Consider the following 113666-nt stretch of genomic DNA (forward strand, 5'->3'; position numbering starts at 1 on the left):
GTGGGAGCGAGCTTGCTCGCGAAGGCGTCGGCCCATTCAACATCTGTGCTGCCTGACCCACCGCTTTCGCGGGCAAGCCACGCTCCCACAGTGGTTCGAGGGTGAAGCAAATATCTTGATCCACACCTCAATCCCTGTGGGAGCGAGCTTGCTCGCGAAGGCGTCGGCCCATTCAACATCTGCGCTGCCTGACCCACCGCTTTCGCGAGCAAGCCACGCTCCCACAGTGGTTCGAGGGTGAAGCAAATATCTTGATCCACACCCCAATCCCTGTGGGAGCGAGCTTGCTCGCGAAGGCGTCGGCCCATTCAACATCTGTGCTGCCTGACCCACCGCTTTCGCGGGCAAGCCACGCTCTCACAGTGGTTCGAGGGTGAAGCAAATATCTTGATCCACACCCCAATCCCTGTGGGAGCGGGCTTGCCCGCGAAGGCGTCGGCACTGCAACCATCGCAACAGCCTGACCCACTACCCAAATCCCGCCCACAAAAAAGGGGACTTTCGTCCCCTCGCGGTATCGCCTGGCTTGTCACCAGTCCATCAATAAATATCTTTCGACAACAACGTAAACGGCGTCTTCACCAGGATCTTCAGATCCAGCCACAACGACCAGTTGTTGATGTAATGCAGGTCCATCTCCACCCGCCGCTGCATCTTGTCGATGGTGTCGGTCTCGCCACGGCAGCCGCTGATTTGCGCCAGCCCGGTGATTCCCGGTTTGATTCGGTGGCGAGCCATGTACGCGAGGATTTTCCCCGAGTAGTAGTGGTTGTGCGCCACCGCGTGTGGGCGCGGGCCGACCAAAGCCATTTGCCCCTGCAACACGTTGAACAACTGCGGCAATTCATCCAGCGAGGTGCGACGGATGAAGCGCCCGACCGCGGTAATACGCGAATCATTACGGCTGGCCTGAATCACTTCACGATCATCGTGCACGCGCATCGAGCGGAATTTCCAGACCTGAATCACCTTGCCGTTCCAGCCGTGACGATCCTGCTTGAAGAACACCGGGCCCGGCGAATTGATCTTCACCGCCAGCGCGATGAACAGCAGCACCGGACTCAACAGGATGATCGCCAGCAGCGCCACGCCTTTTTCCACCAGGCTTTTGCTCAGCGCAGCGGTAGGGCGGCTGGTCAGCGGGCTTTCGTTGAGGCAGATCGCCGGCAGACCGTCCACGACCTTCACCGAGTGGTTGAGCAGGGTCAGACTGTTCAAGTCCGGCACCCAGACCACATCGACGTTGGCTCCCAGCAGATCGACATACATCGCTTCGATTTTCGCCGCTTCGGCCAGCGGCAGGGTGATATACAAGCGGCGGATGTCGTGGTCTTTGATCAGTTCCAGCAAATCTTCCTGGTCACCGACCACACGCGGTGCATCCGCATTCAGTTGTGGTGTCGCGCCATTGCTGACCAATCCTACCAGCGGCAGGTTTTCCACCTGACTGATCTTTTTCGCCAGACCCAGTGCCAGCTCGCCAGTGCCGACGATCAACGTCTTCTGTGCGCTGGTGCGGGAACGCTGGTAGTACTTGGAAAAGGCATGCAGCGGCGCGTACATCAATGCCTGGCCGAGGAAGCCGTAGACCGCCCAGCTCAGCGTCACCTCGCGGGAGAACACCTCGTCGGCCTTGCACACGAACGCGATGCCGGCCAGCGCGACCATGGTCATCGACCAGCCCATGAACAGACGTCCCAGCCCCGTCAGGTAATTGTCCTGCTTGCGATACACGCCGCTGAACGTATACGCCGGCACCGAGGCCAATACCGCCAGTGTCGCGCACATGCGGTAATAGAACTCGACGGTGCCTGTGTGCCGTTCAGCGAGTATGAATAACAACGCAACAATGAAAGCCTGCGCCAATGCCCATTGGCCCCAGAAGGTAAGTCCCTTGAGGCCGTTATTTCGATTGATCCGTAGAGAAAGTTCCATGAGATATCCCCAGAAATACGTCCATTCAGGTTTCGACAGTTGAAGTCCGAGTTGCTAGATAGGCTTGTTGTTGTTATTGGACGAGTGTCCTGAGGTAACAACGTCGATAGGCCGAACTGTCGTCAATCAATAGACTAAGTTATTGCCGGAGAGGGTGTCTGACGAGTTCTAACAAGATGGCACAGTGCCAACTTTTTAATAATCAAATACAAGGGTGTTAGAAAAGGTCGCAGAGCAGGGGGTGAATAAATTATGTTGTGTTTGTTACTGTAGGAGGGGTGGAGGCAGGGAGCTTGAATTTACCAGGAGAGGTGAAACCAAACAGAGTGCTCTTGTTGTTTTTGTAATCGCACTGTATCTGTTTGTCTTGTTCGCGGATATCGGCGGTATTTACGCAACGATTTCCTGAATGAGGCAATAACCGCGGTTTCTTACGGCACGGAATAATCGCTCACCATTACTCGCGTTTTTGAACTTGTCCTGCAGGCGACTCAGGCACATTTCCAGGCCACGATACTGCTCCGGCTCGCGGCCGATGCTGAGGATCAGGTCATCTCGACTGACCACGCGTTCCTCGTGATGGAGCATTTTGCGCACCAGCGCGGTTTCCAGTCCGGTAAGGCTGATCTCGACGCCTTCCTTGACCAGTGCGCCTTGATCGTTGTCCAGATGCCAGGTTTCGTTGCAAGTGGCAGCGTCTTCGATGGCGGCAGTGCGGTTGTCGCTCTCTGCACTTTGAAACGGATTGGCCGATTGTGCTGCGAGCCATTCCGATTCGAGGGTGGCCAATATGCGCTGGGTGTCGTGTTCAATCGTGCGGGCAACGTTTTTCCGGGTGCCCCTTGGGTAAGTGAACTCCATCAGCATGGGAGCGGAAGAGGGCGAAGTAGCACCTTCAATAAACATTTGTGCCTGAGACGTGCCAAACGAATTGAAGCGCTCGCTGGACAGAATGCTCTCAAGTTCACGCTGCGACGTTGTACTGTTGGTCACGACGACAAAATATTTTCTTGGGAGGGTTGTACTAGTTTCCATGTCTCTCTCCTAAAATGTGCACCAAAATGGGCGAAAAGGTAAATCGGCAGGCGAGCAATGACTTCCTTGGAAGTAACCGACAGGCAGGGTCTGGGCCCAAAATGGCCTCGATAAATTCCACTCGTTCTGCTGCTATGTTGTTAAGTTTATTGTTATGGTTCGGTGTAGCCGTGCTCATTCAATGGCTTGATTATTAGTAGATTTGAAGTACAACTTGAGCTGTATGGTTGCATATGACGATCCTTCGTGATTATGCAAAGAGGATGGCTGCCCGAGACTCAGGCAGTCGATATCAGACCCCGCATCAGGCGATAGCCGTAGCCGCGGATGCTCTGAATCGCATTGGTACCATACATGTCCTTGATTTTTCCACGCAAGCGGCTGATGGATTTTTCCAGCGCCCTCGGGTCGTAGAAATTGGTATTGAGCCCCATGATGCCGGCGATTTCATCATGGCTGAGAATGTGATTGCTGGTCTGCGCAAAGGCTTCCAGGATCTTCATTTCGGCGAACGAGATGTCGAGTTTCTGGTGGGGGCCGCCCTGCAGGCAGATGCGCGTAGGGTCGAGTGTCAGATTGATATCCCGCTGCCATTCTTCACTATTGAAGAACTCACCGAGCAACTCCTCGCCCTCGTCGGAAAGGGTATTGAGCTTGATACAGAAGTCGGCACCGGCCAGGAAGTACTTGATCTTGTTGAAAGCGCCGCGACCGGTAATGACCGCGCAGATGATCGGCTTCAAGTTTTCGTTGCGCAGATTCTCGATCAACGCAAGATTGTCTTCCAGCGCTTGCGGACTGTCGATAACGATGAAGATGGCTCGATACGAACCAGAAAGTTCATTGTTATAGGAACTAGTGTACGAACCGGCCTCAAGTGCCATATCAGTGCGTACGTGCTTTGCGATCAGCGCCCTGAAATGTTCAGCCACGCCACGGGTACGACCCAGAGTAAGAACACCGGGTACGTCGTTTGTCGGGCGCGGACTTCTAGTCGCCAAGTTCCCTGAGAGCATCATGCTTTGACTCGAATTAGGTGCTGACATCGGGATGTTAAAGCACCGGTTCTCATCTGTGACTGACAATTGGTAACATTCACGCGATTTTTAGACGTGGCTCCCGAGTTTTCTAACAATAATTAAGCATTTCAAGCTTTTAGTTGATTTTCTCGAGACCGTGAACTAGTCGTTAGATGGTGGCAATGTGGAATTGTGCCACTATTTTGAATCTATGGCGATGGCTTTATTCATGTCCAATTGCCACTGTCCACGATCGCGGGATAGTGTGAGCTTGATCACACTTTATTGGCTGGTCGAACTTTTTCCTATCTAAATGCCTAAATATTTTCCGAGTGGTTCGTAGGCGGACGATTATTAACATGGCTTGAGTGTGTCTTTTGATAAGACATATTCTCCGTCGCCTGATCAGGCAATGGGTGTCGCGTTATACCGATTGTTTAACTTCAGATACTCAATTCCTGAATGCAGTTGACCGGTCGCTCATCAAGAGCGCTCTGACGGAGGATTAATGGATTTCTGGACCTTTATCCAGGTGTTGATATTGGGCGCGGTAGAAGGCCTGACCGAGTTCTTGCCGATCTCCAGTACCGGCCACCAGATCATCGTCGCCGACCTGCTGGACTTCGGCGGCGAACGCGCGATGGCGTTCAACATCATTATTCAACTGGGCGCGATTCTGGCCGTGGTCTGGGAGTTTCGCCCGAAGATCTTCGACATCGTTAAAGGCCTGCCCACCCAGCGCAATGCGCAGCGTTTCACCCTCAATCTGCTGATAGCTTTCCTGCCGGCGGTGGTCCTCGGCGTACTGTTCGCTGACAAAATCCATCAATACCTGTTTAACCCGATCACTGTGGCCATGGCCTTGGTGGTGGGCGGCATCGTCATGTTGTGGGCCGAACAGCGCAGCCATGTGGTGAGCGTCGATCACGTCGACGACATGCGCTGGTCAGACGCGTTGAAAATCGGTTTCGTGCAATGCCTGGCAATGATTCCCGGCACGTCGCGCTCCGGCTCGACCATCATCGGCGGTTTATTGTTCGGCTTGTCCCGGAAAGCCGCCACAGAGTTCTCGTTCTTCCTCGCCATGCCCACGATGGTCGGCGCCGCGGTGTACTCCGGCTACAAATACCGTGACCTGTTCCAGGCCAGCGACCTGCCCGTGTTCGCCCTCGGTTTCGTCATCGCCTTCATCTTCGCCATGATCGCCGTACGCGGCCTGCTCAAATTCATCGCCAACCACAGCTATGCCGCGTTCGCCTGGTATCGGATCGCGTTTGGCTTGTTGATTCTGGCGACGTGGGTGTTTGGCTGGGTGAACTGGACGGAAGCGGCGGCGGGGTGATGCGCACGCCAGGCGGATCAACCCGCCTGGCGCGTTTTACGGGGGGAGGGCATCAACGCCCTTGCAGCAACTCGCCAGCCTGATCCAGCAACGCCAACGGATCCTTGGCCTTGTGAATATCCACCGACAACAACTGGCGGAACTTGCGCGCTCCCGGGAACCCGGTACCCAGCCCCAGCACATGCCGGGTGATGTGATGCATCGCACCGCCCGCTTGCAGATGCTCGGCAATATATGGCCGCAACTGCGCCAGCGCCTCGGCACGGCTGATCACCGGCGCGCTGCTGTCGAACAACTGCTGATCCACCTCCGCCAGCAAATACGGATTGTGATAAGCCTCACGCCCGAGCATCACACCGTCAAAGGTCTGCAAATGTTCATGGCAGGCCTCCATCGTCTTGATCCCGCCGTTCAGCACAATCTCCAGCTCCGGAAAATCCGCCTTCAACTGCGCCGCCACGTCATACCGCAACGGCGGAATGTCGCGATTCTCCTTCGGCGACAAGCCCTCCAGAATCGCAATCCGCGCATGCACGGTAAAACTGGTACACCCGGCATCCCGCACCGTCCCGACGAAATCACACAACTCGGCATAACTGTCCCGCCCATTGATCCCGATCCGATGCTTCACCGTCACCGGAATCGACACCGCATCGCGCATCGCCCTCACACAATCCGCCACCAACTGCGGATGCCCCATCAGGCACGCACCGATCATATTGTTCTGCACCCGATCACTCGGGCAGCCCACATTCAGATTCACCTCGTCGTAACCATGCGCCTGCGCCATGCGCGCGCAAGCGGCCAGATCCAGCGGGACGCTGCCACCCAACTGCAGCGCCAGTGGGTGCTCGGCTTCGTTGTGACGGAGGAACCGTTCGTGATCGCCGTTGAGGAGGGCGCCGGTGGTTACCATTTCCGTGTAGAGCAGGGCGTTCTTCGACAGGAGGCGTAGGAAGAATCTGCAATGCCTATCAGTCCAATCCATCATCGGGGCGACGGAGAAGCGGCGGGAGAGTGGGGCGGGTGTGGCGGAGATAGGGGACATTGGCGGTTCTGGATTGGGTGGGGCTGGGAGGTGGGGGAGTTTATCAGGATTGAGAGTGGCGGGCTTGCAGATGCTCTCCCGCGATGATTGCGACATTTGTGAGTGCTTTTTTCAATCATCTGACTAGCATAGGGTGGCTATTTGATGGCTAAATCCCTATTTTCTAAACCAACAAAACCAAGCCTGTGCAGGGAGAAGCAATGGACGCTCAGCAAGAAAAAGTCTTTTTTGACGAACGTGAAGTAAAGGTTACCAACAGCCGATTCATCCTTCCGGGGCAAAAGACGTTCGCGATGAGCGGAGTCACGGCAGTGAAAACCTCTCAAATAAATCCTAACCGTACTTGGCCCATACTGCTGATGATTGTCGGGGCGATTATCGGATATAACAAAGGTATAAATACCGCTGCCGTCGTCTTGTTTTTTGCAGGTCTTGCTTGGTTCCTTATGCAGAAGACGATATATACAATTGTACTTACTACGTCTTCTGGGGAGCAGCAAGCTCTGCAAGATGCGGATCTTTCTTGGATTTCCAGAGTCGTTGGCGCGATAAATGACTCAATCATTCATCGTGGATGAAAAAAAGCCACGGATTTATTTAATGCTAGGTGCTCGACGGTAAAAAGCCGGCGGCAAATAAATCCGTCCCCTTTGTTCATACCACCTGCTCGTCCTGATTCCCTCTTTGCAGGCCGACTTTACCGTCAGCGGTGTACGCTGGATCAAGTCGACTGAAGTTACTCATTTTCATGGTCACGCCATTCTCATTTCGAAACGTCTCCTGACTAGCGATGCCGAGTAATTTCCCCATTCGGCCTAGGAAAGCGGAGAGTACAGCGAGTTCTTGGTGAGGATCGCGGGGCGATGACAGTCGATGGCGGAGATAGAGATCAAGAGCAAGAATTAACTCGTCCCGTGTCCATGCAGGATTTCGTTTTTTCTTTTTCTACTCAAAAGTAGAAAGCGGGGATTTTTGACTTTCCAAAATTTTTCCTCTCATTAGATGGCTTTGATTCATGGCTACTTGCCATACTTGTTGCCTTTGAGAGTTGTTTCAATCGGAAATATTTTTTGGTTGGGGGGCATTTCGTAAAGGTGGTCGGCGTAACGCGCGTTTGATGACCAAGGAGTGAATGATGAGTTGTTCTGGAGGACCTGTAATTGATCAGGAGCAGTTGAGGACGCTCAGGGAAAAATTGCTTAGAGCGATCGTAAACAAGCGATCTGACAGGTGGTGTTTGTCGCTTTGGAGTCGATTTATTAGGGCTAGAGACGGCCAGCAATGTGTAGTCTGCAGCTGTGAAGATCAGATTCAGGCGCATCATGTGTTCAGAAGAACCTTGCTTCCACATGCTAGATACGAAACCGGCAATGGGATTACGCTTTGCTATCAATGTCACAAGATCGCACATGAGGGATTCAATGGGCGACCTGATTTCAGTTTGCCAATAGGGGCACAAGGTGGTGACGATCAAGATGAGGTCGCTTTTTACTACCTAAAACTGCTTGAGTCAGCGGAAGCTTTCAGCCTAGATCACGACGAGTTTTATGCCTTCAGCAATGAGATGCTGAGTTTTTTCGTTAAGGTCCAAGGCTTTGAGCATCTTTATTGGAAGGTCCAAGACAAGGAAATAACGGGCCTACTGATGGCTTACAACATATGGTTTCGTGCACCGGAGGCGATGTCGCTCGCTATTTTGAAAGCTAATTTGCCGGAGTTCTTTAGATTGGAGTTTTGACCACTCACGATTGATAGCACGCTTTGCCGTACTCTCACTGGAGCGACTTACAGCGCTTGAAAAAGGGCCGAATTGCTCTTCGCACTGGTGACCGTATCTCGTCGATTAGCGTGCTCTTAGAACCATTGCGAACTGAAAAATCGCGTCTGTTTAAATGAAGCCTATTGTTGCAGTCCCGCTCCTACACCACCTTGCGCCTCCCCCTACACCTTAGACAGAATCCGCCGGCTTGTGCGTCTAGCTCGCGGGTTCTATCGTCCCTACGTCACTGAAAACCAGTGATCGGGTTTGGTAGCCCGCCTCCGTCAGAAGCACAAGACTACTGTCTTGCGAGGGCGTTTCTCGTCTTCGTTTTATGGTGGTCATGCGCGGGGCGTCTTCGGATGCGCCGGGGTTCCTGACGACCGGTCTACCAACCTGCGTATGGCCTCCACCCTTCGTTTGGTAGCGAGAGTGATGGCTCCTTTGCGTTTATCCGTCAGGAGTTACACCATGTTCAAACCAACACCCAACCCACCCGAATCCAACCTCGCATCCCCCTACGAATCCCTCGATTCCCGCAAACTCCACGAAGCCGCCGAACGCGCCCTCGATCACTACCTCACCCCGGCCAGCCAGGTCATGGCCAGCGGTGATCAATCCAAACCGATGTTCCTCGCCAACCCGGCCTACGACACTGAATCCCTGCTCGCCAACGCCAGTGAATCCCTGGGTTCCGCCACGACCATGCTCAACGACTTCGCCGCGTTGCTGGATGTCTCGCACCGCAAGACACTGTTGGGCATTGCGCAGGTAGTGAAGTTGGGGGAGTTGGCGGTGAATCAGGCGTTGGATAACGTCGAGCTCAAGGCGTAGATCGCAGCCCTCCGTGGCGAGCGGTCAGGTCGTGGTCGCGGAGGGCGTTCTGTCGATGCGCAAAACAACCGTCCAAAATGGCGATTTTCAGCCTGTTTCTGCAGCAATAGCGATGTGCCACAAAAAATGATGGCAATGCGTCATCACGCGCTCAAAAAAGTTCAACGATTATACAGAAATATAAAGTTGTACAACTTTTCCCAAAATTTATAGCATCCGTTCCAACACCTTTGCTGAAACGATAAATCCAGCGTCAGTCCTGGATTTGTCCGCTGGTGCGTGGGCCGTCGGTACGGCTTTTCGCGTCAGGTCGGTGCAGCCGGGTCAGTGGAAGCTGCCCGTATTTCGCCCAGGACGACGACCCCGAATATGAGCGGTAACTCCGGTTATCAGAGATCTACTTTTTGTGCCTGACGCTGAATCACGTCAGGGCGTTAGAGGCTGAACATGGCAGAAGCATCGAGTTTCCTGGGCAACATCAAGGTTTCCCGAAAGTTGGGGGCCGGGTTTGGCGTTCTTTTGCTGGCGGTGGGGGCGGTGGCCTTCATTGGCTATAACAGCAGCAATGTGCTGGTGGATCGCCTGGGCACCACGCGTTTGATCGGCACGCTCAACGATGCGACGCAGGACATGCGGCTGTCGGAGAAGCAGTACGAAGCGGCGGCGGATGTCGCTTATGCCGAGGCTTATCAGTCTCGCCTGACGGTGTTGCAAGGGCTGATCGCCAAGGCGTTGCAGACCCTGACGCGGGCGGAAAACCAGCAGGCCTTGAAGCAGTTACAGGACACCACGCTGGCTTACGATCAGCAGGTCAAGCGTTTGGTCGAGGCGGACAAGGCGACCAGCGATGCGCTGAAACCATTGGGAGCGATGTCGGACAAGTACGCCGAGACCTTCAACAGCATGTTCGAGAGCACCACCGCCAGTGCGCTGGCATCTGCCGACAGCGCGCGGGTGGCGGACTTGCGTACGGTGGCGGATCTGCGCAATGGCATGACGATGTTTCGGCTGATGTTGCGGCGTTATATCGCCGTGCCGAGCGAGGCCAACAAACAGGTGCTGTTGGACACCACCGATGCCTTCCTGGCCGACATGAGCAAGGCGCGTAGCGGTTTGCCGGCGGCCCTGTCGAGTCAGCTTGAAGAGGCGCAAGCCGGGATGCGCCGTTATCGCGAGGTGCTGGTGCAGGTCGCCGCGCTGTTCGAGCAGAAGCAGAGCCTGCGTCAGCAGGTGGATCAGCAGAGCCAGGCGATGGACAGCATCATGACCGGCCTGATGGACACTCAGCAGCGTCTGGCGCGGGACGATCAACAGCGTGCGTTTATCCAGATTGCAGTGCTGACGGTGCTGGCGCTGGTGGTTGGTCTGTTGGCTGCGGTGCTGATCTCGCGGCAGATCACCGGGCCGCTGGCGCTGACGGTGGAGCTGGCGCGACGGATTGCCAAGGGCGATCTGACGGTGCAAGCCAAATCCAGCCGCAAGGATGAGTTGGGCGATCTGCAAAACGCGATGCAGGACATGGCGCAAAGCCTGAACACGCTGGTGCAGGGAATCGGTAATGGCGTGACGCACATTTCGACATCGGCGGAGAAGCTCTCGGCGATGAGCGAACAGACCAGCGCCGGTGTGCGTCAGCAGAAAGTCGAGGTGGACCAGGTCGCCACGGCGATGCACGAAATGGCCTCGACGGTGCAGGAGGTGGCGCGCAATACGACTGACGCATCTGCCGCCGCGACCCTGGCCGATCAGCAGGCGCGTCACGGCAGTGCGGTGGTCAAGCAGGCGACCGTGCAGATCAGCGAACTGTCGGTGGCGATCGAAGAGTTGGGCGCAGCGATGAACGTGCTGTCCCAGGACAGTGAGCAGATCGGCAAGGTCATCGATGTGATCAAGGCAGTCGCCGAGCAGACCAACTTGCTGGCGCTAAACGCGGCGATTGAAGCGGCGCGGGCGGGGGAACAGGGCCGTGGTTTCGCGGTGGTTGCCGATGAAGTGCGCTCGCTGGCGCAGCGCACCCAGGATTCGACCAAGGAAATCGAAGCGCTGATTGTCACCTTGCAGCAGGGTACGCAAGCGGCATCTACGCTGATGACATCCAGCCGCGAGCGCACGCTGGACACCGTGGTGCTGGCGCAGAAGGCCGAGCAGGCGATCACCGAGATCAACCATTCGATCGGCACGATCCAGCAAATGAGCCTGCAGATTTCCGCCGCCGCCGAGCAGCAAAGTGCGGTGGCCGATGAGATCAATCGCAGTATCGTCAGTGTGCGCGATGTGGCCGATCAGTCGGCCGTCGCCAGCGAAGAAAGTGCTGCCGCGACCATTGAGCTGGCATCGCTGGGGCAGGACCTGCAACGCATGACGGCGCATTTCCGCACCTGATGGCATTTCGCAATGAACTTGGCCGGAATTGACCGGTCAGCCTGTATAAGCGGGGGCCGCCAAGCGGCGCCACCCGGTCCGTGCAGTGATTTTTTTCTGGGCCATGGATGGTTGCAACCCGCTCTCAGGGGGCTTCATGACTCATATTCCCGTTTTCCCCCAGCCCGGCGGCGGGTGCCAAGGATGCCGGCAAAAAGGCGAGGCCGACATGGCGTTCTCCTTCGCGTTCCAGCCGATTGTCGATGTACGTGATCAATCGACCTTCGCCCACGAGGCATTGGTTCGTGGGGTGCATGGCGAGGGTGCACTGTCGGTGCTGGAACAGGTCGATGACCAGAACCGCTATCGCTTCGATCAACTGTGCCGCGTGCGGGCGATCTCCACGGCCGCGCAGTTGGGGCTCACCGGGTTTCTTTCGATCAACTTCCTGCCGAACGCCGTTTATCGCCCGGACCTGTGCATTCGCAGCACGCTGGAGGCGGCGCGCGCGCATGCTTTCCCGCTCGATCGGTTGATCTTCGAAGCGGTCGAGGGCGAGCACGTTGAAAGCAATAAGCACTTGATGAACATCTTGCGCGAGTACCGCGAGTTCGGGTTCAAGACCGCCATTGATGACTTCGGTGCGGGGTATTCCGGGTTGAATCTGCTGGCGGACTTTCAGCCGGATCTGATCAAACTGGACATGGCGCTGATCCGCGATATCCACCGCGACCGTGTGCGTCAGGCGATTGTGCGGGGCGTGGTGGGCATGTGTACCGAACTGGGGATCGAGGTGATTGCCGAGGGCATTGAGCACCCCGAGGAGCGGGATTTTCTCGCCGATTGCGGGATTTATCTGATGCAGGGTTTCTGGTTTGCCAAACCGGCGTTTGAGGCGATGGCGCAGATTCCGCTGGAGGCGTGGCAGCCGATTTGAGGCGAACCTGAACCCGTGCTGTCGATCGGCAAAATTTCATCTTCCCGAGTGCAGCGAAGGCCTAGGATGCTTGCACAAGATCATCCCAAGGGGAGCCCTACCATGCGCACCAATGTCGTCAAAGTGCTGTTGATCGCCGCAGCTGTCTCGGTGTTGAGTGCCTGTTCGGGCGCCGGTGGGCTGACCACCACCAGTTGTTTTTCCTCGGATTGTCAGTCGCCTGAGGGGCGCACAAATGCAACGACCCTGAAGTTTGGTGGCAACAGTATTGGTAGCAGCTTGAACCAGTACAGCTCCGGGATGTTGCATGACGATTGAACAAAATCGAGGCTGAACCTGTGGCGAGGGAGCTTGCTCCCGCTGGGGCGCGCAGCGGCCCCAGAAAAAGAAGGCCTGCTGCGCAGTCCAGCGGGAGCAAGCTCCCTCGCCACAAAGTTCGTGCCTGGACGATTACTGCGGCAGCGCCAGCCACTCACCAATGACCTTCTGATAACTGCCAGTGACTTTGCTTAGATGCAGCCACTGATCGACGTACAGCTTCCAGCTGATGTCATCGCGCGGCAGCAGATAAGCCTTTTCGCCGTACTGCATGTATTGGTGCGGATTCACCGCGCACAAACCCGGTTTGAGTTTCTGCTGATACAGCGCTTCCGAGGCGTCGGTGATCATCACGTCGGCCTTGTTATCAAGCAGTTGCTGGAAGATCGTCACGTTGTCGTGCAGGGCCAGTTGCGCCTTGGGCAGGAAGGCGTGGACGAAGGCTTCGTTGGTGCCGCCGGCGGGTTCGACCAGACGCACGTTGGGCTGGTTGATCTGCTCGACGGTCTGGTATTTGGACTGGTCGGCGCAGCGTATCAGCGGGATCTTGCCGTCGCTGTCGAGGGTGTTGCTGAAGTAGGCTTTTTTCTGCCGTTCCAGCGTCACCGAAATCCCGCCCATGCCGATGTCGCACTTGCCGGCCTGCATGTCCGGCATCAGGGTTTTCCAGGTGGTCTGCACCCACTCGACCTTGACCCCTAGGCTATCGGCCAGCGAGCGCGCCATGGCGATGTCGATGCCTTCGAAGTCGCCGTCAGGGCGCTTGAAGGTGTAGGGCTTGTAGTCGCCAGTGGTGCAGACGCGCAGTTGGCCTTGTTGCTGGATGCTGTCGAGGTGCGAAGGGCTTTCCTGAGCGTGAGCGACGCAGGAAAGGGCTAGAGAAATGCCGAGCAACGCCGATTTTTTTTGATTGTGCATATTTACCGGACTTTTTTGAGGGAGTGGATTCGCAGGGGAAGGTGTTTAGTAACACACGATCCGGCTGCTGATCCACGTTCTCTAGCGGTGGCAATATGCAGTTTGCTGATGCGGTACGTGGCCGTTGCTGTCGCCAGAATTTCCCAGCCTATTTTCAGTCAGCGGAGAAGGGGATTACAGCTTTGGCAGGTTCAGTCATCTGATCATTCAAGCGTTTGAATTCGAGCGCTCGTGGTGATGCGTGAATGGGTTTGAAAACAGCTAAGCGCAAATGCTCCCAACCCAAAACGTGCTCAGCGCGCTGTTGCCAGGTGAGCGCACGCGCAAGCCCGGGATGCCATGGTTTCTGGGTCACCTTGCTGTTGCGTGTGGCGATGCAAAAGCCTGTGTAGCGGGGCAAGTCATATAGGTTCAAACGCAGCAAATCTCTGCTGCACAACAGCAAAACGTCGCCGAAGGCGAACAATGGAAATGCGGTGACTTCAACCTTTTTCTTTTCGTTGAGTCTGGTCCTCCACGCTCTGTTATCCACGTCTCCCAGGCTGATATTTTCGTCGAGAATGAACCGTGCCGGCTGCTGACGGATAGCCAGATTTCCTGCGGCGGCGTAGGTGATGCTCGGCATTGCACCTGGTGATAAAAGAAGAAACCCGCTGAACAGCACCAATGCTGTTGCGATGCCATAAGCGATACGCGCGAAGACATGACCTTTGCTGATGTAAAAAATGAAAACCGGAACAAGACTGAAAATGAGTGTGCCGAGGGAGAACAACCCGACAACCAGCACCGCCTGCGCGTTATCTTCGCCGACGTAGGTCGAGATAATCAGCAATGTGGGGAGTGACGCACACAGAACGGCAAAGCCGATCATGCTACCGATCAAGAGTCGGAACCCGTTTTTCTTCCAGACTCCCATTCGACGGGTGTTTTTGTTGAAAATCTTTCGGAAGTGTTTGAACAGGAAAAGAGCAAGGTAGGCGAGCAGGGTCGAGGAAAAAACAAACAACATCGAACCTCCGGCGCTGAATGTATTCGAGAACTTGAAAAGCAGAAAAGTGAAGGTACAAAAGCCAAAGCACAAAGGAAGCAGCAACCAGGCAGCGATCTGCTTGTGCCTTTTTGGCACTTTTTCGAACATCGATACGGTAATGCCGTAGAACCATGCGCTGGCGGAGAGCACGCCAAGGTAGCCCACCATGATCAGCACGATCAGTAAAAGCCAGATAGCAAGGGCTGACTTGGCATCGCTACCTGCCAGGAAAAGGTCAGTACGACCAATTGCCCGGGTGTAGACGTATAGCCCAAGGATTGCCAACCCTGCGCCGAGAAAACCCAGAGTGACGGTGATCTGGCTCCAGTAATTAAGAACACGTTTGAAATTGCGCTTGAAAAACTGTGTAAACGTTGGTGCGGTCGAAGCATCCATGCGAACAAAATCTCCATCGAGTATGACGAGTGGTCCTGTAACGACAAATGGCCAGAATTCTTTAGGAAGTCTGGCCGTTGAGTGTGGCGGGTCTTTGTTGTTCTGAGCGGTGAACGTGAAGAAATTACAGGCCCAGTCCTTCCTGCACCACCTGCAACAGATTGTTCTCGGTCAGCGCAATCGCATCCAGTTCCAGACCGGTTTCCACCGTCTGCAGCCACCAATGGCTTTCATGATGGTCATCGACGGTACGCAGCAGGTAGGTGTTGCGCTCGGGCAGGGTGATCTGCACGCGGCCGGCACCGTCTTCGGTGAACCGGGCGATGGGATCAAAGGTCAGGGTTTGCTGGTTGGCTTCGATCACCAGTTGGTCGATCGCGTAATCGTGACTTTCGCCATCGGGTGAGCTTTCGCAAACGTGGGTTGGATTGCGGCGGATTTTCAGGCCGACTTCGGTGACGGGTTGCAGCCAGGCTTCGATGCGGTGGTACAGATCGTAGACCTGCGCCGGCCAGCAATCGATCTCCAGCGCGGCATCCGCATGGGTGTGCCGGGTTTGCTTGAGTTTGGCGGCGAGTTCGTCTGCTTTACTCATTTCGGATCCCTTGGTTTGATGTCTGCCTGTTAATCGTAGACCGTTCAACGGCGTACGGCCTTGCCTTGCGTCATGCGCTTGCAACACAAGCATGGCGAAATCAGCGCTGGCCAAGTCTGGTCAGCATCGAAAACCACGGACGCAGGCGTCCCAAGGAGCGGGTACATGAAAAAGCTGTTTACAATTCTGGCGCTGATCGCGCTGACGGCCGGTAGCATCGGCCTGAGTTCGGCGCGTCAGTCGAACGCCAGCAAAGTACAAACGGAAGCGGTGGCGGGGCAGTTCGATTACTACCTGCTGAGCTTGTCCTGGTCGCCAACGTTCTGCCTCACCCACAAAGATGACGTGCAATGCTCCGGCAAGGGCTACGGCTTCGTGCTGCATGGCTTGTGGCCGCAATACGCCAACGGCGGCTGGCCGGAATCCTGCCCGCCACTGACCACGCTGTCGGCGGCGGAAACCACCAAGGGCCTGACGCTGTTCCCGACCAAGAAACTGCTCGATCACGAATGGTCCAAGCACGGTACCTGCAGCGGTCTCGGTGCGATGGGTTATCTGGACGAAGCGGACAAAGCGGTTGGCGCGGTGAAAATCCCGCAGGAGCTGCAACCGTTCAGCTCCTCGTATTACTTCGAAGCCCAGGAAATCGCCGACCTGTTCCGCAAGGCCAACCCGGGGATCCCGGCGGATGGCATCGCGGTGATCTGCAGCGGCCCGGAACTCTCGGAAGTGCGGGTGTGCATGGGCAAGGATCTGCAGTTCGGCGCCTGTGGCAAGGGCGTGAAGACGCAGTGCCGGGCAGGGGATATTCGGGTGCCGCCGTCGCGTTGATGAGAGTGCTATGCACGAATGAAAAAGGCGCCTTGATCGGGCGCCTTTTTTTGCCTGGAGGTTTGAAGCACCCGAAAAATTCACGCATGCTTGCGCCCCCCAAAGGATGACCCGCAACACTGCAAGGAGCTGTTCATGAGCGGAAAACCCGCCGCCCGCGTCACCGATCCAACCGCCTGCCCACTCCCGGGGCACGGCACTAATCCGATCGCCAGTGGCTCGCCGAATGTGAATTTCGACGGCTTGGCGGCTGCACGAATGACTGATAAATCAGCGTGCGGTAGCCCCATTACTGGCGGCGTTTCTTCGACGGTGTTTATCAACGGCTTGAACGCCGCGACCCTGGACAGCACCGGGGGGCACGGCAATGTGGTCATTGGTGGGTCAGGCACGGTCATCATTGGTGACACGGTAACAGCGGCGCCTTTTAGTGGTTTGCTGCCAATGCCGGTGCATTTCACGGACAAGTTGAAGCTGGTCAATGACGTGACCGGTGAGCCCATGATCAATCATCCCTACGTGATCCAGCGTGCAGACGGGCGTCTGGAACACGGGGTGTCTGACGCTAACGGATACACCCACGAAGTCAGCTCGCATCTGCCTGAAACCATCAAGCTGTTTCTGGAGGAGTGAGGCATGGCCGCTGAAACGGTAACGTGCGCTAAAGGCAACAATTACAAGCTGCACAAGGAACATGCGCTGACGGACAAGAAGGATGTCAGTGACAAGCCTGTGCCGGTGGAGAGTACCAAGGCGATTGTGTTTTTTATTGGCGGCGCAGGGGATAAGGAAAGTTATTATTTTTCGGGGCCTTATGGAAACATCCAAGAGGCACGGAAAGACTTTGATGAGCGCACGACAAGCTTGGCAAATGAGGGTAAATACAAGTCCGAGTGGCTGGGCTACAACGAAGTCCGAGGAAAACAGGATATTCAGCGTCATGTCCTGAGCCTGATTCCCTACAAGAGCTGTCCTGTCTATATCGTGGGTCATAGCCTCGGCGGTTGGAATGGTGCGCATCTGACAAAGATCATGTCGCAATGGGGTTACCGGATTCAGATGCTGATTACCCTTGATCCCGTGGGTGAAGGGGCCCTGGTCTGGTTGGGTTCTGATATTTATCGCGAACGTCCTGATCCAATTGCTGCCGACTGGATCAATATCAAAGCGATGCCAACCAAAAGAGATTCGTCAGATGGGGTAGCTGATTTTGGTGAAAAGTGGCTTATCTCCTGTGGCCCTTCATTGAACGTCAATATAGATACTAATCATGCAAATGCATTGGGGTTATTTACTGCCCGTATCGCGGGGAGCAAATCTGCAGCCGATATGCTTTTTGACTCAATCACGAAGGATTTTCCATGATGTACAGGTTACTCCTTTGCGGCTTGCTCGCTATTTGCTCTGGTTGTGCGAAGGATCACACAAAGCCTCCCGCAAACCTGAGCTTCGAGTCTGTGGAAAGAGAAAAGTCGTTGCTATACGTCATCCGGTATCAGTCGGACGTTGATGTGTTGGATCTTTTTGATCGCGGAGAACGAGTCGGAATGATTTCGGGCATGCTGCATTGCGCATTGGCAGATGATCATGATTTCTCGGTAGGCAAAGCCATACAGTTTTCCGCCACCGGCTTGATACGCTCGGAAAAAAATGAAAACTACAAGGCCAAGTTTTCCTATCTCACCCGCGCATTCCTGAGTGAAACTTCCAGCAACCGGAGTTCTGAAAGAAATCTCTCGGTGGCAGAACTGAATCACCTCCTCGCGAACAAACAACAAATCCCCTGCAAAGTCGTCGTCACCGCGTACGGCTACAAACCCTACTACTCAAACACCATGAGCCTGCCGGTCGCGGATTTGCTGCGGGAAATCAACAAACCCCGTTAGCCGTCATCGGTGCGCTGCGCGATTGCCCGGCGCAGATACGCGAGGGCGATCACGCTAAAACCACAACTGAAAATAAATCGACGTGCGGAGGTCATCCAAATCCCTCGCGCGCCGATACAACGGGGCGGGCGTGTATTGGCGCGGCGGGTTTGCCGTGCACACCCCGGTGGGCTACGCTCACGAAAAGCAAGGGTTTCGGGCTGCGGCCCCTGTCGTACCTGCCCAGGACACGTTTTTGCCAATCCCCATTCACGACCCGCATCAGACTCCCGGCACGCTTAAACGCCTGCCGCTGCGCAAGGCGGCAGCGCTGTTCATCGTTGCAGTGTGCCTGTGCCTGTCCGGCTTGCTCTATCTGCAACTGGAGCAGACACGGCGCCAGGATCTGGCGACTGCGCAAATGGCGTCCACCAACCTGACCCGGGCCATGGCGCAGCAGGCCGAAGACACGTTTCTGGCCGCCGATCTGGTGCTCACCAGCCTGGTGGATTGGGTCGAGGACGATGGTTACGGTGCCGCGCAGCGACCTCGTCTGCAAAAAACTTTTGCACGTCGGGTGCAGCAACTGGAGCAGTTGCACGGCATGTTCCTGTTCGATCGCGAGGGCCAGTGGGTGATCACCTCGTTCACCGATCTGCCCCGTGGCAATGGTGTGGCTGACCGCGAATACTTCAAGTTTCACCAGCAGAACGTTTCCACTGTGGCGCACATCGGCCCGGCGATTCGCAGCCGCGAAAATGGCGAGTGGATCATCCCGATCTCGAAACGCATCAACGACCGTGCCGGCAATTTCCAGGGCGTGCTGATGGCCGGGATCAAGATGGCGTACTTCGACCGGTTCTTCAAAAGCTTCAGCCTTGATGACAACGGCATCATGTTTCTCGGACTCAAGGACGGCACGTTGCTGGCGCGGCGACCGTTCGACGAAGGCCTGATCGGCTCGTCACTGGCGCAAGGCAGGATTTATCAGAAGCTGCTGCCCGAGGCTCCAGCCGGTACCGCGATGATCAAGTCGGTGGTCGATGGCGTGGTGCGCTTGTATGGCTACCGTCAGTTGGGCTCGTATCCGCTGGTGGTCGCGGCGGCGTCGTCGCGCGACACGATTCTCAAGGGTTGGTACGAGCGGGCCTTTCAGTCCAGCGTGATTGTGGCGCTGGTAATTCTTGGCGTCGGCCTGTTCGGTTGGGTATTCATTCATCAGGTGCGTGATGGCGAGCGTATCGAGAAAAACTTGCGCAAGGCACAGCGCGCACTGGAGCAGATTGCGACCCACGACAGCCTGACGGGGCTGGCGAATCGGCGCCTGTTCGAGCGTTCGCTGGAGATTGAGTTTGCCCGCGGTGCCCGACAGTCGAGTCCGGTCGGCCTGATCATGCTCGATATCGATTTCTTCAAACGCTACAACGATGCCTACGGCCATGTGGCGGGCGACCATTGCCTGACGCAGGTGGCGCAGGTGTTGAAAAATTGCTGCCAGCGCAAGGCTGACCTGGCGGTGCGTTACGGTGGCGAGGAGTTTGCGGTGTTGCTGCCGGACACCGACATAAATGGCGTACTGGCGATCGCCGGGCAGATCCGCCGCAGCGTGATGGATAAACGCATCACCCACAGTGGCTCGCCTACCGGTTATCTGACGGTGAGTCTGGGCTGCTATTCGTTCATCCCCAGCGGCAATGACAGTCTGGAAGTGTTTATCCAGCGTGCCGATGCGGCGCTTTACCAGGCGAAAAATGCCGGACGCAATCGCGCGGCGGTGTTGTCGCTGGAGGCGGGGGTTGCCGATTTGATGCGTTCGGATCGCTGAAGTTTCGATGCTTTAACAAGGGTGAGGGAGCAGGCTCCCTCACACAGGCTTATCACCAACCGTAACGCCGGTTCGTTCAGCTGCCCGAGCCACCGCCCGCACCGCCGGTTCCGCCACCGGCCGCGCCTGTACCGCCGCCAGCCCCCGAGCCCGAACCCATGGCGCCGCCGTTGGTGCCAGTGCCATTGCCCGAACCAGGGCTACCAGCGCCGTTACTCCCGGCAGGTGCACCCGGGGTGTTGTCCGGTGGCTTGGGCGTACTTTTGTTGACGTCGGGGTTGGTACTCGATGTGCCGGAACTGTCGTTCGCCGCGAAGCTGGCAGCCGAGGTGGCGGCGAGCAGGCCGGCGAGCAACAACGAGGTGAGTGTGCGTGTAGTCATGGTACGTCTCCAGAAGGGGTCGGTTACCTGACTTTGGTCTGGCACTTTTGCCCGTTGGTGCCGATTGGCTGACGAGCGGTTGTTCAGCCTCAGTGTCGGTCGTCCGCCAGTTTCTGCTCCAGCACCTGACGCACCTGTGGCCACTCGTCATCGATGATGCTGAAACGCACCGAGTTACGTTTGCGGCCGTCCGGCATGATCCGCTCGTGGCGCACGATGCCTTCCTGTTGCGCACCGAGGCGCAGAATCGCGTTGCGCGACTTTTGGTTGTTCTCGTCGGTGGTGAACTGCACTCGCACGCAATCGAGCACCTCGAAGGCGTGGCGCAACATCAGGTATTTGGCTTCAGTGTTGACGAAGGATTTCTGCCAGCGCGCCGAAATCCAGCTGCTGCCAATTTCCAGCTTGCGATTGAGCGGATCAATCTTCCAGAACCGGGTCGAGCCGATCACTTCGCCGCTATCCTTCAACACGATCGCAAACGGCATGACCGTGCCGGCGTCGCGGCCGTCGAGGGCTTTTTTCAGATAGCTGTCGATGGTGCTCGCCGAAGGCACTACGGTGACGGTGAGGTCCCACAGTTCACCGTCGGCGGCAGCGTGGAGCAGGGCGTCGGCGTCGCTGTACTGAAGCGGACGCAGGAGAATGCGCGGGCCTTGCAGCGTGGTAAGCATGGGATCAGGTCTCGGCAGATCGGGCGGATTACGAGCGCCTATTACGCCGCAGCCGGTTGATCCGATGCAACCACCGCCGTCAGCACAGGGTCACAATTTTCACACCTTGTTCGCCGGAGCCTGAACGATGAAAAACCTGCGGATCGCCACGTTCAACGTCAACGGCCTGCGCGCGCGCTTGCCGAACCTGCTGGCGTGGCTCAAGCGCGAGCAACCGGACATCGCTTGTCTGCAGGAACTCAAGTCGGTCGACAGTGCATTCCCCGCCGCCGAACTGGAGGCAGCGGGGTACGGCGCGATCTGGCACGGGCAGGCGTCATGGAACGGCGTGGCGATTCTCGCCCGCGATGCGCAACCGCTGGAGAGCCGTCGCGGTCTGCCGGGTGATCCGGACGACAAGCACAGCCGTTATCTGGAGGCGGCGGTGCATGGGGTGTTGGTCGGCTGTCTGTACCTGCCCAATGGCAATCCGCAGCCGGGGCCGAAGTTCGACTACAAACTGGCCTGGTTCGAACGCCTGATCCGCTACGCCAAGGATTTGCAAGGCAGCGATCATCCGGTGGTGCTCGCCGGCGATTACAACGTGGTGCCCACCGACATGGACATCTACAACACCCGCTCCTGGCTCAAGGATGCGCTGCTGCAACCCGAGAGCCGCGAGTGTTATCAACGGCTGCTGGATCAGGGCTGGACCGATTCGCTGCGCTATCTGTATCCCGATGATCGCCTCTACACCTTCTGGGATTACTTTCGCCAGCATTGGCAAACCAACTCTGGTCTGCGCATCGATCATCTGCTGCTCAATCCGGCACTCAGCCCGTATCTGCACGAGGCCGGCGTCGACGCCTGGGTGCGCAACGAACCGCACGCCAGCGACCATGCGCCGACCTGGATTCGTATCGGTTCGCGCAAGCGTCGGTAGCGCTGATTGGCGAAATCAATTGTCGGAGTCGGGGATCGATCCCGTATACATGTCGGCCAGCGGCGCAACGATCCGCGGCCACATGCAAAAGGACTGAGCAATGAGCGAGCCACGTCTGGCGAATCCGACGTTGTACCTGCAACACCTGGGGTTCGACATCCCTCCGCCCCCCACACTGACAACCCTGCGGCAGTTGCAGTTGCGCCACACCGGCGTCTTTCCCTTCGAGAACCTGTCGACGATCACTGGCGCGCCGGTGCTGATCGATCTGGCCTCGGTCGAACAAAAGGTTCTCCACGGTGGCCGGGGTGGTTACTGCTACGAACTGAACAATCTGTTTCTGGCGTTGCTGCAGGAATTGGGCTTCGAGGCCCGTGGCATCTCCGGACGCGTGGTATTGGCGCAACCCGAGGGAACCTGGACGGCGCGTACCCATCGCTTGAGCCTGGTGATCATCGACGGCGAGCGCTATATCACCGATGTCGGCTTTGGCGGCATGGTGCCGACTGCGCCGCTGCTGCTCGATAGCGAGGCTGAACAGCCGACGCCGCACGAGTCCTATCGCATCGAAAAACAGGCCGATGGCTACATGCTGCGCGCCAATGTCGCAGGCGAGTGGCGTGCGATGTACCTGTTTGATCTGCAACGCCAGGAAGACATCGATTACACCCTCGGCAACTGGTACGTCTCGACCCATCCCGAGTCCCCGTTCGCCAAACGGCTGATGATTGCGCGCACTGGCGATGGCTGGCGTCGGACCCTGAACAACGGCAGCTTCGCGATTCATCACATGGGCGCCGACAGCGAGCGCCGCGAGGTAGCGGATGTCGATGAGTTGATCGAGGTGCTGGAGCAGGAGTTCGGCTTGCGTCTGCCTGACCAGCCGCATGTGCGAGAGTCGCTGGGGCGGATGCTCGTACCGGCCTGATCTCAGGGCTTGGCCTCCGGCTCCAGTACCCGGCGGATTTCCCCGGCCGCCGCCGAGAGCTTTTTTTCCAGGCTCTTGAGGTCGGCGGCGGTGATGCCTTGCTTGAATAGCCCCGCGTGGGGCGCCTCTACCTCCCGCGTTTTACTGCCAGCCTCCAGCAGAGTATGGCGCAGGGTGTTGTTGATCACCGTCTGATAACCGAAGCCCTCGTTTTCCGCGACATTGCGCGCGGCCTCGATCACGGCGTCGTCGAGCATGATGGTGATGCGGGTCTTGCCCTTGGCGGGCGCCAATGCGCCGCGCGTGCCCTGCGAGAAATCGTATTGATCTTTCATCGTTCAAGTCTCCAGAAAGTAAGCGCAACGCTCGCTCGGTGTAGCGACACGCGCAGAAATGATTCGTACGACATTGGCCCCGCGATAACTGTACGCAACCACCAGCAAACGCCCTTTGCCGTCGAGACCGAGAGTGATCCAGCGCTGTTCGTCATGGTCGTTGTCCTCGATCGTCAGCGCGCGCTCGTCGTGAAAGACCGGCTCGGTCTCGGCAAGGCTGACGCCTCTGTGCTTGAGTTTGTTGGCCGCGTTCTTGCTTTTGTCGTACTGAATTTCGAATGACTTCATTATGCATACTTTATATGTATAAAAAAGAGCGCCGGTGCACCGCTGGTCGCCATGAATACTTCAGCCTAGTGCGATAAAAACCGGGGACAGGAGGGGATGTGTTGCCGGATTTGTGGGAGATGGAGGTGGCGAGATAGAAGCTTGGGTGGCTACCTATCCATTATGTGACTGACAAGTTGTATACAACTCTATGGACATTTGTCCCGAGTATTGAATACAGTGTGCGCATAACAAAAACCAGGGAACCCCCCACATGAAAACGCCCCATGTTTCACACCAACGGCCCGAGGACGAAAATCTCGGGGTCGGCGCGAATATGGCTTACGGCCTGCAACATGTTCTGACCATGTACGGCGGTATCGTTGCGGTGCCACTGATCATCGGCCAGGCGGCCGGGCTGTCGCCGGCGGACATTGGTTTGTTGATTGCTGCTTCATTGTTTGCGGGGGGGCTGGCGACACTGCTGCAAACCCTGGGTCTACCGTTTTTTGGCTGTCAGTTGCCGCTGGTGCAGGGCGTGTCGTTCTCGGGTGTGGCGACCATGGTCGCGATCGTCAGCAGTGGCGGGGAGGGCGGCTTCCAGTCGGTGCTCGGCGCGGTGATTGCCGCGTCGTTGATCGGCTTGCTGATCACTCCAGTGTTCTCGCGAATCACCAAGTTCTTCCCGCCGCTGGTGACCGGCATCGTGATCACCACCATCGGCCTGACGCTGATGCCAGTGGCCGCGCGCTGGGCCATGGGCGGCAACAGCCACGCGCCGGACTTCGGCAGCATGCAGAACATCGGTCTGGCGGCGGTGACGCTGGTGCTGGTGCTGCTGCTGAGCAAGGTCGGCAGCTCGACCATCTCGCGCCTGTCGATCCTGTTGGCCATGGTGATCGGCACGATTCTGGCGGTGTTCCTCGGCATGGCCGATTTCTCTGGTGTCGCTCAAGGGCCGATGTTCGGCTTCCCGACGCCGTTCCACTTCGGCATGCCGACCTTCCACTTCGCCGCGATTCTGTCGATGTGCATCGTGGTCATGGTGACGTTGGTGGAAACCTCGGCGGACATTCTGGCGGTCGGTGAGATCATCGGCACCAAAGTCGATTCCAAACGTCTGGGCAACGGTCTGCGCGCTGACATGCTGTCGAGCATGTTTGCGCCGATCTTCGGTTCGTTCACCCAGAGCGCCTTCGCGCAGAACGTCGGGCTGGTGGCGGTGACCGGGATCAAGAGCCGTTATGTGGTGGCCACCGGCGGTATCTTCCTGGTGATTCTCGGCTTGCTGCCATTCATGGGCCGGGTGATCGCTGCGGTGCCGACCTCGGTGCTGGGCGGCGCCGGTATCGTGCTGTTCGGTACGGTGGCGGCGAGCGGGATTCGCACGCTGTCGAAGGTCGATTACCGCAATAACGTCAACCTGATCATCGTTGCAACCTCGATCGGCTTCGGCATGATCCCGATTGCCGCGCCGAACTTCTACGATCATTTCCCGAGCTGGTTCGCGACCATTTTCCACTCGGGCATCAGCTCGTCGGCGATCATGGCGATTGTGCTGAACCTGACCTTCAACCACTTCACTGCCGGCAACTCGGACCAGCAGTCGGTGTTTGCCGCTGCAGAAGAGCGCACCCTGCGTTATCGCGATCTGGCGGCGCTGCGTGAAGGCGATTACTTCAGTGACGGCAAGCTGCATGATTGCGATGGCAAGGAAGTGCCGGTGATCGAGCCTGATGAGCACGATCATGGGCACGGCGCGCCGAAGCCCCAGGTGAAGAGCAGCGAGCACGTCTGATCGCTGACTGGATGAAAAAGGCCGAACTACAGTTCGGCCTTTTTATTTGAAGATCAAAAGATCGCAGCCTTCGGCAGCTCCTACAGGGGAACGCATTCCAAATGTAGGAGCTGCCGAAGGCTGCGATCCTTTGATCTTTTGATCTTTTGATCTTTTGACTTTTCGAACGCCCACAAAAAAGCCCCTGAATCTTTCAATTCAGGGGCTTTGCTATTTGGCTCCACAACCTGGACTCGAACCAGGGACCCAATGATTAACAGTCATTTGCTCTACCAACTGAGCTATTGCGGAATTGGTGCGTATGTTACTGATTCAAAAAGAGAAGTCAAGCGTCGGGTGTAAAGTTTCTGCTGTCAGCAGGACGGACGGTGATTTGTCAGTGATTGGCGATTACCAGAACCGCCCCACAGGTCTACCATGGCTGCCCGGAAGTGGTCACACGCGCTGCCGGCCATTCGCCGAAAAGGTACGCGCCATGAAGCCTGCAATCCGCAACAACGAGGTGCTCGCATGAGCATCGCGCAAATCAGTCTGCCCAAGGGCGTTGGACCCCACGCCGAGAAACTCTTCGACGCAATCACTCAGGCCGGCACGGCTGAGGAACTCAATCGCGCTGGCGGTAAAGCCGAAGGTTTCGTGCTCGGCCTGGAAAGCACCAAGGCGATCAAAAGCCAGATCGCCGAATCGCTCTACGTCGCCTATGACGATGCCGCGAGTCAGCGCGCGAGCGAACTGGCTTAACTGCCGAAGGTAATCGTTCCGAGCAGCAATTTGGCGTACGCTGCGGTGGCCGCCAGTTGCACCAGCCACAGGGCGAGACCGCCGAGAAACACCCCGGCGGCGACTTGCAGCACCAGGTTTTTTTCGCGTTTTGCCGTAGTGCGCGGAATGAAATCATCCAGGTCGTCATGGTCGGCGCGCAGGTTGTCGTTTTTCATTTGGGTTCTCACAGAATTCTTGGATAAACACAAAACTCTGTAGGCCTTCGCCTGCTCGCGATAGCGTCTTGTCAGCCGAAGCATCATTGCTTGACCCACCGCTATCGCGAGCAGGCTCACTCCTACAGGTTGATTTGTGTGCAGTCTAGAGGGTGTGGACATCATTCCGGGACAAATAAAAAACGGGAAGCCCCAAGGCTTCCCGTTTTTCATTGCCAGGCGAAATCAGATGACCTGAACGATCGCATCCGTTACCGCTTTGATGTTGCTCTGGTTCAGCGCAGCCACGCAGATGCGGCCGGTGTCCAGGGCGTAAATGCCGAACTCGTTGCGCAGGCGGTGCACCTGTTCGGTGGTCAGGCCGGAGTAGGAGAACATGCCGCGCTGACGACCGACGAAGCTGAAGTCACGCTGCGGGGCTTTTTCGGCCAGCAGGTCCACCATCTGCTCGCGCATGCCGCGAATGCGCAGGCGCATTTCTGCCAGTTCCGCTTCCCACTGGGCGCGCAGTTCCGGGCTGTTCAGGACAGCGGCGACGATGCTTGCACCGTGAGTCGGCGGGTTGGAGTAGTTGGTGCGGATCACACGCTTGACCTGCGACAGCACGCGCGCACTTTCTTCTTTCGATTCGCTGACGATCGACAGGGCGCCCACGCGCTCGCCGTACAGCGAGAACGACTTGGAGAACGAACTCGAAACGAAGAAAGTCAGGCCCGATTCAGCGAACAGACGCACGGCTGCGGCGTCTTCGTCGATGCCGTCGCCGAAACCCTGGTAAGCCATGTCGAGGAACGGCACGTGACCTTTGGCCTTGACCACGTCCAGCACGTTTTTCCAATCGGCCGGGGTCAGGTCGACGCCGGTCGGGTTGTGGCAGCAGGCGTGCAGCACAACGATCGAGCCGTTCGGCAGAGCGTTGAGGTCGTCGAGCATGCCGGCACGGTTCACGTCGTGGGTGGCGGCGTCGTAGTAACGGTAGTTCTGCACCGGGAAACCGGCGGTTTCGAACAGCGCGCGGTGGTTTTCCCAGCTCGGGTCGCTGATCGCCACGACGGCGTTCGGCAGCAGTTGCTTGAGGAAGTCGGCACCGATTTTCAGTGCGCCGGTACCGCCGACGGCCTGAGTGGTGACGATGCGACCGGCAGCGATCAGCGGCGAGTCGTTACCGAACAGCAGCTTTTGCACCGCCTGGTCGTAGGCCGCGATGCCGTCGATCGGCAGGTAGCCACGGGAAGCGTGCTGAGCAGCGCGAATGGTTTCGGCTTCGATCACCGCGCGCAGCAGGGGAATTCGCCCCTCTTCGTTGCAGTAAACACCTACACCCAGGTTGACCTTGGTGGTCCGGGTATCGGCGTTGAATGCTTCGTTGAGGCCCAGGATTGGATCGCGGGGTGCCATTTCGACAGCGGAGAACAGGCTCATTATTACGGCGGCTCTGAATGGAGAGTGGAGGGACGTGTCGCGCTCCAGCCGAATGCACTAGAGCGGTGCACAAACGGGGAGCTAGTATAGAGGCCATCACCGAGCAATGGCGACAGGCGATTCAGCTTTTCAAGCAAGTTTTTCCGATTATTTCTTGACCGTTAGTCGATTGACTCTGTCAGAGACTTTACCGGATGTAGGACGTTTGCCTTGAAAGGCGAGGCAATCGGCTCCACATTGAGCACAATCTTCGTTTTTCCTTGGGCGACAACGGTCGTTTGCGGTCATCCCCGCGGCTCGGCTGTTTTCTGCGCGAGCCGCGATCCCAGAGGTGTGTATGTCCGAATTCCAGCTAGTCACCCGCTTCGAGCCCGCCGGCGATCAGCCAGAAGCGATCCGCCAATTGGTCGAGGGCATCGAAGCCGGGCTGGCGCACCAGACGCTGCTCGGTGTGACCGGCTCGGGCAAGACCTTCAGCATCGCCAATGTCATCTCGCAGGTACAGCGCCCGACGCTGGTGCTGGCGCCGAACAAGACCCTCGCCGCGCAACTGTATGGCGAGTTCAAGGCGTTCTTCCCGAACAACGCGGTCGAGTATTTCGTTTCCTATTACGACTACTACCAGCCCGAAGCCTATGTGCCGTCGTCCGACACCTTCATCGAGAAGGACGCGTCGATCAACGATCACATCGAGCAGATGCGCCTGTCCGCGACCAAAGCGTTGCTCGAACGCAAGGACGCGATCATCGTCACCACGGTGTCGTGCATCTACGGTCTCGGTAGCCCGGAAACCTATTTGAAGATGGTGCTGCACGTCGATCGCGGCGACAAACTCGATCAGCGCGCCTTGCTGCGGCGTCTGGCCGACCTGCAGTACACCCGCAACGACATGGATTTTGCCCGCGCGACCTTCCGGGTACGCGGCGATGTGATCGACATCTATCCGGCGGAATCCGATCTGGAAGCGATCCGCATTGAGCTGTTCGATGACGAAGTCGAAAGCATTTCCGCGTTCGACCCGCTGACCGGCGAAGTCATCCGCAAAATGCCGCGCTTCACCTTCTACCCGAAGAGCCACTACGTGACACCGCGCGAGACCCTGCTCGACGCGATCGAACACATCAAAGTCGAATTGCAGGAGCGCCTCGAATACCTGCGCAGCAATAACAAACTGGTGGAAGCCCAGCGCCTGGAGCAGCGCACCCGTTTCGACCTGGAGATGATCCTCGAACTGGGTTATTGCAACGGGATCGAAAACTACTCGCGCTACCTGTCCGGACGTCCGGCCGGTGCCGCGCCGCCGACGCTGTATGACTATCTGCCAGCCGACGCCTTGCTGGTGATCGACGAATCCCACGTCAGCGTGCCGCAAGTCGGCGCGATGTATAAGGGCGACCGTTCGCGTAAAGAAACCCTGGTCGAATACGGCTTCCGCCTGCCGTCGGCGCTGGACAACCGGCCGATGCGCTTTGACGAGTGGGAAGGGGTCAGCCCGCAGACCATTTTCGTCTCGGCGACGCCGGGCAACTACGAGGCCGAGCATGCCGGGCGCGTGGTCGAGCAAGTGGTGCGTCCGACCGGTCTGGTCGACCCGCAAGTCGAGGTGCGTCCGGCGCTGACCCAGGTTGACGACTTGCTCTCGGAAATCACCAAGCGCGTGGCGGTCGAGGAGCGGGTGCTGGTCACCACGCTGACCAAGCGCATGGCCGAAGACCTCACCGATTACCTCGCCGACCACGGCGTGCGCGTGCGTTACTTGCACTCGGACATCGACACCGTCGAACGGGTCGAGATCATCCGCGACCTGCGTCTGGGCACCTTCGATGTGCTGGTGGGGATCAACCTGCTGCGTGAAGGTCTGGACATGCCGGAAGTGTCGCTGGTGGCGATTCTCGACGCGGACAAGGAAGGCTTTCTGCGTTCCGAGCGCTCGCTGATCCAGACCATCGGCCGGGCCGCGCGGAACCTCAATGGCCGGGCGATTCTCTACGCCGACCGCATCACCGGCTCGATGGAACGGGCGATTGGCGAGACCGAGCGTCGTCGCGACAAGCAGATCGCCTTCAACCTGGAAAACGGCATCACCCCGAAAGGCGTGTTCAAGGACGTCGCCGACATCATGGAAGGCGCCACCGTGCCCGGTTCGCGCAGCAAGAAGCGTAAGGGCATGGCCAAGGCTGCCGAAGAGAACGCCAAGTACGAAGCCGAACTGCGTTCGCCAAGCGAAATCACCAAACGAATCCGGGCGCTGGAAGAGAAGATGTATCAGCTGGCGCGGGATCTGGAGTTCGAAGCGGCGGCGCAGATGCGCGATGAGATTGCCAAGTTGCGTGAGCGGCTTTTGGCGGTTTGATTTTTATCGCCCGGCCGGGCCCCATCGCTGGCAAGCCAGCTCCCACAGAGATTGATGGCGTACACAAAATTTGTGAGCACCATAGAAACCTGTGGGAGCTGGCTTGCCAGCGATGGGGCCGGTACAGACACCACAAAAATCAGTGAGACTCCCCAGCCTTCAGCCCTTGAGGCAATTTTTTGGTCAACAAGATCGCCAGCATGCTGACCCCCAGTGCAATCCCGACAAAATGAAACGCATCGTTGTAGGCCATGATCAGCGCCTGCTGATGCACGATCTCACTCAACTTGCCGAGTGCCGCCGTGTCACTGCCAAAGCGGTCGGTCATCGACGCCAGCCGCTCGGCTACCTGCGGATTGGTCGGCACCACCGCTTCACGCAAATAATCGAAGTAAGTCTTGGTCCGAGCATCCAATAGCGTGGCGAGCAGGGCGATGCCGATCGCGCCGCCGAGGTTGCGCAGGATGTTGAACAGGCTCGACGCCGACCCCGCGTCCTGCGGCAGGATGTATGCGGTGGCGATCAGCGAAATGGTCACCATGATCAGCGGCTGACCCAGCGCCCGGATGATCTGGATCTGATTGAACTGCGGCCCGGCGAAATCCGGGTTGAGCACCCCCGACGAAAAACTCGCCAGCCCGAACAGCCCGAAGCCCAGGGTGCACAGCCACTTCGGCGAGACGAATTTCATCAGCTTCGGCACCAGCGGAATCAGGAACAGCTGCGGCACGCCCATCCACATGATCACTTCGCCGATCTGCAGGGCGTTGTAGTTCTGGATCTGCGCCAGGTACAGCGGCAGCAGATAAATCGAGCCATACAGCCCGACGCCCATGCCGAGGCTGGAAATGCTCGACAAACCGAAGTTGCGATTGCGCAGGATGCCGAGATTGATCAGCGGGTTGGGTTTGGAAATCTGCACGATGACGAAGGTGATCAGGCTGAGCAGGGCAATGCTGCCCAAGGTCACGATCAGGTTCGATTCGAGCCAGTCCTTGCGATGGCCTTCTTCAAGAAACACCTGCAGGCAACCGAGGCCGACACCGAGGGTGAGAATCCCGGTGTAGTCGGTGCTTTTCAGCAGTTCCCAGTGCGCTTCCTTTTTTTCCAGACCGTACATCAGCCCGGCAATCATGATCAGGCCCGGCGGAATGTTGATGTAGAAGATGTATTCCCAGCCCCAGTTTTCCGTGAGCCAGCCGCCAAGGGTCGGGCCGATGGACGGGGCGAAGGTCGCGGTCATGGCGAACATCGCCATACCTTTGGCGCGGTGGTGTTCGGGGAGTTTGATCAGGGTCAGGGTGAACGCCAGCGGAATCAGCGCGCCGCCGGTGAAGCCCTGCATGGCGCGAAAGACGATCATGCTTTCGAGGCTCCAGGCCATCGAACACAGCAAGGACGAAATCAGAAAACCCAGGGAAACCCACACCGCCAGCCGACGCGCCGAGAGCAGCTGCACCAGCCATGCGGTCAGCGGGATCATGATGATTTCCGCGACCAGATACGACGTGGAAATCCACGAGCCTTCTTCCAGCGTCGCCGACAGCGCGCCCTGAATGTCCTTGAGTGAAGAGTTGGTGATCTGGATATCGAGCACCGCCATGAAGGCGCCGAGCATCACGCTCATCACCGCGATCCAGTCCCGCCGGGTCGGTTCGCCGACCGGGCGGATCAGCGAATCACCGGCCATTGTCTGGGGCGTCTTTGATGTTCACGGTGGCGGTGACCGACATGCCTGGGCGAATCTTGCCGTGCAGCGGGTTGTCGGCATTGAAGGTGAGTTTCACCGGAATCCGCTGCACGACTTTGGTGAAGTTGCCGGTGGCGTTGTCCGGCGGCAGCAGGCTGAACTGTGCGCCCGAGGCGGCGAACAGGCTGTCGACCCGCGCTTCGATCGGCGTGTCGCTGTAGGCATCGAAGGTCAGCTCGGCTTTCTGTCCGGGCTGCATGTGGCCGATCTGGGTTTCCTTGAAGTTGGCCTGCACCCAGATGTCTTCGTCCGGGACGATCGACAGCAGATAGGCGCCGGCCTGCACTACCTGACCATTGCGCGCGGCACGCTGGCCGACCAGGCCGCTGATCGGTGCGTGGACCTCGCTGCGAGTCAGGTTGAGTTCGGCTTGCGCCAGATCGGCGCGGGCGTTGGCGATCTGTGCGTCGAGGCGTTTGATCTCGGCGGTCAGTGCGTTGACTTGCTGGCGCTGGCTCTGTGCATCGGCTTGGGCCTTGGCCACTTGCGAGCGGGCGATATGGGCGTCGGCGGAGAGGGTGGTCACCCGTTCTTCGGAAACGTAACCGGGTTTGCGCAGGGTTTCAGCTCGCGACAAGTCCATCTGCGAACGGCCAAGGGTGGCTTGGGTGGTAGCCACTTGGGCGTCGCTGGCGGCGATCAGGCTTGATTGCTGAGTCAATTTGCTTTGTGCCTGCAAACGCTCGGCTTCGCGGGTGGCGAGGGCGGCATTGGCGCGGTCGACGGCCAAGCGGAAATCATTGGGTTCAAGGCGCACCAGCAACTGGCCTTTTTCCACGTGCTGGTTGTCCTGCACCAGCACTTCGTCGATGCGCGCGCTCAACTGGCTGGAGACGCGGGTGATCTCGCCCTGGACATAGGCGTTATCGGTGCTTTCATAAAAGCGCCCCTTGAAAAACCAGTGGGCGAAGAAGCCCCCGGCAATCAACAGAACCAGGAGCAGGAAAATAAACAGGCGACGCTTGAGTTGGGCAGGCATGGGCAAACTGTAGTCGAGGAATTGTAAGGAAAGTTATCTGCGGCTGAATCTGGCATACCGCCGATAAACGGTAAATGCCAATGGCTGATATTCGGCCCGCCACCACGGTCTATGGGCGTTCCAGCCGCAAACTTGGCTTAAATGCCCTGCCCGCTGGAGCGGGGCGGGTGTCGCCTGTTACCATTCGCCGCTTGATTGTTTTGCTTTTCATTCTTTTCGAGACATGCCATGACCACCGTCCGCACTCGCATCGCGCCATCGCCTACCGGGGACCCCCACGTAGGTACCGCTTACATCGCATTGTTCAACTACTGCTTTGCCAAGCAGCATGGCGGTGAGTTCATCCTGCGCATCGAAGACACCGATCAGTTGCGTTCGACCCGCGAGTCGGAACAGCAGATCTTCGACGCCCTGCGCTGGCTGGGTATCGACTGGAGCGAAGGCCCGGACGTCGGCGGCCCGCACGGCCCGTACCGGCAGAGCGAGCGTGGCGATATCTATCAGAAGTATTGCCAGCAACTGGTCGACATGGGCCACGCGTTCCCGTGCTTCTGCACCGCTGAAGAGCTGGATCAGATGCGCGCCGAGCAGATGGCGCGCGGCGAAACCCCGCGTTATGACGGCCGCGCACTGTTGCTGTCGAAGGAAGAGGTCGCCGCTCGTCTGGCCGCCGGCGAACCGCACGTGATCCGCATGAAAGTGCCGACCGAAGGCGTCTGCGTGGTGCCGGACATGCTGCGTGGCGATGTCGAGATCCCGTGGGATCGCATGGATATGCAAGTGCTGATGAAGACCGACGGCCTGCCGACGTACTTCCTCGCCAACGTGGTCGACGACCACCTGATGGGCATCACCCACGTGCTGCGCGGTGAAGAATGGCTGCCATCGGCGCCGAAACTGATTCTGCTGTACGAATACTTCGGCTGGGAACAACCGGAGCTGTGCTACATGCCGCTGCTGCGTAACCCGGACAAGAGCAAGCTGTCCAAGCGCAAGAACCCGACCTCGGTGACCTTCTACGAGCGCATGGGCTTCATGCCTGAAGCGATGCTCAACTACCTCGGTCGCATGGGCTGGTCGATGCCGGACGAGCGCGAGAAGTTCTCGCTGCAGGAAATGGTCGACAACTTCGACCTCAAGCGTGTGTCCCTCGGCGGGCCGATCTTCGACATCGAGAAACTGTCGTGGCTCAACGGCCAGTGGTTGCGAGATCTGCCGGTGGAAGAATTCGCCGCGCGGGTGCAGAAGTGGGCGTTCAATTCCGAATACATGATGAAGATCGCGCCGCTGGTGCAGGGCCGCGTTGAAACCTTCAGCCAGGTTGCACCGCTGGGCGGCTTCTTCTTTGCCGGTGGCGTAAACCCGGATGCCAAGCTGTTCGAATCGAAAAAACTGTCGGGCGATCAGGTGCGTCAGCTGATGCAATTGATCCTGTGGAAGCTGGAAAGCCTGCGTCAGTGGGAGAAGGACAGCATCACTGCGACGATTCAGGCGGTGGTCGAATCCCTTGAGCTGAAGCTGCGCGATGCGATGCCATTGATGTTTGCCGCGATCACCGGGCAGGCGAGTTCGGTGTCGGTGCTCGATGCGATGGAAATCCTCGGTCCGGACCTGACTCGTTTCCGTCTGCGCCAGGCGATCGACCTGCTGGGCGGCGTGTCGAAGAAAGAAAACAAAGAGTGGGAAAAGCTGCTGGGCGCTATCGCCTAAGCACTTGCAGCTTTGTGTAGGAGCTGCCGAAGGCTGCGATCTTTTGCTCTTGCTTCTAAAGACCAACGGCAAAAGACCGCAGTCTGCGCCAGCTCCTGCAGGTCGGCGGTGTGCGTAAACCTCCCGGATTTTCGGGGGGAGGGCGGTAAGTGATTGTTATGCCGACAAAAAATTTTGAAATTTTTCAAAAATAAGTTTGACAGGCTTTCGATACGCCCTTAAGATTCGCCCCGTCCTCAGCGATGACATCAACGATGAGGGGCTATAGCTCAGCTGGGAGAGCGCTTGCATGGCATGCAAGAGGTCGACGGTTCGATCCCGTCTAGCTCCACCAATTTACACTTCGCAGCCTGGCCACACCGGCTTCGAAGCGATCAACACTCAGCGTTGATCAGTTGTATAGAAGGGTTTGCGTCCCCTTCGTCTAGTGGCCTAGGACACCGCCCTTTCACGGCGGTAACAGGGGTTCGAGTCCCCTAGGGGACGCCAGTTTTACAGAAGTGATGTTGCAAGATGTCACTCCGCCGCGAGGCGAAAAATCCGGGGCTATAGCTCAGCTGGGAGAGCGCCTGCATGGCATGCAGGAGGTCAGCGGTTCGATCCCGCTTAGCTCCACCAATTTTACAGTTCAAGGTCTGGCCACACCGACCTTGGATCAGATCAGATCTCAGCGCTGATCAGCTGTATAGAAGGGTTTGTGTCCCCTTCGTCTAGTGGCCTAGGACACCGCCCTTTCACGGCGGTAACAGGGGTTCGAGTCCCCTAGGGGACGCCACGATTACCCGCTCTGCGGGATTTATAAGGGTCATTCAATTATTGAATGGCCCTTTTGTTTGTCTGGCGTTTGGCCAATTCTCCTTTTTCTTACACTGTGCTTCAGACCAGCGGTCATATCCTCGACTTGCGGAATATTATTATGCGAATAATATTCTAGTCGTAATATTCGGAGGCAACGATGAACGATAAAAAAGCTCAAACCCGCGAACGCATCCTCAAGGCTGCCAGCGCCGCACTGATGCAGCGTGGCCCGGCGGATCCCAGCGTGGGCGAAGTGATGGGCGCCGCCGGCCTTACCGTCGGTGGTTTTTACGCACACTTCGAAAGCAAGGACGCGATGATGCTCGAGGCGTTCAAGCAACTGCTCGGTCGTCGACGCGATCTGATTGCCGACATGGACTCTGAGCTGACCGGTGAAGAGCGTCGCGCCCTGGTTGCTGCGTTCTATCTGTCGCGCAAACACCGTGATTCCAGCGACGCCGCATGTCCGATTCCGGCTTCCATTGGCGAATTGGGGCGTCTGCCGGAATCCTTCCGCATCGCGCTGAACGAACACCTGGAGCTGATGATCGCGCAATTGGCGTCCAGCCCCGAGGACACCGACAAAGCGTTGGCCGATGTAGCGTTGATGGTGGGTGGTCTGGCGCTGGCAAGAGCGCTGGGCCCGGGCGATTTATCCGATCGATTGCTGCGCGCCGCCAAGTCGGCGGTGCGTTGACCTGAAGGCAACACGCCTGAGGAGAGAGCGATGAACACGTTGAAGTGGATTCGTGGCGTTAATGGCACCTTGGGCTGGATTGCACCAAAGCAGGTAGCGAGCAAAATGCGCACAGCGTTCATGACGCCGCGCGCGCTGCCGCTGCGAGATTGGGAGTTGCCATTGCTGGCGAGTTCCGAGCGGATTACCTTGCGTTTTGGCTTGTCGGCGCTGCGTTGGGGGCAGGGACCTGCGGTGCTGCTCATGCACGGCTGGGAAGGCCGACCCACGCAGTTTGCGGCGTTGATCACGGCGCTGGTCGAGGCCGGTTACACCGTCGTAGCCCTCGATGGTCCGGCCCATGGTCGTTCGCCGGGGCGTGAAGCCAACGTCGTACTGTTCGCCCGCGCCATGCTCGAAGCGGCCGCCGAATTGCCTCCTCTTCAAGCCGTCATCGGCCACTCCATGGGCGGCGCCAGTGCCATGCTCGCGGTGCAACTGGGCCTGCGCACCGAAACCCTGGTCAGCATTGCAGCCCCTGCACGAATTCTCGGCGTACTGCGCGGTTTTGCCCGCTATGTCGGCATGCCACCGCGGGCGCGCTCGGCGTTCATCCGCCAGGTCGAGCAGGACGTCGGCATGCGCGCCGCGACCCTTGATGTCGCGCACTATCAGCTGGATATGCCGGGCCTGATCGTGCATGCCGAGGACGATACCTTCGTCTCGGTCAAGGAATCGCAATTGATTCACGAGTCATGGTTCGACAGCCGTCTGCTGCGCCTGGAAAGCGGCGGCCACCAGCGCGTGCTGGCCGACCCTCGGGTGGTTGATGGCGTGTTATCACTGTTGGCGGGGCGCAGCCTTCAGGCGCGGCAATCGGCCTGACATCCGTTACACTGCCCCGGTTGAATAATCTGACCGGGAGTGGGGCATGGGCTGGGATCGGGCAACGCCGTTCACCATTGATCTGCAAGTAGGCGCCGAGGACATCGACGGGCTGGGCCACGCGAACAACGCGGTGTACGTGACCTGGCTCGAACGCTGCGCCTGGCGCCACTCGCAGCGTCTGGGACTGGATCTGGTCGAGTACCGGCGTCTGGATCGGGCGATGGCCGTGGTGCGTCACGAAATCGATTATCTGGCGGCGGCCTACGAAGGTGATGAGCTGCAACTGGCGACCTGGATCGTCGATTGGGACCAGCGCCTGAAAATGACCCGGCACTTCCAACTGATCCGCCCGAGCGACAACGCCACCCTGCTGCGTGCCCAGACCACCTTCGTCTGCATCGAACTGTCCAGCGGCAAGCCCAAGCGCATGCCGGCGGAGTTCATCGAGGGTTACGGCCCGGCGATCCTGTCCCTGGCCTGACCCGATCCCTGTAGGAGCTGCCGCAGGCTGCGATCTTTTGACTTTGATTTTTAAAGATCACAATCAAAAGATCGCAGCCTGCGGCAGCTCCTACAGGTGGTCGTGGGTTTAACCGGCTTAATCCAGTAAACTGCCGCACGTTTTTTCTTCCTGAGTAGTGTTTTCCCCATGCAAATTGCCCTGGCGCCCATGGAGGGGTTGGTCGACGACATCCTGCGCGACGTGCTGACCCGCGTTGGCGGCATCGACTGGTGCGTGACCGAGTTCATCCGGATCAACGATCAGTTGCTCACCCCGGCCTACTTCCACAAGTTCGGCCCCGAGCTGCTGAACGGCGCCCGCACCCGTTCTGGCGTGCCGCTGCGCGTGCAATTGCTGGGTTCCGATCCGGTGTGCCTGGCGGAAAACGCCGCGCTGGCCTGCGAGCTCGGCTCGCAAGTCATCGACCTGAACTTCGGCTGCCCGGCCAAAACCGTCAACAAATCCCGGGGCGGGGCGGTGCTGCTCAAGGAGCCGGAGCTGCTCAACTCTATCGTCGAACACGTGCGTCGCGCGGTGCCGGCGCACATCCCGGTCACCGCGAAGATGCGCCTGGGTTTCGACAGCCCGGACGGCTCGCTTGTGTGCGCCACCGCGCTGGCCGAGGGCGGTGCCGAGCACATCGTGGTGCATGCCCGGACCAAGGTTGATGGCTACAAGCCGCCGGCGCATTGGGAGTGGATTCCGCGGGTGCAGGACGTGGTCAAGGTGCCGGTGTTCGCCAACGGTGATATCTGGAGCGTCGAGGACTGGCGCCGCTGCCGCGAGATCAGCGGCGTCGAAGACATCATGCTCGGGCGGGGGCTGGTCTCACGTCCCGATCTGGCGAAGCAGATCGCTGCCGCGCGCGCCGGTGAAGAGGTGGTCGAGATGAGCTGGGCCGAGCTGCTGCCGCTGATTCAGGACTTCTGGCTGCAAGCCAAGGCGCAGATGACTGCACGCCAGTCGCCGGGTCGTTTGAAGCAATGGCTGGCGATGCTGACGCGCAATTATCCCGAAGCCACCGAGCTGTTTACCGTGCTGCGTCGCGAGACAGAACCGGATCAAGTCTCGCGTTTACTCGGCTTGCCGGTCGCCGCAGCAGCCTGAAAAAAATCTGCAGATAATCTCTTGAAATCATTTTGGCGGTCCCTATCTAAGGGTTACGCGATGCCGAATTCGGGTCGCGGAGACACAAAAACTTGCTGATTGTTTTCAGGAGATTTGAACCATGAGTACTGCATTTTCCCTGGCACCACTGTTCCGTTCCTCGGTGGGTTTCGACCGTTTCAACGACCTGTTCGAAACCGCGTTGCGCAACGAGCCAGGCAGCACCTACCCACCCTACAACGTGGAAAAACACGGTGACGATCAATACCGTATCGTCGTAGCGGCCGCCGGTTTCCAGGAAGAAGACCTGGAGCTGCAAGTCGAGAAGGGTGTGCTGACCATCAGTGGCGGCAAGCGTGATGCCAACGAAGGCGTGACCTTCCTGCATCAAGGCATTGCCCAGCGGGCTTTCAAGCTGTCCTTCCGCCTGGCTGATCACATCGAGATCAAGGCTGCCGATCTGAGCAACGGTCTGCTGAGCATCGACCTGTTGCGGGTGATCCCGGAAGAAGCGAAAGCCAAGCGCATCCCGATCAACGGGGCGCAGAAGCCGGTTCTGCAATAAGGCCGAGCAAGAAAAAAGGGCGCCACTGGCGCCCTTTTTTTGTGCCCGTCATTCGAGCATTTTTTTCAACTCATCCAGTGCCACTGGCCGACTGTGCAGATAGCCCTGATACAAATGGCAGCCCAGCCCCTGCAGGAACGCCAGTTGCTCCGGCGTCTCCACGCCTTCGGCAATCACCTCCAGTTCCAGGCTGCGGGCCATGGCGACGATGGCGCGGATGATCTCGGCGTCGTTGGGGTCGGTGGTTGCGTCGCGGATGAACGACTGGTCGATTTTCAGGGTGTCGACCGGCAGGCGCTTGAGGTAGGTCAGTGATGAATAGCCGGTGCCGAAGTCGTCCATGGCGAAGCTCACGCCGAGTTTTTTCAGGCGGCGCATCTTGATGATGGTGTCATCCAGATTCTGGATCACGATGCCTTCGGTGATCTCCAGTTTCAGCAGCGAGCAGGGCAGGCCGTGGCTGCTCATGCTGTGTTCGATGCGTTCGACGAAATCGTTCTGGCGGAACTGCCGTGGGCTGATGTTCACGCACAGGCTGAAGTTGAGCGGATCGACCAGTTTCAGCGCGATCAATTGTTTGAACGCCTCGCAGGCCTCGTCGAGGATCCAGGTGCCGACTTCCAGAATCAGCCCGCTGTCCTCCAGCACCTTGATGAATTCTGTGGGCGATTGCGCGCCGAGTTCCGGGTGATTCCAGCGCACCAGCGCTTCGGCGCCGATGATGCGGTTGTCCTGCGCATCGACCTGCGGCTGGTAATGCACGTTGAATTCACCACGCGATAGCGCCAGACGCAGATCGGTCTCCATGCGCAGCCGTTCGCTGGCCGCCTTCTGCATGGTGTTGTGGTACATCTGCGTGGTGTTGCGCCCGGAATCCTTGGCCCGATACAGCGCAATGTCGGCGCGCTTGAGCAGGTCGGTCGGGGTCGAGCCGTGATCGGGAATCAGTGCCACGCCGATGCTCGGTGTCACTTGCAGGCGCTGGCCGTCGAGGAACATCGGCTCCGACAGCAGCTCGCGAATGGTGTCGGCCAGTTCCCGCACTTGTGCGCTGACCTCGTTGCGCGTGCCTTCGAGGCCACTGAGCAGCACCACGAACTCATCGCCACCCAGGCGCGCCACCGTGTCCTCCATGCGCACGCTGGCTTCGAGCCGTGCGGTGATGATTTTCAGCACCGTGTCGCCGACCGGGTGGCCCAGCGAGTCGTTGATGTGCTTGAAGTGGTCAAGGTCGAGGAACAGCAGCGCACCGCGCAGGTTGTGGCGCTTGAGCAGGGCGATCTGCTGGCTCAGGCGATCCATCAGCAAGGCGCGGTTGGGCAGGTTGGTCAGCGGATCGTGATAGGCCAGATGGCGGATCTGCGCTTCGGCGTTTTTCAGCAGGCTGACATCCCGGGCGGTCAGCAGCAGGCACGCGGTTTCGTTGAGGGTGATCGGTTCGATCGACACTTCCACCGTCAGCAGTTCACCGCGCTTGTTGCGCCCGAGCATTTCCTGATGGTGCACGCGGCCCTTGATCTGCAGTTCGGCGAGCAGCGCCGAGCGTTGTTTTTCCTCGGCCCATATGCCGATCTGGTACACGGTCTTGCCCACCACTTCTTCGGCGCGATAGCCGGTGAGGCGGCAGAAACCGTCGTTGACCTCCAGATAGCGCCCAGTGTCACGTTCGGTGATGGTGATCGCATCGGGGCTGGAGTGAAATGCTTTGGCGAATTTCTCTTCGCTGGCCTTGAGTGCGGCTTCGGAGCGCTGTTGTTGGGTGATGTCGCGCAGGGTGGTGACGATGCACGGCTGATTGCCGACGCTGATCTGTCGGCTGGAAATCACGCACGTCAGCGACTGGCCGTCCTTGTGCTGGACGATGATCGCGACATTGCTCAGGCCCTGTTCGCGGATCACCCGCTCGATGCGTTGCAGACTCTTCGCCGAGGCGTCCCACAGGCCGATGTCTTCGGCGGTGCGTCCGATCACGTCGGCGGCGCTCCAGCCGAAGGTCTGGGTGAAGCTGTTGTTGATTTCGATGAACTCGCCGCTGTCCTGGCGGGTAACGCAGATCGGGTCGGGGCTGACCTGGAACAGCGTGGCGAATTTCTCTTCGGAGGCGACCAGGCGTTGCTCGCGCTCGACCTGATCGGTGATGTCCAGCAAAGTCCCGGCCATGCGCAGCGGCGCGCCGTTTTCGTCGCGATAGAGGCGGGCGCGGCTTTCCAGATAACGTGAGCTGCCATCCGCCAATTGCACGCGATAGGTCAGTTGATAGTTGCCGGCCGGGCCTTCGCGCAGGCTGCGATAGGCATCGCGCATGCTGTCGCGCTCCTCGCCGGGCACGCCTTCGAAGAATTCCTCGAATGACTCGTGAAACGGGATCGGTTCCAGCCCGTGCAATTGCGCAGCCCGCGCCGAGCCGTAGAGCATGCCGCTGGGGATGTGCCAGTCCCAGGTGCCGAGTTGCGCCGAGTCCAGCGCCAGATCAAGGCGTTCCTGGCTGTCTTTCAAGGCGTGTTCGGCGACTTTGCGTTCGGTGGTGTCGAGAAAGGTGCTGAGCAGATACGGCTGGCCTTCGAGTTCGACCTTCTGCGCGCTGAGGATACCGTCATGAATCTGCCCGTTGCTGGCGCGAAACTGCACTTCCATGCTGACCAATTCGCCTTTGGCCTTGGTCTTTTTCACCAGCTCTGCGCGTTGCTCGGGGTGTACCCACAGGCCCAGTTCCAGTGTGGTGCGGCCAATGGCGCTCTGTACCGGCCAGCCGAACAGGCTTTCGAAATACTGGTTGGCCTCGCTGATCAGGCCGTCCTCCTGTCGGGTCAGCAACACCATGTTCGGGCACAGATGAAAGAGTGTGGCGAAACGTTTCTCGGAGCTGCTGAGGGCCTGTTCGCGTTGACGCTGGTGGGTGATTTCGCGAATCACCCCGATCATTCGGGGGCGCCCGTGTTTGTCCGGCAGCAGGCTGCCGCTGATTTCCAGCCAGTGCAGGCTGCCGTCGGGCCAGCGGATGCGGTGGTGCATCGCCTGTTCCAGCGGCGCGCCGGCAATCACCGCGTGGAAGGCGCGCACGGTTTTCGCCCGGTCCTCGGGCGGCAGCAGGTCGAGATATTCCAGATCCTGGGGCAGCGGTTGCCGAGGATCGAAGCCAAACAGCGCCTGGGTGCCCCGCGACCAACTGATCTGCCCGCGCTCGATGTCCCAATACCAGGCGCCGAGCCGGGCGCCGTTGAGTGCGGCGAGTAATTGCGGCGCACTCTCCCAGCTCTGCTCGGAACGTCGCGGATCAATGGCCTGAATACGCGGCATCGGCGGAATTCGGTCAACAGATTTCGGCATTGTTAACGGGCCTTGAGCTGATGGTGGCGTTAGGCACAGGGACAGCGGCTCTATAGGAGTAGCACAAGTTAGCCTGGAGTCCCTGGCAGATCGATTTGCGCATCCAGCAAGGCCATGAAAGCCCTTGCCGCATTCGACAGCGTCCGTTCGGTGTGCACGATATAGCCTAGCTGGCGACTGAGCTGTATGCCCGGCAAAGGTATGCGCGCGACCTGTTCATCGAGCATGGTGCGTGGCAGAACACTCCAGGCCAGACCAATGGAGACCATCATCTTGATGGTTTCCAGGTAGTTGGTGCTCATGGCGATGTTCGGCGTCAGCCCTTGGGCTTCGAACAAACGTTGGACAATATGATGAGTAAAGGTGTTGCCTCCGGGAAAAACCGCCGGATGGCCGGCAATGTCCGCCAGACTCACGGCGCCATTGCTGATCAGCGAATGCTCCGGCGCCACCACGAAATCCAGCGGGTCGTCCCACACCGGCGTGGCTTTGACCAGCGTGTGTGGCTCTGGCGCCAGGGTGATGACTGCCAGTTCCGCACGCCCATGGAGAATTTCCTCGTAGGCCACTTCCGAATCGAGGAACTGAATATCCAGCGCCACCTGTGGGTAGCGGCGGGTGAACTCCCTTAACAGCGGCGGCAAACGGTGCAGGCCGATGTGGTGACTGGTGGCCAGGGTCAGCCGGCCGCTGACTTCACCGGTCAGGTTGGTCAGGGCGCGGCGGGTGTCGTCCAGCACGTTGAGAATCTGGTAGGCCCGGGGCAGCAGGGCGCGGCCAGCCTCGGTCAGACCGACCTCGCGGCCTAGTCGATCGAACAGCCGCACCTTCAATTGTTGCTCGAGTCCGGCGATGCGTTTGCTGATCGCCGGTTGCGTCAGGTGCAGGCGTTCTCCGGCGCCGGAGAAGCTGCCGGTCTCGGCAATCGCGATAAAAGCGTTGAGGTTGGCCAGATCCATAAATCGTATTCCAGTTGGTTATCCAAAGCATAAAAAATATGAATTTGAGTTATTTAATCTAACCCCATAGGATCGGCCTCACAAGCCAAAGGGTTATTGATAAGCCCAGGGCATAGAAACAAGCTGATGAGGAACCGTCTGATGGCCGGCAAAACGCTCTACGACAAGCTCTGGGATTCGCATTTGGTCAAACAGCGCGACGATGGCTCTGCGCTGATCTACATCGATCGTCACATCATCCACGAAGTGACCTCGCCGCAAGCCTTCGAAGGCCTGCGTCTGGCCGGGCGCAAGCCGTGGCGCATCGATGCCAACATCGCGACCCCGGACCACAACGTACCGACCACGCCGGAGCGCAAGGGCGGCATCGCAGCCATTGCCGACCAGGTCTCGCGTTTGCAGGTTCAGACCCTCGATGACAACTGTGATGAATACGGCATTGTCGAGTTCAAGATGAACGACATCCGTCAGGGCATCGTCCACGTGATCAGCCCGGAGCAGGGCGCAACCTTGCCGGGCATGACCGTGGTCTGCGGCGACTCGCACACCTCGACCCACGGCGCTTTCGGTGCCTTGGCGCACGGGATCGGCACTTCCGAGGTCGAGCACGTGCTCGCCACCCAGTGCCTGGTCGCGAAGAAAATGAAGAACATGCTGGTACGCGTCGAAGGCCAGTTGCCATTCGGCGTGACCGCCAAGGACATCGTCCTCGCGGTGATCGGCAAGATCGGCACCGCTGGCGGTAACGGCCATGCCATCGAATTCGCCGGCAGCGCGATTCGCGATCTGTCTGTCGAAGGCCGCATGACCATCTGCAACATGTCCATCGAGGCCGGCGCCCGCGTGGGTCTGGTGGCAGCGGATGAAAAGACCGTCGAGTACGTCAAGGGCCGTCCGTTCGCCCCGAAAGGCGCGCAGTGGGATCAGGCGGTTGAAGCCTGGAAAGACCTAGTCTCCGATGCGGATGCCAAGTTCGACACCGTAGTCGAGCTCGACGCCGCGCAGATCAAGCCGCAAGTCAGCTGGGGCACTTCGCCTGAAATGGTCCTGGCCGTTGATCAGAACGTGCCGGATCCGGCCAAAGAGATGGATCTGGTCAAGCGCGACTCGATCGTCCGCGCCTTGAAATACATGGGTTTGAGCGCCAATCAGGCGATCACCGACATTCAACTCGATCGTGTGTTCATCGGCTCCTGCACCAACTCGCGCATCGAAGACTTGCGCGCTGCGGCCGTGATCGCCAAGGGCCGCAAGGTCGCTTCGACGATCAAGCAGGCCATCGTGGTGCCGGGTTCGGGTCTGGTGAAGGCGCAGGCGGAGGCCGAAGGTCTGGACAAGATCTTCCTCGAAGCCGGTTTCGAATGGCGTGAGCCGGGTTGCTCGATGTGCCTGGCGATGAACCCGGACCGTTTGGAGTCCGGCGAGCATTGCGCCTCGACCTCCAACCGTAACTTCGAAGGCCGTCAGGGCGCCGGTGGTCGTACCCACCTCGTGAGCCCGGCCATGGCCGCTGCGGCGGCGGTGAACGGTCGTTTCATCGATGTTCGTGAATTGATCTAAGGAGCGCAGCATGAAAGCTTTTACCCAGCACACTGGTCTTGTCGCGCCTCTGGATCGTGCCAACGTCGACACCGACCAGATCATCCCGAAGCAGTTCTTGAAATCGATCAAGCGCACCGGTTTCGGCCCGAACCTGTTCGATGAGTGGCGTTACCTGGATGTCGGCCAGCCGTATCAGGACAACTCCAAGCGCCCGTTGAACAAGGACTTCGTGCTCAACGCCGAGCGTTATCAAGGCGCCAGCGTATTGCTGGCCCGCGAGAACTTCGGTTGCGGCTCCAGCCGTGAACACGCGCCATGGGCGCTGGAAGAATACGGTTTCCGCAGCATCATCGCGCCGAGCTACGCCGACATCTTCTTCAACAACAGCTTCAAGAACGGCTTGCTGCCGATCATCCTGAGCGATGCTGAGGTCGATGAATTGTTCAAGCAGGTCGAGGCCGAGCCGGGCTATCAATTGCAGATCGATCTGCACGAGCAGACCGTGACCAGCCCGAACGGCAAGGTGTACCGCTTCGAGATCGACGCGTTCCGCAAGCATTGCCTGCTCAATGGTCTGGACGACATCGGCCTGACCTTGCAGGACGGTGATGCGATTGCGGCGTTCGAGGCCAAGCATCGTGTGAGTCAGCCGTGGTTGTTTCGCGATGCGTAATGATTCGAAGCTGATGTAGTCAGAGCTGGCCCCATCGCTGGCAAGCCAGCTCCCACAGGTATTTGCGGTGTTCACAAAACCTGTGGGAGCTGGCTTGCCAGCGATGAGGCCGGAGCAGGCATCCCAAGATCAAAAGGAAGTCCCCATGACCAGCACCGCCCAGCACACCCAGGTTGTACAAAAGCAATTCGGTGAACAGGCTGCCGCCTACCTGAGCAGCGCCGTTCACGCGCAAGGCACCGAATTCGCGCTGCTACAGGCTGAACTGGCCGGGCAGGGCGACGCCCGGGTGCTGGATCTGGGTTGTGGCGCCGGTCATGTGAGTTTTCATGTGGCGCCGCTGGTCAAGGAAGTGGTGGCCTACGACCTGTCGCAGCAAATGCTCGACGTGGTCGCTGCTGCGGCTGTGGATCGTGGGTTTGCCAACATCTCCACGGTCAACGGCGCCGCCGAGCGTCTGCCGTTTGCCGATGGCGAATTCGACTTCGTGTTCAGCCGTTATTCGGCGCACCACTGGAGCGATCTGGGCGTGGCCCTGCGCGAAGTGCGCCGGGTGCTGAAACCGGGCGGTGTGGCGGCGTTCATCGACGTGTTGTCACCGGGCAGTCCGTTGTTCGACACTTACCTGCAAAGCGTTGAAGTGCTGCGCGACACCAGCCACGTGCGTGACTATTCCGCCGGCGAGTGGCTGCGTCAGGTCAGCGAGGCCGGGCTGCATACCCGCAGCACCAGCCGTCAGCGCCTGCGTCTGGAATACAGCAGTTGGGTCGAGCGCATGCGCACGCCCGAGGTGATGCGTGCGGCGATCCGCCAGTTGCAGCAGTCGATGGGCAACGAAGTGCGCGAATATTTTGAGATTGATGCCGATGGCTCGTTCAGTACAGATGTGATTGTGCTGATGGCCGAACGATAAGAATTTTTCCCGGCGCGCCCGTTATAAGCGTACCGATTGAAGACACGAGGAAAGCATGAGCAAGCAGATTCTGATTCTCCCAGGTGACGGTATTGGTCCGGAAATCATGGCCGAAGCGGTCAAGGTGCTGGAGCTGGCCAACGACAAGTACAGCCTGGGCTTCGAGCTGAGCCATGACGTGATCGGTGGCGCCGCCATCGACAAGCACGGCGTGCCGCTGGCCGACGAAACCCTCGAGCGTGCCCGTGCTGCCGACGCAGTCCTGTTGGGCGCCGTGGGTGGCCCGAAATGGGACGCCATCGAGCGTGACATCCGCCCTGAGCGCGGTCTGCTGAAAATCCGTGCGCAACTGGGCCTGTTCGGCAACCTGCGTCCGGCGATCCTCTACCCGCAACTGGCCGACGCTTCAAGCCTGAAGCCGGAAATCGTTGCCGGTCTGGACATCCTGATCGTTCGTGAGCTGACCGGCGGCATCTACTTCGGCGCGCCACGCGGCACCCGTACTCTGGACAACGGCGAGCGTCAGTCCTACGACACCCTGCCATACAGCGAGAGTGAAATCCGCCGCATTGCCCGCGTCGGTTTCGATATGGCCATGGTTCGCGGCAAGAAGCTGTGCTCGGTGGACAAGGCCAACGTGCTGGCGTCCAGCCAACTGTGGCGTGAAGTGGTCGAGCAGGTTGCCAAGGATTACCCTGAAGTCGAACTGAGCCACATGTACGTCGACAACGCCGCCATGCAACTGGTGCGCGCACCGAAGCAGTTCGACGTGATCGTCACCGACAACATGTTCGGCGACATCCTCTCCGACGAAGCGTCGATGCTCACCGGCTCCATCGGCATGCTGCCGTCGGCCTCGCTGGATTCGAACAACAAGGGCATGTACGAGCCTTGCCACGGTTCGGCGCCGGACATCGCGGGCAAGGGCATTGCCAACCCGTTGGCGACCATTCTGTCGGTGTCGATGATGCTGCGTTACAGCTTCAATCTGCACGATGCGGCCGATGCCATCGAGAAAGCCGTCAGCGTGGTGCTGGATCAAGGCTTGCGTACCGGTGACATCTATTCGGCCGGTTGCACTAAAGTCGGAACGCAGGAAATGGGTGACGCAGTAGTCGCCGCGCTGCGGAATCTGTAATCTCTCGGGCCCGCTGCGAAATTCAAGACAAAGCAGCGGCCCACTTTTCAAGAAGGTGTAGTTGCGATGAAACGTGTAGGTCTGATCGGTTGGCGCGGCATGGTCGGTTCCGTGCTCATGCAGCGGATGCTGGAAGAGCAGGATTTCGATCTTATCGAGCCGGTGTTTTTCACCACTTCCAATGTCGGTGGCCAAGGCCCGTCCGTGGGTAAGGACATTGCTCCGCTCAAGGACGCTTACAGCATTGAAGAGCTGAAAACCCTCGACGTGATCCTGACCTGCCAGGGCGGCGACTACACCAGCGAAGTGTTCCCGAAGCTGCGCGAGGCCGGCTGGCAGGGTTACTGGATCGACGCGGCTTCCAGCCTGCGCATGAACGATGACGCCGTGATCATTCTCGATCCGGTCAATCGCAAGGTCATCGACCAGCAGCTGGACGCGGGCACCAAGAACTACATCGGCGGCAACTGCACCGTCAGCCTGATGCTGATGGGTCTGGGCGGTCTGTTCGAAGCCGGTCTGGTCGAGTGGATGAGCGCCATGACTTATCAGGCGGCCTCCGGTGCCGGCGCGCAGAACATGCGTGAACTGATCAAGCAGATGGGCGCGACCCACGCCGCTGTCGCCGATCAACTGGCCGACCCTGCCAGCGCGATCCTCGACATCGACCGTCGCGTGGCCGAAGCCATGCGCAGCGACGCGTACCCGACCGAGAACTTCGGCGTACCGCTGGCCGGCAGCCTGATCCCGTGGATCGACAAGGAACTGCCGAACGGCCAGAGCCGTGAAGAGTGGAAGGCCCAGGCCGAGACCAACAAGATCCTCGGCCGCTTCAAGAGCCCGATCCCGGTCGACGGGATCTGCGTGCGCATCGGCGCCATGCGGTGCCACAGCCAGGCGCTGACCATCAAGCTGAACAAAGACGTGCCGATCGCCGATATCGAAGGGCTGATCAGCCAGCACAACCCTTGGGTCAAACTGGTGCCGAATAACCGCGACATCAGCATGCAGGAGCTGAGCCCGACCAAGGTCACCGGCACCCTGAACGTACCGGTGGGTCGTCTGCGCAAGCTGAACATGGGGTCGCAATTCGTCGGTGCCTTCACCGTCGGCGACCAGCTGCTATGGGGCGCGGCCGAACCGCTGCGCCGTATGCTGCGGATTTTGCTGGAGCGTTGATCGCTTGATGCAATGAAAGAACCCGCGCCTTGTGAGAGGTGCGGGTTTTTTTATGCCTGAGGTTTCCCGGTGTCTGGTCTGGCCTCATCGCTGGCAAGCCAGCTCCCACAGGTTTCAGGTGTGTACAAACATCTGTGTCCCACACCGACCACTGTGGGAGCTGGCTTGCCAGCGATGAGGCCGGTACAGGCGCTACAAATTCCGACAGAAATTGCCTGCATGCCAGTCACCCGGTAAAGTGCCGCTCCCCCCGTTTCGCCAGAGGTAGAATCATGACCCAGACCCTTGATATTGCCGTCGTCGGCGCCACCGGTACTGTCGGCGAAACCCTCGTACAGATTCTCGAAGAACGCGACTTCCCGGTCGGCAACCTGCACCTCCTGGCCAGCAGCGAATCCGCCGGCAGTTCGGTGCTGTTTCGCAACAAGAACGTGCGCGTGCGTGAAGTCGACGAGTTCGATTTCAGCAAGGTCAAATTGGTGTTCTTCGCCGCTGGCGCTGCCGTTTCCCTGAGTTACGCGGCACGTGCCCACGCGGCCGGTTGCTCGCTGATCGACCTGTCCGGCGCATTGCCGGCCGAGCAGGCGCCGCAAGTGGTGCCGGAAGCCAACGCTGAGGTGATCACCGGTCTGAAAACGCCGTTCCAGGTCAGCAGCCCGAGCCCGTCGGCGACGACGCTGGCGGTGGTGCTGGCACCGTTGCTCGATTTGCTCGAGCTGCAATACGTCAACGTCACCGCCAATCTGGCCGTGTCCGCGCAAGGTCGCGAAGCCGTGACCGAGCTGGCCCGGCAGACTGCCGAGCTGCTGAACATGCGTCCGCTGGAGCCGACTTTCTTCGACCGGCAGATGGCCTTCAACCTGCTGGCTCAGGTCGGCACGCCCGACGCTCAAGGCCACACGTTGCTGGAAAAACGCCTGGTGCGCGAGTTGCGTCAGGTGCTGAAGCAGCCTTTATTAAAGATTTCCGCCACTTGCGTTCAAGCCCCGGTGTTTTTTGGCGATAGCTATAGCGTGACCTTGCAGTCAGCGAGCGCGGTTGACCTGGCAAAAGTCAACGCGGCCCTTGAAGACGCACCGGGCATCGAGCTGGTCGAAGCCGGCGATTATCCGACGGCGGTGGGTGACGCGGTGGGGCAGGACGTTGTCTATGTCGGTCGGGTGCGCAACGGCGTTGACGACATGGCGGAACTTAATCTGTGGCTGACGTCAGATAACGTACGCAAAGGCGCAGCCCTCAATGCTGTGCAGGTCGCTGAATTGTTGATAAAAGACCTGCTGTAAAAGATACTTGGCAACAATTTGTCGACTGATTCTAGGTGAGCGCTATGCTTGCCCGGAGCACTCGATAACGTGTCACCCTCCGGGACTTTCCGGGGCATCAAAGAAATGATCGCGCGCGGCAGCCTGTCGTCGTCGCGCGCAATGCCTTACGGCAGCGGCAATCAACATCTTCTCGCTGGCCGAGGAACGTTCAAACAAAGGATGAGGCTATGGTTCAAGTTCGCAAACTGGTGTTAGCAATAGCGGCCGCCTCGGCGCTGTCCTCCGGTATGGCGCATGCCCTCGGGCTCGGGGAGCTGACCCTGAAGTCGACCCTGAACCAGCCGCTGGTGGCCGAGATCGAGTTGCTCGACGTCAAGGATCTCACCGCTGCCGAAGTGGTGCCGAGCCTGGCTTCACCCGAAGATTTCGCCAAGGCCGGCGTCGATCGCCAGGCCTTCCTCAACGACCTGACGTTCACTCCGGTGCTCAGCGCCAACGGCAAAAGCGTGCTGCGCGTGACGTCGAGCAAGCCGCTGTCGGAACCGATGGTGAAATTCCTCGTGCAGGTGATGTGGCCCAACGGCCGTCTGCTGCGCGATTACAGCGTGCTGCTGGATCCGTCGAAGTTCTCGCCGCAGACCGCTGATGCCGCCGCACAACCGGCGCCGTCGCAGACCATCACCGCACCGACCACCGGCGCCACACACCCGAATCAATACACCACCACGCCGCGCGATACCCTGTGGGAAATCGCCGCGAAAGCGCGCACCGGCGGCTCCGTACAGCAGACCATGCTGGCGATTCAGGCACTCAACCCGGATGCGTTCATCGACGGCAACATCAACCGGCTGAAAACCGGTCAGGTGCTGCGTCTGCCAGACTCGGTGGAAAGCACTGCGCTGCCACAGTCCAAAGCCATTGCCGAAGTTGCGGCGCAGAACGAAGCCTGGCGTCAGGGCCGTCGTTATGTGGCCAAGCCTGGCACTGGTCAGCAGCAGCTCGATGCGACCAAGCGTGGCAGCAGCAATGTCGGCGCCGGGCAGAACGCCAAGGACAACCTGAGTCTGGTCTCTGCCGAAAACGCCAAGGGTCGTGGCAAAGGCCCGGCCGGCGATGCCAAGGCCTTGAGCAACAAGCTGGCGGTCACTCAGGAAAGCCTCGACACGACCCGTCGTGACAACGAGGAACTGAAAAGCCGCATGGCCGATCTGCAAAGTCAGCTGGACAAGCTGCAACGCCTGATCGAACTGAAGAACAATCAACTGGCGAAGATGCAGGCCGAAGGCCCGGGCGCTGCGCCAGCCGCCACCGCTGCCGTACCGGCGATCACTGCCGAACTGGCCGCAACTCCGCCCGCCACTCCGGCAGAAGCAGCGCCAACACCAGAATCGGCGATTGCGCCACCGGTCGACACGCCTGCCGAGACGCCTGTCGTCGCGCCTAAGCCGGTTGTGGACGAAGACAAAACCTTCAATGAACTGCTGACCAATCCGATCCTGTTGGGTCTGATCGGTGGCGGTGCGGTGGTGCTGCTGCTTCTGCTGTTGCTGCTGGCCCGTCGCCGCAAAGCCCAGCAGGAAGCCGAGAAACACCTGCGCATGGCCCGAGCCCTGGCGGAAGAGCAAGCGTTCTCTGCCGAGCAGGACCTGCCGGAGAGCAGCTTCGAAGGTCTGGAAACCCCTGCTGCCAGCGTCAAGCTCAACACCCCGGCACCTGCGCCAGCGCCTGCTGCGGTCGTGGCTCCGGTAGTGATGGCTGAGCCGATTGCCGCGCCATTGGTCGCGCCGTCTGCCGAGCGTTCCGATGACGTGCTGGACAAGGCGCAGTCGCACATCAACGCCGGCCGCCTGAATCAGGCCGCAGCGTTGCTGGAAGAGGGCGTCAGCCTTGAGCCACAACGCAGTGATCTGCGTCTGAAACTGATGGAAGTCTACGGTCAGCAGGGTGACCGCGATGCATTCGTGGGTCAGGAGCGTCAGCTGGTGGCCAACGGCGATAATTTCGCCAAGGTCGAAGAGCTGAAAAAACGCTTCCCGGCCATGGCGGTCGTCGCTGTCGCGGGCCTGGCCGCAGCGGCCGCCGCCGCCGAACTCGATGCGCAATACGTCAAGGAGCTGCTGCTCGACGAGCCCGAGGCGCCTGCACCTGAGCCTGCGGCAGACGACCTGGACAGCGCGTTCGACCTGAGCCTGGACGATCTCGACAACATTACTCCGGTTGAGCCTGCCCCTGTCGTCGCACCTGAAGCGCCAGTGGAGCTGGACGAATTCCCGGCCGACGACGATCTGAGCTTCGAATCGGTGCTGCAACAGCAGACCGAGATCAAAGACAATCTCGACGACCTGTCGGACTTCGACCTCGATCTGGACCTGGGTGCCGAGCCTGCGCCAGCCCCGGGGGCGGATCTGGCGGATGATGATTTCCTGCTGGACCTGGACGAGGGCGTGAAAGACCTGTCGCCGGTCGAGCCTGCAGTGGTGAACGAAGCGCCACAGGACGATCTGGAGCTGCCGGCGGATTTCGATCTGTCCCTGGCCGACGAAATGGACAGCAACCCGGCAGCCGAGCCGGACGCATTCGCAGCGGAACTGAATGACGTCAACGCCGAACTGGATCGTCTGTCGCAGAGCATCGCCGAGCCGACCTTCACCGAAGCCGATGCGGCCTTGGGTGATGATCTGGGTGAGGACGACTTCGATTTCCTCGCCGGCACCGACGAAGCTGCGACCAAACTCGATCTGGCCCAGGCCTACATCGATATGGGCGACAGCGACGGCGCACGCGACATCCTCAACGAAGTATTGACCGAGGGTGACGAGAAGCAGCGGGGCGAAGCCAAGGAAATGCTTTCGCATCTGGCTTGATTCGGCGTCAGCAGTAAACAGAACGGCAGCCCATCGAGGCTGCCGTTTTTGTTTGGGCTGGATTTTGTAGCGGCAATGCTATCGCCATCGCTGGCAAGCCAGCTCCCACAGGTATTGCATGCGCTGCAGAAACTGTGGGAGCTGGCTTGCCAGCGATGGGGCCGGATCGGTCAACACAGAACTGACTGGCATCCCCGACTCACAGCCTTATAATGCCCGCCTTTGTACCTCAGCAGGCTGTCCCACCTTGGCAAACATAGATAACCCGGTCGCCGAAATGGCGCCTGAAGGCTTTTACCGCGTGGCACTGGGCGTCGAGTACAAAGGCTCGCGCTACAGCGGCTGGCAGCGTCAGTTGACGGGTGTCGCAACCGTGCAGGAAGAGCTTGAAAAAGCCTTGTCGAAAGTCGCCAATTCGCCGGTCTCCCTGCAATGCGCCGGTCGTACCGATGCCGGGGTGCATGCCTGCGGGCAGGTGGTGCATTTCGACACGCAGGTCGATCGCTCGCTGAAAGCCTGGGTGATGGGCGCCAACATCAATCTGCCCCACGACATCAGTGTCAGTTGGGCGCGGGTGATGCCGGCGCATTTTCATGCGCGGTTCAAAGCCATCGCCCGGCGTTATCGCTATGTGATCTACAACGATCAGATTCGTCCGGCGCATCTCAACGAAGAAATCACCTGGAACCACCGCCCGCTCGATGTCGAACGCATGGCCGAGGCCGCGCAGTATCTGATCGGCACTCACGATTTCAGTGCGTTCCGTGCAGGGCAGTGCCAGGCCAAGTCGCCGATCAAGAAAATGCACCACCTGCGCGTGACCCGTCACGGCAAGATGATCGTTCTCGATATCCGCGCCAACGCCTTCTTGCACCACATGGTGCGCAACATCGCCGGCGTGCTGATGACCATCGGTGCCGGCGAGCGCCCGGTGGAGTGGATGAAGGAAGTGCTGGAAAGCCGCGAGCGCCGCTCCGGTGGCGTAACAGCGCATCCGTACGGGTTGTATCTGGTGCAGGTCGAGTATCACGACGAGTTTCCGTTGCCCGAGCGTTTTATCGGGCCACATTTCCTTACGGGTTTCTCGGAACTTGACGGCTGACGCCCTCGAACGCATTTGTTACCATCCGGGACTTTCCCGGTGTTTACCCTGAGGTTTTTATCGACATGTCGGCCGTTCGCAGCAAGATTTGCGGGATCACCCGCTTAGAAGATGCGTTGGCAGCGGTCGAAGCCGGGGCCGATGCGATCGGTTTCGTTTTTTACGCCAAGAGCCCACGGGCAGTGAGCGTGCAGCAGGCGAGGGCGATTATCCGCGCCTTGCCGCCGTTCGTGACCACCGTTGGCCTGTTCGTCAACGGCAGCCGCTGCGAGTTGGGGGAAATCCTCGATGCCGTGCCGCTGGATCTGCTGCAGTTCCATGGCGACGAAACCGCTGAAGACTGCGAAGGCTGGCACCGCCCGTACATCAAGGCGTTGCGGGTCAAGGCTGGCGACGACATCGCCGCCGCCGTCGATGCCTATCCGAGTGCCAGTGGCGTGCTGCTCGACACTTACGTCGAAGGCGTGCCGGGCGGAACCGGCGAGGCGTTCGACTGGTCTTTGATTCCGCAAACGTTGAGCAAGCCGCTGATCCTGGCCGGTGGCCTCACCCCGGAAAACGTCGCCGACGCCGTGGCCCGGGTCAAACCGTACGCCGTCGATGTCAGTGGTGGGGTAGAGGCAAGCAAGGGCATCAAGGATCATGCGAAGATCCGCGCGTTCATCAATGCCGTACGTAGCAGCTCGCAGGGAGCGTCTACTTCGATGTGACGGCTGGCGAACTGCCGCCGTCCATCAATGCACTTGCACAAAGCAGGCGAGGCTGAGGGTTTCTGGAGTTGCACGCAGGTCATGTTTCGCGCTGACCGCGGCGTTCCACCGACCATCGCCACACACATGAATTTAGCTGAAGGGCATACGCGGGGCTGCGAACCAGAGCGTTCGGGCCGCCGGTACTGGAGAAAGAAAGCATGAGCAACTGGTTAGTAGACAAACTGATCCCTTCGATCATGCGTTCGGAGGTCAAGAAGAGCTCGGTGCCTGAAGGTCTGTGGCACAAATGCCCGTCCTGCGAGGCTGTGCTGTATCGCCCTGAGCTGGAAAAGACCCTGGACGTTTGCCCCAAGTGCAACCACCACATGCGCATCGGCGCACGGGCACGCATCGATATCTTCCTGGACGCCGAAGGTCGCAACGAACTGGGTGCCGATCTGGAGCCGGTTGACCGTCTGAAATTCCGCGACGGCAAGAAGTACAAGGACCGTCTGGTCGCTGCGCAGAAGCAGACCGGCGAAAAAGACGCACTGATCTCGGTCAGTGGCACCCTGCTGGGTATGCCGGTGGTGGTGTCGGCGTTCGAATTCAACTTCATGGGCGGTTCCATGGGCGCCATCGTCGGTGAGCGCTTCGTGCGCGCCGCCAACTATGCCCTGGAAAACCGTTGCCCGATGATCTGCTTCGCCGCTTCCGGCGGTGCGCGCATGCAGGAAGCGCTGATCTCGCTGATGCAGATGGCCAAGACATCGGCTGTGCTGGCGCGACTGCGTGAAGAGGGCATTCCGTTCATCTCGGTGCTGACCGATCCGGTCTACGGCGGCGTTTCCGCCAGTCTGGCAATGCTCGGCGACGTGATCGTCGGTGAGCCAAAGGCGCTGATCGGCTTCGCCGGTCCACGCGTGATCGAGCAGACCGTGCGTGAAAAACTGCCGGAAGGCTTCCAGCGCAGCGAGTTCCTGCTGGAGCATGGCGCGATCGATCTGATCATCGATCGTCGTGAACTGCGTCCACGCCTGGGCAACCTGCTGGCGCAACTGACCGGCCAGCCGACACCGACCTACGTCGCCGCTCCTGTCGAGCCAATCGTCGTTCCACCGGTGCCTGCCAACGTATGACCGAGCGTACCCTTGGCGAGTGGCTCGCCTACCTTGAACAGTTGCATCCATCGGCCATCGACATGGGGCTGGAGCGTTCGCAACAGGTAGCGTCCCGCATGGGACTGGGCCAGCCGGCGCCTCGGGTGATTACGGTCACCGGCACCAACGGCAAGGGTTCGACCTGCGCATTCGTGGCTTCATTGCTGCGGGCGCAGGGCCTGAACGTGGGTGTCTACAATTCTCCGCACCTGCTGCGTTACAACGAGCGGGTGCAGCTCAATGGCGTCGAAGCCACTGATGCGCAACTGTGCGAAGCCTTCGCTGCGGTGGAGGCCGGGCGCGGCGACACTTCCCTGACTTACTTCGAAATGGGCACCCTGGCGGCGTTATGGCTGTTTCAACAGGCAAAACTTGACGCTGTGGTGCTGGAAGTCGGGCTGGGGGGGCGTCTGGATACGGTCAATGTGGTGGACGCCGATATCGCGCTGGTCACCAGCATTGGCGTCGATCACGCCGAATACCTGGGCAATACCCGCGAGTCCGTGGCTTTCGAGAAGGCCGGGATTTTCCGTCAGGGCAAGCCCGCCTTGTGCGGCGATCTGAATCCTCCGCAACCGTTGCTCGACAAGGCCCGTGAACTGGCGTGCCCGTTGTCTCTGCGTGGGCGCGACTTCGATCTGGGAATCACCGATCACCACTGGCAATGGCGCGGCACTGACGCGCAAGGTCAGCCTGTCGAGTTGCATGATTTGCCACTGCTCGACCTGCCGATGGAAAACGCGGCGCTGGCATTGCAGGCGTATCTGCTGCTTGGTTTGCCGTGGAATCGGTCACAAATTGTTGCTGCCTTGCAGGCCACTCGCATGGTCGGGCGTCTGGATCGCCGTTCGTTCGAGTTCAATGGCAAGCGCCTGAACCTGCTGCTGGACGTGGGGCATAACCCGCACGCAGCGCAGTATCTGGCGCGGCGTCTGGCCAGTCGGCCGCCGGTGGGCAAGCGTCTGGCGGTGTTCGGCCTGTTGGCGGACAAGGATCTGGATGGTGTTGTCGGCGAATTGAATGCTAGTGTCCAGCACTGGGCGGTAGCGCCGCTGGATTCGCCGCGCGCGCGTCCGGTCAGTGAATTACACGCGGCATTGCAGAACCTTGGCGCGTCCGTCACGTCCTATGAGAGTGTCGCGGCGGCGCTGGAAGGGCAGTGCGCAGCGGCCACCAGCGACGACGAGATTCTGTTGTTCGGATCATTTTATTGTGTCGCCGAGGCCCTTGAATGGTTGGCCCGGCGCTCCACGGAGGAAGCGGCAAATGGCTTTGCTGGATAAAGCGTACAAGCAGCGCATGGTTGGCGCCCTGGTGCTGGTGGCACTGGCGGTGATTTTCCTGCCGATGCTGTTTTCCCGCCAAGACGAGCAACGTCAAGTGACGGTCGAGGCGCCCGCCGCGCCGCAGGCGCCTGCTGTGCCGCAAGTGCAGCTTGAGCCGGTGGCTGTGCCTGAACCGCAAACGCTGCCGCAAGAGCCGGTGCCAAGTGATGACGAAGTGGCCGAGCAATCGGCGCCGGCGATGCCGATTGCACCGGCTCCAGCGCCTGCTCCTGTCGCCAAACCGGTTGCTCCGGCGCCGGCGCCAGCGGCCAAGCCGACAACGGCACCGGCTCAGCCGATCGCTGCGGCTCCGACCAAGCCTGACACCACGCAAAGCCGTGTCGACGCCAACGGTCTGTCGGTCAGCTGGTCGGTGCAGCTGGCCAGTCTGTCGAGTCGCGCCAGCGCTGAAAGCCTGCAGAAAACCCTGCGCAGCCAAGGCTATAACGCTTATATCCGTTCTGCCGACGGCAAGAACCGGGTGTTCGTCGGCCCGCTGATCGAGCGTGCCGAGGCCGATCGTCTGCGTGATCTGTTGAGTCGCCAGCAGAACCTCAAGGGTTTTGTCGTGCGCTTCCAGCCCGAGCGCGGCTAGGATCTATCGATTCGATTGAAATGCACTGAAAATCGCAGCTTACCGACAGCGGTGCGCTCTGCTAAAATGCGCCGCCTTATCCGTCTGTAGGCTGCACTGTGCCATTTACCCTGGTTGACTGGGCGATCGTTGCAATCATCGCCATCTCCGCTTTGATCAGTTTGAGCCGCGGCTTCGTCAAGGAAGCATTATCGCTGGTGACCTGGATCATCGCAGGAGCGGTTGCCTGGATGTTCGGTGGCTCATTGTCCGAGTACCTCGCCGGATACATCGAAACTCCATCGGCTCGCGTGATCGCGGGCTGTGCCATCATGTTTGTCGCCACACTGATCGTGGGCGCAATGATCAATTATCTTATCGGCGAGTTGGTGCGCGTGACCGGATTATCCGGCACCGACCGATTCCTGGGCATGGCCTTCGGCGCAGCGCGTGGCGTGTTGCTGGTGGTCGTGGCAGTCGGGCTGTTGAGCCTGGGGCCGGTACAGCAGGACGGGTGGTGGAAAGAATCACAGCTCGTGCCAAAGTTTCTATTGGTCGCCGACTGGTCCAAAAACCTGATTCTCGGGTGGAGCAGTCAGTGGCTTGCCAGCGGAATCAGCGTACCCGCTGATATTCCGTTCAAGGAGCAACTCTTGCCGTCGGCCAAAACGCCTCAGTGAGTGTTGTTCAGTTCAGATCCATAAAGTAGGGGTTGCGTCGCATGTGTGGCATCGTCGGTATCGTCGGTAAGTCGAACGTCAATCAGGCGCTGTATGACGCGCTAACCGTGCTCCAGCACCGCGGCCAGGACGCTGCCGGTATCGTGACCAGCCATGATGGCCGGTTGTTCCTGCGCAAGGACAATGGCCTGGTGCGTGACGTGTTTCAGCAGCGTCACATGCAGCGCCTGGTCGGCCACATGGGGATCGGCCACGTCCGTTACCCGACCGCCGGCAGCTCGACCTCGGCCGAAGCACAGCCGTTCTACGTCAACTCGCCTTACGGCATCACCCTGGCGCACAACGGCAACCTGACCAACGTTGAACAGTTGGCCAAGGAAATCTACGAATCCGACCTGCGTCACGTCAACACCAGTTCCGACTCGGAAGTGCTGCTCAACGTGTTCGCCCACGAGCTGGCCCAGCGCGGCAAGCTGCAACCGACCGAAGAAGACGTGTTTGCTGCCGTAACCGACGTGCACAACCGTTGCGTCGGCGGTTATGCGGTGGTGGCGATGATCACCGGTTACGGCATCGTCGGTTTCCGTGACCCGCACGGCATCCGTCCGATCGTGTTCGGCCAGCGTCACACCGACGAAGGCGTCGAGTACATGATCGCTTCCGAAAGCGTCTCGCTGGACGTGCTCGGTTTCACCCTGATCCGCGATCTGGCGCCGGGCGAAGCGGTCTACATCACCGAAGACGGCAAGCTGCACACCCGTCAGTGCGCAACCAACCCGTCGCTGACCCCGTGCATTTTCGAACACGTCTACCTGGCGCGTCCGGATTCGATCATCGACGGCGTGTCGGTGTACAAGGCGCGTCTGCGCATGGGCGAAAAACTCGCCGAGAAGATCCTGCGCGAGCGTCCGGAACACGACATCGACGTGGTCATCCCGATTCCGGACACCAGCCGCACCGCCGCGCTGGAGCTGGCGAACCACCTGGGCGTGAAATTCCGCGAAGGCTTCGTCAAGAACCGTTATATCGGCCGGACCTTCATCATGCCGGGTCAGGCGGCGCGCAAGAAGTCGGTTCGCCAGAAGCTCAACGCCATCGAACTGGAATTCCGCGGCAAGAACGTGATGCTGGTCGACGACTCGATCGTGCGCGGCACCACCTGCAAGCAGATCATCCAGATGGCCCGTGAGGCCGGCGCGAAAAACGTCTACTTCTGCTCGGCGGCCCCGGCCGTACGCTTTCCGAACGTTTACGGCATCGACATGCCGAGCGCTCACGAACTGATCGCGCACAATCGTTCGACTCAGGACGTGGCGGATCTGATCGGCGCAGACTGGCTGATCTATCAGGACCTGCCTGACTTGATCGAAGCGGTCGGTGGCGGCAAGATCAAGATCGAAAACTTCGATTGCGCGGTGTTCGACGGCAAGTACGTCACCGGCGACGTCGACGAGGCCTACCTGGACAAGATCGAGCAGGCACGCAACGATGCCTCCAAGGTCAAGACCCAGGCGGTCAGTGCGATCATCGATCTGTACAACAACTGAGTTTCTACCGGCCCTGAGGGGCCGGTTTTGTATCTGACTTTTAATTTTCAAGAACAGGGCAAGGAGTGACAGCATGAGTCAGGAATGGGATGCCGGTCGGCTGGACAGCGACCTCGAAGGCGTAGCGTTCGATACCCTGGCCGTACGTGCCGGTCAGCACCGTACGCCGGAAGGCGAGCACGGTGATCCGATGTTCTTCACCTCCAGCTATGTGTTCCGCACCGCTGCCGACGCGGCTGTGCGCTTTGCCGGCGAAGTGCCGGGCAACGTGTACTCGCGCTACACCAACCCGACCGTGCGCGCGTTCGAAGAGCGCATCGCTGCGCTGGAGGGTGCCGAGCAAGCGGTCGCCACCGCCACGGGCATGGCCGCGATCATGGCGGTGGTGATGAGCCTGTGCAGCGCCGGCGATCACGTGCTGGTGTCGCGCAGTGTGTTCGGCTCGACCATCAGCCTGTTCGAGAAGTATTTCAAGCGTTTCGGCGTGCAAGTCGACTACGTGCCGCTGGCCGATCTCTCGGCGTGGGATGCGGCGATCAAGCCGAACACCAAATTGCTGTTCGTCGAGTCGCCGTCCAATCCGCTGGCCGAGCTGGTGGATATCACCGCACTGGCGGAAATCGCTCACGCCAAAGGCGCGATGCTGGTGGTCGACAACTGCTTCTGCACGCCTGCGTTGCAGCAACCGCTGAAACTCGGTGCGGACATTGTTGTGCACTCGGCAACCAAGTTCATCGACGGCCAGGGCCGCTGCATGGGCGGTGTGGTGGCCGGTCGTAGCGAACAGATGAAAGAAATCGTCGGCTTCCTGCGCACCGCCGGGCCGACCCTGAGCCCGTTCAACGCGTGGATCTTCCTCAAAGGCCTGGAAACCCTGAACCTGCGGATGAAGGCGCACTGCGCCAATGCCCAGCAATTGGCCGAATGGCTGGAGCAGCAGGACGGTATCGAGAAAGTCCATTACGCCGGTCTCAAGAGCCATCCGCAGCACGACCTGGCCCAGCGTCAGCAGAAGGGCTTCGGTGCGGTGGTGAGTTTCGAGGTCAGGGGCGGCAAAGAGGGCGCGTGGCGCTTTATCGATGCCACTCGCTTGATTTCGATTACCGCCAATCTCGGTGACAGCAAAACCACCATCACCCATCCGAGCACCACTTCGCATGGTCGTCTGGCGCCGCAGGAGCGTGAAGCGGCAGGGATTCGTGACAGCCTGATCCGCATCGCGGTCGGTCTGGAAGACGTGGCGGATCTGCAGGCCGATCTGTCGCGCGGTCTGGCGGCGTTGTGATCGAGTTGTCTACGCCGACCGCAGGCACTCATGGCCGCGTGGCGCTGGTCACCGGTGCTGCGCGCGGTATCGGTCTGGGCATTGCTGCCTGGCTGATCAGCGAAGGCTGGCAAGTGGTGCTGACTGATCTCGATCGTGTGCGCGGTTCGAAAGTGGCGAAGGTGCTGGGCGAGAATGCCTGGTTCATCGCCATGGACGTTGCGGATGAGGGCCAGGTCGCGCTGGGTGTCGCCGAGGTATTGGGGCAGTTCGGTCGCCTCGATGCGCTGGTGTGCAACGCGGCGGTGGCCGATCCACACAACATCACCCTGGAAAGTCTCGATCTGGCGTACTGGAATCGGGTGCTGGCGGTGAACCTCAGCGGGCCGATGCTGCTGGCCAAGCACTGTGCGCCGTATCTGCGCGCGCACAACGGTTCGATCGTCAATCTGGCCTCGACCCGTGCTCGGCAATCGGAGGCCGATTCCGAGGCGTATGCGGCGAGCAAGGGCGGGTTGTTGGCGCTTACGCATGCGTTGGCGATCAGCCTTGGGCCGGAGATTCGCGTTAATGCGGTCAGCCCTGGCTGGATCGATGCCCGTGATCCTTCTGCGCGTCGAGCCGAGCCTTTGGCCGATGCCGATCATGCGCAGCATCCGGCGGGCAGGGTAGGGACGGTCGAAGACGTTGCGGCGATGGTGGCGTGGCTGCTGTCGCGCAATGCCGGGTTTGTGACCGGGCAGGAATTCGTCGTGGATGGTGGCATGACCAAGAAGATGATTTACACGGACTAAGAAGCGAAGCCGCAAACCTGTAGGAGTGAGCCTGCTCGCGATAGCGGTTTCAGGGTTGTTGCTTTCTTCAGGGAATGAAGCAATTTTGTCTTTTTCAGAAAAACTTCAATCCTGCTATTGACTTAGGTTCGCTACCTGCGTAAATTTCGCGGCCTCGGAGATGCAAACGGGTGATTAGCTCAGCTGGGAGAGCGTCTGCCTTACAAGCAGAATGTCGGCGGTTCGATCCCGTCATCACCCACCACTCCCCGAGAGACTTGCGAAAGCAAGAGCGTAGGCTGAAAGTGCCTGCACCGACGCGCAGCGGTAGTTCAGTCGGTTAGAATACCGGCCTGTCACGCCGGGGGTCGCGGGTTCGAGTCCCGTCCGCTGCGCCATATTTTACGAGTCAGGCAATGTCTGGTTCGCGATTGCAAAGCACCGAAGCTTTCAATCAAAACGAGTTACTTGAGCGCAAGCTCAAAGCGATACGCAGCGGTAGTTCAGTCGGTTAGAATACCGGCCTGTCACGCCGGGGGTCGCGGGTTCGAGTCCCGTCCGCTGCGCCATATCTGTTTCAAGGACCACTGAACGCCTTGAAACACCGAAAGCAACCGCTGGTTGGTTCGGAATCGATAGCAAAGACCCTGGTCGAAAGACCGGGGTTTTTTGTGTCTGAAATTTGACCCTCTCTCCCTTCTTTACCCAGCCCTGCACAAATCCCTGTAGGAGCTGCGGCACGCTGCGATCTTTTGATTTTGATCGTAGAAGCAGGAGCAAAAGATCGCAGCCTCGTTTCACTCGACAGCTCCTACATGGAGTAGGTAACCGCATTCGAATAGGTATGGCGGATTGACCTCGTGCGGTGCCACGTCGCATTGATTTTTTGATTCTTTAGTCAAATTTTTGTAACTGGTTGTTTGCTGCGAGCCCAGAAACCTTTAAAGTTAACCTTTCGGTCAGCTTTGCACTGTCAACACGCCCTTTGTTTCGCCAAGAAGGGCTTCTGCAAGACTCGAGATTCCCAGTAGATAACCAGAAGGGCGGACACATAACCGCCCAGAGGATGATCCATGTCCAACCGTGATATATCCCGGCGCTCGTTCCTCCAGGGCGGGCTGGTGGCGGGTGTGAGCGTTACGCTCACGCCGCTCAGCAGTCAGGCGCTGGCTGCCTTGATGGAAAACAGCGTAACCGTGCCGTCCGAGAAGTGGCTCGGCAACAACGGCAAGGCACGCCAGCGTAACGATGCCCTGTCCAAGGTCTGCGGCAGCAAAGTCTTTGCCCGCGACATTCGCTCCAAGGACATGCCGGGCTGGCCTGAACAGCAAGGCCACGCCATGCTGCTGAAAACCATCAAGGCCGACCGTATCTACGAAGGCTACGACCTGTCGTGGCTCGGTGCCGACTTGCAGCCTGACCGCATCGTCACCGCAGCTGATCTGGACAAGGACGGTATCGTCTTCCCCGAAGAACACGCGCCAGACCCCTTGCTGCCGGAAGGCAAAGTGCCGATGTTCATCGGCCACCCGGTGGCGATCCTGATCTGGAACGATTTCGAGCGTTTCCGTCAGGCCAAGAACAAACTCAAATTCAATGACAAGGCGATTCGTTACGGTGCACAAGTGCCGTACTACGAAGGCGACCCCTATGGCAGCTTCCGCTACGTGCGCGTGGGTGGCCCGACCTCGGCCGACGAAGACGAATTCGCCAGCCTGAAAGACTCGATCCTGTTCCCGATGCTGAAAAACCGGCGTCCGGTGTGGAATTCCCAGCCGAACCTGCACGGCAACCTGACCGAGCGCGGTCTGTTCTACGCTGACCGCATGAAGCAGCAGATCGACACACCGCCGGACAACTGGCTGGTGTTCGATGAGCGCTACAAGACCCCGTCGATCGAACCGGCCGCCATGGAGCCGGACAACGGCAACGGCTGGTACGACCCGAAAACCAAGACCCTGCACTTCGTGGTCGCCACCCAGTGCCCGCTGGAAGCGGCGACCGAGACCGCGAAAATGATCGCGCCGTCGCGCTTCGGCCTGGACAACCTGAACATGCACCCGGGTTACACCGTGGGCTACGGTTCCAAAGACCACAACATCTTCGTCTACTACGCAGCCCTCGCTGCGCTGTATGGCGCCGGTGTGCCGATCCGTCTGGCCAACGACCGCTACGAGCAGTTCCAGAGCGGCATCAAGCGCCACCCGTTCGATATCCGCTATCAACTGGCTGTGGACAAGAACGACTACAGCTTCAAGATTTTCCGCGCCGAGATGAGCGTCGATGGCGGCGGTCGCATCAACTACAGCCCGTCAGTGGCGGCGGTGGGTGCCACGGCGGCGCAGTCGATCTACTACATGCCGCAGAACGATCTGCAGGTCACCGCTTACCACTCGCGTGGCGTTGAAGCGGGTTCGATGCGCGGTTACGGCACCCTGCAAAGCATGGCCTCGACCGAAATGATGGTCGACGAAATCGCCAACCGCCTTGGTGTTGACGCGATTGATCTGCGTCGCAAGAACGCCTTGCGTTCGGGCATGAAAAACACCCAGGGCGCGATCCCGGCGGGTGCTCTGCGCCTGCACGAAATTCTCGACAAGGCCTCGGTGCACGAAGTCTGGAAAAATCGCGACGCGATCAAGAAACAGCGCGAAGCCGCCGACCCGGACAACTGGTACGGCGTGGGTTTTGCCATTTGCCAGAAAGACTTCGGCACCGGTTCCGAAGCGCCGATGGCCAGCATCGAATTCACCGCTGAAGGGCGCATCACCCTGCGCCACATCGGTATCGAAATCGGCACCGGCATGTCTACTTCGCAAGCATTGGTCGTCGCCGATTTCCTCGGCAGCCCGGCGCATGACGTGAAGACTGGCGAAACCGAATGGAAGGAAATGCAGCTGATCACCAGCGGCAACCCTTACATCATGAGCCAGGCCGAGCAAGACAACCTGCTGCGCAACCCGCGTTGGGTCGGCAAGCTGGCCTCGGCGTCGTCCGCGACCAACTCGGCCTATTACTTCAGTCACGCCACCCGTGAAGCGGCGCGCGTGCTGTTCAACAACGGTTTGTGGCCGGCGGCCATGGAAATCTGGCGTCAGGGCCCTTACGGCGGTCAAGCCAACCCTTACGTCGTGCGTCGTGAAGATGCGCATTGGGTCGACGGCAAGCTCACTGCCAACGGCATGCAGCCGCTGACTTTCGAAGAGTTGGCCAAGCGTGCTCACGAGCGTGGTCTGGTCACCGGCGCCACCGTTCACGCGTTCAACCGCTGGAGCTGGGCCGAGGCCGAGTACAGCATCGACGGCGTGCGCGAGCGTCTGCCGCTCGACGGTCTGGCAGTGAAGTACGGCGATGGCGCGCCGAAGGCGAAGAAAGCGCTTATGACCACCGCAGGTTTCCACCTGCTGGATCGCCAGAACATCAACTACCCGGTTGTTCAGTTGAACAACGCCGCGGTGACTTACTACAGCCCGGTCGCGACGCTGGTGGAACTGAAGGTCAACAAAGGCTCGGCGGAAGTCGAAGTGCTCAACCACCATTCGTGGGTCGAGTGCGGTCGGGTGCTGGTCGAAGAACTGGTCAAGGGTCAGCTCGAAGGCGGGATCGCCATGGGCATCGGTCACGCGTTGATGGAAGAGATGCCGCTGTACGAAGGCGGGCCGGGGGAGGGTGACTGGAACTTCAACCGTTATCGCCTGCCGATGGCCCGTCACGTGGCGGTGTGGAAGCAGACTGCGGAGATTCTGCCGCCGCTGTCGCCAAGCGATCCGTCCAAAGGCATCGCCGAAGTGGTGATGATCCCGGTGGTCGGTGCCATCGGTAACGCCGTGGCGCATGCCATCGGTAAACGTGTTCGCGATCTGCCAATCACTGCTGCGCGCATCAAGGAGGCCCTCAATGGCTAACCGTCCGCTTCAACTGACCCTCAATGGTCAATCCGTCGGCCCGGTGGACATCCCTGATGACCTGCCGATGATCGATTACCTGCACGAATACAAGAACCTCACCGGTTCGCGCCTTGGCTGCGGCCAGGGTATCTGCCACGCGTGCGTGGTGATCGTCGACAACCCGGACGGCACCAGCGAAGAAGTGCGCACCTGCATCACCGGCGCGCATTACTTCGAGGGCAAGAACGTGCGCACCATCGAAGCCCACGCCAAGCGCGATGAGAGCGGTCAGGTCACTGAGCTGAACCCGATCCAGCAGCGCTTCGTCGACGAATTCGCCTTCCAGTGCAGCTACTGCGCACCGGGCTTCGTCAACGCCGCGACGGTGCTGGTGGAGAAGCTGCAGCGCCAGCCGATCGCCAAAAGCAAACTGGAACAGGTCATCGAGGACAGCCTCGGCCATCACGTCTGCCGTTGCACCGGGTACGTGCGTTACTACAACGCCACCCGCAACGTGCTGACCGATCTCGGCCTGGTCAAGGAGGGTTGAGCATGAAGCATCTACTGACCCGCCTGACCCTGGCGGTCGGACTGGCTGCGCCGCTGTTGTCGGCCCACGCCGACGATCAGGTCAAGCGCGGCGAATACCTCGCCCGCGCCGCCGACTGCATGGCGTGCCACACCGCACCGGGTGGCGCGCCGTTTGCTGGCGGTCTGCCGATCGTCTCGCCGTTCGGCACGATCTACGGCACCAACATCACCCCGAGCAAAGAGCACGGCATCGGCCAATACAGCGATGACGAGTTCTTCGCTGCGCTGACCGAGGGCAAGCGTCGTGATGGCGCCAATCTGTACCCGGCGATGCCGTACACCTCGTATCACCTGATGCCTCGGGAAGACTCGGATGCGATTCACGCGTACCTGAAAACCATCGAGCCGATCGAGCGCGCCGCGCCGGTCACCAGTTTGAGCTTTCCGTTCAACGTGCGTCCGGGCCTGATCGCCTGGAACATGCTGTACGGCAAAGCCCTGAAGCTGGAGACCGCCGAAGGCAAAAGCGAGGCCTGGAAACGTGGCCAGTACATGGTCGAAGTGCTCGGTCACTGCGGCGAATGCCACACGCCACGCGGCCTGCCGGGCGCGATGCAACTGGACAAGCGCCTGACCGGCGGCATCCTCAACGGTTATCTGGCTCCGAGCCTGCTCGCCACCGATCTGGCGGCGCGCGGCTGGAATCAGCAGGACCTGAGCACGTTCCTCAAGCACGGCATGAGCGCGCAGGGCACGATGTTCAACGAGATGTTCCCGGTGTTCCACAACAGCACCCAAGGCCTGAACGATCAGGATCTGGCGGCGATGGCGACCTTCCTGCTCGGTGACAAGCCGCCAGCGGCAAAAGAACTGAGCGAAGTGCCCGTGGAAAAGCTCAGTGCCAGTGCGCAGCGCGGCCGTCAGGAATATTTGAACGTCTGCGCCGGTTGCCATGCCGCCGGTGGTGAAGGCAAACCGCACATCGCCGTGGCCATGCGTGGCAATACCACGCTGCGCCTGGAAGATCCGCGCAACCTGGTGCGGGTGATCGAGGATGGTATCGGCGAGCAGAAATTCGCCGGGTTCGAACACATGCAGCCGATGCCGGGTTTCGCTGACAAGCTCAGCGCAGAACAGCTGACCGATCTGCTGAACTACCTGCGTCAAGGCTGGGGCGGTCAATCGGCGGAGCTGGCGGTGAGCGACGTGCAGAAACTGCAGGCTGACGCTCCGGCCGTCGAGCACAAGGCGCACTGACATGCAGCATCTCGATCTACAGGTTATACGGCGTGCTCTGGAGTGGTCGGTGGCGGGGCAGCGCATCTGGCTCTGCACGGTGCTGACCACCTACGGCTCGGCGCCGCGTGCGCCGGGTTCGTTACTGGCAGTGAACGATGAAGGCCTGTGGATCGGGTCGCTGTCCGGTGGCTGTGTCGAGGAAGATTTTCTCGAGCGCGTCGCTGAAGGTGCGTTTCTCGATGCGGTCAACGTGGTGCGTTACGGCGAAGGTGATGATCCGCGCTCGCGGGTCAGCCTGCCCTGTGGCGGCATTCTTGACGTACTGGTAGAGAAATTTGACGCCAATTGCGAGGTGCAGGCGCATCTGCGTGAACTCGAATCGGCGTTGCTTGGGCAGCGCCGCTTGATTCGCGAAGTTGATCTGGCCAGTGGTGCGCGCAGTCTGTTCGCTGATCGCGAGCAGGGTGCGCGCATCGAGCGCGAGATCGATCGGGTGCGGATTCGCGTGGGTGCTGCTCAGCGTCTGTTGCTGGCGGGTTACTCCAGTGTGGCGCAGGCCTGTGCCGAGTTCGCGGTGGGTCTCGGCTTCGAAGTAATTCTCTGTGATCCACGTGATGAAGTGCTAGAAGGCGTGGTGCTGAATGGCGTGGAGATTCGTCGGCAACTGCCTTCGGTGTTCATCGCCGATGGCGGTTGTCATCGCGATACCGCGGTGGTCGCGTTGACTCACGATCCGCGTATTGATGATCTGGCAATGATGGAAGCGGTGCGCACCGAGGCGTTTTACATTGGCGTCATGGGTTCGCAGCAGACCTCGCAGAAACGCTTCGAACGTTTGCGCAGAATTGGCGGTTTGGGGGAAGTTGAACTGGCGCGGATTCATGCGCCGATCGGCTTGAACCTGGGCAGCAAGACGCCTGCTGAAATCGCCTTGGCGGTGCTGGCGGATATCTTGCGGATTCGAAGCGGGATTGGCCGAGACCAGCTCTGATCTGAATTTTGCAAATATTTGTGGCGAGGGAGCTTGCTCCCGCTGGACTGCACAGCAGGCCTTCTTTCCTGGATGAAAGAGGGGCCGCTTCGCGACCCAGCGGGAGCAAGCTCCCTCGCCACAGTTGTTTGTCAGTCAAGAAAACTGATCAGAAACCCAGTTTGTCACGCAATCCGTAATACCACGCACCCAACGCCGCAAACGGCGTACGCAACATCTGCCCGCCCGGGAACGGGTAATGCGGCAAATCGGCAAACGCATCAAAACGCTCGGCCTGACCACGCAATGCTTCAGCCAGCACCTTGCCGGCCAGATGCGTGTACGTCACGCCGTGGCCGCTGCAGCCTTGCGAGTAATAAATGTTGTCCCCCAGGCGCCCAACCTGCGGCAGGCGCGACAGGGTCAGCAGGAAGTTACCCGTCCACGCGTAGTCGATCTTCACGTCTTTCAATTGCGGGAACGCCTTGAGCATTTTCGGGCGGATGATCGCTTCGATGTTCGCCGGATCTCGCGCCCCGTAAACCACACCACCACCGAAGATCAGGCGCTTGTCGCCGGTCAGTCGGTAGTAGTCGAGCAGGTAGTTGCAGTCTTCGACGCAGTAATCCTGCGGCAACAGAGTTTTCGCCAGCTCATCGCCCAGCGGTTCGGTGGTGATCACCTGGGTGCCGCACGGCATCGATTTCGCCGCCAGTTCCGGCACCAGATTACCGAGGTAGGCGTTGCCAGCGACGATGATGAATTTGGCCCTGACCTTGCCTTGCGGTGTGTGCACCACCGGGTTGGCACCGCGCTCGATGCGCACGGCTGGTGATTGCTCATAGATCGTGCCGCCGAGGGATTCGACCGCCGCGGCTTCACCGAGCGCCAGGTTCAGCGGATGAATGTGGCCGCCGCTCATGTCGAGCATGCCGCCGACGTACTGATCGCAGGCAACCACTTCGCGAATGCGGCGCTGGTCGAGCAGCTCCAGCTGGGTGTGGCCGAAGCGCTCCCACAGGCGCTTCTGCGATTCCAGGTGCCCCATCTGCTTGGCGGAGAGGGCGGCGAACACGCCGCCGTCCTTCAGATCGCACTGGATGTTGTACTTGGCCACGCGCTCGCGAATGATCCGGCCGCCTTCGAAGGCCATCTGCCCGAGCAGTTGCGCCTGCTTCGGGCCAACGGTGCGCTCGATGACGTCGATGTCACGGCTATAGCTGTTGACGATCTGCCCGCCATTACGCCCCGAGGCGCCAAATCCAACCTTGGCCGCCTCCAGAACCGTAACCCGAAAACCGTTCTCCAGCAGGAACAGCGCCGACGACAGCCCGGTGTACCCGGCGCCGATCACACAGACATCCGTCTCCACATCATCCTGCAAGGCCGGACGTGGCGGTACGGCGTTGGCCGACGCAGCGTAATAAGACTCTGGGTAAGGGGTGTTCGCCATCCTGCAGCCTCTGTTTAATATATTTTACGAGTGCGCCGATCCTACCCGAGTTGAAAAACCTCTGCCAGCCACCGGAAAAATCTTCTTCATCGGCCCGAAATTAAATATTTTGCATATTCATAGGGTTAGGTGAAAAAAAGGTGTTGACACCCCTCCGGAATTCCGTAGAATGCCGCCTCACAGCAGGCACGTAGCTCAGTTGGTTAGAGCACCACCTTGACATGGTGGGGGTCGTTGGTTCGAGTCCAATCGCGCCTACCAAACAAAATCCGCTCTGCTGGGCGGTCTGGAAGGGCTCACCGAAAGGTGGGCCCTTTTTTGTTGTCTTGGATTTCATCAAAACGTTCACAAAATATCGGGTTCGTTCATAACGGGCAATGTGAACGTTCGTTTGCACGCTGGTATTGTTGCGGTCAGAGTAGAGCTGTAGTCAGGCAATGTTCGTTGAGAGTGATGCCGAGAATGACAATTTCATTGTGCATTTCGACTGTGCCTTCCAGCACTTCCTGCACCCAGTAACTCGTGAATTTATCGTTTCGATAATTGAAGGGGGCGACTTCTGCACCACCTCCGAGGTACTTGCCCGTTTCCTCTTCGTGCTTTTGTGAGGGTGTGTGCGATATGAGTTGGCGATGTTTGATCGTGTTGCTGAAGCCCGCCAAGTAGCGATACCAATGAAGTTGCGAAACTCGCGTTATCTCGTCCTTCAGCGTACTCGCCTGAAGCTCGTCACGCACCTTTGCGAAGTCGCATCGGTCGATAGCTAGCGGCTTAGGAAGTGCTAGGGCGTTCACTAGCTGGGCGAGGATATCAAAGGTATTGCGGGTGATATTGATCGCGGCAATCAAGTTCGCTTCACTCGCGAGCTTCGCCTCCTCAAATTCATCGTCGCTCCCCATCATCATTGTCGCGGCGAACAGTTTTATGCCGTCAGGGTCATGTTCGGCGTGATAGGCAGCAAATGCGTCTCGAGCCAAATTCTTGTGGTACTGGTAGATGTATAGGGAGTGACTCACCGAGTCGACGGTGCTGAGCAGCCAATCTTTGTCTGGCTCGACTGTCAGAATATGCTCTTTCAGTGCGGCTAAGTTCCATCTTCCTTGCATGGTTACTCCTTTTTGCTTTCTAACCTGCGTCCCTGATACAAGTAGTTGTAACCCTCCACCGTTACAAATTCCCATATACCTTTGTAGACTGTGACCTGTAGCCTATTTCGCACGGATACGGTTGGACAGAAGTGTTTCAATCTCTGCATCCGTCCTGTCGTGTATGAAGCTCTTCAAACCATGACGCTCCAGGTCACGCCAGAACAGCACAACAGCAGTCACCAGAGAGCGAAGCAGCTCAAGTGGAAGCCGAAGATCAGTAACGGGGCGAGTACCGAAATGCTCTTCAAGGAGCGGCATGGGAGTAGGCCAAAGCTCTGGATGACTCTTGCGAAGCCTTTTCGCTGCATCACCCTCACCATGACGGCAGACGTTGCCTAGCGCCATGAGCAAGCCGAGTTGATCGTATGATCGGAACCCTTCTATCTCAATCCCCCGCGCTTCAAGAAACAGATCGTTGAAGCGAGAACCCCAAGGGGCTTTTTCAGCGCACTCAATCTTCTTCGCAAGCTCTGCTGCAATCTGTTCTTCTGGCACATCGGATGTGAAGAACTGACGAAGGCAACTAATCGTGTATGTCCGTATGTGCTGCTCCCACAGCGACTGGATACCTAGACAGAAAGCCATAGCTGTCTTCTGCTCCAGAGTCCAATGTTCCAGCATTTGAATTGATTTGATGAGAGCGTCCACTTCTTGGCACTCAATCAGCTCACTGCTTCTGCGGTGAAGCATCTGTATCGATGGCTCAACCACCAGAGAGAGATAGTCCTGCATAACGTTGCCATAGTTATTGGCGTAAACGTCTATGACGGAATGCTTCCATGGGTGCTGCATGAAGGTCATCCCTTGGCTTGTTTCACAGCAAGGTCGCGGATGGTCTGGAGGTTGCGGTGAATCGCTGACAGGACAAACCACAGACCAGACATTAGACAACCCACTGCGAAGCCGATCAGGGCGCCGAGGTATTCAAGGTTGCCCCGCATGAGGTAGAACCCGGTCACGGTTGCGATGATGATTCCCAGCCACGAAAAAAAGTCCACTACCGTGATTACGATGTCTTTCATTGCTGCACTCCGTTGCGATATTCATAGGTTGGGCTGGCATCATGCCATCGCATGCGGTGCCCGTAAACGTTGGGGCCGATTCAACTACACTGGACAAATGATCAAGGAAGTATAGGGGCTACGCTGTGGCGAATTTGGGGAAGCTTTGGGCAGGGCGAGCATTCGGAACAAATACAGGAAATCTTTCAATCATTTTTGAAAAAGACGGGGAAGTTCTAGAAGGCATGGTCCGTTTCCGTGACGACGAATACGGACTCGTCACCTATAAAATACAAGGCACATACAAAGACGAAGTGGTGCTGACTGGCAAGGCCATAACGGAAACTGAGGGTGTTGAATACGCTGAGCTGACCGTCAAAGCAGCCCTCACGCCTGAAGGCAGCCTAAAGGGCGAATGGTACACATCAGCAGGATCAGGGGGACCGTTCGTTGCTCATATGCACGGTGTGGGAGCGGCAAACATCGACAAGACAGATCTAGGCATTGAACAGTTCTACACGCAGGCATACACGCTTGGAGCTTTAAGGCTGGCGAAAGACGATGTGATATCGCTGATGGAAGCAGTGAAAAAAGACTTCAATGCCGAAGCGAAGCTGGTTGTGACCTACCGAAGCGCTGGAGCGGAGGTGACACAGCATGAGAAAGACTTTCTTGCACTGATGGGCGGACATAAAAAGCTGACCTACTTGAAGGTGTACATGCAAGAGCCTGATGAGTTCGGCGTGAACAAGTTTGCGTTTGCAGAGCTTGCAGAACCTGGCTTCAATCGTGTGGTTGCACAAGGAGTGCGTGAAATCTGGGTTGAAGGAAAAGCTCAGATGCTGCGTAGCGAGCTGGCGAAGAACGAAAAAAGCATCATAACGAACTTCAAAAAATTTGGACTCAACATAAATCAAGTTACACTTTTTGCCATGATAGTTGCCATAACCTATGTGCCAGAATTCTGGATGAAAGCTCTGGTTGGTATATTGGTTTTTGGGCTGATCAAGTTTATAGGTTGGCTGCATGTGACATTCATACCAAATGCTTCTATTCGGCTCACGGACGTCAAAGAGAATTGGATTACACGCTGGGGGTCATCAATCTTCTCTTGGGTGGCAACGGTTGCATCGTCTGTTATAGGCGGATATCTAATCTATGTTTTGACGAAGACTGTATGAGAGGGAGTGTGTATGAGCAGTGAAACCACTTGCAAGAAATGTGGCTCCGTCTACAAGCTTACAGGGACAAAGTTCCCTGTACGTGATCCGGGCTCTATAGATTGCATTGTCTGCGATGTGGAATTGATGAGTTGGAGCGGATCGACAGACTGGAGTGCAGAACTCATAGCGAGGCATGAAAAACATCTGAAAAAGTAAACAGGCCAGCATGGAAAGCACAGTATGAAAGAGACAATTTACTGTTTCTATTTGATTGCAGACGCCCAAGAGCGAGTGGGACTACTTTCCAGTGGCTGCGGCGTGATTTCATGAATAGGCTCCGTGAGATGCTTGCCTAGGTGCTCAACGATCTTTAGGGCGTTGTTGTAGCTTCCTTTACCCTTGAGCATGGTTTCGCAGTAAATCATCCCGAGCGTATAGATGGTGTGGTGCTTGCGATCCAACGTCAGAGCTTCGATTGTTTCGCCCATGACTCTGCTTCGGCCTTGCTGCTGAAAGTTTTAGACTGGGGAGATTTGCCTTTAACCCGTACCTGAGCACTCCAGTTGACGGACGGAAGTAAGCGGAAATTGGCCATTTTTGACGCCTCATAATGTGAATGGGCGTTCTGTGAAAACCTTGAGCACCAACGCTTGCAGCTTGCTCAAGCAGACCTTGACATGGTGGGGGTCGTTGGTTCGAGTCCAATCGCGCCTACCAAACAAAATCCGCTCTGCTGGGCGGTCTGGAAGGGCTCACCGAAAGGTGAGCCCTTTTTTGTTGTCTGCGATTTGCCGGAGCCGTGGTTCAGGCGCTTGCCTCGGTATCTTCAGATCGTTCGTTACCTTGGATGCTTAGCGTGTTTCGAAATAACACGATCTGCTGATATGGCTTTCTGTTTATTTTTGGATCCGTCGAAAAAGTGTGGATATTGAACGGGTTACCGGCATTTTTAACCGGCCGGTTATCAAAAAAATGTTGTTGCTGATCGTGAACTTCAGTAACATCTGCCCCGCGTTCACCACCACGGTTTATGCATTTTTAAATCCCAAGCTTCCATCAGCTGCTTGGGATTTTTTTTGCCTGCGATTTGGCGGATTCCCCGCTCTGTCTCCTTGCTTCCTGCGCGAAGCTTCCAGCCTCGTCGCTGTGTACAGGCGAAACCGGTTTTTTTCGACTACTACTCACTGGCGTTTTCCAGGGCTTTTTCAAGGAGTTCGTCGATGCTGGTTCATTGGTTTCTCGCCGCTATTCATCTCTTGGCTTTTGCCTTGGGCTTCTGGGCTGTGTTGACCCGTGGCACGGCGTTCAGTCGTCTGGCCGCTGGTGTCGGTGAGGCGAAGCGAGTACTGCTTGCGGATAATCTGTGGGGGATTGCCGCGCTGACTCTGCTGGTCACTGGCGGTATGCGTGCTTTTGGCGGATTTGAAAAGGGTACTGACTACTATCTGCATCAGCCGCTGTTCCATTTGAAGATGACGTTGTTCGTGCTGATTCTGCTGGCAGAGCTGGCGCCGATGATCACACTGGTCAAATGGCGGATAGCGTTAGCGCGGGGCAAGGCGTTCGATATCGGGCGTGCAAAGCTGTATGCACGGATCAGTCACGTCGAGGCGCTGCTGTTGGTATTGATGGTAATTGCAGCCACCGGCATGGCGCGCGGCGTGACCTTCGTCTAGCAGGGAGCAATTCTCTGTGTTCTCTCGGAAATGTCTGACAGCCAGGCTTGGCAGTCGCAGGTAGTATCGCGCTGCAGGAGGGGGGCGGGAGCGAATGAAGCGGAGAGAGGGATGTGTCAGGCGCCGTGCCAAGCGGACTGGGGAGCGGATGGCAGTACGGCGCGTGAATCTTTAGCCAGTCTTGCGCGAAGGCAAACGGACTGGCTACTGACGGCGGGGTGGCTCAGGGCGTTTGTGGCTTGTCCGGGGCGGTCAGGCCGGCCTGAATGCGCTGATAGATCTCTTCACGGTGCACGGCGACGTTTTTCGGGGCGTTGATGCCGATACGGACTTGCTGACCGCTTACGCCGAGGATGGTGATCGTAATGTCATCACCAATATTTATGCTTTCACCGACTTTGCGGGTGAGTATCAGCATGGTCTTCTCCTTGATTGCTTTGTAGGGCACCTGATTCAGACAGTGCAGAGGTCGGTGGTACGTATAGATTAGTGCGAAGTCTCACGGTTTGGGTGCCTCTTTCTGACGCGCAGATGCGGCATTAATTCCCAAGGCGTAACTATACAGAGGCTGCAATCATCAATCTCGTTGTTTTGTGCCCATTTTGCGGGCCTCGCCAAGTATTTATGAATGTTAAGATCGCCGCTTTGTGATTTTCGAGGAAAGCGTTGTGCGCAAATTGGTCTGGATGGTCGCGGCACTGGCATTGGCGGGATGTGGTGAAGGCAAAAGTGTAGACGTGCAGAAGCCGAAGACGGCAGTCGCGGCCGCACCTGCGGCAGCGTCCGCCCCGCAGTGGGACCTCGAAGTACGCGGTGAAACACCTCAGGCTGTCAGTGACCTGAGTGGCTGGTTGATCGAACATGCGTTCGTGCCGACCGTGATCAAGGACAGCAGCGGCAAGACGCGGATCTTGATTGGCCCGTTCAACTCCCAGGCCGAGGCGCAAGCGCGCAAGGTAGAGGTGGATGCGGCACTGGTGAAGGCCAAGAAGCAGAACGTCGAGTCGGTGATCGTCGAGCATCCGCTCGTGCCGTAAGCAGCACTTTCAGCGGAGCGGCCTAAAGGACATCGCAGGCGATTCGTCTTATACGAGTCAATCACGATTTCTCGAAGGAGCTCCGCATGGCCTCCGCCGCTCCCTACAAACTCTTCAATGCGGTTCTGCACCGCAAGACGTTGTTGAGTCCGCACATGATGCGGATCACGCTCGCCGACCCTTCGATAGGTGGCATGGCCACTTGGGCGCCGGATCAGCGCGTCAAACTGTTCTTTCCTGCTGAAGATGGATCGCCTGCAAGTCTTGCGCAGGAGGAGGGCTGGTACGCGCGTTTTCGTTCGATGCTGGCGAGCCGGCGGCCAGCAATGCGCACCTACACCATTCGTCATTTGCGCGCTGATCAGGGCGAGGTCGACATCGATTTTGTCCTGCATGGCGAGACCGGTCCCGCGTCGCGCTGGGCGCTGCGTGCTCAGCCGGGAGCGTCGATGCAGATTCTCGCTCCCGACAGTAATTTTTCCGCGCAGGACGCCGGAGGGTTCGAATGGAAACCGCAGCAGCTGCTCAAGGAGGTTTTGCTGGTGGCGGATGCCACGGCATTACCGGCCGCCATGGGCATTCTTGAGGAGTTGGCGGCCATGGCTGAACCGCCTCAGACTCGGGCGTACTTTGAAGTGGACAGCGCGCCAGACATGCTTTCGGTGCCGGATTGGCCGGGGCTGTCGGTGCAGTGGCTGGTTCGCGATCAGGCGCCAGAAGTAGTGGCTGGAGCGCTGATGGTAGAGGCGGTGCAACAGGCGTTCCTGCCGGCAGAGGATTCATCGGTCGGGCAAGCCGCCGAACTCGCCGAGGTCGATATCGACAAAGACATCCTCTGGGAGATCGCCAATACGGCCCCTGAAGGATTTTATGCCTGGATTGCCGGAGAAAGCGCGGCAGTCATGCGTCTGCGCAAATACCTGATCAAGGAGTGCGGTATCCCCCGCGAGTCACTCAATCTGATGGGCTATTGGCGCTACAACAAGGCTGGCAGCTAAAAATAAAAAAGGCCTCGAACATCACGTTCGAGGCCTTTTCTTTTGGGCTGAAGAATCAGCCGCAGGCTTTCAGGTTTACCGGGCCGACAAATTCATTGCCGCGTCCCATCACGCACGCCACGCTCTGATTGCGTTGACGTTCCCAGTCCTGCACCGGGTAAGTCTTGTCCCACGCTTCGTACAACTGCCGATCCTGTTTTGACAGGCGCAAGCCGTACTGCTTGCTCATGTAGAAATAGGTGCGCGCGATCATGCCGCGAATCGACGGGCGCGGCATGACCTTCTTGGCCTTGAAGTCGACCTGGGTCAGGCACGAGCCGTACTGCCCGGATTGCACCGGCAGCCAGCCATAACTGAAGTTGCTGCGATCACCGTTGACCTCGCCAATGCTTGGCACCAGGTTGTGCAGGTCGGCTTCGGCTTTCTGATAGCTCGGGTCATAGCGGGTGCAGTTCTTGCGCCCGCCCGATTGCCAGCATTGACGCTGGTGACCGAACTCCCACGCCGGGACGATGTGCTCCCATTCGATGCGCGAGGCGCGCTTGGCATTTTTGCGCGGCACGTAACCGCATGCCTTCAAGTCCACCTTGTTGCCGGTGTACTTGCACCCGCAGTAAAACTCGGTGGACTGCGGTGCATAGAGTTTCCAGGCGACTTTCTTGGCCTCGGTAAAAGTACGGGGCGCGCCCGCCTGGGCACCACAGGCGATGAGCAACAACAGCAAAGCAAAACAGCGGACACTCATTGAATCAATCTTCCTTCGGCACAACCCAAAAAATCTGCACGCCGCCATCGTCGCGATAGGCGAGTGTGACGTTGTCGTTCTCGTCGATTTCCTCGAGCAGTTGCTCCCATGCATCCACAGGCTCGTCCGGCAGACGGAAGATCAAGGCGGCTTTGGCTTTTTGTGCGGTAGGGGAATTGATGATTTTCTGAACGCGCATGCCCATGCGTTCGTAAGCGTCAGGAGCATCAGGAGAGGTGGCCACGAGGTTATCCTTATTAAGCTGTACGGGCATACAGTATTTAACTGTAAGCATTTTCGCAACTGCTTAAAATTCAAGAAAATCCTCTGACAGCGCTTTTCCGGTTTTGGTGTAAGTCAGGTCGATTATTTTGTGCGAAAAAGTCGCGCGTAGCGTGGGTGGCAGCACCACCCGCCGCGCGGGCGAGTGGTGAGCAAGTTGCCCGAGCCGGAAAGGCTCAGGCGAAGGTCAATCAATATTCCCAGAACATCCGTTGCAGCTCTTTGCTGTCGTTGGTTTTGGTCAGGGCGACCATGGCCAGGATGCGGGCCTTCTGCGGATTCAGGTCGTGAGCGACCACCCAGTCGTACTTGTCGTCAGGCTGCTCGGCGTTACGCAGGACGAAACCGCCGGCGTTGACGTGGGACGAACGGATGATCTGCACGCCGTCTTTACGCAGGGCTTGCAGGGATGGCACTACGCGCGAAGACACCGAACCGTTGCCGGTACCGGCGTGGATGATGGCTTTGGCGCCGGCCTGGGCCAGGGCCTTGTAGGCGGTGTCGTCGACGTTGCCGTAGGAGTAGGCGATTTCTACGTCAGGCAGGCTCTTGATGTTCTTGATGTCGAATTCCGAATCCATGGTGTGGCGCTTGGCTGGCAAGCGGAACCAGTAGGATTTGCCTTCAACCACCATGCCCAGCGGACCCCAAGGGCTTTTGAACGCCTCGGTCTTGATGTTGATCATTTTGCTGACGTCGCGACCGGACTGGATCTCGTCGTTCATGGTCACCAGCACGCCTTTGCCGTGCGCTTCTTTGCTGCTGGCGACGGCGACGGCGTTGTACAGGTTGAGCATGCCGTCCGCCGACATGGCGGTGCCCGGACGCATCGAACCGACCACGATGATCGGCTTGTCGGTTTTTTCCACCAGGTTCAGGAAGTACGCGGTTTCTTCCAGGGTGTCGGTGCCGTGGGTGATGACGATGCCATCGACGTCTTTGCTGTCGGCCAGTTCGGATACGCGCCGACCCAGTTGCAGCAGGTTGTCGTTGGTGATGCTTTCCGAGGCGATCTGCATGACTTGTTCGCCACGCACGTTTGCCAGTTTGCTCAGTTCGGGGATGCCGGCGATCAGCTGTTCAATCCCGACTTTGGCCGCTTGATAGGTGGCGCTGTTGGCTGCATTGGCGCCGGCACCGGCAATAGTGCCGCCCGTGGCAAGCACTACGACGTTGGCGAGTTTGGTCTGGGTTTCGACTTCTTTTGCCTGAAGGGCGGTGGGCAGGAGCAGGAGGAGGGCCAAAGCGCCCGGAACCAAGGTGTTGAAAGCAGATTTCATTATTTTTCTCTCTAGTAGTGAGACGGTGCTGATGCAGGTTCATCTAGATGCGCCCCGAGCCGATCTGAATGCCCGGGGTGCAGGCTAGGGAGCAGGATCTGTACCAGCGCTACTTTGCTTTAGAGAAATGTTTAACTTCATGATTTACATCAAGATTTTATGAATTGTCCATTGATGCGGTGAATGAAATGGCCGGGTTTCCGAACAAAGGAAGCTTTCGCGTTCGGTTCACCGAAAGGGACTACGCCCCCTGTCGAACGAAACGGCTTGTCGGTTTCAGATTTTCTGCTAAAGAAACCCGTGAGCAAGCCGATGGCTGTTGAAGGAAACGTTCATTTAGGGAGTTCACATGTCACTGACGATCGGTTTTTCCAATCCCGGCTCAGTCACCATCGGCGGTAAAACCGCAGCGACAATCAATGCAATGAGCCAAGCGGAAGCGGACGCGTCCGACAAGGCGCTTGGCGTTGAAAAAGAACCGAGCAATCAGGTCCGAACCGGTGGTCCCGCGCAAGAAGCCAGCCAGGCGGATAGCGCTGACAGCGGCGATAATCTGAGCGTCACCGTAAAAATGTTGCTCAAGCGCATGCAGGAATTGCAGAAGCAACTGCAGGAGCAGCAACAGCAACTGGCTGCGGCTCAGGCTGCGAGCTATCCGACACCGGAGGCCAAGTCGCAGGCGGTCATGTCCGTCCAGGGACAGATCGCGCAAACCAGCGGGGAGCTGATGCAAGTGGCGGCGGCGCTGGTCAAGGAAATGACCAAGGATTCCACCAGCGGCAACCTGGTCAGCACTACGGCGTAAGCAGCAAGGGGCGAATCAGATGATTCGCCCCGCAACTCAACGACGATTTCTGATTGTTGACAAATGGCGGCGGGATTCGCATAGTTCGGTCTACGCAAACGTTTGCGCGGCTTCCCCGGTGCATCATTATCCGGAGGACGGCGCTGAAGCTTACGCCAGCGCGAGCGTTGCTCACAATAATCATAAGATCGGAGTGAACCCATGAAGCTGCCATTCGCTGGACGTCTTCTTGCTGTCGCTATGCTGGCTGCCGCAGCCGCCGCACTACCTGTCTCTTCGGCCTTCGCCGAGTCTCCGGAAAAACCCAAAGTCGCACTGGTCATGAAATCCCTGGCCAACGAATTCTTCCTGACCATGGAAGACGGCGCCAAGGCCTATCAGAAAGAACACTCCGCCGACTTCGACCTGATCTCCAACGGCATCAAGGACGAGACCGATACCGCTGGCCAGACCCGTATCGTCGAGCAGATGATTCTGGCCAAGGTCAATGCGCTGGTCATCGCCCCGTCCGACTCCAAAGCCATGGTTCCGGTGATCAAGAAAGCCGTCGATGCCGGCATCACCGTGATCAACATCGACAACCAGCTCGATCCGCAGATCGTCAAAAGCAAGAACATCAGCGTGCCCTTCGTAGGTCCGGACAACCGCAAAGGTGCGCGTCTGGTCGGCGAATACCTGGCCAAGCAACTGAAGGCCGGTGACGAAGTCGGCATCATCGAAGGCGTGTCCACCACCACCAACGCCCAGCAACGCACCGCAGGCTTCAAGGAAGCGATGGACGCGGCACAGATCAAAGTTGTTTCTTTGCAATCCGGTGACTGGGAGATCGACAAGGGCAACAAGGTTGCTGCTTCGATTCTCAGCGAATACCCGGATGTAAAGGCGCTGCTGGCGGGTAACGACAGCATGGCCGTTGGCGCTGTTTCCGCGGTGCGTGCTGCCGGCAAGGCGGGCAAGGTACAAGTGGTCGGTTACGACAACATCAATGCGATCAAGCCGATGCTCAAGGATGGTCGTGTGCTGGCGACGGCCGATCAGTTCGCTGCCAAGCAAGCCGTGTTCGGTATCGAGACCGCGCTGAAAATCCTCAAGGGCGAAAAAGTCGACAGCGGCGTCAATGGCGTGATCGAAACGCCAGTCGAGCTGGTCACCAAGTAAGTCTTCCGGCGACACAACGGCGCTCGTCCGTCCGGGCGAGCGCATGGAGAATTTTTTTATGTCAGTTTCCGCCCCGAACGCTGTCCTCTCGGTCAGCGGTATCGGTAAGACCTATGCGCAACCGGTGCTCACAGGCATCGACTTGACGCTGATGCGCGGTGAAGTGCTGGCGCTGACCGGTGAGAATGGCGCCGGTAAAAGCACGCTGTCGAAGATCATTGGTGGCCTGGTTACGCCAACCACCGGTCAGATGCAATTCCAGGGCAAGGACTACCGTCCGGGCAGTCGCACCCAGGCCGAAGAGCTTGGCGTGCGCATGGTCATGCAAGAACTCAATCTGCTGCCGACCCTGTCAGTGGCGGAAAACCTGTTTCTCGACAACCTGCCGAGCAACGGTGGCTGGATCAGTCGCAAGCAATTGCGCAAAGCCGCGATCGAAGCCATGGCGCAGGTCGGCCTCGATGCCATCGATCCGGACACCCTGGTCGGCGAGCTGGGGATCGGGCACCAGCAGATGGTCGAGATCGCACGCAACCTGATCGGCGATTGCCATGTGCTGATCCTCGATGAGCCGACTGCGATGCTCACCGCCCGCGAGGTGGAAATGCTCTTCGAGCAGATCACCCGCCTGCAGGCGCGTGGCGTCTCGATCATCTATATCTCGCACCGCCTCGAAGAGCTGGCGCGCGTCGCGCAACGCATTGCGGTGCTGCGCGACGGCAATCTGGTTTGCGTCGAGCCGATGGCCAACTACAACAGTGAGCAACTGGTCACCTTGATGGTCGGTCGTGAACTGGGCGAACACATCGACATGGGCCCACGCAAGATCGGCGCCCCGGCACTGACGGTCAAGGGCCTGACCCGCTCCGACAAGGTGCGCGACGTATCTTTCGAAGTGCGTGCCGGCGAGATCTTCGGGATTTCCGGGCTGATCGGGGCAGGGCGCACCGAATTGCTGCGACTGATCTTCGGCGCTGATCCGGCTGACAGCGGCACGATTGCGCTGGGTTCGCCGGCGCAGGTGGTCAGTGTGCGTTCGCCGGTTGATGCGGTGAACCATGGCATTGCCTTGATTACTGAAGACCGAAAGGGCGAAGGCTTGCTGCTCAGTCAATCGATCAGCGCCAACATTGCCCTGGGTAATATGCCGGAGATTTCCAAGGCAGGAATCGTCAACAGCGGCGACGAAATTTCCCTGGCGCAGCGTCAGATCGACGCCATGCGTATCCGCAGTTCCAGTCCGACTCAACTGGTGTCGGAATTGTCCGGCGGCAACCAGCAGAAAGTGGTGATCGGCCGCTGGCTGGAGCGCGATTGCTCGGTGCTGTTGTTCGACGAACCGACCCGCGGCATCGACGTCGGTGCCAAGTTCGATATCTACGCCTTGCTGGGCGAGTTGACGCGTCAGGGCAAGGCGCTGGTAGTGGTGTCCAGTGACCTGCGCGAACTGATGCTGATCTGCGACCGGATCGGTGTGCTGTCGGCCGGGCGTTTGATCGATACCTTCGAGCGCGACAGCTGGACCCAGGATGATTTGCTTGCCGCCGCGTTCGCCGGCTACCAAAAACGTGATGCGTTGCTCAATGAAGCGGCGCCTAGGGATCTCCCATGAAAACTGCATCTTCCGCCGGCAAACGTAGTGGCAATTTCTACGGTCTGGGCACCTATCTGGGCCTGGCCGGGGCCTTGTTGGCGATGGTGGCGCTGTTCTCGCTGATGAGCAGCCACTTTCTGTCTTATGACACTTTCAGCACGCTGGCCAACCAGATCCCCGATCTGATGGTGCTGGCGGTGGGCATGACCTTTGTACTGATCATCGGCGGCATCGACCTGTCGGTCGGTTCGGTGCTGGCGCTTGCCGCCTCGACGGTCAGCGTGGCGATTCTCGGCTGGGGCTGGAGCGTGTTGCCGGCTGCGTTGCTGGGTATGGCGGTGGCGGCGCTTGCGGGTACGGTGACCGGTTCGATCACTGTGGCGTGGCGCATTCCGTCGTTCATCGTTTCGCTCGGTGTGCTGGAAATGGCCCGTGGCCTGGCGTACCAGATGACCGGTTCGCGCACCGCGTACATTGGTGATTCGTTCGCCTGGCTGTCGAACCCGATCGCGTTCGGTATCTCGCCGTCGTTCATCATTGCCTTGCTGGTGATCTTCATCGCGCAAGCGGTGCTGACCCGCACCGTGTTTGGTCGTTACCTGATCGGTATCGGCACTAACGAAGAAGCAGTGCGTCTGGCCGGGATCAATCCAAAACCGTACAAGATTCTGGTGTTCAGCCTGATGGGGCTACTCGCGGGGATCGCCGCGCTGTTCCAGATTTCCCGTCTGGAAGCGGCGGATCCGAATGCTGGCTCCGGCCTGGAGCTGCAAGTGATTGCCGCTGTGGTTATCGGTGGTACCAGCCTGATGGGGGGCCGTGGTTCGGTGATCAGTACCTTCTTTGGTGTGCTGATTATTTCGGTACTGGCCGCCGGTCTGGCGCAGATCGGGGCGACCGAGCCAACCAAGCGCATTATCACCGGTGCGGTGATTGTTATCGCGGTAGTGCTTGATACCTATCGCAGCCAACGCGCCAGTCGACGGGGCTGACAGATGGCAACGATCAAGGATGTGGCGGCGCTCGCAGGAATTTCCTACACCACGGTTTCTCACGTGGTGAACAAGACGCGCCCGGTCAGTCAGGAAGTGCGGTTGAAGGTCGAGGCGGCCATCAAAAGCCTCGATTACGTGCCGAGTGCGGTGGCGCGTTCGCTGAAAGCCAAGACCACTGCGACCATTGGCTTATTGGTACCGAACAGCCTCAACCCGTATTTTGCCGAGTTGGCACGGGGCATCGAGGATTATTGCGAGCGTAACGGCTACTGCGTGATCCTCTGTAACTCTGACGACAATCCGGAAAAACAGCGCAGCTATTTGCGCGTGCTGTTGGAGAAGCGCATTGACGGTCTGATCGTCGCCTCTGCGGGTGGCGACATCGGGCTCGCGCAAGGGCTGGCCGGGGTGAAGACGCCAATGGTCATCGTCGACCGCGGGCTGGATGGCGTCGACGCCGATCTGGTGCGCATTGACCATGAATATGGCGCTTATCTGGCGACGCGGCACCTGCTGGAGCTGGGCCATCGTGACATCGCCACCATCGGTGGTCCGTCGAGCACCAGCGTGGCGCAAATGCGCCAGGCCGGTTTTTGTCGGGCGCTGCAGGAGGCGGGCATCAAGGTGCGCGCCGAGCGCATGCTGGAAAGCGATTTCACCAGCACCGGTGGTTACAGCGCGGCAGCGATCCTGCTTGAAAGCAATCCGCCGAGTGCGATCTTCGCCGGTAACGACATGATCGGGATTGGTGTGCTGCGCGCGGCGGCCGAGCGCAATGTCCGCGTACCGAGCGAGCTGTCGGTGATCGGCTTCGACGATATCCAGATGAGCCGTTATGTGTACCCGGCGCTGACCACCGTAGGCCAGTCGATCCTGCAGTTGGGGGAGATGGCTGCCGAAGTGTTGTTGCGCAGGATTGCTGCCCCGAGTCTGGCCACCGATCAACGGATCGTGACCCCGAGTATTGTCTTGCGCGAATCGACTGCGCCGCTGTCCGGCGTATTCACCGAGTACCGCTGAAACCGAATTGACGAGTAGCGATGTATGCCAGCAAATGTAGTGGTAATAGGCAGCCTGAACATGGACCTGGTGACCCGGGCGCCACGACTGCCCAAGGGCGGGGAAACGCTGATCGGTCATTCCTTTGCCACCGTTTCCGGCGGCAAGGGTGCCAATCAGGCAGTCGCTGCTGCGCGCCTCGGTGCGCAGGTGGCAATGGTCGGCTGTGTTGGCAACGATGACTACGGCGTGCAATTGCGCGACGCATTGCTGGCCGAGCAGATCGATTGTCAGGCGGTGAGCACGGTCGAAGATTCCAGTGGCGTGGCGCTGATTGTGGTCGATGACAACAGTCAGAACGCCATTGTGATCGTTGCTGGCGCCAACGGTGCGATGACCCCGGCAGTGATCGACCGTTTTGATGCGGTGCTGCAAGCGGCCGACGTGGTTATCTGCCAGCTCGAGATCCCGGATGCAACGGTAGGGTATGCGCTCAAGCGTGCACGTGCGTTGGGCAAGACGGTGATCCTCAATCCGGCGCCGGCCAGTCGTCCGCTGCCGGCAGACTGGTTTGCCGCCATCGACTACCTGATCCCCAACGAAAGCGAAGCCACTGCGTTGAGCGGGATGTCGGTCGATTCGCTGGAAACCGCAGAAAGCGCTGCCAACCAGTTGATCGTAATGGGCGCGGGCAAGGTCATCATTACCCTCGGTGCGCAAGGTTCACTGTTTGCCAATGGCAAAGGTTTCGAGCATTTCCCGGCGCCGAAAGTGAAGGCCGTCGATACCACCGCCGCCGGCGATACCTTTGTTGGCGGTTTTGCTGCGGCGCTCGCCAGTGGCAAATCCGAGGCCGAGGCGATCCGGTACGGGCAAGTCGCTGCAGCGCTGTCTGTGACCCGGGCCGGCGCACAACCTTCCATTCCAACCATGTCCGACGTACAGGCGTTCAAACCCGCATGAAAAAGACTCCTCTGCTCAACGTCGCGTTGTCGCGGCTGATCGCCTCCCTGGGCCATGGTGACATGGTGGTCATCGGTGACGCCGGACTGCCGGTGCCACCAGGTGTTGAATTGATTGATCTGGCGCTGACCCACGGTGTTCCGGATTTCGTCAGTACCCTGAAAGTCGTGCTCAGCGAGATGCAGGTGGAAAGCCACGTGCTGGCCAACGAAATCCTCGACAAGCAGCCGACCGCCCTGGTCACGCTGGACGAGTTGCAGGAAGAGGGCGCCCTCGGTCGGCGCGATCTGCTGACGCATGAGCAATTCAAGGTTCTCAGCCGACAGGCACGGGCGATTGTTCGTACAGGCGAATGTCAGCCGTACTGCAACATCGTGCTGGTAGCCGGCGTTACGTTTTAACCGGGTTTTCGACCCTTACATTTTCATCAGCACAAGGAATGCGCCATGCACCGCTATGCTCAAAAACTGCATCAATTGCTTCGGAGTCTGCTGCTTTTGTCTTTTATCTCCGCCACCGGCGCTCAGGCCGCTGAAAAGATCGACCTGATCATCGACACCGATCCTGGTGCTGACGACGTGGTTGCGTTGCTGTTTGCGCTGGCTTCGCCCGATGAGTTGAACATCCGTGCCTTGACCACCGTGGCCGGCAACGTGCGCCTCGACAAGACTTCGCGTAACGCGCGTCTGGCCCGCGAGTGGGCAGGGCGTGAAGACGTTCCGGTGTATGCCGGTGCACCAAAGCCACTGATGCGCACGCCGATCTATGCCGAGAACATCCATGGCAAGGAAGGCCTGTCGGGTGTCACCGTGCATGAGCCGAAAAAGGGCCTGGCCGAAGGCAATGCAGTCAACTACCTGATCGACACCCTGAAAAAAGCCAAGCCGCACAGCATCACCATCGCCATGCTTGGCCCGCAGACCAACCTGGCGCTGGCGCTGATCCAGGAGCCGGAGATCGTTAACGGCATCAAGGAGGTGGTGGTCATGGGTGGTGCGCACTTCAATGGCGGCAACATCACCCCGGTGGCCGAGTTCAACCTGTTCGCCGACCCGCAAGCGGCGGAAGTGGTACTCAAGAGCGGCGTGAAACTGACCTACCTGCCGCTGGACGTGACCCACAAGATCCTCACCAGCGACGCACGCCTGAAACAGATTGCCGCGCTGAACAACAACGCAAGCAAGATTGTTGGCGACATCCTCAACGAGTACATCAAGGGTGACATGGTGCACTACGGCATCCCGGGCGGCCCGGTGCATGACGCTACCGTCATCGCTTACCTGCTCAAGCCTGAGCTGTTCACTGGTCGTTCGGTGAACGTTGTAGTGGATAGTCGCGAAGGTCCGACTTTTGGCCAGACCATCGTTGACTGGTATGACGGTCTGAAGGCGCCGAAGAACGCCTTCTGGGTGGAAAATGGGGATGCTCAAGGCTTCTTCGATCTGCTGACCGAGCGTCTGAAGCGCTTGAAGTAAGGCTGTGACCCGCAGGTGCCAGCCTGCGGGTTTTTATTTTCTCTCGGTGTCCTGCGTGCTCTCGTCGTCATGCTGGTGCCGCTCGAACACTTGGGCGATAAACGTTTGTGCGCCCTGGGTTCCCATCGTCTTGACCAGCAGATCGATGCTGATCAACGCCAGCTCCTCCGCACTGCCGGGGCTGTACGAGCTGTGCCCCTTCGGCCAATGAACCTTGATGTCGGCGGAGATGCTTACGGTGTTCATGAGTGCGCTCGAAAAGTCGGGAATGTCTGAAAGCGAGTTAACCACTTTGGCGGGCGTTTGGCACTGCGACTTAGGCATGAACGCGTCGCTATGCGACACTTGGTCTTTTCCGACTGATCCAAGGAATGTGCTGTGCAGATCGATTTGAACACCCCCGACGGCCTCACACTCGACGCTGTGCGCCAGTTGCTGGCCTCGGCCAGTGATGATGTGCACACGCAGCTGCGCGTGACCAAGGGTGGGATTGCCTATATTTCTTCTGGCGTGACCGGCGGGCAGGACATTGATGGCCTGCTGTTTCGTCTGGAGACCTGGGCCAAGGGTTCGGGATATGTCGGCAACGTCGCGGCCAGCGATGAAGTCTGGGTGATGCAGATTTTCAACGCACTGAAAGACAATTGGCCGAATCCGCCGCTCGATTACATCGACGTCTATTGAGCTTCGTTAATATTCGGTGACGATTGCGTGAGGATGCGGTGCGCGCACTTCAGGCAGACTCAGCGTTTTTCCGGGTCGTGGGGCAGGGTGATGGCACCGGCTGTGAAACCAAACGCCGAATTGGCGGTCGCACGATCTCAGCTTAACCATTTGAAAAAAGGAGGCTTCATGCCTTTGAAGTTCGCGTCTCTGGGTGCACTTATGGCCGTTGCCATGTTGGCCGGTTGCAGCACAACCTCCAGCGAGTCGGCAAAGGATCCTGTGGCGACCGATGCCGGTCATAGCCGCTGTGAAGCAAAGGCAGCAGAATTTGCCATCGGTAAAAAGGCTTCGCCGGAGCTGCTCGATCAGGCTCGTGCCAAGGCTGGCGCGCAAAACGCCCGCTTCCTCAAGCCAACCGACATGATCACTCTGGAGTACCGCTCCGATCGCTTGAATCTGAACACCGACAACAACCTGGTGGTCACCCGCGTCAACTGCGGCTGATCGCAGAGCGCTTTTGTTGCAGGCATAAAAAACCCCGTCACATGGACGGGGTTTTTTTAGTGCGCCGGGAAATTACTCTGGGCGAACTTGTGCAGCTTGCATACCCTTTTGGCCTTTCTCAGCCACGAAAGAGACGGTCTGGCCTTCTTTCAGGCTTTTGAAACCGTCGGATTCGATAGCTTTGAAGTGTACGAACAGGTCGTCACCGCCACCTTGAGGAGTGATGAAGCCGAAGCCTTTTTCATCGTTGAACCATTTAACGGTGCCGGTTTGGCGATTAGACATGGTGTATCTCCAAGAAACATATATTTTCAGTAGTACTGTGCTGCTCAGGCCAACTGGGCACACCGGAGTATCATAGTCGAAATGTTCGCTTTGGTAGCCCCCCGGACGTGCTGTTTGCTTTCATATTGCATCGATTTCAACCTCTGAAATGTCTGCAAGCCCCGGTTTCAGTAGCTTTCAGCCGAATGAAGAGGGTGTAAAAAAAGCTATAAAACCTGCGTAAATTATCGATTTCGGGGTCTTTTTGGCGGTTTTCAGCCTGCTCGACGCCCGAAAAAACATTCGTCAGCGTTTATTTCTGTACTCGGCAAACCGAGATTTCTTTCAGTGCGCGCTGACCCAGTTCACCACTTGGCGGGGTGTTCTTGTCCATCAGTTGCGCGATCTCTTGTGTGGTGAATTTCTTTTCCAGCACGTCGGCACCGCAAGCGCAGTGTTTATTGGCTTCGGCCGGATTGACGCTCTTGCTGGCTGCGGCGGTGCAGTCGTTCATGTACTGGGCCTTGACGCCGGCAGGCCAGGCCGCGTTGGCGCTCAGCGGCAGCAGCAGGGCCAGCGGGGCCGCGAAAGCAAAAAGTCGGATGAGGCGCATGTCGGAAACTCCTTGGGTTGATATCGGCGACGATTCTCAGCTTATTTGAGGCAAAGCGTATATCCCAAGTTCACTTCGCGCCGCAAAAATGCACAAATCTTCAGCGCCGCAAATCGTTCGAGTCGATGACCGCTCATCTGTGCTAGCATGCCGGGCTCAAGCGTTCTCAGGCTCCGGATGGCCTTCAGCCCCGGCAGCGGTCAGCGTGCGAAAAATTCCGATTTGAATCCCAGTCACTCTGGTTCGGTTTTCCGGTTGGCCGCAAGGCTCCTGCCGCTGTAAGGCAGGCGTTCGTCATTGAATGGCCTGGATCGGATCTTGTACTGGCTCATCCCAACCCACGTGACCTTTGGTAGGGGTCACCACTAGGAGAGGAGGCGCCATGCCAACTATTACTCTTCCCGACGGCAGTCAACGTTCATTCGATCACCCGGTTTCCGTAGCCGAGGTCGCCGCATCCATTGGTGCAGGCCTGGCCAAGGCCACCGTGGCCGGCAAGGTCAACGGCAAGCTGGTCGACGCCTGCGACATCATCGACAGCGACGCGACGCTGCAAATCATCACGCCAAAGGATGAAGAGGGGCTGGAGATCATTCGCCACTCTTGCGCGCACCTGGTTGGCCATGCGGTCAAGCAGCTGTACCCGACTGCGAAAATGGTCATCGGGCCGGTCATCGACGAAGGCTTCTATTACGACATCGCCTTCGAACGTCCTTTCACGCCGGACGACATGGCGGCCATCGAACAGCGCATGCACCAGCTGATCGACAAGGATTACGACGTCATCAAGAAAGTCACTCCGCGCGCCGAAGTGATCGAAGTGTTCAAGGCCCGCGGCGAAGACTACAAGCTGCGTCTGGTCGAAGACATGCCGAACGAGCAGGCCATGGGCCTGTACTACCACGAAGAATACGTCGACATGTGCCGTGGTCCGCACGTGCCGAACACCCGCTTCCTGAAATCCTTCAAGCTGACCAAGTTGTCCGGTGCTTACTGGCGCGGTGATGCCAAGAACGAGCAACTGCAGCGCGTTTACGGTACTGCCTGGGCTGACAAGAAGCAGCTGGCGGCCTACATCCAGCGCATCGAAGAAGCGGAAAAACGCGATCACCGCAAGATCGGCAAGCGCCTGGGCCTGTTCCACACCCAGGAAGAAGCGCCGGGCATGGTGTTCTGGCACCCGAACGGCTGGACCCTGTATCAAGTGCTCGAGCAGTACATGCGCAAGGTGCAGCGTGACAACGGCTACCTCGAGATCAAGACCCCGCAAGTGGTTGACCGCAGCCTCTGGGAGAAATCCGGGCACTGGGCCAACTACGCCGACAACATGTTCACCACCGAGTCGGAAAGCCGCGACTACGCCATCAAGCCGATGAACTGCCCGTGCCACGTGCAGGTGTTCAACCAGGGCCTGAAGAGCTACCGCGAGCTGCCGATGCGTCTGGCCGAGTTCGGTGCCTGCCACCGTAACGAGCCGTCGGGTGCGTTGCACGGGATCATGCGCGTGCGTGCATTCACTCAGGACGACGCCCACATTTTCTGCACCGAAGAGCAGATGCAGGCCGAATCCGCTGCGTTCATCAAGCTGACCATGGACGTTTACCGCGACTTCGGCTTCACCGACGTCGAGATGAAACTGTCCACTCGTCCGGAAAAACGTGTAGGTTCCGACGAGCTGTGGGATCGCGCCGAAGCGGCACTGGCTGCAGCCCTTGATTCTGCCGGCCTGCCGTACGATCTGCAGCCGGGCGAAGGTGCGTTCTACGGTCCGAAGATCGAGTTCTCGCTGAAAGATTGCCTCGGTCGCGTCTGGCAGTGTGGTACCTTGCAGCTCGATTTCAACCTGCCAGTCCGTCTCGGCGCCGAATACGTCTCCGAAGACAACAGCCGCAAGCACCCAGTGATGCTGCACCGGGCGATCCTCGGTTCGTTCGAGCGTTTCGTCGGGATTTTGATCGAGCATTACGAAGGTGCATTCCCTGCGTGGCTCGCGCCAACCCAGGCAGTGATCATGAATATCACTGATAAACAGGCAGATTTCGTCGCTCAGGTTGAAAAAACTCTCAACGAAAGCGGATTTCGTGCCAGGTCCGACTTGAGAAATGAAAAGATCGGCTTTAAAATCCGCGAGCATACTTTGCTCAAGGTTCCCTATCTTTTGGTTATCGGAGATAAGGAAGTCGAGATGCAGACTGTCGCTGTGCGTACTCGTGAAGGTGCTGACCTGGGCTCGATGCCCGTCGCCCAGTTCGCTGAGTTTCTCGCGCAAGCGGTTTCCCGGCGTGGTCGCCCAGATTCGGAGTAATTATTATTAAGCGTGAAATGAGACAAGATAAACGAGCTGCACCGAAAGCCCCGATCAACGAGAATATCTCGGCACGCGAGGTTCGGTTAATTGGCGCTGATGGCGAGCAGATTGGCATCGTCTCGATTGATGAAGCGCTTCGTATTGCTGAAGAAGCAAAGCTTGATCTGGTAGAAATCTCTGCTGACGCAGTCCCACCGGTTTGCCGGGTGATGGACTACGGCAAATCGATCTTCGAAAAGAAGAAGCAGATTGCAGCAGCGAAGAAAAACCAGAAGCAGATTCAGGTAAAAGAAATCAAGTTTCGTCCAGGGACGGAGGAAGGGGATTACCAGGTAAAACTGCGCAACCTGGTACGTTTCCTGAGTGACGGGGACAGGGCCAAGGTATCCTTGCGATTCCGCGGCCGTGAGATGGCCCACCAGGAGCTGGGGATGGAACTCCTCAAGCGGGTTGAAGCTGACCTGCTCGAGTACGGTTCGGTCGAACAGCATCCTAAGATGGAAGGACGCCAGCTGATCATGGTCATCGCCCCGAAAAAGAAGAAGTAATCAACAGGGCACGGCAGGCCTTCTGATTATGTTTATCAACTGAATGCGGAGTATCCGAACATGCCAAAAATGAAAACCAAAAGTGGTGCTGCTAAGCGGTTTCTGAAAACTGCTAACGGTATCAAGCACAAGCACGCTTTCAAGAGCCACATCCTGACCAAAATGTCGACCAAGCGTAAGCGTCAACTGCGCGGTAGCAGCTTGCTGCATCCGTCTGACGTGGCAAAAGTCGAGCGCATGCTGCGCCTTCGTTAATTTTAGTCAAGAATAGAGGAAGTAACTCATGGCTCGTGTAAAGCGTGGCGTCATTGCCCGTAAGCGTCACAAAAAAATTCTGAAACTTGCTAAAGGCTACTACGGCGCACGCTCCCGCGTATTCCGTGTTGCCAAGCAAGCGGTAATCAAGGCAGGCCAATACGCCTACCGTGACCGTCGTCAGAAAAAACGTCAGTTCCGCGCTCTGTGGATCGCTCGTATCAACGCTGGTGCTCGTGTTAACGGTCTGTCCTACAGCCGTTTCATTGCTGGCCTGAAAAAAGCGTCCATCGAGATCGACCGTAAGGTTCTGGCTGATCTGGCAGTGAACGAAAAAGCGGCGTTTGCTGCGATTGTCGAGAAAGCTAAAGCCACCTTGGCTTAAGTACCCCCGACAGTCACCCGGCCTCACCTCTGTGGGGCCAGGTGTTAAACGTCATAAATAGGGGAAGAGCCTTCAAGCTCTTCCCCTATTTTGTATCTGGAGTCTGTACATGGAAAACCTGGATGCGCTGGTCTCTCAAGCACTAGAGGCTGTGCAAAGCGCTGAAGATATCAATGCCCTGGAGCAAATCCGGGTTCAATACCTTGGCAAAAAGGGTGAATTGACTCAGGTGATGAAGACCCTGGGGAATTTGCCGGCAGAAGAGCGTCCGCAAGTCGGCGCCCTGATCAACGTTGCCAAGGAACGTGTCACAGGCGTTCTCAATGCGCGCATGGCTCTGTTTGAAGAAGCCGAACTGGCTGCCAAACTGTCTGCCGAATCCATTGACGTGACGTTGCCGGGCCGTGGCCAGACCTCCGGTGGTCTGCATCCGGTGACCCGGACTCTGGAACGAGTCGAGCAGTTCTTTACCCGCATCGGCTACGGCATCGCCGAAGGCCCTGAGGTCGAAGACGACTATCACAACTTCGAAGCGCTCAACATCCCAGGCCATCACCCGGCCCGGTCGATGCATGACACCTTCTATTTCAACGCGAACATGTTGCTGCGCACCCATACCTCACCGGTACAGGTCCGCACCATGGAGTCCAAGCAACCACCGATCCGCATCGTCTGCCCAGGTCGTGTGTATCGCAGCGACTCCGATATCACCCACTCGCCGATGTTCCACCAGGTCGAAGGCCTGCTGGTCGATCGCGACATCAATTTCGCCGATCTCAAAGGCACCATCGAAGAATTCCTGCGGGTGTTCTTCGAAAAAGAGCTGGCCGTACGTTTCCGTCCTTCGTACTTCCCGTTCACCGAGCCATCCGCTGAAGTCGACATGGAATGCGTGATGTGCAGCGGTAAAGGCTGCCGCGTCTGCAAGCAGACCGGCTGGCTGGAAGTCATGGGCTGCGGCATGGTTCACCCGAACGTGCTGCGTATGTCCGGCATCGATCCGGAAGAGTTCTCCGGCTTTGCCTTCGGCATGGGCGTCGAGCGTCTGGCAATGCTCCGTTACGGCGTGAACGACTTGCGTCTGTTCTTCGACAACGACTTGCGGTTCCTCGCGCAATTTCGCTAGTCGTAACGAATTCTTAGGAGAGCAGGATGAAATTCAGTGAACAATGGCTGCGTGGCTGGGTTAGCCCGCAGGTAAGTCGCGACGAGCTGGTTGCTCGTCTGTCGATGGCGGGTCTGGAGGTCGATAGCGTGACCCCGGTCGCCGGTGTATTCAGCGGCGTGGTCGTGGGCGAGGTGCTGAGCACCGAGCAGCACCCTGATGCCGACAAGTTGCGTGTGTGCCAGGTCAGCAATGGTGTGGAAACCTTCCAGGTCGTGTGCGGTGCGCCAAACGTGCGTCCGGGCCTGAAGATTCCGTTCGCCATGATCGGTGCCGAACTGCCGGGCGACTTCAAGATCAAAAAGGCCAAGCTGCGCGGCGTCGAATCCAACGGCATGCTGTGCTCGCAAGCCGAGCTGCAGGTCGGTGAAGGCAATGACGGTCTGATGGAGCTGCCGGCCGACGCGCCGGTGGGCGAAGATTTTCGTGTGTACCTGGATCTGGAAGACGCCAGCATCGAGGTCGACCTGACTCCGAACCGTGGCGACTGCCTGTCGCTAGCCGGTCTGGCCCGGGAAGTGGGTGCGCTGTACGACACGTCGGTCGCTCGCCCGGTGGTCATGACCATTCCGGCTGTGCACGACGAAGTGCGTCCGGTCGAAGTGCTGGCACCTGCCGCTTGCCCGCGTTATCTGGGTCGCGTCATCCGTAACGTTGACCTGTCCAAACCAACCCCGCTGTGGATGGTTGAACGTCTGCGGCGCGCCGATGTGCGCAGCATCGACGCTGCGGTCGACATCACCAACTACGTGATGCTCGAACTGGGCCAGCCGCTGCACGCCTTCGATCTCGCCGAAATCAATGGCGGCATCCGTGTGCGCATGGCGGAAGAGGGTGAGAAGCTGGTTTTGCTCGACGGTCAGGAAGTCAGCCTGCGTAGCGATACCCTGGTGATTGCCGACCACACCCGCGCTCTGGCGATTGCCGGCGTAATGGGTGGCGAGCACAGCGGTGTGTCCGCAACCACTCGCGACGTTTTCCTGGAAAGTGCCTTCTTCGATCAGATCGCTGTGGCGGGCAAGGCCCGTTCCTACGGCCTGCACACCGACGCTTCGCACCGTTACGAGCGTGGCGTGGACTGGCAACTGGCCCGTGAAGCCATGGAGCGCGCCACCGGCCTGCTGCTGGAAATCACTGGCGGCGAAGCCGGCCCGATCATCGAGACCGTCAGCGAGCAGCACCTGCCGTCGATCGCGCCGATCACCCTGCGTGCGCAGCGCATCACCCAGATGCTGGGGATGGAAATGGATTCGGCTCAGGTCGAGCGTCTGCTCAGCGCCTTGGGTCTGAATATTTCCGCTGACGGAGCAGGGCAGTGGCGCGTAGAAGTGCCAAGCCATCGCTTCGACATCAGCCTGGAAGTCGATCTGATTGAAGAGCTGGCGCGTCTGTACGGCTACAACCGTCTGCCGGTTCGTTACCCGCAAGCGCGTCTGGCGCCACAGGCCAAGGCTGAAGCACGCAGCGAATTGCCTGAACTGCGCCGTCTGTTGGTTGCCCGTGGTTATCAGGAAGCGATCACTTACAGCTTCATCGATCCGAAACAGTTCGAACTGTTCAACCCGGGCGTCGAGCCGCTGTTGCTGGCCAACCCGATCTCCAATGACATGGCGGCCATGCGTTCTTCGCTGTGGCCGGGTCTGGTCAAGGCGTTGCAGCACAACCTGAACCGTCAGCAGGATCGCGTGCGTCTGTTCGAAAGCGGTCTGCGCTTCGTCGGTCAGCTGGAAGGTCTGAAGCAAGAGCCAATGTTGTCGGGTGTTGTTTGCGGCAGCCGTCTGCCGGAAGGCTGGGCACAGGGTCGCGACACCGTCGATTTCTTCGATGTGAAAGCTGACGTTGAAGCGGTGCTGGGTTTTGCCGGTGCACTGGATACCTTCACTTTCACTCCGGGTAAACACCCGGCGCTGCACCCGGGTCAAACCGCGCGCATTGAACGTGACGGGCGTGAAGTCGGCTTTATCGGTGCAATCCACCCTGAGCTGTCCAAGGCTCTGGGGCTGGATCGTCCGGTCTTCGTCTTCGAGCTGGTTCTGGCTGAAGTCGCTTCCGGAAAAATGCCGCAATTCCATGAGTTGTCGCGTTTTCCTGAAGTGCGTCGTGACCTTGCACTGATCGCGCACAAAGACGTCGCGGCCTCGGCTGTATTGGACGTAATCCGTGAAAATGCAGGCGAATGGCTCACTGATCTCAGGCTGTTTGACGTGTATCAGGGTAAAGGCATTGATCCTGATAGAAAAAGCCTTGCAGTTGGCTTGACCTGGCAGCATCCATCGCGCACTCTTAATGACGATGAGGTGAATTCGACGACGCAAAACATCCTCACCTCGCTCGAACAAAGGTTGAACGCCACGTTAAGGAAGTGACGTATGGGGGCTTTGACGAAAGCTGAGATGGCGGAACGTCTGTATGAAGAGTTGGGCCTGAACAAGCGGGAAGCCAAGGAATTGGTTGAACTGTTTTTCGAGGAAATCAGGCACGCTCTTGAAGACAACGAGCAGGTCAAATTGTCCGGTTTCGGCAATTTCGACCTTCGGGACAAACGCCAGCGGCCTGGCCGCAACCCGAAAACGGGGGAAGAAATCCCGATCACGGCTCGCCGTGTGGTCACCTTTCGTCCAGGGCAGAAGTTGAAGGCCCGAGTTGAGGCTTATGCTGGAACCAAGTCATAACGACGAACTACCCGTCATCCCGGGCAAACGCTACTTCACCATTGGTGAAGTCAGCGAGCTGTGTGCGGTAAAACCGCACGTGCTGCGCTATTGGGAGCAGGAGTTTCCTCAACTCAACCCCGTCAAACGCCGCGGAAACCGCCGGTATTATCAGCGCCAGGACGTGCTGATGATCCGGCAGATCCGCGCGCTCCTTTACGATCAAGGGTTCACCATCGGCGGCGCACGCTTGCGTTTGTCCGGCGATGAAGCCAAAGACGACACCACCCAATACAAGCAAATGATCCGCCAGATGATCGCTGAGCTTGAAGATGTACTGGTGGTGCTCAAGAAATAAAAAGCTGCGTTTGAATACTTCCAGTTTTCAAAAGCTTGCGATATATTCTTGAGCGCTCTTCGAGACGAAGGGCGGTTTCAAACCAGTCGGGGCGTAGCGCAGTCCGGTAGCGCACTAGCATGGGGTGCTAGGGGTCGAGTGTTCGAATCACTCCGTCCCGACCATATTTCCTGAATAAAATCAGACACTTAAGCCGATCATTTGGATCGGCTTTTTTGTGCCTGCGCAAAACCCGCGCAAAGCTCTTCGTCATGAGCGCGCTGGCGTGGCCGGCGATCCTCTGACCGTCTTTCGTTAAAAAGAAGTCTGATATAAAAGCGATTAAGGCTATTCATTTGGGGCCAACACCAAATCAAGAGTTATCACAGAGGTCCATTGAAGCGCTGCTCACAAGATTAGGCTTGGCTGACATTCCAGTTATTTTTCACGTGCCGGGAAGGCTGCAGCCTGATTTCCTCTTCGCCGCGGCTTTCTCTGACCGTTCCGCATTGCTCTTGGTCATGGCCTACCTCTTCAACTCCGCTGGTCGGACAAGTCCAGCCAAGTCTGTCGGCCTCGGTGGCGGGCACGCTTGGTGATTCGTCTCAAGCAGCTACCTTCAACTGGTGCCATGCACCTCCTTGTGTGACCGTGCTGGCACAGTTTGATGGCACTATCGTGTCAATTCGGTTATGTTTTCCCTTCGGCATGAGGCCGATGGAGGGGGACATGGCTACTAATCGTGAAATTGCGTTGGAGCAGGCGCTAGTCGCAACGTTTGCTGCAGCCAAAAAACTTGGTATCGATCAAGGCACATTGCAACAAGAGTCTCGTGAGATTATTCAGCGCTACAGCCAGTTCGTGGAGCTGGATCAGCCTCATGTCGCCGACGCTCGAAAAGAGCTGGCAGGTGCTTGGGATCAGTTCAAAGCAATTGCGGGCAAATAATTTCGTCCTCTGGCTCACCGGGTGAGTCGTGCAGGATTCGCAAGCTTTCGTTGCGGAACTCCTGCGACACCTTTCAACAATAATAAAAGGTGTCGTGACACTCCTGAGCATCACTGCCGCAGTTTCGAACTCCGCGGCGATCACATTCCGCAACAGGTTCTGATACACCTCCTGCTGGTTGTTGAAACCGTGTTCTTTGATCAGACGCCTCAGGTCGGGCTTGAACACCCCGGCGACCTCAACCGTAAACTTCTCGACGCTGTTTTGGGCATTGTGCTTATCGCCGTGGGCTTTTTCGCCTACGGATCTACTACGGCTCAAGGCGCGGCATTGATCGCGGAGGTATCGCCTCAACTGCGGGTGGCGTAATTCAGATACTGAGTCCGCGGTTAAAGGGTTTGTCGCAAAGCGCATCTCCTGAAAACTCACCGTCCTACGCCTTTGGCAGCGCCAAAACCACAACAGCGAGCGGCAACCCGGTACCGATCTGCATCGGCGAGCGTCGATGGGGCGGGATGATCATCTCGGCCTCGATCCTGGCTGGAGACAAAGTGTAAGCAGAACAGCAGCAAACCAACCGCCCGCGAGGCGGTTTCTTTATGCCTGGAGGAAAGCATGGGCGCAGCGCAACAGATCGAGATCTACGGCGAGAGGGCGGCAGCAGCAAGCCGAAGTCGCCGGTAGAAGCCAGCGACAGCCTAAAGCTGCTGATCGCCGTGGGCGAGGGCGAGTTTGATAGTGTCCCAACCGATTACGACATCTACCTGGACAACACGCCGATCCGCGATGCCAGCGGCAACTACAACATCCCGAACGTGAAGTGGGGCTGGCGCCCGGGCTCGGTGGATCAGGCCTACATCCCGGGCATCCCGTCCGTGGAGAACGAGACCTCTCTGAACATCGAGTTGCGCAGCGATTCGCCATGGGCGCTTATTACCGAATTCCGCTACCGCAAAGTTGCGGTTCAGCCTGACACACTGTTCGTGTCGATATCCCAGTTTGGCGAAACAGCCGACACCCTGGCCGCCCTGCGTAATGCCAAAGAACTCGGATTTCTCGCCAGCTTGGCCATTTGCAACGTCAGCATCAGCTCGTTGGTGCGAGAGTCCGACCTGACCCTGCTAACCCAGGCAGGTCTCAGCGCCTGGAACTGTACGCACCAAGGGTTTAAAAGGCTGGACGTTTTCATTGAAGTACGAGGCGACGTCCGAAACGCTCCTGGCCATTCAGCCTCGCATGCGTGTTCGCGGATAACTCCGAAAGGGATCCCCCAGGGCGCCCTGGCCGAGGCATTCCATGACAGCTCTTTACCCGTTCGGGGCGGGGGTATTGATGCAACAAAACTCGGATGCACTCGTTCGCTCCGCTGGTTGCCGTTGGGCGCGGAGGCGAGTGCATTCGGGATAGGTCGGGAAATTGATGACTAGTTGCGCGGACTCACTGCGGTACGACACGCAGAAAAAAGCCCGCGAGAGAGGCGGGCTTCAGGGAGGGGCTTCAGAGGCAGTCGGATTTGCCTATCTGAAACTCGACTACCGGTGAGCTGGTTGAATCTTTGTAGAGGAGGTCAATGGCAAGACCCGATTTCACGAACTGTCCCAAACCTTTTTCATTACAGAAGGCAGTAGCTGCAAGCGCTCTTGCGTCTTTGGCGAATTCATCAGAATCGATTTCGTCTTTCGTAACTTTTGTGAGTGTGTAAGAGATACGCATGACTTCATCGCTGTAGGTCACAGAATCGGCGCGAATTGAATCGTCAGATACTTTTCCGGACTGGACACTCATGATGAGCGCGAGCCCCTTGAGTTGGCGCTCCCGCTCCTGCTTTTTCTCTTCCGGGCCAGATTTTGCGTGCCATACCTGTACCAGGATAAAGAGCAAAGTCATTGCCGAAAAAAATATGATTATTCCGCGATACTGTTTCAAGTGAGATTACCGTAGCAAAAGGCCATTACTCATTTGACCATGCCGGTAGCACCCTCTCAAGTCGGAGCAGTTACAACATTGACACCGCAAAATGCTCGACAGCATCCATCCGTTCAGCGGACTGTCTCTGGACGTTGAGGGGATCCAATTCTGGTGCGTTTGGAGCATGCGCGCAGCTACGCCTCAATGCAGAACCCTGCGACTCTCACCAATCCTGATCCGGTCCAGCGCCCGGTTCAATGCATCCAGGGCATCCAGAAGCGCCTTCGCTTCTGCCTCTCGGCCATCGCCCCATAAACGTTCCGCCATTTTGTTCAGGGCCTGGATCGAGCGTTCGATGTCAGCGGCAGTCGCTGATGTCTGGGGTTGCGCTTCTTTACTGGGCATACGGTCATTCATCTGAGGGTATTGGCAATCCCCAGCATGATCGGCGTTCATTGCCGTTCAATCCAGTGGTTACTGTTTCGGCTTCCTTTGAATATCTTCCGAGTCGCTGGAGGTTGCCGCGTCTTTCTCGGTTTCTTTCGATTCTGCACCCGAATTCGAACCCGAGGCCTCTTCACCTTTCTTGTTGGCTTTTTCTTCGTTGGATTCGGATTTGTTGCTGGATTGATTCACGCCCGGAATGGCCGTGGGCGGCGCGGCTGATCCTGCTTTCTCGCTTGCCAGAGTCAAGCCAGAGCCAGCCAGCATCAGGCATGCAAACGTCAGGGTTGCAATCTTCTTGTTCATTTTTTTGGCCTTGCGCTGAGGGGTGTACCGCATTGGAGACGTCAGTCGCGCCAAGGTGCTGGCGGTTGGACGAACGGTTGTCACTGCGCAAATGCGGCAAATTGCTGGCCCCCAGGTTTTTCCTTACCGGGCAAACTCGCCTTTTTTCAAAAGGTTAGGTTGGCTATATGCGGACGATTGTCATAACCGTTGCAACGCTTTCCCTGGCTGCCTTCGCTTCGGCCACTGAAGCGAGGGAGTTGAGCAAGAGTCACCGGTTCGCCTGTACCTGGGGCTCGGACATCGCTGCCGGGGCGCAGCAGTCGAAACTGTCGGGGATCTCGTTGTATGGCGCGCGCAAGCAGTTGCAGGTACGCAAGTTCCAGCAGCCGTGGATGCGCATGACGGCGATGGGGATTACCGAGCAGACCTACAACAGCTCGTCGAAGCTCAAGCCGGCGGCGGTCAAGCAGACCTATTACGAACAATGCGTGCGGCATGAGCTGGCCCAGCGATAAACCAAAAAGCCCAACCTGAAGCGGTTGGGCTTTTTCATGCCTGACGAAACGTCGGCGTTACTTGTCTGTCTCGCAATTGACCATCCACGACACGCCAAAGCGATCGACCAGCATGCCGAAGCGGGCGGCCCAGAACGTCGCTTCCAGCGGCATGTCGACGCGACCGTCCTTGGCCAGCGCATTGAATACCCGCTCGGCTTCGGCAACGCTGTCGACGTTAAGCGATATTGAACAACCGCTCATGCCGCCGGTTGGCCGGTCGGGCGTGGTGTCCGAGGCCATGATCATCTGGTCGCCGACTTTCAGGCAGGTGTGGATCACCAGATGATGATGCTCTTTCGGTACGTGTTCGGCGGCGGGTGTTTCGCCGAAGGTCATGATTGCTTCGAGTTTGCCCTGCAAGGCTTGTTCGTAAAAGGTGAAAGCCTCGCGGCAGTTGCCGTTGAAGATGAGGTAAGGATTGATTCGCATGGCGTCGTTCCTGGCAGTAGGCGCGGAGAGCGGCGATGTTCGCCAGGTTCCGCGAAAGGCGGTTAAACCATAGCAAAGCATTGGACGTCGCAACGGCCAGAGTTTTCCAGATGTTTTTCTTCTGAAAACGCCGCGCTTCAGCACGGATAAAACCTGCGGAGTACCATGGCACCTGTATGACCTTTCGAGCTTAATCTGCCATGCCTCTGATTTCCCGCTTCAACGCCCTGTTCGATCAGGCCCGGCGCGCCTTGCTGTTGGTCTGGGCAACATCACGCGGATTGTTTCTGGGCCTGGTGCTGGCGACCTTGATTGCGGGGGTTCTGCCGGCGCTGGCCGCATGGCTGGGTCAGCGCATTGTCGATGCGGTGGTGACGGCGATGCAGTTGCACGCGCAACAGGGCGATGCACCGCTGTGGCCGGTGTTGCGTTATGTGCTGATGGAAGCGGGCGTGTTAGCGCTGTTATCCGGTACGCAACGGGCGTTGTCGGTGCAGCAGTCGCTGTTGCGGGTGCAGTTGGGGCAAAAGGTCAACACGCTGATTCTGCAAAAGGCGCAGACCCTGTCGCTGGTGCAGTTCGAGAATTCCGAGTTCTACGACAAACTGGTGCGTGTACGCCGCGAAGCCTCGACCCGGCCGCTGGCGTTGGTGATGAAGTCGCTGGGGCTGATCCAGAACCTGATCATGCTGATCAGCTTCGGTGTGCTGCTGGTGCATTTTTCGCCGTGGGCACTGCTGTTGCTGGTGATCGGCGCGTTGCCGGTGTTCTTTGCCGAGGCGCATTTCTCCGGCGACGCTTTCCGCTTGTTCACTCGCCGGGCCCCGGAGAGTCGGCAGCAAAATTACATCGAAACCTTGCTGTCCCACGAGGCCTATATCAAAGAGGTCAAGCTGTTCGGCTTTGCGCCGTTGCTGTTGCAGCGCTATCGGGACACCTTCGCCAAGCTCTACGCCGAGGATCGGCGCCTGACATTGCGTCGTGATGGCTGGGGTTTCGGTCTCGGCTTGCTCGGCACCGGGGCGTTCTATCTGGCTTATGCCTGGGTGGTCATCGATGCGGTGCATGGCAATATCAGTCTCGGCCAGATGACCATGTACCTGGTGTTGTTCAAGCAGGGGCAGAGTGCGGTCAGCAGCAGCCTGAGTGCGATCAGCGGCCTGTACGAAGATGGTCTCTATCTGTCGAATCTGTACGAATATCTGGCCGAACCGGTGCTGGCTGATTCCGGCCATCTCACCGTCGGCGCGCAACCGGGCGATGGCCTGCGCTTTGAAAACGTCGGTTTCCGCTATCCGGGGGCCAGCCGTTCTGCACTGGAAGGCATCGACCTGCACCTGGTGCCGGGCAAGAGCGTGGCGCTGGTGGGGGAGAACGGCTCAGGCAAAACCACGCTGATCAAATTGCTGACGCGCCTGTATCGGCCCGATCAGGGTCGGATTCTGCTTGATGGCAGCGATTTGCAGGATTGGGAAGAGAACACGTTGCGGCGGCGTATCGGGGTGATTTTTCAGGACTATATTCGCTACCAGTTCACTGTGGGCGAAAACATCGGCGTGGGCGATACCTCGGCGTTCAACGATGAATCGCGCTGGCACGCTGCGGCGGCGGAAGGCATGGCCGCGCCGTTCATTGAAGGCCTCGACCGTGGCTATGCCACGCAGTTGGGCCGCTGGTTTGCTGGCGGTCAGGAGTTATCGGGCGGGCAATGGCAGAAGATTGCCTTGTCCCGGGCGTACATGCGCCGCGATGCCGACATCCTGATTCTCGACGAACCGACCTCGGCGCTGGATCCGGCAGCGGAAGCGGCAGTGTTCGAGCATTTCAGCCAGCACACCGAAGGTCGCATGACCTTGCTGATCTCCCACCGCTTTTCCAGTGTGCGCAACGCCGATCAGATCATGGTGCTGGAGGGCGGACGGATACTCGAGCAGGGCGATCACGACAGCCTGATCGCTGCTAACGGACACTACGCCAAACTGTTCGATCTGCAGGCGCGCGGCTATCGCTAGGAGTCCTGCGCGCTGCGTACCAGTGCGGGGCCGGCCACGCGCGGCGCGGGTTTGGTCTGCATCAACGCGTCGATCGCCTTGCGATAATTCTGCCCGCCCAGCGCCATGCTGTTGTTATGGGTGGCACCCGGCACCAACAGCAGTCGTTTCGGTTGTTGGGCGGCGTTGAACAGCTGTTCGCTGAAGCGCGGCGGCACGAACGCGTCAGCCATGCCGTGTACCACCAGCAGCGGCATGTGAATCTCGGCGATCTTGTCGATGGAGTCGAATTTCTGCGACAGCAGCCAGCGCACCGGCAGCGAAGTGTTGGCCACGGCGGCGGCCACGTCGGCGAGAGAGGTGAACGTCGACTCGATCACCAGGCCTTTGACTGGCAGCGGAGTATGGTCCCGAGCCGCGTCCTGGCCGAGTTCGGCGGCCAGATCAATCGCCACGGCACCGCCCAGGGAGTGACCGTAGATCAGGCGCTTGTTCGGGTCGGGCTGCAGCAGTTTGAAGCGTTCCCACGCCACACGGGCATCTTCGTACACGCTGCTTTCCGAAGGCAGGTCACCCTTGCTCTGGCCGAAACCACGGTAGTCGATGGCCAGTACCGAGTAGCCGGCCGCGCGCAACTGCTCGATGCGGAACAGCTGTCCGGTGAGGTTCCAGCGCACGCCATGCAGATAGAGAATTGCCGGTGCATTGGCTTTTTCCGCCGGCCACCACCAGGCATGAATATTCTGCCCGGCCTTGAAGCTCTTGGGCTGCAAGTCGAGTTCCTGCACGCTGAGCGGCAAGCCGTGATACCAGCCGGCCGTGCCCGGTTCGATGCGAAACAGCAGTTTGCGCTCGGTGTGTTCGAGCACCGCACAACTCGTCGGCACGCCAATGATCAGCGCAGCCATGCAGGCGAACGCCAGACGGCGGCGGCGCAAACGAGTCATGAAGGACAGGAACATTAAACGGTTCACCACAGCGCAGACAAAGAAGGCTTTTTACCAGAAGGCTCGGTCTGCGCGTGATTTTTTCGACCACCGTCTACTCGCAACGATTTCAAAATGCTGCAGCTCAATCCACGCGCAGGACGATTTTGCCGATGTGGTCGCCACCTTCCATGCGTGCATGTGCCTGGGCCGCGTCGTTCAGCGAGTAAACCTTGTCGATGATCGGCAGGCAGCGTCCGGCGGCCAGCGCCGGCCACACATGTTCGCGCAATTGCCCGGCAATCTCGGCCTTTTCCTCAGCGGTTCGCGCACGCAGCAGCGAACCAGTGATCACCGCGCGCTTGGCCATGATCGCCAGCAGGTCGATGTCGTTGGCTTTGCCGCCACCGAGAAAACCCAGCATCACCAATCGGCCATCCATCGCCAGCGCGCTGACATTCCCGTTGAGGTATGAGGCGCCCATGATGTCGAGGATCGCGTTAACGCCTTGGCCAGCCGTTTTTTCGGCGATGACCGTGGCGAAATCCTGCTCGCGATAATTGATTGGCTGCCCACCCAGTTTGCTGATTGCCGCGCATTTATCGACGCTGCCGGCGGTGGCAAAGGCTTCGATGCCGAACTCGCGGCACAGCATCAGCGCGGTGGTGCCGATGCCACTGGTGCCGCCGTGGATCAGCACGCGCTGACCACGCTGGGCGTGGCCGAGGCCAAACAGGTTGGCCCAAACGGTAAAGAACGTTTCCGGGATAGCGGCGGCCTGCACCCAATCCAGTCCTTCGGGGATCGGCAAGGTTTGCCCGGCCGGGACGTTGCAGTATTCGGCGTAACCGCCACCATTGGTCAGCGCGCAGACCTTGTCCCCCAGCGCAAACTGACTGATACCGGCACCCAGCGCCACCACTTCGCCGGCCACTTCCAGACCGGGGATCGGATTCATGCCCGGCTTCATCGGATACTTGCCGGCCCGCTGCAGGGCATCGGGACGGTTGATCCCGGCGGCATGCACGCGGACCAGCACTTCCCCGGCTGCAGCGACGGGCAGGGGCACGTGTTTGGCCTGCAAGACTTCGGGGCCACCGGGTTGAATGATTTCGATACGGGTCATTTCGCTGGGCAGTGTCATATCCGGTCCTGTTGCGTAGGAGGTCTGTAGGTGGGAGTTCAAAGGGGGGGCAATGATTCCCTGCAAAAGCATTCAAGGCATGAGAACAGTGGTGAGGATATCGGCTATCGTTGCCGCTTTAACGCAGCGATTTGGCGGCATAGTGATGCAAATTTGCATCGGCAGGAGATCAGATGAATTGGGATGACGCACGGGTGTTTCTCGCCGTCTGTCGCGAGTCGACACTGCGCGGGGCCGCGCGAGTATTGAATGTGGATCAAGCCACCGTCGGACGGCGGATCACTGCGCTGGAAAAGTCCCTCGGCGCGACGCTGTTCCTGCGCACGTCCGAGGGCTACGCGCTGACTGCGGTAGGCGAAGCGGCGCTCAGGTCGGTGGAGAAAATGGAGCATTCGGCGCTTGAGCTTGAGCGGCAGATTCAGGGCCTGGATGATCGCCTGACCGGCACGGTGCGGGTCAGCACCACCGATTCGCTGGCCATCGATTTCCTGATCCCGGCCATCGCCCGCCTGCACGAACTGCATCCGGACGTGCGCGTGCAACTGGACGCTTCCACGCAGATCCTCAGTCTGGCCAAGCGCGAGGCGGATATCGCCGTACGCAACACCCGGCCCGACAATCCGGACCTGATCGCCCGGCGCATCGCGCGCTGGCCAACCGGGTTATTCGCTTCAAAGGCTTACGTCGACGCCAATGGCGAACCCGAGCCCGGCAGTGCTTTCGCCGGGCATGACCTGGTGGTTTATCAACCGTATCTGCAGAGCAACCGGGACCTGAACCTGGTGGGGGAGCCGATCAGTCGCGGGCGAATCGTCGCCAGCCTCGGTTCCAGCCTGTTGATGCGGCGCTCGATTGCGGCGGGTATTGGTGTAGGAGAAATTCCGGTGTACATGGGCGAGCGCGACGGTCTGGTCAGGCTCTGGCCACAGCGTACCCGCCCGCAACCGTACGAAGTGTGGTTGGTGACCCATGCGGATCTGCGCCATACGGCGCGGGTGAGGGCGGTGATCGAGCAGATCGTCGAAGTGTTTGCGTCGGAAAACGAGTAAGGCGCGTTTTCTAGGCGAACTCACAAGGTCTGACGAAATGGCCTACGCCGGACGCAGAATTCGCTGGCTTGTAGGCCGAAGGACCGGGGGCTATCGTTGCCAAAGGCTGGTGCGAGGCCGCACGCTTGCACTGGAGTGACATACCACGGACGGTATCGGTAGCCCGATAAAGGTGTCGAATTGGAAGCCAGGGAATTCAGTCACTTTCAAAGCAGTGACATAACGGGTAATGGTCAGAGTACGCAAGTCATGGGCGCCATCAGTCGAGAAGAATTCAATGCCAGGATCGAGACCATCGAGACACGAATGGATGCTCGACTGGACGCGGTATCAATGAAAATTGACGGGTTTTTATCTGTTCAGGGAGAACGGGACAAAACTCAAGTCGAACGAGACAAACGCTACGACTTGATAACGCAAGAAATGCGCAAAATTGCCGACGGCGCGCAGGAAGCAGCAAGGCAGGGCGCCACCGTCAAGGCCAACGTCTGGGCAGCAACGGCCGTCCAGTTACTTGGAATAGTCACCATCGTCGTTGGGGCCTATTACGCCAATCAAGCCAACATGTACGTAGCTATACAAACCACCCTAGCGGCGGTCCAGGCGGGCAAGGATGCCCACACACCCAAATCGCCGGAGTTGCCAACGCCGCCACCACCACAATAAAAAACGGCCTTCATATGAAGGCCGTTTTTGCAGATGATAAAACCCTGCCTCATGGCATTTGCGGCAACTCCTGCGGCCGCAGATCGAACACCAGCACTTCGGCATCCACGCCATTGCTCAGGGTCAGTGCCTGTTCTTCACGAACCCGCACGCCGTCACCTTCCTGCAGTTGCACGCCGTTGAGCTCTACGCTGCCACGCGCCACATGCACGTAGGCATAACGACTGGCCGGCAGTTTCAGCGTCGCGCTTTCCTGGCCGTCGAACAGGCCGGCGTAGACCCGCGCGTCCTGACGTACTTTCAGCGAGCCATCAGCGCCGTCCGGCGAGATGATCAGTTGCAGGCGACCGCGTTTTTTCTGCGCGCTGAAGTGCTCTTGCTGGTAGCGCGGCTTGGCGCCGGCCACTTCCGGCACGATCCAGATCTGCAGAAAGTGCACCGGCCGGGTGGCCGAATGGTTGAATTCGCTGTGGGCCACGCCACTGCCGGCGCTCATCAGTTGCACGTCACCGGGGCGGATCACCGAACCGGTGCCCAAGGTGTCTTTATGCTCCAGCGCGCCTTCAAGCACGTAGGAAAAGATCTCCATGTCACGGTGCGGATGCTGGCCGAAACCCTTGCCGGCCGCCACGCGGTCATCGTTGATCACCAGCAGGTCGGAGAAACCCTGTTCACGCGGGTCGCGGTAGCTGGCAAAGGAAAAGGTGTGGAAGGATTTCAACCAGCCATGATTGGCGAGGCCACGGTCGGAAGCTTTGCGAAGGGTCAGCATGATGAATTCTCCTTGCAGGACGTTGATTCGTCCGAGTGAGGAGAAGGTTACTGTTAATCGTTTGGGGTAATAAGTAGGTGGAAATTGAAATACTGTCCTGCTCAGGTTGACAGTTTTGCGGAGTCGATCACGCATTCTTTTCGCCGCTCTCTACGCACGTGGCCATAATGCGAGGCTTGCTTCCTTTTCCTTGATTTCAGTGATGTTCACCCATGAAAACCGTGGCAATGGTGCTGTTTCCCGACTTTCTTCTGCTCGACATGGCCGGCCCCATGGAGGTGTTTTCGGTCGCCAATCGCTACTTGAAAGCCGAAGATCACTACCAACTGATCACCTTGGGTACCGAACGCGGGATGCTGCGGGCTTCCAATGGCGTACAGGTACAGACCGACTCTCATATCGACGACCCGGCCCAGGCCTTCGACCTGCTGCTGGTACCGGGTGGACCGGGCGCCTATAACGAAAAACATCCGGCGCTGCTCGCCTGGTTGCAACGCTCGGTGGGGCAGGCCGGTTGCTACGGTTCGATCTGCACCGGGGCTTTTGTGCTCGGGCATGCCGGGCTGCTCGACGGTTATCGCGTGACCACCCACTGGAATTACACCGAGCGGCTGATCAAGGCGTTCCCCGAGGCGCGGGTGGAGACCGATCAGATTTACACCGAAGACCGCAATCTGATCACTTCGGGAGGCGTGACCGCCGGCATCGATCTGGCGTTGGCCGTGGTTGCCCGGGATCACGGGAAAAAAGTCGCCCAAGACGTGGCCAAGGTCCTGCTGGTGGTGATGAAACGGCAGGGCGGGCAAGCGCAGTTCAGTCCGTTGATGGCCGCGGTGGCACCGCAGGAAACCGCAATCACCCGGGTGCAGAACCATGTGCTGGAACACCTCGACGAAGCGTTTACGGTCGAGCGCATGGCGGGGCTGGCGAACATGAGCACCCGGCACTTTGCGCGGCTGTTCGCGCGGGATGTGAACATGACGCCGATGGAGTTTCTGCAAAACGCCCGCATTGATTGCGCGCGTAATCTGCTGGAAACCACCGAGCTGCCGTTGAAGACCGTGGCCTACAAAAGTGGTTTCGGCAGTGTGCGCCACATGCGTTTTCTGTTCGCTGAAAAGCTCGGTCTGACCCCGGCACAATACCGCGAGCAGTTCAGCTAGAGCGGTTGTGTCCGTGCGGTGCATCCGGATGTCCGTGTTGCGCCCCGTTCGGAGGTTGTGCCGTCACCTGCAGCTGCCAAGATAAACGGCAACGCTTGGAAGGGAGAAGTGCTGGACGCCGAGGGCATGCTGCCCGCGCGCGCTGGCGCTGGAAAACGGCATGCACAGCCACAACGACTTACCCGCTGCATCGGTGTTGTATTTTGGGCCATACGCCTTTCATCTGCGCCAACGGTTGATCCTCGACGGGGATCGACAGTTGCGCATGGGCGGGCGCGCCCTCGATCTTTTGCAGGTGCTGGTCGAACACGCCGGTCGCGTGGTGCGCAAGGAACAGTTGATCGCCTGGGTGTGGCCGGACAGTGTGGTTGAAGAGATCAACTTGCGGGTGCACATCGCCGCGTTGCGCCGGGCGTTGGGCGATGGTGAGAACGGCCAGTGCTATATCGTCAACGTGCCGCAGTGTGGTTATAGCTTTATCGCCCCGGTGCACGGCGACAGCGTCGCGCAAGTGGTGTTCGAAACCCTGCAGGCGCCGCAATACAACCTGCCCGCACGCTTGACCCCGGTCATCGGCCGCGATTCGCTGGTCGGCAGTCTGGTGCGACAACTGCCGCTGTGTCGCCTGATGACGCTGACGGGCCCGGCCGGCATCGGCAAATCCACGGTGGCGCTGCGGGTGGCCGAGTTGCTGTTGCAGCATTACCGCGACGGTGTCTGGTACATCGACCTGTCCATTGCCGAGGATGCGCCTTCGTTGCTCGACTACCTGCTGCACACCCTCGACACCTCGTTCGAGACGTTAGCCTCGCGTCATGCCTTGCTGGTGCTGGATAACGGTGAGCGGCGTCGTGAATCGTGCCGGGCGCTGGTGGAGCGGTTGCTGCTGGCGGCGCCGCGACTGGCGCTACTGGTCACCAGCCGCGAACCGCTGCAGGCCAATCTCGAAACCCTGCAACCGATTGCGCCATTGACCTTCCCCAAGGCATCGGTGCCAACCAGTGTCGACGAGCTCATGGGCTATTCGGCGGTGCAATTGCTGATCAGCCGCGCGCGTGCCCGGCAGCACGATTTCAGCCTGCGCGAGCAGGATCTGCACACCGTGTGCGCGATCTGTCGGCGGCTGGACGGTTTACCGCTGGCCATCGAACTGGCGGCGGCGCAGATCGATGCGCTGGCGCTGGTGGGGCTGCAAGCGCAGCTGGACAACGGCCTGCGCCTGCTCAGTCACGGCCGGCGCACCGCGCTGCCCCGGCATCAGTCCATGAGCGCAGCGCTGGACTGGAGTTATCAGGATCTGCGCCCCTGCGAACGCCGGGTGTTACAGCGTCTGTCGGTGTTCAAGATGGCCTTCACCGAGGAAGCCGCGCTGCGGGTCATTGACGGCGTACATCTGCAGGCGGTGATCGAACGCCTGGCCGCCAAATCATGGTTGACGATCGAGCGGGGTGGCGATTCGCTGCGCTACCGCATGCTCAACACCCTTCGCTGTTATGTCCGCGAACAGTGGGAAATCAGCGCTGAACGGGTGGATAACCTGCAGCGTCGTGTCCGTTACAACGGGCGCAATCGATCAAGCGCGGACGGACAACTGGCTGCGCAACGCCTCGAGCAATAAGCGCACGTTGCGCAGGTCGGGGGTGGCGTAACCTTCGCTGAAGCGCTGATAGATCGGGGTCAGTAGCTCCAGTGCCTGGCGGTGGCGTGATTGACGCTGCCACAGTTGGGCCAAAGATGTGGCGCTGCGTAGCTCCCAGGCCAGCGCGCCTTGAGAACGGGCGATGGCGAGAGCGTTTTGCAGGAGATGTTCTGCCTGCTCGCTGAGGCATCCCTGTGGACAATCCGCCTCACTCGCCAATAAACGCTCAGCCTCGGCCCGCAACACCTCGGCCGTGCTCCAACCTGCCGCGCCACTGCGCGCCCGCTCCAGCAACGCGTCATCGATATGGCGAGCGTCGAGCGTGACCATCAGCTCCTTGATCAGCCCGTTATCCGCCGGAGCGTCGGGTTGGGCCAGGCGCTCATCGATCACCTGCGCATAATGCCGTCCCCAGCGATAGAACAGCAGCACCGAGTGCTTCTGGGCCTGCTCCAGCAACAGCTCCAACAGTTCACGGGCAGTCTTGGTATCGCCGTTGTAATGGGCGATCAGACAGCTGGCCAGCGCCAGGGTGTAGCAGATCGAAGTGCCGTGGTTGATCTGCACGGCGATGTCCAGCGCTTGCCGAGCGGTGCGCCATGCCTGTTCCGCAAAGCCCTGCAGCCACAAAACACGGGCGAGAATGGTCAGCGAAGCCACGCTTTGGTCGTACTGCACGCCGAAACCGTGGGTGAAGCGGTTACGGTAGCCACTGTGGGCCATGCGCTGGATCACTTGCTCGGCACTGACCCGAGCTTGCGGCTGGTCGCCGGCAAAGTGCAGGGCGAGGACGCGCAAGCGGTGAGTGCTCAATGACAGCAGTGGGTCGCCGTGGCCGCCGAGACGGTCGAACTGTTCGCTTTGCAGCAATGCCGCCTGGTAATGCCCGCAACTGAGATTGACCGCCAAATGCCCGGAAATGGCGCGCAATTGCCCGGCGACATCGTGGTGCTGTTGCGCCAGTGCATTGGCCTGGGTGAACGCCTTGATGGTCTCCGGCGAACCGCCCCAGGTGTGGTAGCAGGCGCTGCCGAGTGCCAGTTGCAGAGCAATCTCCAGGCGCGGGCAGGGTTGTTCGGCGCTTTCAAGCAAGGTCAACGCCTGGCGCACATGAGCGCCATATTCCTTGAGCAATGACAGCTCTTGCCACAGCGCGGCCGACGCCGCCGTCAGGCGGATGCCGAGATGGCGCGAGCCGTTGCCGTGCAAGCTCCAGTCGAGGGCAGCGCGCAGATCTTCCAGACTTCGGGCATAGCGCTCGATCCACTTCAGGGTCGGGGTGCTTTCCCACTCGGTCCGCGCCTGCTCCATCAGGGCCAGACAACGCTCGGCATGACGTTCGCGAAGGGTTTCACGTTCGCCGCTGTGTTCGAGTTTTTCCAGTGCGTAGTGGCGGGTAGTGTCGAGCAGGCGATAAAACACTTCTTCATCGCCGACATCCACATTCAGCAGCGATTTAGCCACCAGTTGCGTGACCGACGCGAGTACCTGGGTGGGGTCGATGTGCTGACCGACGATCACCGCCGCGGCCGATGTCAGGCTGAAGCTGCCGCGAAACACCCCGAGGCGGCGCAGGCAAGTCTGCTCGCAAGGGGTGAGCAGGTTGAAACTCCAGTCCAGCGTGGCGTGTAGCGTCTGGTGTCGTGCATGGCGCTGGTGATTGCCCGCCGCCAGTGGGTGCAGCTGATCCTGCCATTGCTGCAGCAAGCCGGTCAGGCCGAGGCTTTCGACCTGTGCTGCCGCCAGTTCCAGGGCCAGCGGAATACCGTCCAGACGCCGGCAGATCTCCATGACCAGCGGTAAGTCGGCGTCGCTCAATTCAAAGTGTTCATGGGCGACCATCGCCCGTTCGACAAACAGTTGCAGGGCGGCAAAAGCCATCGCCTGTTCGCGATCGAGAACACTCGTCGCAGGCGGGCAGTCGAGGGATTCCAGACGCTGCACGAACTCGCCTTCAGCGCGCAGGCTTTCGCGGCTGGTGGCCAGGATGTGCACCTGCGGCGCCCCGCGCAGGAGGCTCTCGACGAGCAGTGCCACGGCATCGATCAGGTGTTCGCAGTTGTCGATTACCAGCAGCATCTGGCGCTCGCGCAAATGGTTGATCACCCCTGCCAGCGGATCGCCGTCGTGCACTGCCAGATCCAGCAGGGTAGCCAGTTGCGAACCGATCAGCGCCGGGTCGTTGAGCGGCGCCAGATCCAGCAGGCGGATGCCGTCGCGATAGCGTCCGAGCAACTGCTCGGCGACGCGCAGGGCGACGGTGGTCTTGCCGATTCCGCCGGGGCCGACCAGGGTGATGCAGCGCTGTCGCGGCAGTTGCTGCATCAAGCTGTCGACCAGCGGCTGGCGACCGATCATCCGGGTGTGGCGCAGCGGCAAGTTGTGGCGACCGGGAGCCGCCTCCAGCGGCCGTTGTCCGTTGGCTTGCACCGTCAGCGGGGCAACGAAACTGTAGCCGCGCTGGGCCACGGTGACGATATAGCGCTGGCCGGCCTGACCGTCGCCCAGCGCCTTGCGCAGGGCGGCCATGTGCACCCGCAGATTGATGTCCTCGACGACACTGTCCGGCCATACACCGGCGAGCAGTTGTTGCTTGCTCACCACTTCCCCGGCATGCGCCAGCAACAT

General features: G+C 58.8%; 109 protein-coding genes, 10 tRNA genes and 4 pseudogenes (1 of these 123 running past the window's edge). 85 read left to right on the forward strand and 38 right to left on the reverse strand.

From position 1 onward, the window contains the following. Positions 1-540: 540 nt before the first annotated feature. The 3 genes from ACU680_RS17110 to ACU680_RS17120 form a co-directional block, all read right to left on the reverse strand. Positions 541-1935 (reverse strand): undecaprenyl-phosphate glucose phosphotransferase, encoded by a 1395-nt coding sequence (locus ACU680_RS17110; protein ID WP_367085173.1) that lies wholly within the window; start codon positions 1933-1935, stop codon positions 541-543. A 390-nt stretch (positions 1936-2325) separates the two neighbouring features. Then, on the reverse strand, positions 2326-2970 hold the full coding sequence (locus ACU680_RS17115; protein ID WP_007969590.1) for a winged helix-turn-helix domain-containing protein: 645 nt from the start codon (positions 2968-2970) through the stop codon (positions 2326-2328). Between the two features lie 278 nt (positions 2971-3248). Next, on the reverse strand, positions 3249-3989 hold the full coding sequence (locus ACU680_RS17120; protein WP_448180051.1) for a winged helix-turn-helix domain-containing protein: 741 nt from the start codon (positions 3987-3989) through the stop codon (positions 3249-3251). Positions 3990-4497: 508 nt separating this feature from the next. On the opposite strand from ACU680_RS17120, the gene ACU680_RS17125 reads away from it, so the two are divergent. Continuing rightward, entirely contained in the window at positions 4498-5331 is an 834-nt protein-coding gene (locus ACU680_RS17125; protein WP_123588482.1) for an undecaprenyl-diphosphate phosphatase, read from the forward strand. Positions 5332-5383: 52 nt separating this feature from the next. Here the strand turns inward: ACU680_RS17125 and dusA are convergent, their stop codons facing one another. Beyond that, the gene (gene dusA / locus ACU680_RS17130) at positions 5384-6379 is read right to left on the reverse strand and encodes a tRNA dihydrouridine(20/20a) synthase DusA (protein ID WP_448180052.1); all 996 of its coding nucleotides are present in this window, start codon (positions 6377-6379) and stop codon (positions 5384-5386) included. 200 nt (positions 6380-6579) lie between these two features. Between dusA and ACU680_RS17135 the strand changes: the two genes are divergently transcribed. The 7 genes and pseudogenes from ACU680_RS17135 to ACU680_RS17165 all read left to right on the forward strand — a co-directional run bounded on the left by ACU680_RS17135 (position 6580) and on the right by ACU680_RS17165 (position 12588). Beyond that, positions 6580-6957, forward strand: a complete 378-nt coding sequence (locus ACU680_RS17135; RefSeq protein WP_448180053.1) for a DUF6232 family protein — start codon at positions 6580-6582, stop codon at positions 6955-6957. A gap of 557 nt (positions 6958-7514) precedes the next feature. Continuing rightward, positions 7515-8117, forward strand: a complete 603-nt coding sequence (locus tag ACU680_RS17140; protein WP_448180054.1) for a hypothetical protein — start codon at positions 7515-7517, stop codon at positions 8115-8117. Positions 8118-8609: 492 nt separating this feature from the next. Continuing rightward, positions 8610-8972: a DUF6124 family protein gene (locus tag ACU680_RS17145; RefSeq protein WP_448180055.1), complete on the forward strand. Its 363-nt coding sequence runs from the start codon at positions 8610-8612 to the stop codon at positions 8970-8972. A 447-nt stretch (positions 8973-9419) separates the two neighbouring features. Further along, positions 9420-10496 (forward strand): annotated as a pseudogene (locus ACU680_RS17150) (methyl-accepting chemotaxis protein); the annotation flags it as partial. A 78-nt stretch (positions 10497-10574) separates the two neighbouring features. Beyond that, a complete protein-coding gene (locus tag ACU680_RS17155; RefSeq protein ID WP_371917805.1) occupies positions 10575-11354 on the forward strand; it encodes a methyl-accepting chemotaxis protein in 780 nt (259 codons plus the stop codon). Between the two features lie 136 nt (positions 11355-11490). Next, positions 11491-12270, forward strand: a complete 780-nt coding sequence (gene rimA, locus ACU680_RS17160) for a S6 modification regulatory phosphodiesterase RimA (protein WP_448180056.1) — start codon at positions 11491-11493, stop codon at positions 12268-12270. Positions 12271-12372: 102 nt separating this feature from the next. Further along, positions 12373-12588 (forward strand): hypothetical protein, encoded by a 216-nt coding sequence (locus ACU680_RS17165; RefSeq protein WP_150369173.1) that lies wholly within the window; start codon positions 12373-12375, stop codon positions 12586-12588. A 132-nt stretch (positions 12589-12720) separates the two neighbouring features. On the opposite strand, the gene ACU680_RS17170 is transcribed toward ACU680_RS17165, so the two are convergent. The 3 genes from ACU680_RS17170 to ACU680_RS17180 all read right to left on the reverse strand — a co-directional run bounded on the left by ACU680_RS17170 (position 12721) and on the right by ACU680_RS17180 (position 15527). Then, positions 12721-13506: a transporter substrate-binding domain-containing protein gene (locus ACU680_RS17170; protein ID WP_448180057.1), complete on the reverse strand. Its 786-nt coding sequence runs from the start codon at positions 13504-13506 to the stop codon at positions 12721-12723. A gap of 154 nt (positions 13507-13660) precedes the next feature. Continuing rightward, entirely contained in the window at positions 13661-14932 is a 1272-nt protein-coding gene (locus ACU680_RS17175; protein WP_448180058.1) for a hypothetical protein, read from the reverse strand. A 124-nt stretch (positions 14933-15056) separates the two neighbouring features. Continuing rightward, the gene (locus ACU680_RS17180) at positions 15057-15527 is read right to left on the reverse strand and encodes a hypothetical protein (protein ID WP_367085165.1); all 471 of its coding nucleotides are present in this window, start codon (positions 15525-15527) and stop codon (positions 15057-15059) included. Positions 15528-15692: 165 nt separating this feature from the next. Between ACU680_RS17180 and ACU680_RS17185 the strand changes: the two genes are divergently transcribed. The 5 genes from ACU680_RS17185 to ACU680_RS17205 all read left to right on the forward strand — a co-directional run bounded on the left by ACU680_RS17185 (position 15693) and on the right by ACU680_RS17205 (position 20048). Beyond that, a complete protein-coding gene (locus ACU680_RS17185) occupies positions 15693-16358 on the forward strand; it encodes a ribonuclease T2 (protein WP_448180059.1) in 666 nt (221 codons plus the stop codon). Between the two features lie 135 nt (positions 16359-16493). Beyond that, on the forward strand, positions 16494-16991 hold the full coding sequence (locus ACU680_RS17190) for a PAAR domain-containing protein (protein ID WP_202370432.1): 498 nt from the start codon (positions 16494-16496) through the stop codon (positions 16989-16991). Positions 16992-16994: 3 nt separating this feature from the next. After that, entirely contained in the window at positions 16995-17723 is a 729-nt protein-coding gene (locus tag ACU680_RS17195) for an alpha/beta hydrolase (RefSeq protein WP_448180060.1), read from the forward strand. Further along, complete coding sequence (locus ACU680_RS17200) at positions 17720-18244, forward strand: hypothetical protein (RefSeq protein ID WP_448180061.1); 525 nt, start codon at positions 17720-17722, stop codon at positions 18242-18244. Before ACU680_RS17195 ends, ACU680_RS17200 begins: the two co-directional genes overlap by 4 nt. Before the next feature lie 235 nt (positions 18245-18479). Next, the gene (locus ACU680_RS17205; RefSeq protein ID WP_448180062.1) at positions 18480-20048 is read left to right on the forward strand and encodes a sensor domain-containing diguanylate cyclase; all 1569 of its coding nucleotides are present in this window, start codon (positions 18480-18482) and stop codon (positions 20046-20048) included. Between the two features lie 76 nt (positions 20049-20124). Here ACU680_RS17205 and ACU680_RS17210 read toward each other — a convergent pair whose 3' ends face one another. Next, positions 20125-20430, reverse strand: coding sequence for a hypothetical protein (locus ACU680_RS17210; RefSeq protein ID WP_003226473.1), 306 nt, complete (start codon positions 20428-20430; stop codon positions 20125-20127). 89 nt (positions 20431-20519) lie between these two features. After that, positions 20520-21104 (reverse strand): GNAT family N-acetyltransferase, encoded by a 585-nt coding sequence (locus ACU680_RS17215; protein ID WP_448180063.1) that lies wholly within the window; start codon positions 21102-21104, stop codon positions 20520-20522. 127 nt (positions 21105-21231) lie between these two features. Between ACU680_RS17215 and xth the strand changes: the two genes are divergently transcribed. Then, on the forward strand, positions 21232-22026 hold the full coding sequence (xth, locus tag ACU680_RS17220) for an exodeoxyribonuclease III (protein ID WP_448180064.1): 795 nt from the start codon (positions 21232-21234) through the stop codon (positions 22024-22026). A 100-nt stretch (positions 22027-22126) separates the two neighbouring features. Continuing rightward, entirely contained in the window at positions 22127-22954 is an 828-nt protein-coding gene (locus ACU680_RS17225; RefSeq protein ID WP_448180065.1) for an arylamine N-acetyltransferase family protein, read from the forward strand. Positions 22955-22956: 2 nt separating this feature from the next. Here ACU680_RS17225 and ACU680_RS17230 read toward each other — a convergent pair whose 3' ends face one another. Both ACU680_RS17230 and ACU680_RS17235 read right to left on the reverse strand, forming a co-directional pair. After that, the gene (locus ACU680_RS17230; protein ID WP_448180066.1) at positions 22957-23289 is read right to left on the reverse strand and encodes a BrnA antitoxin family protein; all 333 of its coding nucleotides are present in this window, start codon (positions 23287-23289) and stop codon (positions 22957-22959) included. Positions 23290-23292: 3 nt separating this feature from the next. Further along, the gene (locus ACU680_RS17235) at positions 23293-23577 is read right to left on the reverse strand and encodes a BrnT family toxin (RefSeq protein WP_448180067.1); all 285 of its coding nucleotides are present in this window, start codon (positions 23575-23577) and stop codon (positions 23293-23295) included. Positions 23578-23830: 253 nt separating this feature from the next. On the opposite strand from ACU680_RS17235, the gene ACU680_RS17240 reads away from it, so the two are divergent. Then, the gene (locus tag ACU680_RS17240; protein ID WP_007969565.1) at positions 23831-25354 is read left to right on the forward strand and encodes a nucleobase:cation symporter-2 family protein; all 1524 of its coding nucleotides are present in this window, start codon (positions 23831-23833) and stop codon (positions 25352-25354) included. 215 nt (positions 25355-25569) lie between these two features. Here the strand turns inward: ACU680_RS17240 and ACU680_RS17245 are convergent. Continuing rightward, positions 25570-25645, reverse strand: a tRNA-Asn gene (locus tag ACU680_RS17245). A 219-nt stretch (positions 25646-25864) separates the two neighbouring features. Between ACU680_RS17245 and ACU680_RS17250 the strand changes: the two genes are divergently transcribed. After that, positions 25865-26095 (forward strand): hypothetical protein, encoded by a 231-nt coding sequence (locus tag ACU680_RS17250; RefSeq protein ID WP_007969215.1) that lies wholly within the window; start codon positions 25865-25867, stop codon positions 26093-26095. On the opposite strand, the gene ACU680_RS17255 is transcribed toward ACU680_RS17250, so the two are convergent. Beyond that, positions 26092-26292: a hypothetical protein gene (locus ACU680_RS17255; protein WP_448180068.1), complete on the reverse strand. Its 201-nt coding sequence runs from the start codon at positions 26290-26292 to the stop codon at positions 26092-26094. The two genes, ACU680_RS17250 and ACU680_RS17255, sit on opposite strands and share 4 nt — an antisense overlap. 225 nt (positions 26293-26517) lie before the next feature. Next, the gene (locus ACU680_RS17260; protein WP_367085157.1) at positions 26518-27714 is read right to left on the reverse strand and encodes an amino acid aminotransferase; all 1197 of its coding nucleotides are present in this window, start codon (positions 27712-27714) and stop codon (positions 26518-26520) included. Between the two features lie 337 nt (positions 27715-28051). On the opposite strand from ACU680_RS17260, the gene uvrB reads away from it, so the two are divergent. Continuing rightward, entirely contained in the window at positions 28052-30067 is a 2016-nt protein-coding gene (uvrB, locus tag ACU680_RS17265; RefSeq protein WP_007969222.1) for an excinuclease ABC subunit UvrB, read from the forward strand. Positions 30068-30206: 139 nt separating this feature from the next. Here uvrB and ACU680_RS17270 read toward each other — a convergent pair whose 3' ends face one another. After that, positions 30207-31757, reverse strand: a complete 1551-nt coding sequence (locus tag ACU680_RS17270) for an MDR family MFS transporter (protein ID WP_491723763.1) — start codon at positions 31755-31757, stop codon at positions 30207-30209. Next, the gene (locus ACU680_RS17275) at positions 31747-32796 is read right to left on the reverse strand and encodes an HlyD family secretion protein (protein ID WP_448180069.1); all 1050 of its coding nucleotides are present in this window, start codon (positions 32794-32796) and stop codon (positions 31747-31749) included. Before ACU680_RS17275 ends, ACU680_RS17270 begins: the two co-directional genes overlap by 11 nt. A 228-nt stretch (positions 32797-33024) precedes the next feature. On the opposite strand from ACU680_RS17275, the gene gltX reads away from it, so the two are divergent. The 10 genes from gltX (at position 33025) to ACU680_RS17325 (ending at position 39042) form a co-directional block, all read left to right on the forward strand. Next, positions 33025-34506 carry a glutamate--tRNA ligase gene (gltX, locus tag ACU680_RS17280; protein ID WP_003226448.1) on the forward strand — a complete coding sequence of 494 codons (1482 nt, stop codon included), beginning with the start codon at positions 33025-33027 and terminating at the stop codon, positions 34504-34506. A 258-nt stretch (positions 34507-34764) separates the two neighbouring features. Beyond that, positions 34765-34840 (forward strand) — tRNA-Ala (locus ACU680_RS17285). 79 nt (positions 34841-34919) lie between these two features. Then, positions 34920-34995: transfer RNA gene (locus ACU680_RS17290), tRNA-Glu, on the forward strand. Positions 34996-35048: 53 nt separating this feature from the next. Next, positions 35049-35124, forward strand: a tRNA-Ala gene (locus tag ACU680_RS17295). An 81-nt stretch (positions 35125-35205) separates the two neighbouring features. Continuing rightward, positions 35206-35281 (forward strand) — tRNA-Glu (locus tag ACU680_RS17300). Between the two features lie 180 nt (positions 35282-35461). Further along, complete coding sequence (locus tag ACU680_RS17305; protein ID WP_400761439.1) at positions 35462-36001, forward strand: TetR/AcrR family transcriptional regulator; 540 nt, start codon at positions 35462-35464, stop codon at positions 35999-36001. A gap of 30 nt (positions 36002-36031) precedes the next feature. Then, positions 36032-36865, forward strand: a complete 834-nt coding sequence (locus ACU680_RS17310) for an alpha/beta fold hydrolase (protein ID WP_448180070.1) — start codon at positions 36032-36034, stop codon at positions 36863-36865. Positions 36866-36911: 46 nt separating this feature from the next. After that, entirely contained in the window at positions 36912-37349 is a 438-nt protein-coding gene (locus ACU680_RS17315) for an acyl-CoA thioesterase (protein ID WP_097088660.1), read from the forward strand. A 168-nt stretch (positions 37350-37517) separates the two neighbouring features. Continuing rightward, a complete protein-coding gene (locus tag ACU680_RS17320; RefSeq protein ID WP_448180071.1) occupies positions 37518-38477 on the forward strand; it encodes a tRNA dihydrouridine synthase in 960 nt (319 codons plus the stop codon). Positions 38478-38598: 121 nt separating this feature from the next. Further along, complete coding sequence (locus ACU680_RS17325; protein ID WP_007969230.1) at positions 38599-39042, forward strand: Hsp20 family protein; 444 nt, start codon at positions 38599-38601, stop codon at positions 39040-39042. A gap of 48 nt (positions 39043-39090) precedes the next feature. Here the strand turns inward: ACU680_RS17325 and ACU680_RS17330 are convergent, their stop codons facing one another. Together ACU680_RS17330 and ACU680_RS17335 are read right to left on the reverse strand one after the other, a co-directional pair. Further along, on the reverse strand, positions 39091-42369 hold the full coding sequence (locus tag ACU680_RS17330; RefSeq protein WP_448180072.1) for a sensor domain-containing protein: 3279 nt from the start codon (positions 42367-42369) through the stop codon (positions 39091-39093). Positions 42370-42437: 68 nt separating this feature from the next. Further along, positions 42438-43328, reverse strand: coding sequence for a LysR family transcriptional regulator (locus ACU680_RS17335; RefSeq protein ID WP_007969232.1), 891 nt, complete (start codon positions 43326-43328; stop codon positions 42438-42440). 141 nt (positions 43329-43469) lie between these two features. On the opposite strand from ACU680_RS17335, the gene leuC reads away from it, so the two are divergent. The 23 genes from leuC (at position 43470) to ACU680_RS17450 (ending at position 68667) form a co-directional block, all read left to right on the forward strand. After that, positions 43470-44888 (forward strand): 3-isopropylmalate dehydratase large subunit, encoded by a 1419-nt coding sequence (leuC, locus tag ACU680_RS17340; RefSeq protein WP_041066037.1) that lies wholly within the window; start codon positions 43470-43472, stop codon positions 44886-44888. Positions 44889-44898: 10 nt separating this feature from the next. Beyond that, the gene (leuD, locus tag ACU680_RS17345; RefSeq protein ID WP_098964653.1) at positions 44899-45543 is read left to right on the forward strand and encodes a 3-isopropylmalate dehydratase small subunit; all 645 of its coding nucleotides are present in this window, start codon (positions 44899-44901) and stop codon (positions 45541-45543) included. Between the two features lie 145 nt (positions 45544-45688). Further along, positions 45689-46456 carry a class I SAM-dependent methyltransferase gene (locus ACU680_RS17350; RefSeq protein ID WP_448180073.1) on the forward strand — a complete coding sequence of 256 codons (768 nt, stop codon included), beginning with the start codon at positions 45689-45691 and terminating at the stop codon, positions 46454-46456. A gap of 55 nt (positions 46457-46511) precedes the next feature. Beyond that, on the forward strand, positions 46512-47594 hold the full coding sequence (gene leuB, locus ACU680_RS17355; RefSeq protein ID WP_198760118.1) for a 3-isopropylmalate dehydrogenase: 1083 nt from the start codon (positions 46512-46514) through the stop codon (positions 47592-47594). Positions 47595-47660: 66 nt separating this feature from the next. After that, positions 47661-48773, forward strand: a complete 1113-nt coding sequence (asd, locus tag ACU680_RS17360) for an aspartate-semialdehyde dehydrogenase (protein ID WP_003226428.1) — start codon at positions 47661-47663, stop codon at positions 48771-48773. A gap of 272 nt (positions 48774-49045) precedes the next feature. After that, the gene (locus ACU680_RS17365) at positions 49046-50056 is read left to right on the forward strand and encodes an aspartate-semialdehyde dehydrogenase (RefSeq protein WP_448180074.1); all 1011 of its coding nucleotides are present in this window, start codon (positions 49046-49048) and stop codon (positions 50054-50056) included. Positions 50057-50265: 209 nt separating this feature from the next. Continuing rightward, on the forward strand, positions 50266-52902 hold the full coding sequence (locus tag ACU680_RS17370) for a motility hub landmark protein FimV (RefSeq protein WP_448180075.1): 2637 nt from the start codon (positions 50266-50268) through the stop codon (positions 52900-52902). A gap of 277 nt (positions 52903-53179) precedes the next feature. After that, positions 53180-54004: a tRNA pseudouridine(38-40) synthase TruA gene (gene truA, locus ACU680_RS17375; protein WP_367086172.1), complete on the forward strand. Its 825-nt coding sequence runs from the start codon at positions 53180-53182 to the stop codon at positions 54002-54004. 65 nt (positions 54005-54069) lie between these two features. Then, positions 54070-54714 carry a phosphoribosylanthranilate isomerase gene (locus ACU680_RS17380; RefSeq protein ID WP_448180076.1) on the forward strand — a complete coding sequence of 215 codons (645 nt, stop codon included), beginning with the start codon at positions 54070-54072 and terminating at the stop codon, positions 54712-54714. Positions 54715-54914: 200 nt separating this feature from the next. Then, positions 54915-55835, forward strand: coding sequence for an acetyl-CoA carboxylase, carboxyltransferase subunit beta (gene accD / locus ACU680_RS17385; protein ID WP_041066058.1), 921 nt, complete (start codon positions 54915-54917; stop codon positions 55833-55835). Next, positions 55832-57139, forward strand: a complete 1308-nt coding sequence (gene folC / locus ACU680_RS17390; protein WP_448180077.1) for a bifunctional tetrahydrofolate synthase/dihydrofolate synthase — start codon at positions 55832-55834, stop codon at positions 57137-57139. The genes accD and folC overlap by 4 nt, the downstream gene beginning before the upstream one ends. Then, entirely contained in the window at positions 57123-57776 is a 654-nt protein-coding gene (locus tag ACU680_RS17395; protein ID WP_367085143.1) for an SPOR domain-containing protein, read from the forward strand. Before folC ends, ACU680_RS17395 begins: the two co-directional genes overlap by 17 nt. A 98-nt stretch (positions 57777-57874) precedes the next feature. Beyond that, positions 57875-58435 carry a CvpA family protein gene (locus tag ACU680_RS17400; protein ID WP_007961197.1) on the forward strand — a complete coding sequence of 187 codons (561 nt, stop codon included), beginning with the start codon at positions 57875-57877 and terminating at the stop codon, positions 58433-58435. A 41-nt stretch (positions 58436-58476) separates the two neighbouring features. Next, the gene (gene purF / locus ACU680_RS17405; protein WP_003226416.1) at positions 58477-59982 is read left to right on the forward strand and encodes an amidophosphoribosyltransferase; all 1506 of its coding nucleotides are present in this window, start codon (positions 58477-58479) and stop codon (positions 59980-59982) included. 73 nt (positions 59983-60055) lie between these two features. Next, entirely contained in the window at positions 60056-61267 is a 1212-nt protein-coding gene (locus ACU680_RS17410) for an O-succinylhomoserine sulfhydrylase (RefSeq protein ID WP_448180078.1), read from the forward strand. Next, entirely contained in the window at positions 61264-62040 is a 777-nt protein-coding gene (locus ACU680_RS17415) for an SDR family oxidoreductase (protein ID WP_448180079.1), read from the forward strand. The genes ACU680_RS17410 and ACU680_RS17415 overlap by 4 nt, the downstream gene beginning before the upstream one ends. 168 nt (positions 62041-62208) lie before the next feature. After that, positions 62209-62284: transfer RNA gene (locus ACU680_RS17420), tRNA-Val, on the forward strand. A gap of 56 nt (positions 62285-62340) precedes the next feature. Beyond that, positions 62341-62417: transfer RNA gene (locus tag ACU680_RS17425), tRNA-Asp, on the forward strand. A gap of 94 nt (positions 62418-62511) precedes the next feature. Then, positions 62512-62588 (forward strand) — tRNA-Asp (locus tag ACU680_RS17430). Positions 62589-63092: 504 nt separating this feature from the next. Then, on the forward strand, positions 63093-65924 hold the full coding sequence (locus ACU680_RS17435; RefSeq protein WP_448180080.1) for a xanthine dehydrogenase family protein molybdopterin-binding subunit: 2832 nt from the start codon (positions 63093-63095) through the stop codon (positions 65922-65924). Further along, a complete protein-coding gene (locus ACU680_RS17440; RefSeq protein WP_367085139.1) occupies positions 65917-66456 on the forward strand; it encodes a (2Fe-2S)-binding protein in 540 nt (179 codons plus the stop codon). The genes ACU680_RS17435 and ACU680_RS17440 overlap by 8 nt, the downstream gene beginning before the upstream one ends. Before the next feature lie 2 nt (positions 66457-66458). Then, positions 66459-67694 carry a c-type cytochrome gene (locus ACU680_RS17445; RefSeq protein ID WP_448180081.1) on the forward strand — a complete coding sequence of 412 codons (1236 nt, stop codon included), beginning with the start codon at positions 66459-66461 and terminating at the stop codon, positions 67692-67694. Position 67695: 1 nt separating this feature from the next. Continuing rightward, positions 67696-68667, forward strand: coding sequence for an XdhC family protein (locus ACU680_RS17450; protein WP_448180082.1), 972 nt, complete (start codon positions 67696-67698; stop codon positions 68665-68667). Between the two features lie 148 nt (positions 68668-68815). On the opposite strand, the gene ACU680_RS17455 is transcribed toward ACU680_RS17450, so the two are convergent. Beyond that, on the reverse strand, positions 68816-70099 hold the full coding sequence (locus ACU680_RS17455; protein WP_367085136.1) for an NAD(P)/FAD-dependent oxidoreductase: 1284 nt from the start codon (positions 70097-70099) through the stop codon (positions 68816-68818). Between the two features lie 184 nt (positions 70100-70283). Between ACU680_RS17455 and ACU680_RS17460 the strand changes: the two genes are divergently transcribed. Next, a tRNA-Val gene (locus tag ACU680_RS17460) sits at positions 70284-70360 on the forward strand. Between the two features lie 152 nt (positions 70361-70512). On the opposite strand, the gene ACU680_RS17465 is transcribed toward ACU680_RS17460, so the two are convergent. The 3 genes from ACU680_RS17465 to ACU680_RS17475 form a co-directional block, all read right to left on the reverse strand. Further along, positions 70513-71205: a hypothetical protein gene (locus tag ACU680_RS17465; RefSeq protein WP_448180083.1), complete on the reverse strand. Its 693-nt coding sequence runs from the start codon at positions 71203-71205 to the stop codon at positions 70513-70515. A 102-nt stretch (positions 71206-71307) separates the two neighbouring features. Next, positions 71308-72048: a hypothetical protein gene (locus ACU680_RS17470; protein ID WP_448180084.1), complete on the reverse strand. Its 741-nt coding sequence runs from the start codon at positions 72046-72048 to the stop codon at positions 71308-71310. Continuing rightward, positions 72045-72269, reverse strand: a complete 225-nt coding sequence (locus ACU680_RS17475) for a hypothetical protein (RefSeq protein ID WP_150594704.1) — start codon at positions 72267-72269, stop codon at positions 72045-72047. The genes ACU680_RS17470 and ACU680_RS17475 overlap by 4 nt, the downstream gene beginning before the upstream one ends. Positions 72270-72394: 125 nt before the next feature. On the opposite strand from ACU680_RS17475, the gene ACU680_RS17480 reads away from it, so the two are divergent. Continuing rightward, positions 72395-73429, forward strand: coding sequence for a hypothetical protein (locus ACU680_RS17480; RefSeq protein ID WP_448180085.1), 1035 nt, complete (start codon positions 72395-72397; stop codon positions 73427-73429). Between the two features lie 245 nt (positions 73430-73674). Here ACU680_RS17480 and ACU680_RS17485 read toward each other — a convergent pair whose 3' ends face one another. Further along, positions 73675-73899 (reverse strand): hypothetical protein, encoded by a 225-nt coding sequence (locus ACU680_RS17485; RefSeq protein ID WP_448180086.1) that lies wholly within the window; start codon positions 73897-73899, stop codon positions 73675-73677. 732 nt (positions 73900-74631) lie between these two features. On the opposite strand from ACU680_RS17485, the gene ACU680_RS17490 reads away from it, so the two are divergent. After that, positions 74632-75087 carry a DUF2214 family protein gene (locus ACU680_RS17490; protein WP_448180087.1) on the forward strand — a complete coding sequence of 152 codons (456 nt, stop codon included), beginning with the start codon at positions 74632-74634 and terminating at the stop codon, positions 75085-75087. 223 nt (positions 75088-75310) lie between these two features. Here the strand turns inward: ACU680_RS17490 and csrA are convergent, their stop codons facing one another. Next, complete coding sequence (csrA, locus tag ACU680_RS17495) at positions 75311-75505, reverse strand: carbon storage regulator CsrA (RefSeq protein ID WP_003179932.1); 195 nt, start codon at positions 75503-75505, stop codon at positions 75311-75313. 250 nt (positions 75506-75755) lie between these two features. Here csrA and ACU680_RS17500 point away from each other — a divergent pair, with 250 nt between their 5' ends. Both ACU680_RS17500 and ACU680_RS17505 read left to right on the forward strand, forming a co-directional pair. Then, the gene (locus ACU680_RS17500; protein WP_448180088.1) at positions 75756-76124 is read left to right on the forward strand and encodes an SPOR domain-containing protein; all 369 of its coding nucleotides are present in this window, start codon (positions 75756-75758) and stop codon (positions 76122-76124) included. A gap of 86 nt (positions 76125-76210) precedes the next feature. Continuing rightward, positions 76211-77122, forward strand: coding sequence for a siderophore-interacting protein (locus tag ACU680_RS17505; RefSeq protein ID WP_448180089.1), 912 nt, complete (start codon positions 76211-76213; stop codon positions 77120-77122). A gap of 55 nt (positions 77123-77177) precedes the next feature. Here the strand turns inward: ACU680_RS17505 and ACU680_RS17510 are convergent, their stop codons facing one another. The 3 genes from ACU680_RS17510 to ACU680_RS17520 form a co-directional block, all read right to left on the reverse strand. Then, positions 77178-77867: an endonuclease gene (locus tag ACU680_RS17510; protein ID WP_448180090.1), complete on the reverse strand. Its 690-nt coding sequence runs from the start codon at positions 77865-77867 to the stop codon at positions 77178-77180. A 4-nt stretch (positions 77868-77871) separates the two neighbouring features. Continuing rightward, entirely contained in the window at positions 77872-78141 is a 270-nt protein-coding gene (locus ACU680_RS17515; protein ID WP_371917862.1) for a DUF1654 domain-containing protein, read from the reverse strand. A 199-nt stretch (positions 78142-78340) separates the two neighbouring features. Then, positions 78341-79429 carry an asparaginase gene (locus tag ACU680_RS17520; protein WP_400761382.1) on the reverse strand — a complete coding sequence of 363 codons (1089 nt, stop codon included), beginning with the start codon at positions 79427-79429 and terminating at the stop codon, positions 78341-78343. Between the two features lie 349 nt (positions 79430-79778). On the opposite strand from ACU680_RS17520, the gene ACU680_RS17525 reads away from it, so the two are divergent. From ACU680_RS17525 to ACU680_RS17560, 8 genes are all read left to right on the forward strand, one after another. Then, positions 79779-80234, forward strand: coding sequence for a hypothetical protein (locus tag ACU680_RS17525; RefSeq protein ID WP_007961233.1), 456 nt, complete (start codon positions 79779-79781; stop codon positions 80232-80234). A 201-nt stretch (positions 80235-80435) separates the two neighbouring features. Then, positions 80436-81392, forward strand: a complete 957-nt coding sequence (locus ACU680_RS17530; protein WP_367085130.1) for a sugar ABC transporter substrate-binding protein — start codon at positions 80436-80438, stop codon at positions 81390-81392. Between the two features lie 58 nt (positions 81393-81450). Beyond that, positions 81451-83004, forward strand: coding sequence for a sugar ABC transporter ATP-binding protein (locus ACU680_RS17535; RefSeq protein WP_367085129.1), 1554 nt, complete (start codon positions 81451-81453; stop codon positions 83002-83004). After that, on the forward strand, positions 83001-83978 hold the full coding sequence (locus tag ACU680_RS17540) for an ABC transporter permease (protein ID WP_367085128.1): 978 nt from the start codon (positions 83001-83003) through the stop codon (positions 83976-83978). Before ACU680_RS17535 ends, ACU680_RS17540 begins: the two co-directional genes overlap by 4 nt. Positions 83979-83981: 3 nt before the next feature. Beyond that, positions 83982-85001, forward strand: a complete 1020-nt coding sequence (locus ACU680_RS17545; RefSeq protein WP_367085127.1) for a LacI family DNA-binding transcriptional regulator — start codon at positions 83982-83984, stop codon at positions 84999-85001. A gap of 24 nt (positions 85002-85025) precedes the next feature. After that, entirely contained in the window at positions 85026-85943 is a 918-nt protein-coding gene (gene rbsK / locus ACU680_RS17550; RefSeq protein WP_448180091.1) for a ribokinase, read from the forward strand. Next, entirely contained in the window at positions 85940-86344 is a 405-nt protein-coding gene (gene rbsD, locus ACU680_RS17555) for a D-ribose pyranase (RefSeq protein WP_367085125.1), read from the forward strand. The genes rbsK and rbsD overlap by 4 nt, the downstream gene beginning before the upstream one ends. A 45-nt stretch (positions 86345-86389) precedes the next feature. Further along, positions 86390-87418, forward strand: a complete 1029-nt coding sequence (locus ACU680_RS17560; RefSeq protein WP_448180092.1) for a nucleoside hydrolase — start codon at positions 86390-86392, stop codon at positions 87416-87418. Between the two features lie 33 nt (positions 87419-87451). Here ACU680_RS17560 and ACU680_RS17565 read toward each other — a convergent pair whose 3' ends face one another. Beyond that, a complete protein-coding gene (locus ACU680_RS17565) occupies positions 87452-87664 on the reverse strand; it encodes a hypothetical protein (protein WP_448180238.1) in 213 nt (70 codons plus the stop codon). A 132-nt stretch (positions 87665-87796) separates the two neighbouring features. Here ACU680_RS17565 and ACU680_RS17570 point away from each other — a divergent pair, with 132 nt between their 5' ends. Both ACU680_RS17570 and ACU680_RS17575 read left to right on the forward strand, forming a co-directional pair. Then, positions 87797-88102 carry a hypothetical protein gene (locus ACU680_RS17570; protein WP_007961247.1) on the forward strand — a complete coding sequence of 102 codons (306 nt, stop codon included), beginning with the start codon at positions 87797-87799 and terminating at the stop codon, positions 88100-88102. Between the two features lie 168 nt (positions 88103-88270). Further along, positions 88271-88588 (forward strand): I78 family peptidase inhibitor, encoded by a 318-nt coding sequence (locus ACU680_RS17575; protein WP_007961248.1) that lies wholly within the window; start codon positions 88271-88273, stop codon positions 88586-88588. A gap of 72 nt (positions 88589-88660) precedes the next feature. On the opposite strand, the gene ACU680_RS17580 is transcribed toward ACU680_RS17575, so the two are convergent. Both ACU680_RS17580 and ACU680_RS17585 read right to left on the reverse strand, forming a co-directional pair. Further along, entirely contained in the window at positions 88661-88873 is a 213-nt protein-coding gene (locus ACU680_RS17580; RefSeq protein ID WP_003179963.1) for a cold-shock protein, read from the reverse strand. A gap of 292 nt (positions 88874-89165) precedes the next feature. Further along, positions 89166-89465, reverse strand: a complete 300-nt coding sequence (locus ACU680_RS17585) for a hypothetical protein (RefSeq protein ID WP_003226370.1) — start codon at positions 89463-89465, stop codon at positions 89166-89168. Between the two features lie 382 nt (positions 89466-89847). Here ACU680_RS17585 and thrS point away from each other — a divergent pair, with 382 nt between their 5' ends. The 13 genes and pseudogenes from thrS to ACU680_RS17650 form a co-directional block, all read left to right on the forward strand. After that, on the forward strand, positions 89848-91770 hold the full coding sequence (thrS, locus tag ACU680_RS17590) for a threonine--tRNA ligase (RefSeq protein WP_448180093.1): 1923 nt from the start codon (positions 89848-89850) through the stop codon (positions 91768-91770). Further along, positions 91770-92321 carry a translation initiation factor IF-3 gene (gene infC, locus ACU680_RS17595; RefSeq protein ID WP_170929410.1) on the forward strand — a complete coding sequence of 184 codons (552 nt, stop codon included), beginning with the start codon at positions 91770-91772 and terminating at the stop codon, positions 92319-92321. The genes thrS and infC overlap by 1 nt, the downstream gene beginning before the upstream one ends. Before the next feature lie 60 nt (positions 92322-92381). Continuing rightward, entirely contained in the window at positions 92382-92576 is a 195-nt protein-coding gene (gene rpmI, locus ACU680_RS17600) for a 50S ribosomal protein L35 (RefSeq protein ID WP_002553160.1), read from the forward strand. A gap of 28 nt (positions 92577-92604) precedes the next feature. After that, positions 92605-92961, forward strand: a complete 357-nt coding sequence (gene rplT, locus ACU680_RS17605) for a 50S ribosomal protein L20 (RefSeq protein WP_002553161.1) — start codon at positions 92605-92607, stop codon at positions 92959-92961. Positions 92962-93070: 109 nt separating this feature from the next. Further along, positions 93071-94087, forward strand: coding sequence for a phenylalanine--tRNA ligase subunit alpha (pheS, locus tag ACU680_RS17610; protein WP_003226365.1), 1017 nt, complete (start codon positions 93071-93073; stop codon positions 94085-94087). A 26-nt stretch (positions 94088-94113) separates the two neighbouring features. Next, positions 94114-96492 carry a phenylalanine--tRNA ligase subunit beta gene (gene pheT, locus ACU680_RS17615; protein WP_448180094.1) on the forward strand — a complete coding sequence of 793 codons (2379 nt, stop codon included), beginning with the start codon at positions 94114-94116 and terminating at the stop codon, positions 96490-96492. A gap of 3 nt (positions 96493-96495) precedes the next feature. Further along, on the forward strand, positions 96496-96798 hold the full coding sequence (ihfA, locus tag ACU680_RS17620; protein WP_002553164.1) for an integration host factor subunit alpha: 303 nt from the start codon (positions 96496-96498) through the stop codon (positions 96796-96798). Then, positions 96779-97135, forward strand: coding sequence for a MerR family transcriptional regulator (locus ACU680_RS17625; RefSeq protein WP_003179985.1), 357 nt, complete (start codon positions 96779-96781; stop codon positions 97133-97135). The genes ihfA and ACU680_RS17625 overlap by 20 nt, the downstream gene beginning before the upstream one ends. Positions 97136-97222: 87 nt before the next feature. Then, positions 97223-97299 (forward strand) — tRNA-Pro (locus tag ACU680_RS17630). Between the two features lie 544 nt (positions 97300-97843). Beyond that, on the forward strand, positions 97844-98062 hold the full coding sequence (locus tag ACU680_RS17635; protein ID WP_367085121.1) for a hypothetical protein: 219 nt from the start codon (positions 97844-97846) through the stop codon (positions 98060-98062). 231 nt (positions 98063-98293) lie between these two features. Then, positions 98294-98619: pseudogene (locus ACU680_RS17640) on the forward strand (tail assembly protein); the annotation flags it as partial. Between the two features lie 58 nt (positions 98620-98677). Then, positions 98678-98988 (forward strand): annotated as a pseudogene (locus tag ACU680_RS17645) (hypothetical protein); the annotation flags it as partial. 9 nt (positions 98989-98997) lie between these two features. Then, positions 98998-99198 (forward strand): annotated as a pseudogene (locus tag ACU680_RS17650) (SIS domain-containing protein); the annotation flags it as partial. A 361-nt stretch (positions 99199-99559) separates the two neighbouring features. Here the strand turns inward: ACU680_RS17650 and ACU680_RS17655 are convergent. The 3 genes from ACU680_RS17655 to ACU680_RS17665 form a co-directional block, all read right to left on the reverse strand. Then, on the reverse strand, positions 99560-99988 hold the full coding sequence (locus ACU680_RS17655) for a hypothetical protein (protein WP_448180095.1): 429 nt from the start codon (positions 99986-99988) through the stop codon (positions 99560-99562). A gap of 183 nt (positions 99989-100171) precedes the next feature. Then, positions 100172-100375 carry a hypothetical protein gene (locus ACU680_RS17660; RefSeq protein WP_367086171.1) on the reverse strand — a complete coding sequence of 68 codons (204 nt, stop codon included), beginning with the start codon at positions 100373-100375 and terminating at the stop codon, positions 100172-100174. Between the two features lie 69 nt (positions 100376-100444). After that, positions 100445-100720 (reverse strand): hypothetical protein, encoded by a 276-nt coding sequence (locus tag ACU680_RS17665; RefSeq protein ID WP_448180096.1) that lies wholly within the window; start codon positions 100718-100720, stop codon positions 100445-100447. A gap of 167 nt (positions 100721-100887) precedes the next feature. Between ACU680_RS17665 and ACU680_RS17670 the strand changes: the two genes are divergently transcribed. Further along, a complete protein-coding gene (locus ACU680_RS17670) occupies positions 100888-101217 on the forward strand; it encodes a hypothetical protein (RefSeq protein ID WP_400763288.1) in 330 nt (109 codons plus the stop codon). Positions 101218-101274: 57 nt separating this feature from the next. Here ACU680_RS17670 and ACU680_RS17675 read toward each other — a convergent pair whose 3' ends face one another. Next, positions 101275-101688: a VOC family protein gene (locus tag ACU680_RS17675; protein ID WP_183780942.1), complete on the reverse strand. Its 414-nt coding sequence runs from the start codon at positions 101686-101688 to the stop codon at positions 101275-101277. Between the two features lie 200 nt (positions 101689-101888). Here ACU680_RS17675 and ACU680_RS17680 point away from each other — a divergent pair, with 200 nt between their 5' ends. Further along, positions 101889-103700: an ABC transporter ATP-binding protein gene (locus tag ACU680_RS17680; protein WP_448180097.1), complete on the forward strand. Its 1812-nt coding sequence runs from the start codon at positions 101889-101891 to the stop codon at positions 103698-103700. Here the strand turns inward: ACU680_RS17680 and ACU680_RS17685 are convergent. Then, complete coding sequence (locus tag ACU680_RS17685; RefSeq protein ID WP_448180098.1) at positions 103697-104641, reverse strand: alpha/beta hydrolase; 945 nt, start codon at positions 104639-104641, stop codon at positions 103697-103699. The two genes, ACU680_RS17680 and ACU680_RS17685, sit on opposite strands and share 4 nt — an antisense overlap. Positions 104642-104750: 109 nt before the next feature. Then, a complete protein-coding gene (locus tag ACU680_RS17690; protein ID WP_448180099.1) occupies positions 104751-105749 on the reverse strand; it encodes an NAD(P)H-quinone oxidoreductase in 999 nt (332 codons plus the stop codon). Between the two features lie 173 nt (positions 105750-105922). On the opposite strand from ACU680_RS17690, the gene ACU680_RS17695 reads away from it, so the two are divergent. Further along, positions 105923-106798, forward strand: coding sequence for a LysR family transcriptional regulator (locus ACU680_RS17695; RefSeq protein ID WP_400763296.1), 876 nt, complete (start codon positions 105923-105925; stop codon positions 106796-106798). A gap of 180 nt (positions 106799-106978) precedes the next feature. Continuing rightward, positions 106979-107464 carry a hypothetical protein gene (locus ACU680_RS17700; protein WP_367085112.1) on the forward strand — a complete coding sequence of 162 codons (486 nt, stop codon included), beginning with the start codon at positions 106979-106981 and terminating at the stop codon, positions 107462-107464. A gap of 49 nt (positions 107465-107513) precedes the next feature. Here the strand turns inward: ACU680_RS17700 and ACU680_RS17705 are convergent, their stop codons facing one another. Continuing rightward, a complete protein-coding gene (locus tag ACU680_RS17705) occupies positions 107514-108236 on the reverse strand; it encodes a pirin family protein (RefSeq protein WP_448180100.1) in 723 nt (240 codons plus the stop codon). 212 nt (positions 108237-108448) lie between these two features. On the opposite strand from ACU680_RS17705, the gene ACU680_RS17710 reads away from it, so the two are divergent. Both ACU680_RS17710 and ACU680_RS17715 read left to right on the forward strand, forming a co-directional pair. Next, positions 108449-109399, forward strand: coding sequence for a GlxA family transcriptional regulator (locus ACU680_RS17710; protein WP_448180101.1), 951 nt, complete (start codon positions 108449-108451; stop codon positions 109397-109399). Positions 109400-109559: 160 nt separating this feature from the next. Beyond that, on the forward strand, positions 109560-111017 hold the full coding sequence (locus tag ACU680_RS17715; RefSeq protein WP_448180102.1) for an ATP-binding protein: 1458 nt from the start codon (positions 109560-109562) through the stop codon (positions 111015-111017). Here the strand turns inward: ACU680_RS17715 and ACU680_RS17720 are convergent. Then, a protein-coding gene (locus ACU680_RS17720; protein WP_448180103.1) for an ATP-binding protein crosses the window boundary here: on the reverse strand, positions 110973-113666 show its 3' portion. Its footprint extends 123 nt past the window's final position; 2694 of the gene's 2817 nt are visible here — the last part of the coding sequence; its start codon lies off the right edge, out of view — the gene reads right to left on this strand; the stop codon is at positions 110973-110975. The genes ACU680_RS17715 and ACU680_RS17720 overlap by 45 nt on opposite strands.

Source organism: Pseudomonas sp. LF020, assembly GCF_053456425.1.

Coding starts and splice junctions, on each gene's coding strand:
- ACU680_RS17110 (WP_367085173.1), bottom strand. CDS start 1,935: ATGGAACTTTCTCTACGGATCAATCGAAATAACGGCCTCAAGGGACTT.
- ACU680_RS17115 (WP_007969590.1), bottom strand. CDS start 2,970: ATGGAAACTAGTACAACCCTCCCAAGAAAATATTTTGTCGTCGTGACC.
- ACU680_RS17120 (WP_448180051.1), bottom strand. CDS start 3,989: ATGATGCTCTCAGGGAACTTGGCGACTAGAAGTCCGCGCCCGACAAAC.
- ACU680_RS17125 (WP_123588482.1), top strand. CDS start 4,498: ATGGATTTCTGGACCTTTATCCAGGTGTTGATATTGGGCGCGGTAGAA.
- dusA (WP_448180052.1), bottom strand. CDS start 6,379: ATGTCCCCTATCTCCGCCACACCCGCCCCACTCTCCCGCCGCTTCTCC.
- ACU680_RS17135 (WP_448180053.1), top strand. CDS start 6,580: ATGGACGCTCAGCAAGAAAAAGTCTTTTTTGACGAACGTGAAGTAAAG.
- ACU680_RS17140 (WP_448180054.1), top strand. CDS start 7,515: ATGAGTTGTTCTGGAGGACCTGTAATTGATCAGGAGCAGTTGAGGACG.
- ACU680_RS17145 (WP_448180055.1), top strand. CDS start 8,610: ATGTTCAAACCAACACCCAACCCACCCGAATCCAACCTCGCATCCCCC.
- ACU680_RS17155 (WP_371917805.1), top strand. CDS start 10,575: ATGAGCGAACAGACCAGCGCCGGTGTGCGTCAGCAGAAAGTCGAGGTG.
- rimA (WP_448180056.1), top strand. CDS start 11,491: ATGACTCATATTCCCGTTTTCCCCCAGCCCGGCGGCGGGTGCCAAGGA.
- ACU680_RS17165 (WP_150369173.1), top strand. CDS start 12,373: ATGCGCACCAATGTCGTCAAAGTGCTGTTGATCGCCGCAGCTGTCTCG.
- ACU680_RS17170 (WP_448180057.1), bottom strand. CDS start 13,506: ATGCACAATCAAAAAAAATCGGCGTTGCTCGGCATTTCTCTAGCCCTT.
- ACU680_RS17175 (WP_448180058.1), bottom strand. CDS start 14,932: ATGGATGCTTCGACCGCACCAACGTTTACACAGTTTTTCAAGCGCAAT.
- ACU680_RS17180 (WP_367085165.1), bottom strand. CDS start 15,527: ATGAGTAAAGCAGACGAACTCGCCGCCAAACTCAAGCAAACCCGGCAC.
- ACU680_RS17185 (WP_448180059.1), top strand. CDS start 15,693: ATGAAAAAGCTGTTTACAATTCTGGCGCTGATCGCGCTGACGGCCGGT.
- ACU680_RS17190 (WP_202370432.1), top strand. CDS start 16,494: ATGAGCGGAAAACCCGCCGCCCGCGTCACCGATCCAACCGCCTGCCCA.
- ACU680_RS17195 (WP_448180060.1), top strand. CDS start 16,995: ATGGCCGCTGAAACGGTAACGTGCGCTAAAGGCAACAATTACAAGCTG.
- ACU680_RS17200 (WP_448180061.1), top strand. CDS start 17,720: ATGATGTACAGGTTACTCCTTTGCGGCTTGCTCGCTATTTGCTCTGGT.
- ACU680_RS17210 (WP_003226473.1), bottom strand. CDS start 20,430: ATGACTACACGCACACTCACCTCGTTGTTGCTCGCCGGCCTGCTCGCC.
- ACU680_RS17215 (WP_448180063.1), bottom strand. CDS start 21,104: ATGCTTACCACGCTGCAAGGCCCGCGCATTCTCCTGCGTCCGCTTCAG.
- xth (WP_448180064.1), top strand. CDS start 21,232: ATGAAAAACCTGCGGATCGCCACGTTCAACGTCAACGGCCTGCGCGCG.
- ACU680_RS17225 (WP_448180065.1), top strand. CDS start 22,127: ATGAGCGAGCCACGTCTGGCGAATCCGACGTTGTACCTGCAACACCTG.
- ACU680_RS17230 (WP_448180066.1), bottom strand. CDS start 23,289: ATGAAAGATCAATACGATTTCTCGCAGGGCACGCGCGGCGCATTGGCG.
- ACU680_RS17235 (WP_448180067.1), bottom strand. CDS start 23,577: ATGAAGTCATTCGAAATTCAGTACGACAAAAGCAAGAACGCGGCCAAC.
- ACU680_RS17240 (WP_007969565.1), top strand. CDS start 23,831: ATGAAAACGCCCCATGTTTCACACCAACGGCCCGAGGACGAAAATCTC.
- ACU680_RS17250 (WP_007969215.1), top strand. CDS start 25,865: ATGAGCATCGCGCAAATCAGTCTGCCCAAGGGCGTTGGACCCCACGCC.
- ACU680_RS17255 (WP_448180068.1), bottom strand. CDS start 26,292: ATGAAAAACGACAACCTGCGCGCCGACCATGACGACCTGGATGATTTC.
- ACU680_RS17260 (WP_367085157.1), bottom strand. CDS start 27,714: ATGAGCCTGTTCTCCGCTGTCGAAATGGCACCCCGCGATCCAATCCTG.
- uvrB (WP_007969222.1), top strand. CDS start 28,052: ATGTCCGAATTCCAGCTAGTCACCCGCTTCGAGCCCGCCGGCGATCAG.
- ACU680_RS17270 (WP_491723763.1), bottom strand. CDS start 31,757: ATGGCCGGTGATTCGCTGATCCGCCCGGTCGGCGAACCGACCCGGCGG.
- ACU680_RS17275 (WP_448180069.1), bottom strand. CDS start 32,796: ATGCCTGCCCAACTCAAGCGTCGCCTGTTTATTTTCCTGCTCCTGGTT.
- gltX (WP_003226448.1), top strand. CDS start 33,025: ATGACCACCGTCCGCACTCGCATCGCGCCATCGCCTACCGGGGACCCC.
- ACU680_RS17305 (WP_400761439.1), top strand. CDS start 35,462: ATGAACGATAAAAAAGCTCAAACCCGCGAACGCATCCTCAAGGCTGCC.
- ACU680_RS17310 (WP_448180070.1), top strand. CDS start 36,032: ATGAACACGTTGAAGTGGATTCGTGGCGTTAATGGCACCTTGGGCTGG.
- ACU680_RS17315 (WP_097088660.1), top strand. CDS start 36,912: ATGGGCTGGGATCGGGCAACGCCGTTCACCATTGATCTGCAAGTAGGC.
- ACU680_RS17320 (WP_448180071.1), top strand. CDS start 37,518: ATGCAAATTGCCCTGGCGCCCATGGAGGGGTTGGTCGACGACATCCTG.
- ACU680_RS17325 (WP_007969230.1), top strand. CDS start 38,599: ATGAGTACTGCATTTTCCCTGGCACCACTGTTCCGTTCCTCGGTGGGT.
- ACU680_RS17330 (WP_448180072.1), bottom strand. CDS start 42,369: ATGCCGAAATCTGTTGACCGAATTCCGCCGATGCCGCGTATTCAGGCC.
- ACU680_RS17335 (WP_007969232.1), bottom strand. CDS start 43,328: ATGGATCTGGCCAACCTCAACGCTTTTATCGCGATTGCCGAGACCGGC.
- leuC (WP_041066037.1), top strand. CDS start 43,470: ATGGCCGGCAAAACGCTCTACGACAAGCTCTGGGATTCGCATTTGGTC.
- leuD (WP_098964653.1), top strand. CDS start 44,899: ATGAAAGCTTTTACCCAGCACACTGGTCTTGTCGCGCCTCTGGATCGT.
- ACU680_RS17350 (WP_448180073.1), top strand. CDS start 45,689: ATGACCAGCACCGCCCAGCACACCCAGGTTGTACAAAAGCAATTCGGT.
- leuB (WP_198760118.1), top strand. CDS start 46,512: ATGAGCAAGCAGATTCTGATTCTCCCAGGTGACGGTATTGGTCCGGAA.
- asd (WP_003226428.1), top strand. CDS start 47,661: ATGAAACGTGTAGGTCTGATCGGTTGGCGCGGCATGGTCGGTTCCGTG.
- ACU680_RS17365 (WP_448180074.1), top strand. CDS start 49,046: ATGACCCAGACCCTTGATATTGCCGTCGTCGGCGCCACCGGTACTGTC.
- ACU680_RS17370 (WP_448180075.1), top strand. CDS start 50,266: ATGGTTCAAGTTCGCAAACTGGTGTTAGCAATAGCGGCCGCCTCGGCG.
- truA (WP_367086172.1), top strand. CDS start 53,180: ATGGCGCCTGAAGGCTTTTACCGCGTGGCACTGGGCGTCGAGTACAAA.
- ACU680_RS17380 (WP_448180076.1), top strand. CDS start 54,070: ATGTCGGCCGTTCGCAGCAAGATTTGCGGGATCACCCGCTTAGAAGAT.
- accD (WP_041066058.1), top strand. CDS start 54,915: ATGAGCAACTGGTTAGTAGACAAACTGATCCCTTCGATCATGCGTTCG.
- folC (WP_448180077.1), top strand. CDS start 55,832: ATGACCGAGCGTACCCTTGGCGAGTGGCTCGCCTACCTTGAACAGTTG.
- ACU680_RS17395 (WP_367085143.1), top strand. CDS start 57,123: ATGGCTTTGCTGGATAAAGCGTACAAGCAGCGCATGGTTGGCGCCCTG.
- purF (WP_003226416.1), top strand. CDS start 58,477: ATGTGTGGCATCGTCGGTATCGTCGGTAAGTCGAACGTCAATCAGGCG.
- ACU680_RS17410 (WP_448180078.1), top strand. CDS start 60,056: ATGAGTCAGGAATGGGATGCCGGTCGGCTGGACAGCGACCTCGAAGGC.
- ACU680_RS17435 (WP_448180080.1), top strand. CDS start 63,093: ATGTCCAACCGTGATATATCCCGGCGCTCGTTCCTCCAGGGCGGGCTG.
- ACU680_RS17440 (WP_367085139.1), top strand. CDS start 65,917: ATGGCTAACCGTCCGCTTCAACTGACCCTCAATGGTCAATCCGTCGGC.
- ACU680_RS17445 (WP_448180081.1), top strand. CDS start 66,459: ATGAAGCATCTACTGACCCGCCTGACCCTGGCGGTCGGACTGGCTGCG.
- ACU680_RS17450 (WP_448180082.1), top strand. CDS start 67,696: ATGCAGCATCTCGATCTACAGGTTATACGGCGTGCTCTGGAGTGGTCG.
- ACU680_RS17455 (WP_367085136.1), bottom strand. CDS start 70,099: ATGGCGAACACCCCTTACCCAGAGTCTTATTACGCTGCGTCGGCCAAC.
- ACU680_RS17465 (WP_448180083.1), bottom strand. CDS start 71,205: ATGCAAGGAAGATGGAACTTAGCCGCACTGAAAGAGCATATTCTGACA.
- ACU680_RS17470 (WP_448180084.1), bottom strand. CDS start 72,048: ATGACCTTCATGCAGCACCCATGGAAGCATTCCGTCATAGACGTTTAC.
- ACU680_RS17475 (WP_150594704.1), bottom strand. CDS start 72,269: ATGAAAGACATCGTAATCACGGTAGTGGACTTTTTTTCGTGGCTGGGA.
- ACU680_RS17485 (WP_448180086.1), bottom strand. CDS start 73,899: ATGGGCGAAACAATCGAAGCTCTGACGTTGGATCGCAAGCACCACACC.
- ACU680_RS17490 (WP_448180087.1), top strand. CDS start 74,632: ATGCTGGTTCATTGGTTTCTCGCCGCTATTCATCTCTTGGCTTTTGCC.
- csrA (WP_003179932.1), bottom strand. CDS start 75,505: ATGCTGATACTCACCCGCAAAGTCGGTGAAAGCATAAATATTGGTGAT.
- ACU680_RS17505 (WP_448180089.1), top strand. CDS start 76,211: ATGGCCTCCGCCGCTCCCTACAAACTCTTCAATGCGGTTCTGCACCGC.
- ACU680_RS17510 (WP_448180090.1), bottom strand. CDS start 77,867: ATGAGTGTCCGCTGTTTTGCTTTGCTGTTGTTGCTCATCGCCTGTGGT.
- ACU680_RS17515 (WP_371917862.1), bottom strand. CDS start 78,141: ATGCCCGTACAGCTTAATAAGGATAACCTCGTGGCCACCTCTCCTGAT.
- ACU680_RS17520 (WP_400761382.1), bottom strand. CDS start 79,429: ATGAAATCTGCTTTCAACACCTTGGTTCCGGGCGCTTTGGCCCTCCTC.
- ACU680_RS17525 (WP_007961233.1), top strand. CDS start 79,779: ATGTCACTGACGATCGGTTTTTCCAATCCCGGCTCAGTCACCATCGGC.
- ACU680_RS17530 (WP_367085130.1), top strand. CDS start 80,436: ATGAAGCTGCCATTCGCTGGACGTCTTCTTGCTGTCGCTATGCTGGCT.
- ACU680_RS17535 (WP_367085129.1), top strand. CDS start 81,451: ATGTCAGTTTCCGCCCCGAACGCTGTCCTCTCGGTCAGCGGTATCGGT.
- ACU680_RS17540 (WP_367085128.1), top strand. CDS start 83,001: ATGAAAACTGCATCTTCCGCCGGCAAACGTAGTGGCAATTTCTACGGT.
- ACU680_RS17545 (WP_367085127.1), top strand. CDS start 83,982: ATGGCAACGATCAAGGATGTGGCGGCGCTCGCAGGAATTTCCTACACC.
- rbsK (WP_448180091.1), top strand. CDS start 85,026: ATGCCAGCAAATGTAGTGGTAATAGGCAGCCTGAACATGGACCTGGTG.
- rbsD (WP_367085125.1), top strand. CDS start 85,940: ATGAAAAAGACTCCTCTGCTCAACGTCGCGTTGTCGCGGCTGATCGCC.
- ACU680_RS17560 (WP_448180092.1), top strand. CDS start 86,390: ATGCACCGCTATGCTCAAAAACTGCATCAATTGCTTCGGAGTCTGCTG.
- ACU680_RS17565 (WP_448180238.1), bottom strand. CDS start 87,664: ATGAACACCGTAAGCATCTCCGCCGACATCAAGGTTCATTGGCCGAAG.
- ACU680_RS17575 (WP_007961248.1), top strand. CDS start 88,271: ATGCCTTTGAAGTTCGCGTCTCTGGGTGCACTTATGGCCGTTGCCATG.
- ACU680_RS17580 (WP_003179963.1), bottom strand. CDS start 88,873: ATGTCTAATCGCCAAACCGGCACCGTTAAATGGTTCAACGATGAAAAA.
- ACU680_RS17585 (WP_003226370.1), bottom strand. CDS start 89,465: ATGCGCCTCATCCGACTTTTTGCTTTCGCGGCCCCGCTGGCCCTGCTG.
- thrS (WP_448180093.1), top strand. CDS start 89,848: ATGCCAACTATTACTCTTCCCGACGGCAGTCAACGTTCATTCGATCAC.
- rpmI (WP_002553160.1), top strand. CDS start 92,382: ATGCCAAAAATGAAAACCAAAAGTGGTGCTGCTAAGCGGTTTCTGAAA.
- rplT (WP_002553161.1), top strand. CDS start 92,605: ATGGCTCGTGTAAAGCGTGGCGTCATTGCCCGTAAGCGTCACAAAAAA.
- pheS (WP_003226365.1), top strand. CDS start 93,071: ATGGAAAACCTGGATGCGCTGGTCTCTCAAGCACTAGAGGCTGTGCAA.
- pheT (WP_448180094.1), top strand. CDS start 94,114: ATGAAATTCAGTGAACAATGGCTGCGTGGCTGGGTTAGCCCGCAGGTA.
- ihfA (WP_002553164.1), top strand. CDS start 96,496: ATGGGGGCTTTGACGAAAGCTGAGATGGCGGAACGTCTGTATGAAGAG.
- ACU680_RS17625 (WP_003179985.1), top strand. CDS start 96,779: ATGCTGGAACCAAGTCATAACGACGAACTACCCGTCATCCCGGGCAAA.
- ACU680_RS17635 (WP_367085121.1), top strand. CDS start 97,844: ATGGCTACTAATCGTGAAATTGCGTTGGAGCAGGCGCTAGTCGCAACG.
- ACU680_RS17660 (WP_367086171.1), bottom strand. CDS start 100,375: ATGCCCAGTAAAGAAGCGCAACCCCAGACATCAGCGACTGCCGCTGAC.
- ACU680_RS17665 (WP_448180096.1), bottom strand. CDS start 100,720: ATGAACAAGAAGATTGCAACCCTGACGTTTGCATGCCTGATGCTGGCT.
- ACU680_RS17670 (WP_400763288.1), top strand. CDS start 100,888: ATGCGGACGATTGTCATAACCGTTGCAACGCTTTCCCTGGCTGCCTTC.
- ACU680_RS17675 (WP_183780942.1), bottom strand. CDS start 101,688: ATGCGAATCAATCCTTACCTCATCTTCAACGGCAACTGCCGCGAGGCT.
- ACU680_RS17680 (WP_448180097.1), top strand. CDS start 101,889: ATGCCTCTGATTTCCCGCTTCAACGCCCTGTTCGATCAGGCCCGGCGC.
- ACU680_RS17685 (WP_448180098.1), bottom strand. CDS start 104,641: ATGTTCCTGTCCTTCATGACTCGTTTGCGCCGCCGCCGTCTGGCGTTC.
- ACU680_RS17690 (WP_448180099.1), bottom strand. CDS start 105,749: ATGACACTGCCCAGCGAAATGACCCGTATCGAAATCATTCAACCCGGT.
- ACU680_RS17695 (WP_400763296.1), top strand. CDS start 105,923: ATGAATTGGGATGACGCACGGGTGTTTCTCGCCGTCTGTCGCGAGTCG.
- ACU680_RS17705 (WP_448180100.1), bottom strand. CDS start 108,236: ATGCTGACCCTTCGCAAAGCTTCCGACCGTGGCCTCGCCAATCATGGC.
- ACU680_RS17710 (WP_448180101.1), top strand. CDS start 108,449: ATGAAAACCGTGGCAATGGTGCTGTTTCCCGACTTTCTTCTGCTCGAC.
- ACU680_RS17715 (WP_448180102.1), top strand. CDS start 109,560: ATGCACAGCCACAACGACTTACCCGCTGCATCGGTGTTGTATTTTGGG.